Raw genomic sequence first — 115,343 nt, 5'->3', positions numbered from 1 at the left:
AGAACACCGACGCTGAAAGCCTGCGTTATCCTATTATTCACCTGAAGGGCGATGATATTGAAATTGCAATGACCCATGGCCAGCAATATGGTGAAGAGTATTATTCATTTGTAAATGGGCAGCATACAACTCAGGGAGGTACGCATCAGGCTGCTTTCCGGGAAGCGGTTGTTAAAACGGTTCGCGAGTTTTACAAAAAGGAATTCGATGCTGCCGATATCAGAGCGTCGATCGTTGCAGCTATTGCCATCAAAGTTCAGGAACCTGTTTTTGAGTCGCAGACCAAAACAAAATTAGGATCCCAAAATATCGGCCCTGAGGGGCCTTCGGTCCGCGGTTTTATAAATGACTTTGTAAAACGTGCTCTGGATAATTATCTGCATCAAAACCCGGCAACAAAGGAAGCGCTCGAGAAACGTATCCTGCAGTCCGAGCGCGAACGAAAAGACATCGCGGGCATTAAGAAGCTGGCGAACGAACGGGCAAAAAAAGCTTCCCTGCATAACCGGAAGCTGCGCGATTGCAAACTGCACTTTGATGATACCCACGAACGCAAACAGGAAACTACTTTATTTATCACTGAGGGGGATTCGGCAAGCGGTTCGATCACGAAATCGAGAGATGTGATGACTCAGGCGGTATTTAGCTTAAAAGGTAAACCCTTAAACTGTTTCAGCCTCACCAAAAAGGTAGTATACGAAAACGAAGAATTTAACTTGCTTCAACATGCTCTAAATATTGAAGATGGGCTTGAGGGCTTACGTTATAATAATATAGTGATAGCCACCGACGCCGATGTGGATGGTATGCATATTCGCTTATTGATGATGACGTTCTTTTTGCAGTTTTTCCCCGACCTGGTAAAAGCTGGTCATGTTTCAATCCTGCAGACACCACTTTTCAGGGTGAGAAATAAAAAAGAAACCATCTATTGCTACAACGACCAGGAGCGGCAAAATGCAATAGAAAGGCTAGGAGGAAAGCCAGAAATTACCCGGTTTAAGGGATTGGGTGAAATTTCCCCCGATGAGTTTGGATTATTTATCGGAAAGGATATCCGTCTTGAGCCGGTTATCCTTAAAGACGCTAATATCCATTCCTTGCTCGAATATTTTATGGGTAAAAATACTCCCGACAGGCAACAGCACATTGTTAAGAATTTGAGGATTGAAAAAGACGATGCACAAACAGCTGCCAGTGCAGACACGATAACAGAAGCAATTAACGAAGACGATTTTGCTGCTTAAAGTCAGGGCAAAACGCGTCTATCATGTTGTTTGAATTAGAAGCCGAGGGCTTTCCCCCGGCTTCTAATGTATTATATAAAGACACTTGAAACGTTGGTGATTTTCCAGCCTTTACTGGTTTGGGCCATAGTAACATAGTTAATTCTCGAAAAAGCATCGTATTTCATGGTCACTTTGATAATCGCCTGTGTAGCGCTTTGTTCAACGATTGTATGGTCTGTTTGGCAATTCTGACTGATATTTTCAGAGTTTTTGAGTGAACTAAGCATTTCAGATTTCGAGTAATTGATGATTTTTTCACCTCTCGTGACCGTAAATTTTACGTCGCTGTCTAAAATCTCTGCAAATCCTTTTACTTTTCCTGAGGCAATTGCGTCGATGTACGTCTTAAGCGCATAGTCCATACCAAGCTTCTGCGACTTGGGATCTTCAGTAGCGAAAGAGTTTAACGACAATACCATGAAAGTTGCTGCGAGTAATGTTTGGATAGTTTTCATTGTGCTTTAAATTATTGTTGGGTTGTTGCTATATGACGCAACCCAGGCACCTTCGTTACAACTATCAATAACAAAAATAGATGCTTTAACAATTTTTCACGTTTCAGCAAAGAGATGGGGCGAATGCTGTTTACTGCACCATTTTATTAGCGCAAGTTGAACTTGCGAATGCTTCGGGCTTTGCCTTAAATACAAATCCCATGCTTAAAATATAGCCCATTGCCTCATGCAAAGCCTGGTTGGATTTAAACATTGGATTGGTGTTTATATCTGCATGTACTTCCAGATCTACATCATAAAGATCCAGGAGATTGCACAGGGCGTAAGCTGTTTCAATAGATTTCTGAACCTCGGTAAGCATCCTTTCTTTGATGCTCATTTTTTTATGGCTCTTTTCCTGATGGATAAACATGAATGCACCTTTTTTCTCCCGTAAAAAGACAATCACTGTTGCGAAGTCGGTGTAACTTCCTTTAACCTGCGAATCTGTTCCGATGCAGACCTTAAGCTTGTTTCCTAAATGATATTCTCTTTCTATCGCCTGCTCTACTTCTTCTAAAATTGGACTGTGAATTATTTCACCACTAAATTTTTTCCAGGTCATATGATTTATTTTTTTTAAACGTTAACCGACCAGATTCGAAGCAAAGCTCTCTGCGGGGTTTATTAAAGATATACCTTAATCCGTTAAGAAAGCATTGTTTTTTTGTTAACATACTAACAATCAGTAAATAATAGCTATATACTTATTAAACTGATAACATTTTTAACTGTTTGGTCGTATAAGGCTTCAATGTGTTTATCTCATGTATTATCTAATATCTCTCAAATGAATTCTAAAGTTTTTAAAGGATTAGTTGCGCTTTTGCTTGTGCTAAATATTGCTGCATGCAAAAAAAATGACGACAACGATAAGCCACTATTGGCCACAGAGATTCTGGACCTCTCTTATGGATCCCATGAGCAAAATATTATGGATGTGTATCTGCCTGCCGGCCGGTCTGATACCACCAGGGTTATGATTCTGGTTCATGGCGGATCCTGGGCCGAGGGTGATAAAGAAGATTTGACGGAATTCGCTGTTTACTATCGCGATAAAGGATTTGCAGTGGTTAATATGAATTACAGACTGGTAGGTACGCCTGAAAATAATATTCACCCGGCACAGCAAAATGATATTGACAGTGCAGTGCGGTTTGTTACCTCGAAGGCATTAGACTGGAGAGTTTCACGCGACAAATTCGGTTTGGTAGGGGCGAGTGCAGGAGCTCATCTTGCTCTGCTGTATACCTATGCTCACAACGCCAGCAATAAAATAAAGACGGTGGTGTCTTTAGCCGGGCCCACTAACTTTACAGATACTGAAGGTGTTAAGGACCCGCAAAAATTTGCTGTGCAAAGGTTTATGGGGCTCGATTTCAACGCTGCTAACCTTCAAAAATACATCAACGCGAGTCCTATTTCAAAGGTTAACTCATTATCCAAGCCAACTTTGCTTATTCATGGCTTAAACGACGACATTGTGCCAATTAAACAATCAAGGGATTTAAACACAAAGCTTGACCAGTCGAAGGTAACGGTCGAATTAGTGGAATTGCCAAATGCCGGACATGAAATATTTACCGATGCTAATCGTCAGGAAGTGCTGGATAAAATTGAGGCCTGGCTCGAGAAATATATTAATTAACAAAAAAGGGAATGTACGTCATTCCCTTTTTTGTTTTCAGATCTTATACTCCCCGGGTTGGATGGGGCTTTAAAGACGTAAGGCTTTTTATTTTAACCGGTTCGCCTTTATCGATACTTTGCCTTGCGGCGATTCCTACCAAAATAGACATGGCGCCGTCGCGGCTTCCCGCCCCCTGTTTGTAGGGATCTGCACCCGGGTCAAAGAGTTGCTTTCTTAAGCGTTTATCTCCGCCTCCATGCCCTTCTTCCGTATTGCCGATCCGGATGTATTCGGTTTTTCCAAAGTTCTTGGTTAGTTGAATTTCATCGTACTTCTCCATTTCCCAGGGTTGTCTTTCATGTATCCAGGCATCCAGTTTGCCTTTGGTACCATTGAAAGAAATTCTGTACCCTTCGTATGGTGAATAGGTGGTTAATGAATAACTTACCTGGGCGTTATTAGCGTATTTGATCTGAACTGCCATTTTATCAAAAATGTCGATGTCTTCTCTCCAAACGCAGCCATCCCGGTGATATCCATCGTATTTTTCATTTTCGACATACAGCTGCATTAAACGCTTATCCTTGGTGATATCAAAATAAAACTGGCATTTATCTTTATGCGGACAAGGTCTGCAGTGCGTATGTCTGAACGGGTTGTTTTTTCCATAAAACTCTAAGGAGCCGTAGGCATGAACCTCTTCGGGGTCTGAATCCAGCCACCAGTTCAATAAGTCAAAATGGTGGGTAGATTTGTGGACTAATAATGAGCCTCCGAATTCTCTCTTCCGGTGCCAGCGACGGAAATAATCTGCTCCATGTGAGGTGTCAAGATACCAATGGAAATCCACCGAAGTAACCTTGCCTATCGCATCACTGTGAAGAAGTTCATAGATTTTTTGCCGGTGAGGAGAGTACCTGTAGTTAAACGTTACGTGGACTTTTTTGCCGGATTTCTTTTCTGCGTCGAGTATCATCTGGCATTTTTTTTCGTCGGTTGTCATTGGCTTTTCGGTGATGATATCAGCGCCAGCCATAAGTCCTTTCACAATCTGCTCATGGTGTGTGCTGTCCATTGTGGTCACGATTAAAATCTCAGGCTTTGTTTCCTTAAGCATCTGATCGAGGTCGACATAGGTCGGACACTCTAATTTCATCATCCGTTTTGCAGTAGCTACACGGCCGGCGTTTTTATCGCACAGCCCAACAAATTCTATACTGCCGGCATATTCTTTAATTACGTCGTTGCCCCACATGCCGGTTCCCCGGTGTCCGGTACCAACCATTGCTACCTTCTTTTTGGCAAGTTTTAAAGTGGAGGCAAACAAAGCGTCGGATAATAAGGCTCCCGCCATCACGGTGCCCGTGTGTTGTATAAATTTTCTGCGATGCATATAACTGGTTAAGTTCAGAACGAATTTAATGATTAATCGATCGAAAAGAGCGATGAGGACAGGCAAAAAAAACGCAATCGTTACCGTAATTGAAATGTTACAACTGAGGGCATAAAAAAGCCGCTGTTCGCGGCTCTCGTATTATAGAATAAGTTTCTTGTATTTAATTCGCTTCGGACCGGTATCTCCCAGTCGTTTCTTTTTGTTTTCCTCGTAGTCAGAATAATTACCTTCGAAAAAGTACACCTGTGAATCACCTTCAAACGCGAGAATATGCGTACAGATCCGGTCAAGGAACCACCTGTCGTGCGAGATGATCACGGCGCAGCCAGCAAAGTTTTCGAGGCCTTCTTCTAAAGCCCGTAAGGTATTTACGTCAATGTCATTCGTCGGCTCATCAAGAAGCAGTACGTTCGAATCTTTTTTCAAAGTGATGGCTAAATGCGCTCTGTTGCGCTCGCCGCCCGATAGTACGCTTACCTTTTTCTGCTGATCTGCCCCATTGAAGTTAAACTTCGATACATAAGCACGAGAATTTATAGGCTTGTTTCCAAGTAAGATGGTTTCGTTGCCGCCGGTAATGTTTTCCCAGACGGATTTTTCCGGGTCGAGATCATTATGCATTTGATCTACATATCCCAGAACCACAGTGTCGCCCACTTTAAATGTCCCCGAATCGGGTTGCTCTTGTCCTGTAATTAAACGGAACAAAGTCGTTTTCCCGGCCCCGTTTGGTCCAATAATTCCAACTATCCCGGCAGGCGGAAGCGAAAAGCTTAAATTGTCAAAAAGAACTTTATCGCCATATGCTTTGCTTACGTTGTTGGCTTCGATCACTATATTACCCAGGCGGGGGCCAGGCGGAATAAAGAGCTCCAATTTCTCTTCTCTTTCTCTTCCATCCTCTGATGCCATCTTTTCGTAGTTGGCCAAACGCGCTTTAGATTTTGCATGACGCGCTTTCGGAGCCATGCGCACCCATTCCAGCTCGCGCTCGAGGGTTTTTTGGCGTTTGCTTTCTGTTTTTTCTTCCTGAGCCAGGCGCTTAGATTTTTGGTCAAGCCATGAAGAGTAATTTCCTTTCCAGGGGATACCTTCTCCGCGGTCAAGTTCCAGTATCCATCCGGCAACGTTATCCAGGAAATACCTGTCGTGGGTTACTGCGATAACAGTTCCCTTGTACTGCTGAAGATATTGTTCCAGCCAATCAATTGATTCTGCATCCAGGTGGTTGGTGGGCTCATCGAGCAATAATACATCAGGTTCTTTTAACAACAAGCGACATAATGCTACCCTTCGTCTTTCACCCCCTGACAATGTGGCAATCTTGCTTTCCGGGTCTGGAGTCCGTAGTGCATCCATAGCGCGTTCCAGTTTCGAGTCAAGTTCCCAGGCTCCGCTGGCATCGATTTTATCCTGAAGCTCTCCTTGTCTGGCCATTAGTTTGTCCATCTCATCCGGATTTTCGTATACCTCAGGCAAACCAAACTTTTCGTTTATTTCTTCATATTCCTTTAAAATGGCAGTGGTTTCTGCTACGCCTTCCTCTACAATTTCGCGCACGGTTTTATTCGGATCAAGTTCTGGTTCCTGTGCCAGATATCCTACGGTGTACCCCGGCGAAAAGACAACCTCTCCCTGATATGATTTATCCAGCCCGGCAATAATTTTCAAAAGAGATGACTTTCCGGAGCCGTTTAAGCCTATTACACCAATCTTCGCACCATAAAAAAACGATAGGTAAATATTTTTAAGAACTTGTTTCTGAGGCGGGTAAATCTTGTTTACTCCGGCCATCGAAAAAATTATTTTTTCGTCTGCCATTTTTGCTTAATGTTGAGCGTCAAATATCGGGATTTTGAGGAATCGAACTAAATTTTTGTTATATTGAGGGTTAGGAAACTATTTTCCGGCAAATGGCGTAATTGTTGATAAAATATTACAAATAGGGACAACCGATTTATGAAACAAATTTATAGATTAGGGCGTTCAAGACGTAGAAAGGTTATAAAATGGAAGCTAAATTTTCACCACGTGTTAAAGACGTAATCTCTTACAGCAGGGAAGAAGCATTGCGCTTAGGACACGATTATATTGGCACCGAACATTTGTTGCTGGGCCTTATTCGCGAGGGCGATGGCATGGCAATCAAAATATTAAAAGCGTTGGGTGTAGATACAGCGCGTTTGCGCCGCTCCATAGAGGACGCGGTAAAAGGCACAAGCAATACTACAGTAAATCTGGGAAATATCCCGCTTACTAAACAAGCAGAAAAAGTTCTTAAAATCACATATCTGGAGGCTAAAATCTTTAAAAGTGACGTAATAGGAACCGAGCATTTGTTGTTATCTATCTTGAGAGATGATGATAATATTGCCTCACAAATTTTACTACAGTATAACATAAATTACGACGTGTTTAAAGCAGAAGTAGAACAAAACAAAGATGGTTTCCGCGACGAACTTCCGGGTTCTGCAGCGGGCGACGACGATTTTCGCGAAGAAGAATCTTCATTCAGTCAGCCTAAAAAAGTCTCCGACATAAAGTCTAAAACTCCTGTATTAGATAATTTTGGTCGCGATTTAACCAAGGCAGCAGAAGATGGAAAGCTTGATCCTATTGTAGGTCGCGATAAGGAAATTGAGCGCGTTTCGCAAATTCTGTCCCGCCGTAAGAAAAATAACCCCATCTTAATTGGGGAACCGGGCGTTGGTAAGTCGGCTATTGCCGAAGGGCTTGCGCTAAGAATCGTACAGCGTAAAGTATCCCGTGTATTGTTTAATAAACGGGTTGTTACGCTTGATCTGGCATCCTTAGTTGCCGGCACGAAATATCGCGGACAGTTCGAAGAACGTATGAAGGCGGTAATGAATGAACTTGAAAAATCTCCGGATGTAATACTGTTCATTGATGAGATTCACACTATTGTAGGCGCTGGCGGGGCTTCTGGCTCGCTCGATGCATCGAATATGTTTAAGCCGGCTTTAGCTCGCGGAGAGATACAATGCATTGGAGCTACGACACTTGATGAATATCGTCAGTATATTGAGAAAGACGGTGCGTTAGACCGTCGTTTTCAGAAAGTGATGATCGAACCGGCAACTCCTGATGAAACTGTCGAGATCCTTAACAGGATTAAAGAGAAATACGAGGAGCATCATGCCGTAACGTATACTCCTGAAGCAATTAATGCTTGCGTGACGCTTACATCACGCTATATAACCGACAGGTTTTTGCCTGATAAAGCAATTGATGCTTTGGACGAGTCTGGTTCCAGGGTTCACCTTACCAATATCCATGTTCCTCAGGAAATTATTGATATTGAGCAGAAGATCGAAGAAATAAAGGTTGAAAAGAACAAAGTTGTTCGCAGCCAGAAATACGAAGAAGCCGCTAAGCTTCGCGATACCGAAAAGAACTTGTTGGAAGAGCTTGACCGGGCAAAAACTGCCTGGGAAGCCGAGACAAGGACTAAACGGTATACAGTAACAGAAGATAATGTTGCCGAAGTGGTATCGATGATGACAGGTATCCCGGTACAGCGGGTTGGTCAGACCGACAGTATGAAATTACTGGCTATGCCTGATCTGATCGCTGGCAAGATCATTGGACAAGACGACGCTATCAAAAAGCTTACAAAAGCTATTCAACGTACCCGTGCGGGATTGAAAGATCCTAAAAAACCTATCGGATCGTTTATTTTCCTAGGCCCGACTGGGGTGGGTAAAACCGAGTTAGCTAAAGAACTGGCTCGCTTTATGTTCGACAGCGAGGATGCTTTGATCCAGATTGATATGAGCGAATACATGGAAAAATTCGCAGTATCACGTTTGGTTGGAGCGCCTCCGGGATATGTGGGTTACGAAGAAGGCGGACAATTGACGGAAAAAGTGCGTCGTAAGCCTTATGCAGTAGTTCTTTTAGATGAGATTGAAAAAGCTCACCCTGATGTGTTCAACATCCTGTTGCAGGTGTTAGACGAAGGACAGCTTACCGATAGTCTGGGAAGAAAAGTGGATTTCCGGAACACTATTGTGATCATGACCTCAAATATTGGAGCCCGTCAGTTGAAAGATTTCGGTCAGGGTGTTGGTTTTACCACATCAGCGAAAGCTTTACAAGCTGAAACCCATTCAAGAGGTGTGATTGAAAATGCCTTGAAACGCGCTTTTGCTCCAGAATTCCTGAATCGTGTTGATGATGTGATAGTGTTTAACTCACTTTCAAAAGAAGATATCTTCAAAATTATCGATATTGAGTTGGCAGCTTTGTTTTCAAGAGTTACAGCTCTTGGATATTCAGTTACTCTTACTGATGCCGCTAAAGACTATATCGCCGAAAATGGATACGACTCCAACTTTGGTGCTCGTCCGTTAAAACGTGCGATCCAAAAGTTTCTTGAAGACCCGATTGCAGAAGAAATTCTGAAAGGTGAGCTGGTTGAAGGCGACGTTCTTGAAGTTGATTTTGATAGCGAATTAAAGGAAATTAAGATCGCGAGAAAAGCTCCCGGGAAGAAGAAGAAGGAAGAGAAGAAAGAAGAATAATTAAATTTATTACAATAGAACCCGGCCAAACGCCGGGTTTTTTTATGCCCGTTTCGCCGCTATTGTGCAAAAAAAGCCTTATCATAATTTTTTAAAACTCTTATATTTACCATTCCCAGAGTTTTAGAAAAGAATGAGTGAAGAGCCAATAGACAATAATTTTAATGATGAAGAAAAACTGCATAATGTAACTTCTCTCAACGGGTTATACGAAAACTGGTTTTTAGATTATGCTTCTTACGTAATTCTTGATCGCGCTGTACCTCATATAAACGATGGTTTGAAGCCGGTGCAGCGTCGCATTTTGCACTCGCTCAAAGAACTGGACGATGGACGCTTTAACAAAGCAGCCAACGTTATTGGTAACACCATGAAGTACCATCCACATGGGGATGCGTCAATCGGCGATGCCATGGTTCAAATAGGGCAAAAGAATTTACTTATTGATACTCAGGGTAACTGGGGAGACCCGATAACCGGTGATTCGGCCGCCGCAGCACGTTATATCGAAGCTCGTTTATCCAAATTTGCTAACGATGTAGTCTTCAATCCTGACACTACAGTATGGCAAAATAGCTATGATGGGCGGAACAAAGAGCCGATTACACTTCCTGTTAAGTTTCCCTTGCTTCTCGCTCAGGGAGCAGAGGGGATTGCAGTAGGACTTGCCACAAAAATTCTACCGCATAACTTTATCGAGCTTATAGATGCCTCTATCGAGGTTCTGAAGGGGAACAGACCCAATCTGGTCCCAGACTTCCCAACGGGAGGAATGGCAGATTGTTCGGCCTATAACGAAGGGCAGCGGGGCGGAAAAATCCGCGTACGCGCAAAAATCCTTGAAAAGGATAAAAAGACACTTACAATTACTGAAATTCCATTTTCGACCACAACGGGCAGTCTGATCGACAGTATAATTTCTGCAAATGATAAAGGTAAGATCAAAATCAGAAAAATTGAGGATAACACTGCTCAGCATGTTGAGATAGTGGTGCATCTGGCTCCGGGGATTTCTCCCGACGTTACCATCGATGCGCTATATGCGTTCACAGACTGCGAGGTTTCAATTTCTCCTAATACCTGCGTTATCAGAGATGATAAACCGCAGTTTTTAAGTGTGAATGATATCCTGATCTCAAACACTGAGTATACAAAAAGCCTCTTAAAGCAAGAGCTGGAAATCAGGCTTTCTGAATTAAAGGAGAAGATATTTTTTAGTACCCTTCTAAAGATATTCATTCAGGAAGGCATGTACAAACATCCTGAATACGAAAATTCTGGGGCGTTTGAAGCGGTGGTGGAGGTTTTAAACCGATTGTTCGAACCTTTCTTCCCTCAGTTTTATCGCGAAATTCTTCCTGAGGATTATAAACGACTTATCGATAAGCCGATGAGCAGCATCACCCGCTTTGACGTTAAAAAGGCAGACGATCAGATGGCCGCCCTTGAGGATGAGATTAAGGAAATTAAAAAGCATCTCAAGCACCTTACCGATTATGCAATAGCATGGTTCGAAAAGATAAGGGAGAAGTATGGTAAAGACCGCGGAAGAAAGACGGAGCTCAGGACCTTTGATCGCGTAGAAGCCTCCCAGGTCGCCCTTGCTAATGTTAAGCTCTATGTGAACAGAACAGATGGTTTTATTGGAACAGGCCTTCGTAAAGATGAGTTTGTTTGCGATTGCTCTGATTTGGACGAAATTATTGTGTTCAGGGAAGACGGGCGTTTTGTAGTAACCAAGGTGCAGGACAAGGTCTTTGTAGGAAAAGATATCCTCCATGTAGGCGTATTCAAGAAAGGGGATGAGCGTACGGTATATAACATGATTTATAAGGACGGACAAACCGGTGCATCCTTTGTAAAGCGGTTTGCAGTTCTTGGCGTTACGCGCGACAAGGAGTACGACCTGACAAAAGGTTCGAAGGGCTCGCGTACCTTATATTTTACGGCTAACCCTAATGGCGAAGCTGAAGTGGTTAATATTCAGCTTAGGCCACATTCTAAACTCCGAAAATTACAGTTCGACCTTGATTTTGCGGAAATTGCGATAAAGGGCCGGAGTTCTATGGGTAATACCGTCAGCAAATACCCAATTAAAAAAATCACCCTCAAATCTAAAGGTGTATCTACTCTTTCGGGCAGGAAGATCTGGTATGATGATATTCTGAAGCGTTTGAATGCAGACGGTCGCGGAAAATATTTAGGCGAGTTTGATGGTCCGGATAAGATACTTACTATTCTGAATAATGGTACTTACGAGCTTACATCGTTCGATTTAAGCAATCACTTCGATGATAAAATGATGGTTATCGAGAAGTACAATCCTGAGAAAGTTTTTAGCGTGATACACTTTGACGGAAAATCAAAGAATTACTACGTTAAGCGATTTATGTTTGAGGATACGCCAATCGGTAAATTAACAAGTATCATTAACGAAGAGCCGGGTTCAAAATTGATCGTTATTTCTGGCGCAGCGCAGCCCGTTGTAAAGCTGGAATCGCTGAAAGGGAAAAGTTTAACGCCCGAAACGACTGAAATTAACCTGGCCGACGCCATCGACGTTAAGGGAATGAGAGCTCAGGGTAATCGCTTGTCTCCTAATGAGGTCAAGAAAATAGAATTAATTGCCGAGCACGACGATCCGGAAGATGTGCCGGATCCGGTGCCCGAAGTGACTCTTGAAGAAGTTGTACTGGAAGAAAAACTGGACGAAGAAGCGGAAAAGGAGGTTTCGGGGAAGGTGCCTGTAGAGCAGAAACACACTGCGGTAGCTGAAAGGAGCATTCCGGAAAGGGCGGATCCCAAACCACAACCTCAAGAAAAGCCTAAACCTCAGTTAAAAGAAAAAGACGAAAAGCCAGCAGCTAAAAAAGTGGATTTCGAAATAACCAATCCGGATGATATCGAGATTGATGATAAAGGTCAATTGGGGCTGTTTTAGATACCTTTTACTTTTGGATAGTTTTAGCACATCCTATAAATAACTTTCCAAAAGTTCTAACTTTTGGAAAGTTTTGAGCTTTATCTGGTGTTACAATAGCTCCGGTTTAATCTTCTCCCGAAAATGTTCCGCAAATTTTACGAGCTTCGGCTGTATCACAAACGCGCAATACGATTGCCCCGAATTTTGATTGAAATAATTTTGATGGTAATTCTCCGCCCGATAAAATTCGGTGATTGGCGCTACTTCGGTAACAATCGGAAGATCGAACACCAATTCCTTCGTCAAATCATCAATCATTTTATTTGCCTTTTCCTTCTGCTCCTGGTTGTGATAAAAAATAACTGAGCGATATTGTGTTCCGATATCATTTCCCTGGCGGTTAAGGCTCGTAGGGTCATGTGTCTTGAAAAAAACCAGTAAAAGCTCTTCAAAGGAAATTACATTTGAATCGAATTCAACCTGGGTCACTTCTGCATGCCCTGTATTTCCGGTGCAGACATTTTCATATGAGGGGTTTTCAACCGTTCCACCCATATAACCGGAAGTGACTTTCGAAACCCCTTGTAGAGATTGAAAAATAGCTTCTGTGCACCAAAAGCAGCCTGCACCAAGGGTTGCAGTTTCTAAAGATGGTGGATGATTTTCGGGCATGGTCTGGTTCATTGTAAAATTCTGGTGTGATAGAATAAAAAGCTGAAAATAACTATATATTTAGTCCGTAAAAGTAATAAAGATGCTTTATTACTCATTATAAACCGTATCTATAATAACTCCGGGCGAGCAGATTTAGTTTAAGCTTTGTTTTTACGAGACAAGGAGGTCACGCATTTGCTTCGAACTGGAAATATACTTTTTAACAAACGACAGAATGAAAATTAAGAGTTTCTTAACTATGCTATTGGTTTCGGGTATGGTATCGGCGCATGCCCAGTCGAAGAATGAGGGCTGGACACAGCTTTTCAACGGTAAAGATTTTACTGGTTGGAAGCAACTTGGAGGTAAAGCCAAATACGAGGTTCAGAATGGGGAGGTAGTAGGGACAACTGTTTCTGATCAGCCAAATTCGTTTATGGCGACCGAAAGAAACTACAGTGATTTTATATTAGAGCTGGATGTATTAGTAGACACCTCCATGAATTCGGGTATCCAATTTAGAAGTTTGAGCAACCCGGACTATCAAAATGGGCGGGTGCATGGCTATCAGGTAGAAATTGATCCTTCGAAACGCGCCTGGAGTGGTGGGATTTACGATGAAGCGAGAAGAGGTTGGTTATATAATCTCGAGCTGAACCCTTCAGCAAAATCCGCATTTAAAAACAACGTTTGGAATAAATACCGTGTAGAGTGTATCGGTAATACGATCAGAACATGGGTGAACGGTGTTCCCACTGCGCATGTGATAGATGATATGACCAAACAAGGTTTTATCGCTTTGCAAGTACATTCCATTGCTAAAACTGTTCGCCCGGGAACGCAGGTAAGATGGAAAAATATTCGGATCAAAACCGAAAACCTTAAGCCTGCTCCGTACGACGAAATTTTTGTAGTGAATCTTCTTCAGAATAATTTGTCCGACCAGGAAAAGAAAAATGGATTTGTAATGTTATGGGATGGCAAAACTACAAAAGGATGGAGAGGCGCCTACCGCGACAAATTTCCTGAAAAGGGCTGGAAAATCGAAAATGGTGTTCTGAGTGTAGAAAGATCAACCGGCGCTGAGTCGACTAATGGCGGCGACATTGTAACAGAAAAGGAATTCGGTGCATTTGAACTAAAGTTCGATTTTAAATTATCCGAAGGAGCTAACAGTGGCGTGAAGTATTTTGTTACAGAATCGGAAGGAAACAAGGGCTCTGCTATTGGCCTGGAGTACCAGATCCTGGATGACGAGAAACATCCTGATGCGAAATTAGGAAGAGATGGTAACCGTACACTGGCATCATTATATGATTTAATAGCATCAAATAAAATCAAAGCTTCAATAAAGAAGATAGGTGATTGGAACCAGGGAGTGATTAAAGTGCTGCCAAATAATAATGTTGAATATTATTTAAACGGTTATAAAGTTTTAGAGTATCAGAGAGGTTCTAAAGAGTTTTCTGATTTGGTAGCAATAAGTAAATACAAGGATTGGGTGAATTTTGGAATGGCAGAGAAAGGCCGGATCCTGTTACAGGATCATGGGGATGCGGTATCCTTTAGGAGTATAAAATTAAGAGAAATTAACTAGGCTTATTCAACGTCAATGGAAAGTTCAAGAAGAAAATTTATAAAGCAATCTGCTATAGCGTCGGCAGGACTTTATTTTGGGACAATGGGTTTTAGTGCAAAAAGTTATGGTCGGATAATCGGGGCTAATGACCGCGTACGGGTTGGAGTGGTTGGTTTTTCAGACCGCTTTCGTTCTTCATTGTTTCCATCGTTTTTAAATCATAATAAGGAGCTGAATTTTGATATTGTTGCAGTCTCCGACTTATGGAAACTCAGAAGAGATGAAGGCGAAGCTTTTTTGAAAAGCAAAACAGGAAATAACATTGCAGCTTTTCGAAACAACGATGAACTGTATCAGATGAAAAATCTGGATGCTGTGATCATCAGCACAGCAGATTTTCAACATGCATTACATACCATCGAAGCCGTTAATGCCAATTGCGATGCCTATGTGGAAAAACCTTTTGCGGAAACAATGGAAGATAACAGAGCTGCTTTAAAAGCGGTAAAGGCTTCTAACAGAATTGTGCAGATCGGCTCTCAACGCAGAAGTGGCGCGAATTATAAAGCTGCCGAAAGCTTCATAAAAGACGGAAAGTTTGGTGACATCACTATGGTTGAACTTACCTGGAACGTAAATCAACCCGGCAGATGGAGAAGACCTGATTTAGTTGCGAAGTGCAAAGAAGAGGATACAGACTGGAAAAGGTTTTTATTGAATCGACCCTATGAAGCATGGGATCCCAGAAAATATTTGGAGTACAGGCTGTTCTGGCCCTATTCCTCGGGGATGCCCGGACAATGGATGTCGCATCAAATTGATACAGTGCACTGGTTTACAGGCTTAAAACACCCGAGGAGCGTAGTTTCAAACGGAGGTATCTATCAATGGAAAGATGGCAGAAGGAATTGGGATACTACTACAGCAGTTTTTGATTATGGAAGAGAAGATGATCCATCAAATGGTTTTCAGGTGACTTTTGGATCGAGGATGCATAATGGTGATGAAAATCCCGCTGAAATTTATTATTCAAATGGGGGAGAACTTAATTTAATTACCAATAAAGTTTCTTCAAGAGGAGGATTAAGTGAAAAGCATGCAAGCGCTATGAACATGAAGTCAAATCTGCTGCCTGAAGTAAATCTCACAGCAAATGCTGTTAAGGTTGTAGCTTCTGCAAACACAGGCGCAGATAACTTGACCTCCAATCATATGAGAAACTGGATGGAATGTGTTAGGAGCAGAAAAGAGCCCAATGCGCCGGTTGAAGCAGGATATTATCATTCAATTGCTAATATCATGACAAATGCCGCTGGCCGCACCGGCGAGAAAGCTTTCTTTGATTCGAAGAATCAGGAGGTTATGGTAGGGGGTAAAGTGTTCAAATATTAGAACAGCTTTTTTGATGAGAGGGTTGAGGTGGAGAGATAGCTGTCTGATACTGTTTATTATTGCGGTATTTATTTCGCTTACTTCATTTAATTACCGTCAGCCTCTAAAACGATACCAATTGTCAGGCTTTGCCCAGGGTACAACCTGGCAATTGAGCTATTATGCGTCAGACAGTGTTATCTTGAAAAGCAGCATAGACAGTATTCTGCTTGAAATAGATAATTCTATGTCGCTCTATAAACCTAATTCGTTGATCAGTCAATTTAATATGTCGGTAAAGGGCATAAAACTCGATTCACACTTTAAAAAAGTGATGGAAAAGTCTTTTTCGATTAGTAAAGAAACAGATGGAGTGTTTGATGTTACTGTAAAGCCCTTGGTACAAGCATGGGGTTTTGGCGCTAAAGCGTCAAATAAAACACCTGCAGCTGCGGAAATTGTAAATGCTTTAGCTTGTGTGGGGTTTAGGAAGTTAGAATTAAAAGACGATAGTCTGGTTAAATCTAAAAGTTGCTTAGAGGTTGACTTAAATGGTATCGCTCAGGGATACACGGTAGATGTGTTATCGCAATTCTTGGAAATGCATGCAATTAATAATTATTTAGTTGAGCTGGGAGGAGAGATACGGGTAAAAGGTATAAAAAGCGATGGAAGCGGGTTTAAAATAGGAATTGAATCTCCTGAGGAGCATGAGAATACTTCTATGAAAAAGATTATTACTTTAAACGATGGGGCAATTACTACTTCAGGGAATTACAGACAATACAAAACTCATGGAAACAAAAAAGTGAGTCATTTAATTAATTCTCGCACCGGTTACCCCATAGATAATGAAATGATAAGTGTTACTGTATGGGCCAGAGATGCTATTACAGCAGATGGCTTTGATAATGTCTTTATGAATATGGGGATGAAGAAGTCCTTAAGTTTTTTAGAAGGCAGAACAGATATGGCTGCGTATTTCATCTATCTTAAAGAGGATAAGAGCATAGCTGATACTTCATCCGCCGGGTTTTATAAGTTTTTCAATAATTAGTACCATGAAGAGAAGGGGGTTTATAAAAAATGCAGGAGTTTTAACTTCATCAATGTTTCTATCGAATGAACTATTAGCCGCTGGTTCGTTTGTTGCTGGACCAAAAATCAGAGTAGCGATAATAGGCTGTGGCGATAGAGGCGTGGGTATTATGAATGTGATGAAGCAATTGCCGGAACAATTTGAAATAAGGGCCATCTGTGATGTGTTGGATTTTAGATTGCAAAATGCGTTGAAAGTTTATACATCGAGGGATTTAAAGTCATACAAAGATTATCGTGAAGTTTTAGATGATAAGGCTGTCGATGCTGTATTTATAGCAACGCCCTTAAATATGCATTTTGAGATCGCACAGAATGCGATAAGAGCCGAAAAGCATGTCTACCTTGAAAAAACGATGACATACAATGCTAATCAGGCATTTGAACTCATCGAGATAAAGAAAAAATATCCTGCGAAAGTGTTGCAGGTGGGTCATCAATACCGCTCTTCACCATTATATTATAAGGTCAAAGAAATGATTGATGCAGGTTATTTAGGAAAGGTTACCCAGATAGACTGCCGTTGGGACAGAAACGGAAATTGGCGAAGATCTGTTCCGCACCCTTCATTGGAGCGACAGGTTAACTGGAGGATGTATAAAGAATATTCCGGTGGTCTGGCAGCAGAACTGCTCTCACATCAAATTGACTTTATTAATTGGGCTTTTAATACCCAGCCCGATCAGATTTACGCAACGGGCGGGATAGATTTTTATAAAGACGGCAGGGAAACCTTTGATAATATTCAAGCTACATTAAGGTATGAGAAAGAGGGGATGATAGGCAATTTTGGAGCCACCTGCTCTAATAAACGCGATGGGTATTTGTTTAAGATAAAAGGTTCAAAGGGTACTATTTCTTTGTTAATGAATCAGGGGATGTTTTATACTGAAGAGCTTAACAGTAAATTAGAAGTTGTTGACGGTGTTACCGGCGCTACCAAAATAACATGGAACAAAGATGGGGGGGCGCCGATATTACCGGAGCCCACCAAAGATGGAACCTGGTATGCCCTTAAAGAATTTTATTCATCTATAATAACTAATAAAATACCAGATTCAAATATTTACACCGGAACTAAAACTGCAATAGCTGTTGACCTGATAAATAAATCTTCGTATAGTAATACCATCCAAAACTGGCTTCCGGAATATAATAGATTTGACAGGGGATAAATGTCTTTGATACCAACAAAGCTAATTTTTGAAAGCAATTTCGCTATTATTATCAAATGGTATAAAAAAAGAAGCGCCCTGGTAAACGTTAACCAGGGCGCTTCTTTGCTGAGAATAAATTTAAAGCCTACTGATATTGTATATAAATCGGCTGAGGCTTTAACTTTATCAGCTCTTCCGGCGTCATCAGTCTGTGAGGAGCCTTTTTTAAATCGTTATAATAGAAAATCTTATATCCTGTAAACTGAACCGGTTCCTTCCGGATATGGTTGCGATATGTACCGTGTTTTAGTTCAGGTTCGCCCCATCCGTCCATGTGCATCACAATTTGTACCTCAGGGCGAAGTTTGATGTTTTTATAATTAGTCACCATTCCCTGGGTAAACCGGTGAATTACAAATACTTTAGGCGGAAGATTATTCTCGCGTACGATCTTAGCCAGATAATCCGACACGAAATTTATTTCCTCGGCATCATATGTCCCTATCTTCTTTCCAGGAATAACCCCTTTCTTCCTCATGGCAAATTCAGGGTCGATACCTAAATGTACATGAGGCATTTTCAGGTATTTGTCAAACCTGCCTATCTCTTTTTGAATGGTACTCAATCCTACCTGAATGTCTAGAAACAGAATTGCATTCTCCATTTTAGCGATCGCCAATGCAGAGTCGATTTGTTTTTCAGGCATCCTATTCACATAAGCGCCGTCTTTTCCGGGCAATCCAGCCGCTACAGTAGCGATGTAATGAATCCCTTTTTGAACCGGGGTGTTAGGGTCTACTTTTTCCCATCTTTTAACTTCCTGGTTTAATCTTCTCCACATCTCTTTAGGAGCATATTCGCCCAGGGCGCCCATCTTTTTCGAATACATATTGCCATAATACACTACAATCCTCTTAAAAGGAAGAATTGCGCCCGGTAGCGGATAAGGCTGATTTTTTACGGGCCATAAGCCAGTAGTATCACCGTTGGCGTTCGCAAGTACTTTTTTATTGTATAGAGCGGTGTCGATGGTGCCGTTGTTGTTTGAAGTGGTAACATCAGCTTCTTTTTCTTCAGGAGCAACAGCAGTGCTATCTTTCTCCGTAGCGGCGGTTTTACTCCCCGATTTCCCATCCTGGGCACAACTGTACAATGAGCACAGGAATGCCATCCCAAAAACGATTTTAAACATTTTGTAATTTATCATGAATACTTATTTTACTTATAGATTTATTTTTCAGGGTAGAGCTTTAATTATGTCGTTTTAAATTTTCTTACTTTCCCAAATACGCCCAAAGGTAGCTTATTACCGGCTTTTGCCTGCAAATATAGTTCACCAATTTCCAGGTTTTCGGTTGTTTTCAAACTCCCTTTTAAAAGATTCTCGACTATTACCGACGAGAAACCCAATGAGTAACTATTAAGGATCAGAAAATGTTCTTCTTCATCCAGGAGTTGAGCAACATCCTGCATCATTTCAAGGATATGATCTTCCAGCTTCCATTTTTCTCCGTTAGGGCCATGGCCATAAGCGGGCGGATCCAGAATAATTCCGTTGTACTTCTTTCCACGTTTTATTTCGCGTTTTACAAACTTTAAAGCATCTTCTACCACCCAGCGAATATCTTTTAACTGCGATAGTTCCTGATTCTCGTTTGCCCAGCTAACCACCTGCTTAATAGAATCAACGTGGGTAGTATCCGCACCGGCGGCTTTTGCTATAACGGACGCACCGCCCGTGTAAGCAAATAAATTCAAGACTTTTGGCTTGGGTGTTTTAAATCTTTGAATACTATCAGAGATGTAATCCCAATTTACCGCTTGTTCCGGAAACAACCCTACATGTTTGAAGGAGGTTAAGCCAAGGCGAAGTTTAATTGCAACATCGTTATTTTTGTAGGTAATGTGCCATCGGTCGGGCAGCTTTGAGTTTTTCTTAACCCACTGGCCCGATGTCGCCGAGCGGCCTTTAAACCTGATGTCATGGAGCTTCTGCCATTCTGATGGTGGTAGCTGTTTTGCCCAGACGGCCTGCGGTTCCGGCCGGATTAGGGTTATTTCACCAAATCTTTCAAGCTTTTCAAAATCACCACAATCAATCAGTTCATAATCTTGCCAGTGTTGCGGTGTAAGTAATTGAATCATAAAGTGTAATGCCTTTCAGGCGATTATAGTTTTTCTCTTGCAGCCTGTGTGAACTTACTGGCAAATACAAAGTCGTTGAGGTTTTTATTGTCGCTGTGTGCGATTTCTTTGTTCGAGCCTTCCCATTCTTTTTGACCTTCGTAAAGAAAAATAATACTTTCTCCAATCCCCATTACCGAGTTCATGTCGTGGGTAACCACTACCGTGACAATTTGATACTCCTCGGTAATTTCGTTGATTAAATCATCGATTACGATCGAGGTTTTAGGGTCCAGTCCAGAGTTAGGTTCATCAACAAAAAGGTACTTGGGTTGCATGGAGATCGCCCGGGCAATTCCTACACGTTTTTTCATACCTCCTGATAATTCGGCAGGGTAGAGTTTGTTTTTCCCTTCGAGGTTAACCCGTTCCAGGCAAAAGTTCACCCTTTTAAGTTTTTCGCGGCGTGGTTGATCAGTAAACATATTCAGCGGGAACATGATGTTTTCTTCCACGGTCATCGAGTCGAACAAAGCCGAGCTTTGAAAAAGCATGCCTATTTCCTTCCGTATTTCGATCCGCTCTTTAAAATTCAGTCGGGTAAAATCCCTGCCATCATACAACACCGAACCTTGATCGGGTTCGTGAAGCCCGACCATACACTTTAACAAAGTGGTTTTTCCCGAACCGGAACCACCGATAATAAGATTGTTGTCCCCCGCTTCGAATTTGGCTGAAATACCTTTCAGTACGTAATTTTCTCCAAAGGTTTTATGGATGTCTTTTATTTCTATCATAGTAGTAATTGGGCCACCAGGTAATCAGCGAATAAGATCGAAATACAACTAACTACCACGGCTCTGGTACTTGAAATACCCACTTCTAAGGCGCCTCCCGAGGTGTAAAATCCCTGATATGCAGATACTGAAGTGATGATAAAGGCGAACAGTACTGATTTTACCATACAAACAGTGATAGTAAAGGGAATAAATCCGGTGGTAAGTCCGAGAACAAAGTCGTTTGCACTCACCGCGCCTGAGAGTGTGCCTGCTATATAACCTCCGGTTATGCTGAGAGCGACAGACACGATGACCAATAGCGGGATCATAATTACCGCACCAACAATTTTAGGTAAGATCAAATATCCAGGCGAGTTAATTCCCATAATCTCTAAAGCATCAATCTGCTCAGTTACACGCATGGTTCCTATTTGCGACGAGATACTTGAGCCAACTTTTCCTGCCAGTACAATCGCAGAAATAGTAGGGCTAAGCTCCAAAATTGTCGAGTCGCGTACAATAGAGCCAATAATGGATTTTGGTATCAGATCACTCACTAATTGGAATGCTGTTTGAACGGTAGTTACCATCCCAAGAAAAATAGATATAATTGCAATGATTCCTACAGAGCCAACGCCTATAGAGTTCATTTCGTGAAATATTTCTCTACGATAAATGTTCCATTTTTCGGGTCTGCGGAAGACCGCTTTTAATAATAAGATATATTTACCAAGAGGATAAAAAATCATAAACTATTTTCGGACTAAATTAAGGCTTTTTGGCCTAATACTTTAAATTTAATTAAGCATGAACGCAGTAATTACCGGAGCGACAAAAGGGATGGGGAGAGCCATCGCAATTAAACTGGCCGAAGCCGGATATAACCTCGCCATTTGTTCAAGAGATCAATCAGAGATTGATTCTTTTTGCCATGAGCTAACATCAAAATACCCTTCCGTACAGGCTATCGGTTTAAGTACAGACTGCGCAGATCCTTCGCAGGTGAAAGCGTTTGCGAATTTTGTACAACAACGCATAGAGAAAGTGGATGTTTTGATAAATAACGTCGGGATCTTCAATCCGGGGTCGGTGATAGATGAAGATGAGTCAAATCTGGACCTCCAACTTCAGGTGAACTTAAAAACAGCTTACACCTTATCTCACATTTTTGGCCGGCAAATGCGCCAGAATAAAAGCGGTTACATCATTAATATATGTTCTATAGCAGCCATAAACCCGGTAAGCGAGGCCGGAGCCTATACTGTAACAAAGTTTGCGCTCTATGGTCTAACAAAGGTGTTAAGATTAGAACTTATGCATCATAATGTGAAAGTAACGGCAATTCTTCCGGGTTCAACACTTACCCATTCATGGGAGGGAACAACGATTCCGAAGGAAAAGTTTATTGCTGCCGCAGATGTCGCAAACGCAGTGATGTATTGCCTGAATTCTAGTGAGGGGTCTAACCCTGAGGAGATAATTATCAGCCCCTTATCGGGACAAATTTAAATACCATGATGGAAAGAAAATTAGAACGGAACCAGCAAAATAAAATGATCGCAGGAGTAGCTTCCGGCTTGGCAGATTATTTTGAAACAGACGCGAATTTGATGAGGGTTTTGTTTATTTGCGCGGCTGTGTTTGGATTTTCTGGCATATTAATCTATATCATTCTTTGGATTGCTGTGCCCGAGAAGCCATTTTTTCAAAACTTTCAGGGCTTTGAGAAGGATTATAAGTCCGGCTCTATTTTTGATGCCACCTACAACTCCACCGAAAGTTCCTCCGGCCCGGCAGAAACGCCTAAGGAAAGTCCATATAACGCTTACACACGAGCTACTACTCCTCCACCATTGTCCGTGAGAAAACAAAGTGATTCGGGGCGAATCCTGGCTGGATTATGCCTCATTGCAGTGGGAGCATACTTCATGCTGGCCGAACTGAATGTTATCCCCCACTGGTTTTCTATATTTAAATTATGGCCGGTTATTCTGATCGTACTGGGTTTCGTTATTATAGCGAAATCAGGTAAAAAGAAACCGCTAGAAAAGCCCCCGGTGATGAACTGGGATAGTCCGAAGGATTCGGAAAGTACTAAAGCAGATGTTGATGATAAACCCTTATCCCCATAATTGATGAAGACCGAAAAAATTACCTGGGGGCTTGTCCTCATTTTTGTAGGCAGTATTATTTTACTTCAAAACCTTGAGGTGATTGACTTTAACTGGCATGTTATTTTTCGTTTCTGGCCGGTAGTGTTAATCCTGATCGGTGCCAACCTGCTTTTTTCAAGAGGCGACGGGGCTGCGGCTGCTGTGGTGTCTTTGGTTTTGACAATTGCCGTCCTTGGATTTATCACCCACCAGGGCATTACCACAAAAGAAGAAGAAGCCTACAACTGGTCGGAGGACGAAGGCCATCATGGTAGGGAGGACCGTTCAAAGGTCTTTACCGAACCTTATAATGACACCATCGCGAGAGCTGTATTGAACATATCGGGAGGAGCCATGCAATATGTTCTGAAAGATTCCACGGGCAATCTCTTTGAGGCGGATGTGAGTGGCAATGCAGCGAATTATACCATGTTTAGGACCTCACAGGATAGTGTGGAAACACTCAGTTTCAAGATGAAAGGTGATTCGGACTGGAACCTGAATAACCGGAAGAATAACAAAGCGGTTATTAAATTAAATGCAAATCCTGTCTGGGATATTAACGTCGAAATGGGCGCTGGCTCTACAAAATTCGACCTGCGGCCGTTCAAAGTTAATTCCGTCCATATTGAGGGCGGTGCAGCATCGTTCCAGCTTAAGCTGGGCCAGCCGGTGCAGACCACCAATGTGTTTGTAGAAACAGGCGTATCGAAGATAGAAATCGCACTGCCAGAGTCTGCTGCGTGTAAAATCAATATTGAATCGGGTTTGTCGACCAGTGATTTTAAAGGTTTTGAAAAGCAGGTTGACGGATCTTTTACTACAAAAAACTTTGCGGACGCCCCTAAATCAATTGTTTTGAATCTCGAAGGAGGTTTGTCCAAGTTCAAAGTAATCCGGTATCCCGACTAATTCGAGTCCTCAGCATGTAATTCCAGGCAACTGTTCTGAGTGCATTTTTGTATTTTTGTACCAGATAATTTAATCTATGGTTCCAGAAACGAATGCAGCGCTGACCGGTAAATATTGTAACTCACTTACTGAATATTCACGTTTTATAACCAGGGAAGTCACTATTGGCAATATCCCGGTAGGCGCTAATAATCCCATTCGAATTCAAAGTATGACTACCACCGATACTATGGACACCATAGGTACGGTCGAACAAACTATCCGGATGGTAAATGCAGGCTGTGAATATGTTCGTATCACCGCTCCGAGCATTAAAGAAGCACAAAATCTTGCCGAAATAAAAAAGGAATTACGCTTTCGCGGATACGATGTTCCTTTAATTGCTGATATACATTTTACTCCAAATGCAGCTGAAGTTGCAGCGCGTATCGTCGAAAAGGTTCGTGTTAACCCGGGAAATTACGCTGATAAAAAGCGGTTTGATCAATTAGAATATACCCCATCAGAATATCAGGCAGAGCTCGAGAGGATCTATCAAAAATTTGCCCCGCTGGTAAAAATTTGTAAAGAGTATGGTACCGCCATGCGTATTGGGACAAATCACGGCTCGCTTTCAGATCGCATCATGAGTTATTATGGCGATACCCCTCAAGGCATGGTAGAATCGGCCATGGAGTTTATGCGTATGTGCGAGGCTCTGAATTACTACAACCTGGTAATTTCTATGAAATCGAGCAATCCGCAAGTAATGGTTCAGGCTTATCGTTTGCTGGTAGAAACGATGCAAAAGGAGGGAATGAACTATCCACTGCATTTGGGCGTTACAGAGGCGGGAGATGGTGAAGACGGCCGAATCAAGTCGGCAGTAGGAATAGGGACGCTATTAGAGGATGGTTTAGGAGATACTATACGGGTATCGTTAACAGAAGAACCAGAGTTTGAAGCTCCCGTTGCCATTGCACTTGCAAACCGATATCACGAGAGAGCCAAAAAGTCTGCTTCCTCTCATTTGAGTCCTGTTTCAATCGGCAGGGGAACACATAGCCCTTATGAGTTTCAGAAGAGGCACACGGCGGAATTAAACACTTTTATTGGCGGCCATCAGGTGCCCCGGGTGGTGGTTGATCTATCAGATAAAAATCTCAAGGATCCCAATATACTGGCCGACGCGGGTTATTTGTATTCCGCATTGTTAGATAAATACAATATGGGCGAACAGTCGGTCGATTTCGTTTATCTTGCCGATCAATTGCCTTCTTTTTCGATGCCGGGTAATCTGAAGCAATTGTATGATTATCCTACCTGGAGGAATCTGGAGCATAAATATAACTGTCACCCTCTATATACGCTGCGCGAATTTGTAGAAGCAGATCGAAAAGATACTGCCCTGAATCTTGTCAGATTATCGAATGCAGATTTGCAAACGGAGCTGTTCAGTGCCCTGCAGGTCGACAAAACTATGGTTTTCGTTCTGGAAACAACTGAAGAACATGGTATGGCCGATCAGCGGCAGTTTTTCTTTTTCTTAAATGAAGCAGGTATTGATGTTCCCGTGATTATCAGGCGGAGTTATTCGGGTAGTGATCTGCCAAACAAGCTGGAGAATTCTGTGGGTATAGAGTCGCAGTTCCAATTATTTGCTGCCAGCGATGCCGGGGCATTATTGATAGATGGCTTTGGCGATGGGTTATGGTTGGAGGCTCCGTTGATTGCTACCCGGACCATTGTCAGCACATCTTTTGGGATTTTACAAGCTACCCGTTCGAGAATCTCGAAAACGGAATATATCTCATGTCCGAGCTGCGGTCGTACTCTGTTTGACCTGCAGGAAACAACCCAATTAATAAGAAGTCGGACAAGCCATTTAAAAGGGGTGAAGATCGCCATTATGGGTTGCATCGTAAATGGGCCGGGTGAAATGGCAGATGCGGATTATGGCTATGTGGGAACTGGTCCGGGCAAAATCACGCTTTACAGAGGAAAGGAAGTCGTGAAAAAAAGTGTAAATACCGAATATGCCCTGGATGAGTTGATTAATATTATTCGTGAAGATGGGGTGTGGATAGACCCTGCGAAGGAAGGGGTATAAAGTGTTAATCGCTTGGAGATAAAAGCAAGACCTATAAGGTTTCCAAAGCCTTATAGGTCTAAATATTTGTAATTAGCTTATCTAAAATGCGAAGAGCTCCTTCCGCGTTCGAAAAGAGCTCTTCTTGTACTGTAAGGAATTTTATTTATTCTTTCTAGCGATCACTTTTTGAACCGCTTTAATAATGTTCTCACTATCCAGTCCGTATTTTGTCATTAACTCAGCCGGTTTTCCGCTTTCACCAAATGAGTCATCTACGGCCACATATTCCTGAGGTAATGGATCATTTTTAACAAGCACCTGAGCAACGCTGTCGCCTAAACCACCCAAGCGGTTGTGCTCTTCGCAGGTTACCACACATCTGGTTTTAGCTACCGATTTTAAGATAGCAGCTTCATCCAATGGTTTAATAGTGTGGATATTGATGATTTCGGCATCGATTCCCATCTCTGCTAATTTTTCTCCGGCAAGAATGGCTTCCCAAACCAGGTGTCCGGTAGCGAAAATACTGACGTCTTTACCTTCGTTTACCATCCAGGCTTTTCCTATTTCGAATTTCTGATCAGGATCTGTGAAGATCGGGACTACCGGACGCCCGAAACGCAGGTATACTGGTCCGTGATGATCGGCAATGGCGATGGTTGCAGCTTTGGTCTGGTTGTAATCGCAAGGATTAATAACAGTCATTCCGGGAAGCATTTTCATCAAACCAATATCTTCCAGAATCTGGTGCGTCGCACCGTCCTCACCTAAAGTAAGACCGGCGTGTGAAGCACAGATCTTTACATTTTTATCAGAATAGGCAATCGACTGGCGGATCTGGTCGTAAACCCGGCCGGTAGAGAAGTTAGCGAAAGTACCGGTGAAAGGTATTTTTCCACCAATGGTCATACCGGCTGCAATGCCCATCATATTCGCCTCGGCAATACCGATCTGAAAGAAACGTTCAGGAAACTCTTTAATAAAAGCTTCCATTTTTAGTGAACCTACTAAGTCGGCACAAAGAGCCACTACATTCTCATTTTTCTTTCCTGCTTCAAGCAATCCGGCTCCAAAGCCAGAACGGGTATCCTTCTTTTCTGTAAAAGAGTATTTTTTCATCAGAATATTTTTTTTTATCGGCTATGAAGCTTGCATGAGCTTATTCATTTCAGTTTGTGAGCGGAAAGCTCATGCAGGTTTCATTTATATCTTACAATAATGCTCCCCCTGAGGAAGCCTTGTTTTTTGCATCATCCATTCCCCTTCAGGGGATAGGGGGTTAATAATCCTGCATGTCACAAACAAGCTGATCTAAAGCTTGCTGCAATTGCTCATCATTGGGAGCAACACCATGCCATTTGTGAGAGCCCATCATAAAGTCAACACCATGTCCCATATTGGTGGTCATTAAAATCATGATCGGTTTGCCTTTAAAGGCTCTTGATTTGGCTTCTTCCAGTCCGCGGATCACATCAGCCAGGTCGTTACCATTCATTTCCATCACATCCCAGCCAAAAGCTTCCCATTTCGCTTTAAGATTTCCCAGGGAAAGTACTTTTTCGGTAGGGCCGTCAATCTGCTGACCGTTATAGTCGATAGTAGAGATCAGATTATCCACCTTGTTATGTGGGGCGAACATGGCCGCTTCCCATATCTGGCCTTCCTGTAATTCGCCGTCACCATGCAACGTGAACACCAAAGAAGAATCGTTATTGAGTTTTTTAGTCAGAGCAGCGCCAATAGCAACCGATAAACCCTGTCCGAGAGAACCTGAAGCAATACGAATGCCCGGAAGCCCTTCGTGAGTAGTTGGGTGACCCTGTAATCTGGAATCAAGTTTACGGAAGGTGGCCAGTTCGCTTACATCAAAATATCCTGAGCGGGCAAGGACGCTGTAAAAGACGGGGGAAATATGTCCGTTCGATAGAAAGAACAGGTCTTCATTCGTTCCATCCATATTAAAATCAGTTTTGTGATTCATAATATGGAAGTAGAGGGCAACCAAAAAGTCGGTGCATCCTAAAGAGCCGCCCGGGTGGCCGGACTGGCACTGGTGAACCATTCTCACGATATCGCGTCGGACTTGTTTGGCTACGGTAGTTAGTTTATTTAAATCAGCAGTCATAACATTTTTTAATTCGGCAAAAGTAAGTATTAATGTCAAATGCTTAGCCTCCCGAAATATAATTTATTAACAATTAATGTTGATAAGTGCAACCTTGTATTCTTATCGTTCGTAGAAGTGGTGTTTTGTAGTATTTGAAAAGGTTTAATAGACAAGAAAAAGAAGTTTAACGCATCTTATATAAAAATAAAATGAATATGGGAATATCTCTACCCACTCCGTCTTCCAAAGCAACAAATAAAGGAGTTCTTAAATGCTGCTTTGCCCTGGCTTTTAGCTTGACTGTTTCATTGACTGCCCTGGCGCAAGCGCCGAGCGGGTCGGTTGGTATTGGAACTCTTGATCCTAATGATAAAGCGATTTTAGATATTACCGCTACGAATAAAGGATTGTTGATTCCGAGGTTGACAGTTGCGAATCGCGATGCGCTTTTGCAGCCCGGCCAGCTTGCTCCAAAATACAACGGGATGCTTGTTTACGTACTAGATGATAGTGTTACTCCTAATGTAAGTACATTATTTGTTTGGAAGAATGACAATTGGGTAGAGGTTGGTAGTGGTGCGGCTGGATTATCAGCGTATGAAGTTTGGAAATCACAGCAGGGCAACGCAAATAAATCGTTAACTGACTTTTTTAATGAGCTTAAAGGGGATACGGGCGATAAAGGTGCCGCTGGCGCAACATGGTACACTGAAAAAGTTGATCCTACCAGTGCGACCCCTGCAGCAGCGGTTGATGGAGATTATTATTTAAACACTGTTTCGGGAGATATATTCAAAAAAACAGCGGGAGCATGGGGAACCCGGATCGGAAATCTAATTGTAGGTAAGCCCGGAGCTGATGGAAAGAGTGTTACCGGGGTCTCGATTAATGGCGCAGGGCAATTGGTAGTAACGGTAAGTGATGGTATTACTACAAATGTTTTTACCACATCAACACCTGTAAAAGGCGCTGATGGCCAATCTGCATTGGATCTATGGAGAACGATTCCGGGAAACGAGCTAAAAGATGGTACCACCTTCTTATCTGAGTTGAAGGGGGCGAATGGATTAAGTATAAATACCGCCGCGGTGGATGCTGTAACGGGGAATCTTGCACTGACCATGTCTGACGGAACTGTAAAAAATGTCGGCGTGGTAAAAGGTACTGACGGTCTTGGGGTACAAAGTGCTGCGATAGATGCAGTAACAGGGAACCTTGCATTAACGATGACTGACGGAACTGTAAAGAATGCGGGTGTGGTAAAAGGTACTGACGGCCTCGGAGTACAAAGTGCTGCGGTAGACGCGGTAACCGGAAACCTTGCACTGACCATGACCGATGGAACTGTAAAAAACGCAGGTGTTGTAAAAGGCACCGACGGTCTTGGGGTACAAAGTGCTGCGGTAGATGCAGTAACAGGGAACCTTGCACTGACCATGACCGATGGAACTGTAAAAAATGCGGGTGTTGTAAAAGGTACTGACGGTCTCGGAGTACAAAGTGCTGCAGTAGACGCGGTAACCGGAAACCTTGCACTGACCATGACCGATGGAACTGTAAAGAATGCCGGTGTGGTAAAAGGTACTGACGGTCTCGGAGTACAAAGTGCTGCGGTAGACGCCGTAACCGGAAACCTTGCATTAACCATGACTGATGGAACTGTAAAAAACGCGGGTGTAGTTAAAGGTTCTGACGCAAAAGGTGTGACGGCTATTTCAGTTTTAAACAATGATCTAATTTCAACTGAATTTGGGCAATTAGAATTAACGTTTAACGACGGGTCTAAAGTTGCTTCTACAGCGGGCTTTTGGACGTTGGGGGGTAATCCTAATACAGCTGGAAATATTTCTCAATACCTTGGCACGTCTGATTCGAAACCACTTTTGCTTGCTACAGAAAATACCGAAAAAATGAGGATACTACCTAATGGTAGAGTTGGTATAGGAACACCAACCCCTGAAGCTTTATTACACGTAAAAGGCGACTTTAAATTAGGTAATAATGGGACAGTTCTGCAAAGCATTATCCACGAGACTGTGTCTGCTGACGTTCCGCAGATAGACCCATCAAAGGCGGTTACACAGACATTCTTGGTTTCCAATGCCCGTCTAAATGCAGCCGTGATAGTATCCCCAGAAAGTCCTTTACCAACAGGAGTTATGATTAGCTATGCTCGTGTATCCGTAGATGGAACAGTAGAAGTGAAATTTTATAATGCCACCGCTGCTGCTCTTAATCCGGTTTCAATGAATTATAGTATTGGCGTAATCAACAAATAATGAGAACCTGTCTAATAGTTAAATTGTTAGGTGCGGCTTGCTTGTTTGCTTGTAACAGCTATGCCCAATTGGTAAACAAAGGTAACGCCCTCATGCTCTCTCCGGGTAGCCTGATGTATGTTGACGCCGACTTCATAAACCAAAAAGGTATTGTTCAGAATGATGGTCAAATAGAAGTTAAAGGCGGAAACATCTTCAACAGCGATCTCCAATCAGACCTGTTCGGTTCACAGTCGAAAGGCGAAGTTATCCTCTCTGGTGGCGCGCAAATATTGAGCGGATCGCGCATCGTCTTCCCAAGTCTTACTTTAAAAGGAACAGGCGATAAAACGCTCGAAACTGATATCGATATCAATGAAAACGGCATCTTGTCATTGGGAGACAGGCAGCTAAAAGCGGAATCGTATTCTATCCATGTTCTCAACCCTGATCCGGGGGCCATTATCCCGGGAACGGGATTTATTAGCACCAATACTAAAGGCACTTTGGTTAGAAATACAAATACTGATGCCAGTTATTTGTTCCCTTTGGGAAGCTCTGCACCTAATGGCTTCACAGGCGTGGCGACTCTGTACCGACCCTTAGAGTTTAAACCTCAAGGTTCTTTGGGAAACAACAGTTTTTCCGCTTCTTTAATACCATCCGATCCGACGCTTGGCGGATATGATATCACAAAGAAGAGATACGATGTAAAAGCTGTATCTGATAAATATTACTATATCCTAAGTCAAAAAGGCGGTACGTCGAAATTCGATGTTACATTCTACCAAAACTCAAGTCACGAGACCGGGAGTACACAACTGGTAAGCTGGGGCAACTACTTGCAATGGGAAAAAGCGGCTCCGTCAACCACCACTCCCGGCGACTATAATGATGATTTAAATGGAAGTAAATTGAACACCAGTATAAAATTCAGTTCAAATCAGGTGTTTCACAACACACCATTTACATTTAGTTCTGAAGCTGGCGGCGTTAATCCATTCACCTTCTTCAATGCATTTTCGCCTGATGGTGATAACAGGAACGACACCTGGACTATCAACAATATTGATCTTTATCCTGATAATAAGCTTAGTATCTATAATCGCTGGGGTGATGAGGTATTTAGTGCGAAAGGTTATACCAATGAAAAAGCCTGGGATGGTGGCAATTTACAACCCGGAACCTATTATTACGTTTTAACCGCGCAAATCGAAAATCAACCTCGTGTATTTAAGGGTTTTATCACGATGATAAAAAAGAATTAATATGAAACCATACCTAACGCTCATCCTTCTATTAATACTATTTAAATCTGCAAGTTCACAACAGGATGCTCAATACAGCCAGTATATGTTTAATTCGCTGGTTATTAATCCCGCTTACGCTGGTTATCGTGAAACTCAGAATATCGGGCTATTACATCGTGATCAGTGGACTGGCTTCGACGGTGCTCCTAAAACACAAACGTTTATAGCCGACGGAGCGTTTGGAACCGATAAAAAAGTTGGTCTGGGATTATCTATTGTAAGCGATAAATCAGGATTGCAAAGACAAAATTCAGCGCACGCAAATTACGCTTACAGGCTTCCTGTTGGCGAAGATGCAAGGCTTGCTTTTGGTGTCTCGTTTGGTGTGGGACAGTATTCTTTAAATTCTTCCGATGCTCAGGTTCAGGATGAAACTGATCCTAACTTTGCTAATAAGCAAACTTATTTTGTTCCGGATGCCAGGTTTGGAATCCATTACAGCAATTCAAAATTTTATACAGGGTTTTCGGCGACTAATCTGTTTTCAAATTCTATAAATTATCAACAGGTTGGTAAAAATACCATCGCAAGGCACGGCCGCCATTATTTTCTGACCGCCGGTTACCTGTTTGATTTAAATCCAAATTTTAAATTAAAGCCTTCATTTTTATTGCGTGAAGATACTAAAGGCCCTACTAGTCTGGATGTTAACTCGTTTGTGCTGATTAAAGAATCGGTGTGGATCGGGGCTTCGTACCGCTCGGGTGTTAACTTGTGGAAAAAAAGCAGTTTGAATAGTGGTACATTTAATCAAAATTCGTTGGTAGGTGTGGTAGAAACATTTTTTCTTAAAAATCTTCGCGTTGGATACTCTTATGATTATTCCCTGGCAGATCTTGGAAATTATACCAACGGAACCCATGAAATATCATTGGGTGTAGTGTTGAATAAAAACAAGAAAAGTGCGCTGCTTACACCCCGCTACTTTTAATTTTAATGCTCTGGATGAAACACAAAAAGCTTTTACTGGCGTCTTTAGTTTGCACTATCCTTTATTTCTCTCCCAGAAATATCTTCTCTGATAATATTAAGCAGGCAAATAAGTATTATGAAACATACGATTATAAGCTTGCGCTCAATATTTATCAGAAAATAATGCAAAAAAAGCCCAGCCTGGAAGTGGCTCAGAAGCTTGCAAACTGCTATCGATTTATCAATGACAGTAAAGGAGCCGAAACCGCATACGCCAAAGTTTTAACCTTTCCGGGAGCTAACCCGATTAACTATAAATATTACGCTGACGCCCTGAAGCAAAATGGCAAATTCGAAGAAGCCAAAAAGAACTATATTTTGTGGGGTCAGAAGCAGCCGGATAAACTTGAAGAGGCCACTCGTTTAGCAAATACTACCGAAGTGGGGAGGATGTGGGCCGAAAACCCGGATCCTAATGTTCGTATTGAAAACGTTAAAACTCTGAATAGCGAAAATTCTGAATTTTCGCCTGTTAAATTCAAGGATGACTTGGTCTTTACGTCCGACAGATGGTTTGTTCAAAGCACAGACGATAAAAAGAAGGCGCCCGTATACGGTTGGACTGGAAATCCATATCTGAAAATGTATCAGGCAACTAAACAGGGAGACACCTTCAAGGCTACTTTGATGCCGGTATTGAATCAGGAGTTTCACACTGGACCTGCAATTTTTACTTCATCAGGCGACACAGTTTATTTTACCTTAACCGAAAGTCCTAAAGGAAAAAAGAAGAAAGCGGCTTTCATTACCAAAAAGATTTATACTTCACGTAAAAGCGGCGCTAATTGGTCGGTACCGGTTCCTATTTCTTTAAATAACGAGAGCTTCTCAATTCAGCATCCGGCTCTATCTCCAAACGGAGCCATACTCTATTTCGCTTCAGATATGCCGGGAGGGCGCGGAGGAATGGATATTTATGCGGCACAGCGCCAGGCAGACGGATCTTGGGGATCACCAGTGAACTGCGGATCAAATATCAACAGCTCAGAGGATGATGTTTTCCCTGTTGTTCGCCAGGATGGAAGACTTTACTTCTCATCAAAGGGGCACGTTGGCATGGGCGGATTGGACATTTTTACTTCAAAGGGAGCCTACAACGAATTTGAGCTGGCAGAAAACCTAAAGGCGCCTATCAACTCTCCAAATGATGATTTTGGAATTAATTTTACCGACGAATTAAATGGGTACCTGTCGTCTAACAGGCCGGGTGGCTTAGGGTTGGATGATATTTACAAATTCCAGATTGTGCCTCAGGAGAAACCCGTCGCGGCTTTATTCTTCGCTGTAGACGGAGAAGTGAGCGACAAATCAACTGGCACGGTGTTGAGCAATGTGGAAGTTATTTTATTGAATAAAACGACTGGTCAGCAGCAAAGCACCTTCTCTGATATTCAGGGTAAATTTCATTTTGACTTATCTCCGGAAGCCGAATACGTTATTACAGGAAATCAGGCTCAGTATTACTCAAAGCAAGAGGGAAGTATATCCACATTGGGTTTGAAAGAGTCTACTGTATTTAACGTAAAGTTTGAACTCGAGCGTTCTAAAGATACCTACATGGTTAAGCTTCAGAATATTTATTACAATTTTAACAAATGGAATATCCGGCCAGACGCAACGGTCGAACTGAATAAAGTGGTTTCATTTATGGACAATATGCCCAATATAAATATCGAGTTACGCTCACATACAGACTCGCGTGGAAAAGCTGTTTACAACAAATGGTTGTCACAAAAGCGCGCCCAGTCTGCGGTGAATTACCTCGTAAAGCAGGGCGTTGCATCTTCCAGACTGTCGGCAGTTGGTTTGGGAGAGACAGAATTATTGAATCGTTGTCGCGACGGAGTAAAATGTTCTGTCAGAGATCATCAGCTGAACAGAAGAACCGAGTTTAAAGTAGTGAAAATTAATCCGGTTGCCAGTATAACTACATCCTCCGCACCTTTCAAAAGAAAATAAGGCTTCTTGCAGATTGTAGCAAATCTGGATTTTTCGCAAGGGTATTCGGGACAAAGACGTTTCGACAGATAATACCTGATCGTCGAAACGTCTTGAGATAACTTACTTCGCCAAGAGATCTAAAACTTGCTGCGATGATGCAGCAGTATCCACTTTGTCGATGATCTTTTTGATTATACCGTTTTTATCGATAATAAAGGTTTTTCTGGCGGTTCCCATATATTTTTTCCCGTACATGTTCTTTTCGATCCAAACTCCGTAAGCTTCCACGATATTTTTGTCTGTATCGGAGATTAAAGTAAATGGCAGCTGATACTTATTGGCAAACTTCTGGTGCGAATGCTCATCATCTGTACTCACCCCAATTACCGTAAATCCCTGTTGCTGCAGAGACTGGTAGTTGTCGCGAAAGTTACAAGCTTCCGCTGTGCATCCAGGGGTATCATCCTTAGGATAAAAATATAATATCACATCCTTACCGGTGAAATCTTCCAAAGAAACAGTTTTCCCGTTTTGATCTTTAGCAGTGAACTTTGGGGCTACATCTCCCTCTTTTAATTCTGACATAATTCTATCTGTAAAAAGTTACGTTATACGTTCTAATATTCATTTTCATGTCGGTAGCAGTAAACTGAAGCAGGTGTTTACCAGCGCTTAAGCTTTCTTCAAATGTATGCCATAAAGTGGATGTTTTCGAATCGTATTCAAATAAGACCCACTGCCCGTCGATCGTGCCCCTGAAGGAACGGATTCCAGACAAATTATCCGAGAGTTTCAGGATTATCTTCGAGATGCCCGCCATCGATTTGCCATCTGATATATTTACCGGTCGGATCACAGGCTCAACATTGTCTATCCGGATGTAAAAGCTTCCAAAGGTTCTGGGGCTGGCCCTTATAAACCCATTTTCGTAAACGCCCCCGTGATAAGCACCGCGGGTATCAACCACAACAGCTTTGTCTTTAAGCTCTTCCGGCAGATTCGCATCTGGTTTAATCCAGAGGTGATAATTTTTATGTACTGGAATTGAACGGGTATGAATATGGTGTACCGCCGAATATCCATTTTGCGGACGGGCAGCAGAAGAATATTTGAAATTAATGTCGCTGTATAACACCCCGGCGGGGATGGCGATATGTATTTTATCAGTAGAATACCTGCTCGAATCGGCGTGCTTAAACCATTGCATGCCATTGGTTTCGGGTGTAGAAAGAGTTGCCTTCGGATTTCTTTTTATTCTGAAGTTTAACATGCTGGTATTGCCGATCACATCTTTAATGATGTATCGCATCTGATGAACAGAGTCGTCGTTCAAGTTTACTAAGCCTCTGTTTATGGCTTCCGGATAGATTCTAAGCGGATTGCCCGGTTCTATAAAGCTTTTCTGAATAGTTCGGCCCGAAGAGATAAGTGCGGGATAATCAATATGAGAATTGATTGCTCTGCTGTTTTCGAAGGCAAAGCGCTCGAGTGCCGATGTGTAAATCCTTGTACCGTCTAAAAAAAGTTCAATAGAATAAACGCCGTTTTTATTTCCGCCTGCGCGTTGCTGGTCGTGTGTAACGATTCCAAAGCCCACTTCGTTGTCGAAGTTTATGACAGGAGATTGATTGAGCTGGTAATTCCCATTCGAGCCACTCACCTGAAAATATTGGCTTGGCGTCTTTTCAGAAAAAGGTTGTCCGTTCAAACGATACATGTACAGCCCCGAGATAACTGGCTTTACCTTATCAGGGATATCGATGCCGAACAGCTGCGGATTAATTGTTTCTTCGGTTTTAGTATCTCTTAGTTCAAAATGCAGATGAGGTCCGCCAGAGCTTCCTGTGTTGCCAGACCATGCGATGATATCGCCCTTTTTTACGGGAATTTCGATAGGGATAAGCGGGAAGTCAACATCGTATGACTCTTTGCGATATTGAAAATCCTTAATGGTAAGTGCGATGCGATTGTTAAAGCGTTGCAAATGCGCATACACGGAAGTGTATCCGTTAGGATGATTAATGTAAACTGCATTTCCAAAACCTCCAATCTGAACCCTCAGTCTCGAGATATATCCGTCAGCAACAGCGTAAACCGGATAACCTTCACGCTGATTCGTTCTGTAATCTAGTCCGGAATGGAAATGATTTGATCTGATCTCTCCAAACGATCCGGCTAGCGAGGGCGCGAGGTCTAGCGGTGGTCTGAAATCACGAGGATATTCTCTGCTTTTAATGACTTCCTGTGAAAGGATTTGACTTGAATAAAAAAGACTTAAGGCGAGGAGTAGAATGTATTTGTTATTTAATCTCAAAATCGAGTAGTTTTTCGTTTTCAATATAACCTGTTAGTTTATCTCCAATTGCAATCTTTCCTACTCCTGCAGGCGTACCTGTGAAGATCAGATCTCCCTTTTTTAAGGTGATGTATTGAGAAATGAAAGCAATTAAATCTTCAAACGAAAAAAGAAGCTGTTTTGTGTTTCCCTGCTGTGCGGTTGTTCCGTTAATATCGAGTCTGAAATTTATATTATATATAGATTCGAAGGAATTTTTGGGTATAAAGCGGCTGATCGGCGCGGAATTATCAAAAGCTTTTGCAAGTTCCCAGGGTAAGCCTTTTTCTTTATGATTCTTTTGGATATCGCGGGCCGTGAAATCCACTCCCAGGCCAATGTCTTCAAAGTAATTTCCTGCAAAACGAGAGGCAATGTGTTTCCCCTCTTTCGAGATCTTGAGTACAATTTCTATTTCATGGTGAATGTCCTGGGAAAAGTCGGGATGATAAAATGGCTTATTATCTTTTAGAACGGCCGTGTCGGGTTTCATAAAGATGACGGGGTTTTCAGGAACCGGATTGTTTAGTTCTTTGGCGTGCTCTGCATAGTTACGCCCCACAGCAATAATCTTCATGCTGCGAAGATATTATTAAAAAAGCTGATTTTTTACAGAACTGAGATTCTCTTCACGATGGTTTCGCCACCAACGATAATCCGTACAAAGTAATAGCCGCTGTTCAGGCTTGACGAGATTGGAAAAGAATTTATTTGTTCTCCTGCGGCCAGGCGTTGAGACAAAAGCGTGGTTACTTCATTCCCCAGAATGTCCATTATCTTAATAATAACATTTGAATCTTTATTTACAAAGTAAGAAAGGTTCAGATGGTCGGCCACGGGATTTGGATAAATTTTTACGTTGCTTAAAATTTTGCTATCCGTGCTGCTCGCATTCTTAGCAATTTGTGAAGAACTTGCTGGAATAGTTCTGATAGTGGGCTTAAACGGTATAATGTTTAGTTTAACCGATTTAATTTCCGACGGTTTACCTGGACGGGTATCAGTTATCTTCGAAATGGTTCTCGATTTTTTTGCCGAGTCTGTAATTCCATCAACTCGCATCAATAAGGTAGTCCTGCTAACGAAAGCCGCGTGGGCCGACATTAATAGGAAGCTAAATAAGATGACAAGCGAGTAAAATTTTTTCATTCAGTAACTATTGATACAAATCTAAAGATAAAATATTTATAAACCTTGTTAGGCGTTCAATTATAAATCAATTTAACACTTTTTAACATCAAATAACATACCAGCGAGTGTATTGAAGGCAAGGCAAAAACACCTTTGTTTATTCTTGGTCATAATGTACATTTGTGCACATTTAGAAAAAGATAGGTGGCAAATCATAAAGACCTACATAAGCTATCCGCAGCAGGCTTGCTGGTTAGTTTGGGTATCATTTACGGCGACATTGGAACCTCCCCGTTATATGTTTTCAAAGCAATTATTGGTGAAGGAAACGAAATAAGAGCCGATGTTATTTTGGGCGGACTGTCTTGTATTTTCTGGACGCTCAGTTTACAAACTACCATAAAGTATGTCCTTATAACCCTCAGAGCAGATAACAAAGGTGAAGGTGGGATTTTCTCATTGTTATCCCTGGTTAAAAGAAAGGCTAAATGGCTTGTAATTCCCGCGATGATAGGCGGAGCCTCTTTACTGGCCGATGGCATGATCACTCCTCCGATTACTGTTTCTGCAGCAATTGAAGGATTAAGAATATACAATAGCGAGCTTCAAACTATTCCGATTGTCATTGCAATCATATCTTGTCTTTTTATCATACAGCAGTTCGGAACCTCGCTGATCGGCCGGGCGTTCGGTCCGCTTATGTTTGTATGGTTTACCATGATGGCTGTTCTCGGCATTAGTTATGTGATTTATTTTCCTGAGATTTTTAAGGCGATTAACCCTTATTACGCATACAAGATCATCGCAAATACGATCAATTTTCAAGAGGGCGAGTTTGGTGCTCTTTATATTATCGCTGCGGTATTTCTGTGTACTACAGGAGCGGAAGCGTTATATTCAGATCTGGGTCATTGTGGCCGCTCCAATATCAGAGTAAGCTGGATCTATGTAAAAAGTTGTCTTCTTCTAAACTATTTCGGACAAGGCGTTTGGTTATGGCAACACCAGGGTGATGTTCTTGAAAAAGGACTGAATCCTTTCTATCAGCTTATGCCGGAATGGTTCCTTATTATCGGGATTGCTATCGCGACGGCGGCAGCTATAGTTGCCTCACAAGCGATGATTTCCGGGTCATTTACACTAATCTCAGAGGCTGTCCGGTTAAATTTGTGGCCGAAGGTTAAGATCAATTATCCTTCTAATCAGAAGGGGCAGTTATATGTACCCTCTATTAACTGGCTGCTCTGGGTTGGTTGTGTTGTAGTGATTTTAATATTTGAAGAGTCGGCAAATATGGAAGGGGCATACGGCTTGGCCATTACTCTGACCTTTATGATGACCACTATATTGATGAGTGTGTATTTATCGCGAAAGCGATTTCCAACTTATCTCATTGTTATTTTTGCCTCTGTGTATGGATTGCTGGAGTTAATGTTTCTGGTATCTAACTTGTCAAAATTCATGCATGGTGGCTGGTTTACCTTACTGCTTTCTATTCTTTTCTTCTCTGTGATGTACGGCTGGTCATCGGCCAGAAAAATCAAGAACCGGTATGTGAAATTTGTAGAGATAGAGGACTACTTCCCCATTTTACAGGAATTGAGTGAAGATTCCACAGTTCCAAAATATGCTTCTCAACTGGTTTATTTAACCAGCGCTAATTTCAGTTCTGAGCTAGAGTCGAAAATTATCTATTCCATATTGCAGAAGCAACCTAAACGGGCGGATGTATACTGGTTGGTGCATGTTGATGTTACCGATGAGCCACATACTTTAGAATATAAAGTTGAGTTTCTTGTTCCGGGTAAGCTGATCAGAATTGACTTTAAGCTGGGTTTCCGGATTGAGCAGCGAATCAATATCTTATTCAGACTTGTGGTAGAAGAGCTCGTTAAAAAAGGCGAGGTAGATATAACAAGCCGTTATGACTCGTTGAATAAACGCCAGATAGTAGGCGATTTTCGCTTTGTTGTGCTCGAAAAGGTATTGTCTAAAGCCAATCGTTTAACTTTTAAAGAGCGCTTAATTATGGATTATTATTTTGTTCTTAAGCACCTGGCGTTATCAGAAGAACGTGGTTTTGGACTGGATCTGAGTTTTGTGACGGTAGAGAAGGTTCCGTTGGTTGTGTCGTATAACGAAAATATCCAGTTGAAGAGAACAAATTAAAAGGGGGGTGACCGGAAACAAGGTATCGGGTATGGTGAGCTTCGATTGGCACTGTCTGTCAGGTCGTCAAAGGGATAGCCTTATTTTGTCGGGATATCTGTCCTATTGAGGCGGCTGTTTTTATAGCTATAGGTAAAATAGATTATTAGGCCTATCCCGAGCCAGATTAAAAAACGTTCCCAGTTTTTGTATCCCAATTCAGTCATCAGATATAAGCAGCTTAACATCCCCAAAACGGGGATAAGCGAGAGATTTTTACGGAAACTTAGCACCGCTATAACAAGCGCCACGATCATAAACAAGAAATAGGGTAGGGTATCTTTATACTGATGCCATCCTCCCTCAAATTCGAACAAGCCGATAATTGGCGACCAAAACGTAGCCAGTGCTGCGATAAGTAAGCCGGGAACAATATATTTCGAATTAATATAAGGTATCCTGAATTTTCCCGCCGGGCGATTCTCATCTTTTTCGAGTAGCAAAACACCGCCGCAGACCAATACAAATGCAAAAAGGGTTCCGATACTGGTAAGGTCTGTTACCTCTGTCAGGTTCATAAAGAGAGCTGGTATGGCCACAACAAATCCGGTAACTATTGTGGCAAAACCGGGCGTTTGATATTTGGGATGTATTCTTGAAAACGCTTTCGGCAAAAGTCCATCACGACTCATACTCATCCAAATACGAGGCTGGCCCATTTGAAAAATAAGCAGCACACTGGCAGTTGCAATCACGGCACTTACGGAGATTAAATAGCTGATCTCGTCTAAGCCAACCCGTTTAAACACAAATGCAAGCGGATCTGCCACCTGCAATTCACTGTAATTTACCATCCCAGTTAACACAAGTGCAATCAGGATATAGAGTACCGTACAAATTATCAGCGAATAGATCATTCCTTTGGGCAAGTCTCGCTGAGGGTCTTTGCATTCTTCTGCAGTAGTAGAAATCGCATCAAAGCCGATATAGGCGAAGAAAACCCCCGAAACGCCTTTCATCACCCCCGAAAATTCATTTGGAAGAAAGGGGCTCCAGTTGGACGGAGTTACATAAAATAAGCCCACTACTATAACTCCCAGTACTACAGCTATCTTGAGTATAACCATAGTGTTGGTAGCCCGTTTTGTTTCGCGAATGCCGATGTAAACCAGGTATGTGATAAGAAAAACAATCCCAAGTGCCGGCAGATCGGCGATCAATTTTACGCCGCCTATGCCGGGAGCATTATTCCATGCATAAGCCTGATACTTCAGATGGTCTGTTATTTCGGTGATATTCCCGGAAGCGGTTAATTGCAGAAGTTTATCATTTGCCCGCATAGCCGACAAATAGTCCATGGTAAGATACGCGGGCATGTGGATATTGAACCCTTCTAACAGGTTGGTGAAATATTCACTCCATGATATGGCTACCGCGATATTCCCGATAGCATATTCCATTAACAGATCCCAGCCTATTATCCAGGCAATTAACTCACCAAAAGAGGCGTAAGCATAAGTGTATGCGCTCCCGGAAACAGGAATTCTTGAGGCAAATTCAGCGTAGCACAAAGCAGAGAAACCGCAAGTGATTGCGGTCAGGATAAATAGTATCGTTACACCGGGGCCGCCCTCAAATGCCGCCTGGCCAATAGTGGAGAAGATGCCGGCGCCAATAACAGCAGCGATTCCCATAAAAGTGAGGTCTCTTACCCCCAGAACCTTTTTTAGGTGAGTGATACCGGATTTGGCATTTTCAGTGTCGGTAAATCCCTGCTGGATGTCGGTCAGGATAGTTGAAACAGGTTTCTTACGGAAGTAATTTTTAGCCATATTTTTTATCAACTATGCCAAATATAGATCATCAGAGCTTGACTAGGCAGTATCCTGTCTTAAGCTCAGTCTCTGATCGCTATTGGTCGATTTTTTCAAGTTCGGCCTTTATAAACTTAGCGAGCTTATGAACATACTCCGAACTAAAATTAAACTCGATACCGGCAGTTTTATAAATTTCTTTTATCGTTTTGGTGTAGCCAAGCTTTAGGGCAGCCAGGTATTGTTCCAGTGCAACTTCAGGATTTGTCTTGTAGTTTTTCCAGACCGCGATCGCCCCTAACTGAGCTATACCGTACTCAATATAATAAAAAGGCACTTCAAAAATGTGCAATTGCTTTTGCCAAAGATTTTCTAAGGCTTCTTCGTATCCCCTCCAGTCGGTAAAATTATTACCAAAAGGCTCAATAATCTCTTTCCAGGCGGTTTTTCTCTGTTCCGTAGTATGTTCAGGATTGGTGTAGATCCAGTGCTGGAACTGGTCAACCACGGCTACCCAGGGAAGAGTCTTCAAAACATCCCTTAACTGATCCCTTTTCGCACGCTTTAGATCTTCTTCATTATCGAAGAAAACTTCCCATTTATCCATAGAAATCAGCTCCATGCTCATAGAAGCGAGCTCGGCAACTTCTGAAGGAAGATGCTTAAAATCGTTCAGTTCCAGATCTGCACTAATGAACGTATGCACCGCATGGCCACCCTCATGAACCATTGTGGTTAAATCGCGGAAGGTGTTCGCAGAATTCATGAATATAAATGGCGCTCCGGTTTCAGCCAGAGGATAGTTGTACCCACCCGGCGCTTTGCCTTTGCGGCTTTCTACATCAAAGAGCCCGTTTTCCTTCATGATTTCCAGTCGCTCGCCAATGTAAGGATTCAGTTCTTTGAAGCAACGAATAGATTTTTCTATCAGGTCCTGTCCGCTATTAAATGGTTTCAAGGCTGGTTTTCCGGATATATCAACATCCATATCCCATGGTTTTAATTGGGGTAAACCGAGGGCAATTCGACGTTTGTCTGCCTGTTTATGTAAAATAGGTACGATTTCCCGTTCGATTGCTGCATGGAATTTATAACAGTCGTGCGGACTGTAGTCAAACCGGCCGAGGGCCTGAAACATGTAATCGCGGAAGTTTTCAAATCCCGCGTTTAGCGCTACTTTGTGGCGCAGCTTTAGCAATTCGTTAAACAGATCATCCAATTTGTCTTTGTCTTGCAAACGACGCGCAGTGATCGCTTCCCAGGCTTTTTGACGTACGCTTCGCTGTGGGTCTTTTAAAAATACCGATGCTTGCTCAAGCGTATATTCTTTCCCGTCGAGTGTCACACTCATGGCGCCGGTAATCGAATGGTAGGTTTGCTGCTTTACCTGGATTTCGGTCAAGAGCGGAATGTTCTCTTCCCTGAAAAGTTGCAGGGCCTTTTTTACTCCGCGGATGAAAACGTAATATTTATCTTTATCAAGATTCTTGCTGAATGGATTTTCAATCAGCTTTTTATTTAAGTCGTTAGCAATCGGTGCAATTTTAGGCTCAATCTCGGTTGCAAAATATTGAAAGCTTTTTAAAAGTTCCTCGTTAGCCGTGTCGCAGGTCATGCGGATGTATCTCCATGCAAAATCCTCTTCAAGCGCCGCTTCCAACTCGCTTTTGTCTTTTAGCCAGCGCTCAAGTTCTTCAACAGAGTTGATAGGTCTGTCGCGTAGCTCCAGAAATAATGGCTCAAGGTTTTCCCAGTTGATTTCAAGGTTCTCAGGAACAAATATTCTTGGCTTTTTACTAATCATGATTTAGTGTTTATCCTGCTAAGTTAAAATCTCAACAGGTTGTTTCAGAATTTTTATAAGAATAAAAGGAATTATGAAGCAGATGATGGTATTCTGCTGACGAATAAATTTACAGAGCTCTGCTTGACAGTAATATCGCTGCTATCTAAAATAAACGTCGAGCAGGAAAAACGTGGCAAAAATTACTGATGCGATACCATTTGTTGTTCCGAAAGCCAGGTTGACCCTGCTTAAATCATCTGGCTTAACCAACCGATGCTGATAGATCAGCAATCCGATAAAAAAGACAACGCCAATGACGTAGAGCCAGCCGAGTCCGGCGTTTCCGTAGAGAAGAGGCATTGAAACAAAAATAACCGAAAATACATGCAGCAGGGAAGAAGTGCGAAGCGCATTTTTTCTTCCTAATGCTGCCGGGATTGAGTATAGATTTGCGTTGCGGTCAAATTCATCATCCTGTAAAGAATAAATAATGTCGAAGCCGCTTACCCAGCACACCACAGCAAGTGAAAAGAAAATGGGCAGAATGGCGAATTCGCCCGCAACTACCAGATAAGCTCCAATGGGGGCCAATCCTAGTCCGATACCCAAAATCAGATGGCATAAGGGCGTAAATCTCTTGGTGAAACTATAGCCAAGCACCACAGCCAATGCCACAGGCGACAAGTAAAAACACAAAGGGTTAATAAAGTATGTGGTGAAAATAAATAACACACAGTTGATAGCGGTAAAAATTAATGCGTTTTTGGCTGGTATCCGCCCTGCGGGGATATCTCTCTGCTTGGTTCTGGGGTTTTCTGCATCAAAATTTCGGTCAAGAAAGCGATTGAACGCCATTGCTGCATTTCTGGCAAAAACCATGCATGCAATCATAAAAATAAGCTTCATCCAGCTAAAAGTATTGTCGGTTGTGCTAAGAGCAAGAAAGAAGCCGATAAAAGCGAAAGGCATCGCGAATATGGTGTGAGCGAAAAGTACCAGTGAAAGATATTTCTTCATCTTATTTGAAAATAGATGTGAGATATTGCGTATTATTCTATAACGGGAGCTGTAAAGCCTTTATTTATTTCGCCTATGCAGGTTAAAATTTCGTCGCGTCCCTCCTGAGTTTCGGAAGAGGTTATAAACTGCTGCGGCACTTCTTCAAAAAAATCGAGGAGCGCCTTTTTAAACGCTGCAATTGTTAGCTGAGTTTTATGCTTTGACTGTTTATCGGCTTTTGTGAAAACAAGCATAAAGGGAATACCGTGTTCGCCCAGCCAGAAACAGAACTCCAGATCCACTTTTTGAGGTGGAACCCGGCTATCAATCAGTACAAAAACACATTGCAGGCTCTCTCTGTTTTTGAGATAATATTTAATGAACCGTTCCCACTCTCCCCGGCTGCTTTTTGACGCCCTGGCGAAGCCATATCCTGGTAAATCAACAATATACCATTTATCGTTAATCAGAAAATGATTTATAAGTTGCGTTTTCCCGGGTGTTTGGGATGTTTTTGCCAGCCCTTTTTTTTGGGTAAGCATATTTATCAGAGAGGATTTCCCGACATTTGAGCGACCGATAAACGCATACTCTGGTAAAACCGGAGGAGGTAGTTTCTCGGTACGCGTATTGCTGCATTTAAATTCCGCCGTATGTATAAGCATTGCGGCAAAGGTACAATTTTATAAAAGGATAAATCGCAAAGATGAATATATATACGGTACCGGCTACAACCAGAATTGGCCACGTCCACCTGAAGGTTTCTGACATCGAACGGACGCTGGCTTTTTATCAGGAACTTTTAGGGTTTGAAATTACACAGCGCTATGGGGAAGGTGCGGTGTTTTTGTCGGCCGGCGGATATCACCACCACATCGGTCTGAATACATGGCAAAGTAAAGGAGCAGAGCGGGCGCCGGCCAGAGCCGTTGGTTTGTATCATGTCGCCATTCTCTATGCAGAACGCAGAGAACTCGCCGAAGTAGTGAAGCGCCTGCTGGACAATGAGTATCCTTTAAGCGGCGCTGCAAATCATGGTGTTTCGGAAGCAATCTATCTGGACGACCCGGATGGGAACGGAATTGAACTGTATTGGGACAGGCAAAAAGAAGACTGGCCGCTTGATGCCGAAGGAAACCTACAGATGGTTACAGAACCGCTGAACATCCATGATCTATTGGCATTGCTCAGAGAAAGTTAAGCCAGGTGATTTTCGCGATTAAATAATTGCCATCTTTGCAAAATATGCCACAACCGGTAACCCCATACAACAACGAGAACGCTACCAAAAAGGAACAGGTAGCCACCATGTTTAATAACATCTCCAAAACCTACGACTTTTTAAACCATTTTTTATCACTTGGAATAGATGTCATCTGGCGAAAGAAAGCAATTGGCGAGTTGAAAAAAGAGAATCCGAAGCTTATCCTCGACGTAGCCACAGGTACCGGAGACTTTGCCTTTGAATCTCTTAAAATCCTGCATCCTGAAAAGATCATAGGAGTCGATATTTCACAGGGAATGCTGGATGTCGCTGCAGAAAAAATTAAAAAACGTCATCTTACCGGTAAGTTTGAAGTAAGGTTGGGCGATTCGGAAAAGCTTTTGTTTGACGATAATTGTTTCGATGCGGTGACCGTAGCCTATGGGGTTAGGAATTTTGAAAACCTTGAAAAGGGTTTGTCTGACATGTTGCGTGTGTTGAAGCCCGGTGGAAAAGCGGTAATATTAGAGTTTTCAAAACCCAGAATTTTCCCGGTAAAACAGTTGTACAGCTTTTATTTTCATTTTATAACACCTTCAATAGGTAAGCTTTTTTCAAAAGACAGCAGCGCCTATAAATACCTTCCCGAGTCGGTTGAGGCTTTTCCAGATGGTAAGGATTTTATCTCCCTTATGGAAAGAGTTGGCTACCGGAATACCAAAAACCGGCCTTTGGCGTTTGGTATTTGTTCAATTTACACCGGTGTTAAATGAAAAAACGGTTACAACTGCTCTCTTTATTTGTTTTGGGAAGCATCTGCGCATTTGCTCAGACGGGTCAGGGCGGTAATTGGGGGGGCGGTGCCGACGAGCAGATATTTTCGCCCGGTTTCGTATTCCAATTCATTTCTTCGGAATATAAAATCTTTAAAAAGCCCAGCTGGCAGGATTCCTATGAGAATCCGGACGTTCCGGGTCAATATCTTACGGGGCAGCTAAAAAGTATCAGTTCTACCCCCAGTCCCGGTTTCGGCTTAGGATTTATTGCAGCGTTTAAGTTGCAGGAACACACCGATCTGCGGATCACTCCGGCGCTGATGTTTTTAGATCGCACGCTGAACTACGAATACGAAGATCCGGCGATGAACCGTCAGCAAAAAGTTCCCACAACAACGGTTGAGTTTCCTCTCGGGATAAAACTGAAATCTGACCGCAGGTTAAATTTCCGTTCTTACATACTGGCCGGCGGAAAATATTCAATGGACATTATTTCAAAGAAGAAAACAGATGATTCGGGACTTGCCCTGACCGAGAAATTTGTAAAAAACAAAAAAAGCTTCTTCTCTTACGAGGTAGCAATAGGATTCGATTTCTATTTCGAATGGTTCAAATTATCGCCCGAGTTTAAACTTTCAAATTCAATTGGTAATGTTCTGAAAAAGGAAGATCATCCATACTCGCGTCCGCTCGAAAAATTATATACCCGTAATTTTCAGTTCAGTCTATATTTTGAGTAATTAAAAAGCAGTGTTTTTATAAATGCTTTAAGCATTTATAGTATTTTCGCACTTGGAAAGGCTATGTCAAAAATCGCGCTTATAACAGGGGCTACGGCAGGAATAGGAGAAGCTTGCGCAAAACTATTTGCAAAACAGGGGTATGATTTGATCTTAACCGGCAGGCGTACAGACCGATTACAGCAAATCCAAAACACGCTCACCACGCAAACCCGGATACGGGTTAAGACACTCACTTTGGATGTAAGAGATAAAATGGAGGTTGGGAACCAGCTTGAAGGTTTGTCCGATAGTTGGAAGGCCGTTGATGTATTGATTAATAACGCAGGATTAAGTATAGGACTCGAGCCGATTAACGAAGGCAGTACCGACGATTGGGATACTATGATTGACACAAATGTCAAAGGTTTGCTTTATGTTAGTAAAATAGTTTCCAATTGGATGGTAGAGCGTAAACAAGGCCACATTATAAATCTGGGTTCAATCGCCGGCAAAGAGACCTATGCTAACGGCAACGTATATTGTGCCACTAAACACGCAGTAGATTCACTTAATAAGGCGATGCGCATAGATCTTTTGCCTTACGGGATAAGGGTAACCGGTATACATCCGGGAGCGGTCGAAACAGAGTTTTCTGAAATACGCTTTAAAGGAGATACCGAGCGGGCGAAAGAGGTTTATCAGGGATTTGAGCCTTTAAGCGCTGAAGATATTGCCGATACGATCTGGTTTACAGTATCGCGGCCGGCTCATGTAAATATCAATGATCTGGTGATAATGCCTACTGCCCAGGCAAGTACTTCACATTTAAAACGAACAGAAAAATAATAAACGGCATTCATACGCTGTCTCATCAATAGTTTGGTCTTTTTCCTTCTAAAATATGCTTGAACAAGAAATAAATAAAGAAATTAAAGCTGCGATGCTGTCAAAAAACGAGGCTCGCCTACGCGGATTGCGCGCAATAAAGGCTGCTCTTTTACTTGCGAAAACCGAAAAGGGTGCATCAGAATCAATAACCGAGGATGCTGAAATTAAAGTGTTACAAAAACTTGCCAAACAACGCAGAGAATCAGCAGAGATTTACAAGACCCAAAATCGGGATGACCTATACACCATAGAAGTTGAAGAGCTTGACGTTATTGAGAGTTTCCTGCCCCGGCAATTAAGCGCTCAGGAAGTAGAAACCGAAGTGAAGGCGATAATACAGAATACCGGAGCAAGTTCTGTAAAAGACATGGGTAAAGTAATGGGAGCAGCAAATAAGCAGTTAGCTGGCAAGGCCGATGGAAAGCTGGTTTCCGAAATTGTAAAGCAATTGCTTTCGCAATCATAATTGTGATGGTTCTTTGTTTATATTCGCAAAAGCTTATTTTTATTACATATTAATTAACCCGCTATAAAATTTACTAAACATTTGTTTAGATAATATGAGTCTTGAAATTAAAGAAGAAAACGGATTTAAATACATAGAAGAGGGAGAAGGTGACGTACTCTTGTTGCTTCACGGGCTTTTTGGAGCTCTTAGTAACTGGGAGGATGTAACCGATACCTTCAAGTCACAATACCGGGTAATAATCCCTTTACTCCCTATTTACGAGCTTCCGCTTTTAACTACCGGGGTAACAAGTTTATCAAAGTTCCTGCACAAATTCGTTAAATTCAAAAAGCTGAAAAGTATCACCTTACTCGGAAACTCTTTGGGTGGACACGTAGGCTTGATTTTCACCATCAGCCATCCCGAGTTTGTAAGGGCCCTGGTTTTAACAGGCAGCTCTGGTTTGTACGAGAACTCTTTTGGCGGTACATTTCCGCGCAGAGAAAGCTATGATTTCATCAAAGAAAAGGTAGCCATCACCTTTTATGATCCTGGATTTGCTACCAAGGAATTGGTTGATGAGGTATTCGAAACCGTTAACGACAGGGGCAGGGTAATACGGATTCTGGCAATGGCAAAATCGGCCATCAGGCACAATATGGCAAAAGATTTGCATAAGATAACGATACCGGTTTGCCTGATCTGGGGTAAGAACGATACTGTTACACCACCAGAGGTTGCGATAGAATTTCACAACATTTTGCCCAATTCGGAGTTAAATTGGATAGACAAGTGTGGTCACGCTCCGATGATGGAGCAACCGGAAGAATTTAACACGTATCTTAAGAAGTTCTTAGATCGTGTGTTGCTAAAATAGAAACAATGGTTGCACAACAACTCATATCAGATGCTATACCTCCTCTAAAAACTTCTGATAGTGTTCAGAAGGTTTTAGACCGGATGACAGAGTTTCGCGTCAACCATTTGCCAATAGTTAACGACCTGCAGCTTCTCGGTCTCGTTTCAGATGAAGATTTGATCGAGGTGCCGGATTATGAAAGTCCGGTAGGTGGTATTAAATTGTCAGCTACCAATGCTTGTGTTAGTAAAGAGCAGCACGTTTATGATGTTATCAGAACCTTTGCCGAAAAACGTCTTACACTTTTGCCCGTTGTAGACGAAAATAAAAACTATCTCGGCGTAATCTCCATCAACTCGATGGTTGAGTATATCGCTAATTTAACTTCGGTTAAAGAACCGGGCGGCATAATTGTTATCGAAATAAATAACCGTGATAACTCTCTGGCTCATATTTCTCAAATTGTAGAATCAAATAATGCCCAGATTCTCAGTTCCTACATTACCTCTTTTCCAGAATCAACCCGTCTTGAAGTTACTCTTAAATTGAATCGTACCGATACATCGGCTATTGTGGCTTCTTTTTTAAGGTATGATTATACGGTAGTGGCTACCTATAACGATATAAAAGCTGATGGGGGATCATCAGACCGGTACGACCAGTTAATGAACTACCTTAGTTTCTAAAAACTTTCAAATGAAGATTGCAATTTACGGCAGAGAATTTAACAACACCGCTCTTCCTTATGTCCAGCAAGTGTTTGATTGCCTGATGCAATTTGGAATCGAACCGTACCTGTACGATAAATTTAGTCAGTTTATTTCTGGTAAGATTTTCTTTCCGAAAAAACTTCAGATCTTTAGAAATCACAATGATATTAAGGGACAGGTAGATGTTCTGGTAAGCCTTGGAGGCGACGGAACGATCCTCGACACTGTTACGCTTGTCAGAGATTCAGGAATTCCTGTGATTGGTATCAACCTCGGTCGTCTGGGTTTTCTTGCCAGCATTAATAAGGACGAGATTGCCTCGGCCGTTGAGCGACTTGTTAACAAGCAATTCAGTATCGATTCTCGCGATCTGTTAAGACTAAATTCTGAAAGTAACATCTTTGGAGATGAAAACTTTGCTCTAAACGATGTAATAATCCACCGACGTGATAATTCTGCCATGATGCTTATCCATGCATATCTGAATGGAGAGTTTTTGAACTCATACTGGGCAGACGGCCTGATTGTGGCTACACCTACCGGTTCTACTGCATATTCACTCAGTTGCGGCGGACCCATCGTTTTTCCACGCTCCGAGAATTTTGTTATAACCCCCGTATCCCCCCATAATCTGAATGTGCGCCCGGTAATAATTTCAGATTCCCACACCCTTTCTTTCGAACTTGAGGGGAGGAGTTCCAAGTATCTCATTTCCTGCGATTCAAGAACCGAAGTGATCGATTGCTCGATGAAGTTCAACGTAAAAAAAGCCGATTTTCAGTTTAATCTGATACGTTTGAATAATGAAAGCTATTTATCTACGTTAAGAAATAAATTGCTTTGGGGCATCGATACGAGAAATTATTAATAACATATTTAACAAAAAAGCTCATCTCAGACTATAAGCTGCTAAATAGAGCGTCATAACAAAGGTGAAATTAAATTTTTCGGCGATTCTTCTTCTTGTTATAGTTGGCGTTTCTAATGCTTCTTTTGCCCAAACCTGGGAACTTGGGGGCTTCGTTGGAACCTCGGGTTATATGGGCGATTTAAATCCGGTCAATCCTTTTAAAGTAAGTAACCTCGCCTTTGGTGGCCAGATCAAAAGAAACTTTGACGGCTATTGGTCCCTTAAACTTAACGGCGCACACGGAAAGATCGAGGCCGCCGATTCAAAGTCAAATGATGCGCATTTCAGAACCCGTAATTTAAGCTTCTTTTCTCCGGTTACCGAGCTAAGTCTCCAAACCGAATTCAATTTTTTCAGTTATATCCCATCAGTCAGCAGAAGGCAATACTCGCCTTATCTCTTCGCAGGGATTGGTTTTGTAGCCTTTGATCCTCAAACAGAGTTCCAGGGAAACGTTTATCAATTGAGTGCCTATGCTACCGAAGGACAGCAGTACAAAACAATCGCTTTAACAACACCTATTGGCGCTGGTGTAAAATATAATTTTAGTGGAAAATGGACTTTGGGAGCTGAAATAGGTTACCGAACAGCTTATACTGATTATATTGATGACGTAAGTAAAGCGTATCTGGCCGAGCAGCTCGACAATCCCGCAGACCCTGCTTACGCCTTACGCAGGGCCCTGGCGGATAGGTCACCACAGGTGGGAGTGAGTGAACACAGTTCGGGTACCCAGCGCGGCGATTATCGCAAACGCGACACGTATCTGTTTCTCGGCTTCACATTATCGTATACTATTTTCAACGTGAAGTGCCCTGTCGTTGATGAATAGCGCGTTTCTTCTGCCAAATTGCCGGAAGCTTTTCATCTCGTTATATCATTGAAACAAATACGCTTATTTTCTTACCTTTGAGCCCCAATGTGAAGCCTTTGCAGGTCAAAAATAAATGAGTTTACTTCAGCAGATCGATAAAAATAAGTTGCCGCGGCACATCGCCATTATAATGGATGGGAATGGCCGCTGGGCCAAAGAGCAGGGCAAACTAAGAGTCTTTGGTCATCAGAATGGTGTAAAAGCAGTTCGGGATACAGTAGAAGGAGCGGTAGAGGCAGGGGTAGAATACCTTACGCTGTATGCTTTTTCAACCGAAAATTGGAATCGGCCTAAGTTCGAAATAGCTGCTTTGATGGAGTTATTGGTTTCAACAATTAACCGTGAAACCAAGACACTGATGGAAAACGATGTTCGTTTAAATGCTATAGGCAATTTGGAAGCCTTGCCGGCTAAATGCTATCAGCAGTTACAAGAGGCAATAAAGAAAACGTCTGCTAACAAAAGGTGCACCTTAACCCTGGCATTGAGTTACAGCTCGCGCTGGGAGATAGTTGAGGCGGTCCGTAAAATTTCTGAGCAGGTTAAAAATGGCTTGCTCGATCCCAAGGATATCACAGAAGAGGTTTTTTCGGGGCAGCTGACAACGGCGAACATGCCAGATCCCGAATTGATGATACGTACCAGCGGTGAACACAGAATCAGTAATTACCTTCTATACCAGTTAGCTTATTCTGAATTGTATTTCACCCAAAAGCTTTGGCCGGATTTCCGCAGAGAAGATTTGTTTGAAGCCATTATTGACTATCAAAAAAGAGAACGCCGCTTTGGTATGACAAGCGAGCAGGTTAAAAGTTAACCTTTTAACAAAAATTAACAACTGATTAAGCTAATTTAGCATCGATATTTGAACTCAATGAATAAGTTTTTTATAACCATATACTTCCTGATTTCCGGCACAGTGGCAATGGCTCAAATCGGGCGTCAGCCCGGTGCATCACAACGCCGGCCGGTTGCTCCAAAGCCAGACGAGATAAGTTATCTGAACCCTAAAGAATATATTATAGGTGGTACTACCGTTACGGGGACCGAGTTTCTGGATAAAGATATCCTGGTTCAAATCTCTAAACTAACAAAAGGAGAAAGAATAGAGGTTCCGGGCGAGGCAACCGCTAATGCAGTTAAATTCCTATGGGCTCAGGGCTTATTTGATAATATAGAATTAAGCATCACCGACACAAGGGAAGATACAATCTTTTTCAATATAGCGGTTACAGAACGTCCGAGATTAACCCGGATCGATTTGAAAGGAATGCGTAAAAGCGAGACTTCGGATATCCGCGAAAAGCTGGACGACCGGAAAGGGAAAATTGTGAACGAAGGCCTTTTAAGCACTACTACAGCTATTATCAAAAAGTATTTCAATGAAAAGGGATACTTATATACCGATGTGAAATACAACCAGAAAAAGGATAATGCCCAGTCTAATGATGTTGTGCTTGAGGTGATAGTTGATAAAAATGAAAAAACCAAGATTAAGGATATCAGCTTTGCTGGAAATTCGAAATTTAAAGACAAAGAATTAAAAAAGCTTCTCAAGAAAACAAAGGAAAAATCTACGCTTAATATATTCCGTTCAGCTAAGTTTCTTCAGGATAAATATGAAGAGGATAAGCGAACTATGATTGCCAAAATGCACGATAAAGGCTACAGGGACGCCGAGATCGTGAAGGATACTTTGATTCTAAATCCTGACAAGACTATAAGCCTTGCTTTGACTGTGTATGAAGGCCCGAAATATTATTTTGGCGATGTAACCTTTGCTGGAAATGCAATCTACAGCACCGCCGATTTAACCCGTATGCTGGGCATCAACAAAGGGGATGTATTTAGTGAGGAAAAGCTCCAGAAAAAAATTAACGGAAATCCTAATGGCGAAGACGTTTCATCGCTTTATTTGAATAACGGTTACCTTACTTTTAACGCTGATCCGGTACAAACCCGGGTACATGGCGATACCATTGATGTGGAAGTTCGTATTTATGAAGGTCCGCTTTACACGATTAATAAAGTAACGCTGAAAGGAAACGATATTACAAACGACAGGGTGGTTATGCGTGAGATTCGTACGAAGCCAGGCGATAAGTTCAATAAAGATTTGGTGGTACGTACCACTCGTGAAATTGCCGCTTTGGGGAATTTCGATGAGCAAAAAACCGACGTAAGACCTACTCCAAATCCGGCGGATGGAACTGTAGATATCGAATATACCGTTGTTGAGAAGCCTTCGGATCAGATCGAATTATCGGGTGGTTTCGGCGGTGGCCGTATTATCGGTACACTCGGCTTAACCTTTAATAATTTCTCTGCCCGGAATTTATTCAATTTGAAAGAATGGAAACCATTGCCAAAAGGTGATGGGCAGAAATTAAGTATCAGAGGCCAAACAAATGGTAAGGCTTATCAATCATACAACTTCTCATTTTCTGAGCCATGGCTTGGGGGTAAGAAGCCGATTTATTTCGGTGTAAGTGCTTTTACCTCCTTACAATCCAATCAGTATTTTTCAGATATCGCAGATGCGGATATTCAGCGGATCCGATTAAACGGTCTGACTTTCAGTTTAGGGCAGCGTTTAAAATGGCCTGATGACTGGTTCAGAATTAATCACTCGGTTAACCTTCAGCAATATAAGTTGAAGAATTACCCAGGATTTTTATTTAATACAGGTACCTCATATAACTTCAACTTAACACAGGAAATAAGCAGAAACTCTGTCGACGCACCAATTTATCCAACTTCAGGTTCGCATATCCGCTTAACTGTTCAGGCTACCCCACCGTACTCGCTATTTAATAATATAAATTACCGCACGGCGGTAGATGCCGACAGATATAAATACACAGAGTACCACAAATGGAAGTTTGAAGCACAATGGTATCAGCGTATTTATGGTAAGCTGGTTTTGAAAACTCAGGCTCAATTTGGATTCCTCGGACAATATAACTCTGCTGTGGGTCAGTCGGCTTTTGAGCGCTTTAAATTGGGTGGAGATGGTATGCAAGGATTCGACTTTTTACAAGGTTCTGAAGTAATTGCAATGCGCGGTTATGAAAATAACAGTGTAATTCCTGAAGGTTCGAATCCTAACATCGCTCGAAGCTCGGGCAGTCCGATTTTCAACAAATACATTGTTGAGTTTCGTTATCCGGTTACTACCAGTCAGCAGGCAACATTATTTTTGCTAACTTTTGCTGAAGGGGGTAATACCTGGAACAATTTCAAAGACTTTAATCCGTTTAATGTTCATCGTTCGGTTGGTGTGGGTGCAAGGATATTCTTACCAATATTTGGATTGCTGGGAATCGATTACGGATGGGGCTTTGACCCGATACCGGGTATCCAATCAAGTAAAGGTCAGTTTCATTTCAGCATGGCGCAACAACTTAACGGCGGATTTTAGCGATGGTATGATCGGCCTGATGAGCTGATGAGTTTAAGGGTCAAAAAAAAATAAACCAATGAAAAAGTTGTTTTTAATATTTTCTTTCCTATTTTTCACAGGAGTTTCTGCTTTTGCACAAGGCTTTGCGTATGTAGATACCGAGTATATTTTAAAGCATATACCGGAATACACATCTTCGCAAAAACAATTGGATGCATTATCGCAACAATGGCAAAAGGAAGTTGACAATCGTTTAGGCGAAATAGACCGGCTGTACAAGTCTTACCAGGCAGACCAGGTGCTATTAACTGATGAGATGCGTAAACGACGAGAAAATGAAATTATTGAAAAGGAAAAGGCAGCTAAAGAATATCAGCGGTTAAAGTTCGGCTTTGAAGGCGAACTATATCAGCAAAGAATTAAGCTGATCAAACCGATACAGGATCGAGTTGCAAAAGCAGTAGAGGCGGTAGCCGAAGCGAGCTCACTTTACATGATCTTCGATAAAAACAGCGATCTTATACTCTTGTATGCAAATGCACGTTTAGATAAAAGTAATGATGTAATTACCCGCCTGGGGTATAAACCGGGTACACTGGCAAAATAGAAAAGGACAATAAAACAATCAATTAAAAAATGAAAACATTCGTTAAAGTAGCGGTAGTAGCAGTAGGATTATTTTTCACAAGTAGCGCTGTTAACGCACAGCAAAAATTTGCTCACATCAATTCTGCCGATTTATTGGCGGTAATGCCCGACGTTAAACAGGCAGATGCAAAATTCCAGACTTTCCAGAAAGCAAAACAAGGAGAGATTGAATTAATGCAGGCTGAATATCAAAAGAAGTTAACAACTGCTCAGGAAAAAGAAAAAACCCTAAGCGAAGCCAATAAACTGGTTGTTGGTAAAGAGCTTGAAACAATGGGTAAAGAGCTTCAGGAGCTTGGAAAAAGAATTAATGAAACTGCAGAAAAAGCAAAGCAGGAAGTAGAGGCAAAACATAACGAGCTTTATCAGCCGATCTTCAAAAAAGCAGGCGACGCAGTAAATGCTGTAGCTAAAGAAAAAGGCTACGCTTATGTATTTGATGTATCTCCTAATGCAGGCGCATTAGTATTATACTCTGAGGGCGGAGACGATATTATCGCTCTGGTAAAAGCGAAGCTGGGTATTGCAGCAACAGCTCCGGCAACTGCCAAGAAATAAGAAAAGACAAGAAATAAAATATCAATTTTAAAGCGAGGCGTTATTGTCTCGCTTTTTTTGTTTTTGACCTCCATTCTCCCATAAAAAGGGCCCTGAATATCGGTGGTATTGCTTAACTTTGCAGCAGCAATTTTAGCATTGGATTTCTACGTTACATATATTTTAGTTGCCCTGGCACTTTTTTCTTTTGTTGCAGTTTTTGCGTTATTCGCGGTATACGCCGAAAGAAAAGTTTCTGCTTTCATTCAAGATCGCCTGGGGCCTATGGAAGTAGGTAAATACGGGAGTTTGCAAACCCTTGCCGACATCCTGAAAATGCTTCAGAAGGAATTTATTGTTCCTGCCGCGGCAGATAAGATTCTGTTTGCCGCCGCTCCTGTTATTATTTTCCTTTCGGTGTACATGGGTTTCGCAACATTGCCATGGGGACCCGATATTGTGCCTTCTGCGCTTAATATCGGAGTTTTTTATGTGTTTGCCATTGTGTCGGTAGAATCTGTTGGAATATTAATGGCAGGCTGGGGCTCTAATAATAAATATTCCCTTCTTGGCGCTTTGCGTTCGGTGGCGCAAGTGGTTTCTTACGAGATACCCGCTGGTATTGCAATAATTTCGGCAGTGATGATTTCTCAAACACTCGATTTGCAGGAAATAGCCATTAAACAGGGAGTGTTATCCAGCGAAAGCGTTAAATTCTTAGGCTTTTGGAATGTGAAGGAAATAGGAGGTTTTCTTTCATGGAACGTGTTTCAGGCACCGCATCTCATTATAGCCTATGTGATATATTTTATAGCGTCGTTAGCCGAATGTAACCGGGCTCCCTTTGATATACCGGAAGCCGAATCTGAACTTGTTTCCGGCTTTCATACAGAATATTCGGGTATGAGGTTCGCTTTCATATTTCTGGGCGAATATTCGATGATGTTTTTAACAGCCATGTTCGGAGTTGTTTTATTCCTTGGTGGTTGGAACACGGTTTTGCCCAATATAGGTGATTTACATCTGGCAGACTGGACAACCGGTCCGTTTTGGGGGATTTTCTGGATTGTGTCGAAAGTTTTTTTAATAGTTGGAGTTCAGATGTGGCTGCGCTGGACCTTGCCCCGTTTAAAGGTTGACCAATTGATGAGCCTTTGCTGGAAGATACTGACGCCCCTTGCGTTTTTCTGCATGTTAATCTCAGGAATTTGGCAGTTAGTAATAATGTAATAATTGAAAGTGATTCTCAAAACCGCAATATCTTCGATTAGAACCACCTGGAAGGGCATGGCCCTCACTATCAGGCATTTTTTTGCGGCAGGTAAAACACGTAAATCAATTGATATAAGGGACGATAATTATTTTGCACAAGATAAGGGGGTTGTTACGGTACAGTACCCGCATGAGAAAATGCCCATCCCTGAAGTTGGAAGATATCAGTTAGATGTTGAAATCGACGACTGCATTGTGTGCGATTTGTGCGCCAAGATCTGCCCTGTTGATTGTATCGAAATTGAGAGTATAAAAGGTACTGGTCCAATCGGCCAGACGTCTGACGGTACTACAAAAAGGTTATACGCGGCCAAGTTCGATATTGACATGGCTAAGTGCTTATATTGTGGGCTTTGTACCGTTGTGTGCCCTACAGAATGTATTATCATGACCGATCAGTACGATCGCACGGTAACCCATATATCTCAGTTAACCTATCAGTTTTCGGATATGTCTCCGCAAGAGGCTGAAGTTAAACGTGAGGAGTTGGCTAAACAACTGGCCGAGCGTCAGGCAGCCAAAGATGCAGCCCTGAAGGCAGTTAACAAAAAGGAAGAATGACAATAGAACAACTTGCGTTTTATGTTATAAGTGCCACGGCACTGCTGTCAGCACTGCTGGTCGTCAGTCTTAAGAACTTTGTGCGTTCCATATTTTTGTTTTTTTTAACGCTGTTTTCGATGGCAGGCCTGTTTGTGTTTGCGTTGGCTGATTTTGTGGCTGTAACGCAATTGGTTATCTATGTGGGCGGCGTACTGGTGTTGATGATCTTTGCTTTCCTGCTTTCGAACAGGGAGCTTTTAAACAATCCCGAGGCATCCGAGCAAAGCGGCTTTCTGCATTATTTACCGGGTATTACGGTATCTGTGGTTTTTCTGGGTGTTCTCTTGATGGTCTTACTTAAATTAGATCCCGGCGAATTTCAATGGATTCAACAATCGAAAGAAAATACACTGAAACCGACCGATAACACCATTCATTATTTGGGAATTAATATTATGACCAGATATCTGCTTCCTTTTGAGGTGGTTTCAGTATTGCTTTTGATGGCTCTCATCGGCGCCGCACATCTGGCCAGAAAGGAAAAAGAACAATGATTCCACTCGCACATTTTATGCTTGTTAGCGCCATTTTATTTTGCATTGGACTATACGCGGTATTGGCCAAGAAAAATGCAATCATGATCTTAATTGGAATTGAGTTTATGTTAAATGCGGCAATTCTTAATTTCGTGGCGTTTAGCAAACATGATAAGATAGCTCTGGGCGGACAGGTGTTTGCATTATTTGCCATCGTGCTTGCCGCCGCAACCGTAGCTGTAACACTGGCTATTATTTTAAACGTGTATAAGTATTACAGGACCATCGATCCAACTAAAATAGATCAATTACGAGATTAATTTGGAGACATTAACTCAGGGAAATCTTAGTTTACTGGCGGCTTTAACTGCGCTGCTTCCACTGATAACCTTTTTGGGAATAACACTTATTCCCGGCAAGCAGGGCAGGGGTGCCTACTTTTCTATTTTTAATATTTCCGTTAGCCTGCTTTTATCTGCTTTTTTATTCTTCAAAATCTGGAACCGAAATATTGTCCACGAGCAGCTTTCCTGGTTTACAATAGGCGGCACCGAATTTACGGCTGGTATATTACTCAATAACCTGTCGGTTTTAATGTTGGTGCTGGTTTCGCTTATTTCGCTTCTGGTGCATATCTATTCAACCATGTATATGCTTGGTGATCCGTATTTGCATAGATACTGGGCCTATCTAGGCTTATTTTGTTTTGCTATGCTGGGCCTGGTGATCATCGATAATTTACTTATTGTATACATGTTCTGGGAATTGGTGGGTTTTTCATCCTACCTGCTTATTGGGTTCTGGTTTACAAAGGAAGCCGCAACCCAGGCCAGCAAAAAAGCTTTTATTGTAAACCGTCTTGGGGATCTGGGTTTTCTCACCGGAATAATGATTGTGTTTTCTACGTTCAGAACATTAGATATTAATCTCCTGTTCGGCGAAGAAGGCTTAGTTGCCCAGACCGTGGGTTCTGGAATTGCGCCCGGTGCATGGCTTACGATAGCAGGTTTAGCTTTTTTTCTTGCTGCTACTGCAAAATCTGCACAGTTTCCACTACATACATGGCTGCCCGATGCCATGGAGGGACCCACCTCCGTTTCTTCGTTAATTCATGCAGCAACCATGGTGGCAGCAGGAGTGTTTCTTCTGGCGCGGATTTATCCGATTTTCGATCCTACCGTGTTAGTAGTAATCGCCTCCATAGGCGCTTTCACGGCATTTATGGCCGCTACTATTGCCCTTACTCAAAACGATATTAAAAGGATCTTAGCCTTTTCCACCATCTCTCAGTTAGGTTTTATGATGATTGCAATGGGAGTGGGGGCTTATGGTGCCGGAATCTTTCATCTTGTAACTCACGCTTTCTTTAAGTGCCTGTTGTTCCTGGCGGCTGGGGCGGTAATTCATGAAATGGCGCATTTCCGGGCGAAAACTGAAGCCGATTTTGATCATCAGGATATTCGAAACATGGGCGGCCTGCGAAAGGCGATGCCGCTTACATTTATTACCATGATACTGGCGTCGCTGGCCCTTTCAGGAATACCTTTTACATCCGGATTTTTATCCAAAGATGCTATTCTTATACAATCGTTCGAATGGGCGGATTCGCAAGGTGGCTGGGTAAAACTTATACCTTATTCGGCTCTTCTAACCTCGTTACTTACCGCATTTTATATTTTCAGGCTTATATTCAAGACATTCTTCGGCGAATTTCGCTTAAAAGGCCAATTTTCCGACAAAGTCATAATACACGAGGCTCCCGCTGCTATGAAATACGTCATGGTCGTGCTTGCGGTCTTCTGCTTGTTTTTGGGATTCTCATTCCACCCGCTATCGTACGAAGGTTCATGGATTTTGCAAGGATTGCCACAACAGGCTATCAAACATGCTTCTGTTTTTGATTATCATACTTTTATTCCTGTCATCGTCAACGTTCTGGCTATTTTAATGATCGCGCTTGCCTATAAGTGGTATGTTAAGTCAAAACAAGCGCCAGACTTATCGTCAAATCCGGTTTTTCTGTTTCTGAACAGACAGTGGTTTTTTGACGACATCTATCAACGACTTTTTGTAAACGGAACCACAAAACTTGCAAGCAGAGCTTTTTTATTCGACAAAAAGGTTGTTGATGGACTTGTCAATTTAATCGCAAACATCGGCATAGTTTTATCAAAAATCAGTGATTGGTTAGACCGGTATGTTGTAGATGGACTTATCCATGCAGTTGCATCAATGGCGAAAACAATTGGTAACTTCGCCCGGAATTTCCAGACGGGAAGGTTGCAGCATTACCTCCTAACCATGGTTCTGGTTGTACTTTGCTTTTTCATAATTAAATTATTTTTCCCCGCGATATGAGTTTGCTTTCTCTCCTGATATTTTTACCACTTGCAGCGGGCTTGCTTATCCTTGTTCTTCCTTACGCCTGGCAACAACGATATAAATACGTAGCTCTTGCAGCGGTTGGTATCCAGGTAATCATGAGTGCATTCATCTATCTCAACTTCGATGGTAATGCATTTTCTGGTATCGATGCTAAAAGTAAATACCAGCTGGTTGAGCAGGTTAGCTGGATAAATCTTCAGCTCGGCAGACTGGGATCTTTGCAAATAGATTATTTTCTCGGAATTGATGGCCTTTCAATGCCCTTCCTGGTTCTTAGCTCGGTAGTGATGTTCATTGCGGTGCTTTCATCATGGGAGATCAAGACTAATTTAAAAGGATATTTCGCTTTGCTGATGCTTTTGAATACGGCTATTATGGGTGTGTTTTGTGCATTAGACTTCTTTCTGTTCTATATCTTTTACGAGTTAATGTTGCTTCCGCTTTATTTTCTTATCGGGATGTGGGGCGGCGCACGAAGAGAATATGCGGCGATAAAATTTTTCCTGTACACACTTTTCGGATCGGTATTTATGTTGCTGGTGATTATAGGATTGTATTTTTCAGTTCAGGATCCCATTACCGGAAACCATACCTTCAATATGTTGCATATGATGAATCCGGATAACTATATTCCCGGTTCCATTTTTTCAGCGCTTGCTGAGCAGCAGATATTTGGTATTCCGGCCCGTCTGCTCGGCTTTATTGTATTATTCATTGCTTTCGCGATTAAAGTGCCGATCGTGCCTTTGCATACTTGGTTGCCGGATGCACACGTGGAGGCGCCTACTCCGGTGTCTATCATCCTGGCAGGTATCCTTTTAAAAATCGGGGGCTATGGAATTTTAAGAATCTGCATGAGCATTTTCCCCGACGCTGCTATCGACTCGGCCTGGTGGTTGGGATTAATTGGGGTGGTTTCGATCATCTATGGTGCCCTAAACGCTTTGGCGCAAAATGATCTGAAGCGTATGATCGCCTATTCCTCGGTGTCGCATATGGGTTTCGTTCTTCTGGGAATAGCCTCCATAACAGCCGAAGGTATTAGCGGGGCAATGCTTCAAATGATAAGTCATGGCTTTTTGTCGACCATGTTATTCTTTTTGGTGGGAGTAATTTACAACAGGGTTCATAGCCGCTACATCCATGATTTCAGGGGATTGGCTTTAATTATGCCAAAGTACACCACATTTATTATGATTGCCTTTTTTGCTTCGCTTGGTTTGCCCGGTTTCTCGGCTTTCATTGCAGAAGCATTTAGTTTGATCGGAGCTTTTACGTCTGAAAGTGTAAACGGACTTTTGCCGCGCTGGATGGCCATTTGTGGCTCCATTGGAATTTTACTAAGCGCGGCTTATCTCCTCTGGACTTTACAACGGATGTTTTTCGGCAAAACGCGACTAATGGGCGGTGAAGACTGGAAATCAAAACTCACAGATGTTAACGGGCGGGAGATATTTGTACTAACCTCCCTTACTGTTTTTGCGCTTCTTTTGGGAATTTTACCATCTCTTGCATTCGACAAGATGAACGCCTCGGTGCTGGAGTTAATTCGTTTGGTGAACCTTAAATAATGAACGAGTTCTTACCACATATTAGTCAATTGATTCAGTCAACACTGAAGGGTTTTTCTTTTCTCCTTCAGGAACTGGTATTGGTTTTAACATTTATTCTTGTTATTCTGGCCGATTTGATCAGTCATGCTAAAAGATCTGCGTGGGCCTACCGGATCTGTATTGCCGGAATATTCCTCTCGACAGGTGTTGGCTTTATTCAAAATTCCGACATCGCAAGAGTTACGCTTTTTGATAATTCTCTGATTCTCGACTCGACCAGCATTGCGTTTAAATATATTTTTAGCGCTGTAACCATCCTTTTTGCGATTTTCATCAGATTTCACAAACCGCTTCAAAACCATCGGAAAGGGGTAGGCGATTTATACATGCTTTTGCCGGCAGTACTAATCGGCCTGAATCTTATGAGTATGGCATCCAGCTTACTGATGATTTACTTGTCGGTAGAAATGGTCTCTATCGCTTCTTATCTAATGGTGGGTTATGCATCCGCAGATAAAAGGCAAACCGAGGCGGCTATGAAATATGCCTTATTTGGCTCGATATGCTCGGCGGTTATGTTGTATGGAATGTCTCTTCTGTATGGCTTTACAGGTACTTTAAATATTATTGACCCTGTCTTCTTAAACCGACTGGACCTCATTTCAGATCCGGCAGTAGCTCTGGCAATAGTATTGGTTTTGGTAGGAATCGGATTCAAGCTTTCATTTGTACCCTTACATTTCTGGAGCCCGGATGTGTATGAGGGAGCGCCCACACCAGTTACTGCATTTCTTTCCACCGCACCTAAGATTGCTGGTTTTGCAATCCTGATAAGGTTTTTAGAACCGTTTTTGCTTCCGGCGCAATCGTATAAACTTCCTGATCTGTTCGATTTTCGGGCGGTGCTTTCTGTTGTTGCCATCGTAACTATGATTCTCGGGAATTTCAGCGCTATCTGGCAAAATAACGTCAAGCGGATGCTCGCCTATTCGTCGATAGGTCATACCGGCTTCGCGTTAATGGCCTTAATTGCTTTTGAAGGAAGCGGTTTTTCGAGCCTGATTATATATTTCATTATTTATGCCATCATGAATATGGCGGCCTTCATGCTGGTAGACAAAGTGGCGGATCATACCGGAAGCACAGATATAAGAACATACAAAGGTCTGGGGAAGGTGCTGAAGGTCGAGTTTGTTTGCTTTGTGATCGTTTTGGTGGCCTTAACAGGATTGCCGCCCACGGCTGGCTTTATCGCTAAATTGTTTGTGTTCTCTTCGGCGTTCGAGTATTATGCGGCGTCTGATTCGATTTGGGCGCTTGGTTTATTAATTACCGGTGCTGTAGCCACCGTCATTTCACTTTTTTATTACCTTAAAATACCCCTTTACGCATATCTTAAAAATTCGGAGGCCGCTGTGGCTGTTCACGTGAAACGCGATTTTTTAACCGTTGTTATCGTGTTTCTAACGTTCCTGCTGATTTTGTACGGCTTGTTCCCTGGGTTGCTGAGTTAAAACATCATCATTAGGTAAAGTATTAAGTCTGAATGTATTTTGTGGAAATTTTCCGTTAAGGTTTTGAAAGGTTTCTGATTTAAAACACTAATTTTGCATACTCGTTACCAACTATGAGTGATTCCATAAAACATGAGTGCGGTATCGCACTTATTCGTCTTCTAAAACCTCTCTCTTATTATCAGCAAAAATACGGCACGGCCCTTTACGGCCTCAATAAGTTGTATTTGTTGATGGAAAAGCAGCACAACCGCGGGCAGGATGGGGCAGGTATAGCAACTATCAAACTTAATGTGGCTCCCGGCAACCGCTACATTAGCCGTTATCGCGCCATGGGGTCGTCTGCAGTTTCCGAAGTATTTGAGTACGTACAGAAGAAATTCGCCGAGGTACAAAGCACTTCTCCGGAACATTTTCAGGATGCTGAATGGCTTAAAGAAAATATAAGCTTCACCGGCGAGGTTTTAATGGGGCATCTTCGGTATGGTACTCATGGAAAGAACAGTATTGAGAATTGCCACCCTTTTCTTCGGCAGAATAACTGGATGACCCGTAATCTTGTGATTGCCGGTAATTTCAATATGACCAATGTGGACGAATTGCTCGAGCAGCTATATGAACTTGGTCAGCACCCTAAAGAACGTGCCGATACGGTGACTGTTCTGGAAAAGATAGGCCACTTTCTTGATACTGAAAATCAGGAAATTTTCGATTCTTATAAAGGAAAAGGATTTTCTAATGCAGAGATAAGTCATCTTATCGCTGACAATATTGACGTTGCACATATTCTTCGCCGTTCGGCCAAAACCTGGGATGGCGGTTATACCATTGAAGGGATCTTTGGTCATGGCGATGCTTTCGTAATGCGCGATCCGTCGGGCATTCGCCCCGCATATTATTATATCGATGATGAAGTGGTGGTGGTTACTTCAGAAAGACCGGCCATTCAAACTGCTTTCAATGTGCCTATCGGTTCTATCAAGGAAATAAAGCCTGGCCACGCACTTATTATTAAAAAGAACGGCGACATTTCTGAAGAACAGTTTCGCGAACCTGGCGAACAGAAGTCATGTTCGTTTGAGCGGATTTATTTCTCCCGCGGAAGCGACGCCGATATTTATAGTGAGCGTAAGCAACTCGGACGCCTTCTATGTCCACAAATCCTTAAGGCGGTAAACAACGACCTGAAAAATACGGTTGTTTCGTTTATTCCAAATACGGCGGAGGTTGCCTTTTACGGGATGGTTGATGGCTTATACAAATATGTCAATCAACTGCAGAAAGAAACTCTGTTGAACCGCAGCGATAAAATTTCTGATCAGGAGCTGGAGGAAATGTTAAATCTCGCGCCCCGGGTAGAAAAGATTGCAATTAAAGACGCTAAACTCCGCACTTTTATAACACAGGACGCGGACCGGCAAGATATGGTATCCCATGTCTATGACACTACTTACGGACTCATACGAAGAGGTAAAGACTCGTTAGTGGTAATAGATGACTCGATCGTTAGGGGAACTACCTTGAAACAAAGCATTTTGAGAATATTAGATCGCCTGGGACCGGTAAAAATTGTAATCGTTTCTTCTGCACCTCAAATCCGTTACCCGGATTGTTATGGTATCGATATGTCGCGGATGGGCGAGTTTGTGGCATTTGAAGCAGCAATTTCCCTTCTTAAAGACAGCGACCGGGAGCATTTAATCTGGGAAACCTACGAAAAGTGCAAAGCTTCGGTATCGTTAGACAAGGAACAAGTTCCGAATTATGTAAAAGCGATTTATGAACCATTTACTGATGAGGAAATTTCGGCCAGAATAGCGAAGATTATCTCTCCTCCTGATATTAAAGCTGAAGTCGAAGTAATTTATCAGACGCTGGATAACCTGCATAAAGCTTGTCCTAATCATCTAGGCGATTGGTACTTTTCTGGCGACTATCCAACACCCGGCGGTAACAAGGTGGTTAACCGGGCCTATATGAACTGGGTAGAAGGGAAGAATCAGCGGGCTTACGTATAAATTAAATAATGGCGGTCGACACGTCGTTCACTTTCTTGAGATGGTGTTTTTTGCAAACATTGAAAGATAGCCACCCATGGCAGTTATTGCTAAAGCTAACTTTCCCAAATTTTAGAACTTTTGGAAAGTTTAGTTAATTATTCCCTTTCTTTCACATCAACGAGTGTGTAAATACCAGATTATAAATAAGCTTTAACGCGAAAATTATGATCAATCCACCTGCCACGCGATTAAGAGTAACCATGGTATTTTCTTTGATCCGGTAGCGTAACTTGTTAGAATAATAGGCCTTTACGATATCCATACTAAACTGGGTGACCAATATGGAGCCAAAGAAAGGTATGGTTTCTGTTCTGTTTAATTCGCCGTGCATCGAAATAAAGGCGCTGGTAACGCTAACCCAGTATAGAAACATAGAGGGATTAAAAATGCACATCAGGAAGCCTTTAAAAAAGTATCCGGTATTGCGTTTCTTGCAGTTAATGTTCTCGTGGTTAATCTTCACCTTTTTGAAAAAATAATAAAGACCTATCCCAAGTAGAATTATGCTGCCTATAATCCCGATAGGAGTTTTATAGCTGCTTTCGACCTGTATAAAGGAAGAACCGTAAATAGTGAGCATAATGTAAAGTATATCGCTCAATACTACGCCGGCCGCCAGCCACATTCCGGCGTGAAAGCCCTTTTCTATTGAAGTTTTTATTAGTGCAAAGAAAACCGGCCCGGTTACAAATGAGAGCACGATTCCTAGGCCTATTCCGGATATAATTAGTTCAAGCATGAATCTATTCTTTTCAGAACGCTACTAAGATGCAAAATAAATGAAAATTTTATTGTCATTATTAACCCTCTGCAAAATCACCCATTTAATATATAAGTATAAACATCAAAAAATGTTCGGTTAGTATAAGTTAATTGCAGATATAAAGGGTTTATTTTATCTTGGGACTGTTACTACTTAAACAATAAACAGTATTATGGACATCAAGCCGGCAAACTCCTCTAAACCAATCGTTATAATAGGTGCACTGTTTTTCATTTTTGGATTTGTTACCTGGCTTAATGGTACTCTTATTCCCTTTTTAAAACTTGCGTGTAACCTTGAAACAGACACTCAGGCTTTTTTCGTGACTTTTGCCTTTTATATGGCGTACTTTTTTCTTGCGCTTCCTTCATCCTGGATTTTGAAGAAAACGGGAATGAAAGATGGTATGGCACTGGGCTTAATTGTGATGGCACTAGGTGCGATAATTTTTGTGCCGGCTGCGAATGCCAGAAGCTTTGGGCTTTTTTTAACCGGATTATTTGTTCAGGGCGCCGGATTATCGATACTTCAAACCGCATCTAATCCTTACATCAGTATTGTCGGGCCGATTGAGAGCGCCGCTCAACGAATCAGCATTATGGGAATTTGCAATAAAGTGGCAGGGATTTTAAGTCCTTTAATTCTTGGAGCTATCGTGTTGAAAGATGCAACGGCCCTTGAAACGCAGATAAATGCAACCACTGACGTGCTTAGTAAAAATTCATTGTTAGATGAGTTGGCCGGCCGGGTGATAACACCGTATATCATCATCGCCATCTCTTTAGTCTTGTTGGCGCTGTGGATCCGGAAATCATCGCTTCCAGATATAGACGCTTCAAAAGCAAATGCACAGCCTGAAGGAAGATCATTAGAAGCCGGTAAAACAAGTGCTTTACAATTTCCGCATCTTCTGCTCGGCGTTTTATGTTTGTTTTTATATGTTGGAGTAGAAGTAATGGCCGGCGATGCTATCGGAATCTACGGAAAAAGCTTTGGTATTCCCCTGGATGAAACCAAATATTATACCTCATTTACCTTAGGAGCCATGCTGGTGGGCTATGTTGCGGGAATCATCGCCATACCTAAGTATATTACGCAGGAGAACAGTCTGAAAATTTCAGCAATATTGGGTGTTGTTTTTACGGTTGGAGCGCTTCTTACCGAAGGATATATATCAGTGGGTTTTGTTGCAGCATTGGGACTGGCAAATGCATTAATGTGGCCAGCTATTTTCCCTATGGCGATTAGAGGATTGGGAAGATTTACTGAAACCGGTTCAGCTTTTTTGATTATGGGTATTGCTGGTGGAGCTATCATCCCGCTTATTTTTGGGCATTTTAAAGAGATACACGATTTTCAATGGGTGTTTTTTAGTGTAATGGCACCTTGTTATCTATATATATTGTATTATTCAATTGCAGGCCATAAGATTGGCCTAAAAAGAACGTAACCATTTTTTGTATCCCACTTAATTTTTAAATGATCGATAAACCCAGCTTCGATACCATATTTATGAATCTTGCTTCCGATCTGGCCAGGCGCTCGCATTGCGTTAAAGCACAGGTTGGAGCGGTGCTGACAAAAGATACTCGGATAATATCCATCGGCTATAATGGTCCGCCGGCCGGAACCCATAATTGTGATGAAGAATGGCCTGAGACCGGTTGCCCGCGCGACGCACGGGGAAGCTGTTCACTCGCCCTGCATGCCGAAGAAAATGCAATTTTATATGCCGTAAAAAATGGGGCCGACCTGCAAGGATCGACATTATATCTTACCCTGTCTCCTTGTTTACCCTGTGCCCGTATCATTTATTCGTCGGGTGTAAAGCGGGTATATTATAAAAGCTCTTACGCTAAATATAAAGGTCTTCCTTCCGACGAAGGAGTGGATTTTTTAAATAAATTTGGAGTAATAGCTTTGCAGGCCGGGGTGGAGAGTACCTGAACTCGACGGGAATCTACTTGTTTTATTAATGTGTATTTGTCTGATTTTGAATGAAATGTCTATATTTTTATAGACGCCGTCTGTTTTGGCAGACATTTGTTTAAACATTTATATTTTAAGAGCTATTCTTATGAAAATTTATTTTTTCTCAACCTCATAGCAAAACTGGGTTTAAAGCGCCTAAACATATTCTACCGCTTGCCCATAAGCTAGTGAAGGGGAATTGTACCGCGTTTGGGTCTTGGTGAGCTCATTTCGGAACGCTTATTGATATATAGCTTTAGACTGCGATTGCAGAAAATAATTAATTTTTGAAAAGCTATGAGAGATTTTAATCCTGCCCTGGAACATTTAATGAAGTTTACACCTTCAGATTCAATCAGAAAAACGCCTGTATCTTCTTATACAGCGCATAACAGCTGGTTTGAAGTAAATAAGGTGGATAGCGGTTCAAAAAGAACAATTAAGGCTAAAGGAGCAAAATCTTAACAGATTTGCTCCTTTTTATTTTTAGTTACTCGTAAGCTCCTCCAACAATAATGCAGCAATTCCGTCAATTGTCTGTGCAACAATATCATCCGGACTTCCTTCAAAAAATAATGTTGTTTTCCATGCTCGATCTTTGATTATCGCGTGGACGAACATGGTGCCTACTGGTTTTTCTTCAGTTTCACTTCCTCCGGGAGATGCCAAGCCCGTAACAGCTACAATGATATCTGCCGGGATCAGGCTTTTAAGCCCCTCAGCTAATAACTGGGTGACTTCTGGCGATTCTGCGGAATACTTATCGATAACTTCTGCCGGAATTTTCAAAAGGCCTTCCTTTACACTCCGGTCGTAGCAAACAATACTTCCCATCACTATCTGCCCGCAATCGGGTACCGCGGTAAAGTCGTAAACCAGACGACCCGTTGTGGCGCTTTCAACAAAAGCAATGGTTAAATCTTGTGATAATATGTTGTGGCAACAAGCAATTACTGATTTAGCAGGCATAAATTATGTTTCTTTTCCTAACACCGGGTTTACTCAATGGTTTGGACTATTTGCTTTGCCTTTTAGTTCCCAATGATCTTTAAAAACGTTACCCTCTTTGTCACGCTTTAATGTACGTGCATACCGCTCGCCTTTTATGCCGCCACTTTCGGTTTTCTTGCCTATGAATAGTAAAATTGGATTGCCTTCTTCGTCGGTTTTAAATACAATGTCTTTGCCCTTGTATGAACTATTAATTAATGTTGAGTTTGCATAGGTTTTACCTAATATTTTCAACAGATCTTCGTTTAGTTTCATACAAGTATTAAATCCAAATCAGGAAAGATGTTTTTGAATTTTCTGATATATTTACTTCTAGGCAATACAGTTATATGATAAAAAAAATTTTATGTCTATTTATTGCGGGCTTCCTGATAGCAGGAGAAGCTTCGCAGGCACAGTCTAAACTCTCAGAAAGCACAGTTCCAAAGGTCAAGCTGCCTTCAAACATGTTCTTCAAAAAGCTTTCGAACGGGCTTGATGTTTTGGTACTGGAAGATAACAGCGTTCCCTTGGCTACCATCGAGATCGCTGTAAAAAACGGGTCGTATACAGAATCGCCCGAATATAATGGCCTGAGCCACTTATATGAGCACATGTTTTTTAAAGCCAACAAAGATTATCCCAGTCAGGAAGATTTCTTAAACAGGGTGAGCGAACTCGGAATCAGTTTTAACGGAACAACCTCCCAGGAACTCGTGAATTACTATTTTACTCTGCCTAAGTTTAATTTGCAGCAAGGTCTTGAGTTTATGAATTCGGCTATCCGTTTTCCAAAGTTTGATGCCGAGGAAATGAAAAAGGAAAACGTGGTAGTGGATGGCGAGTTTCAGCGAAACGAATCTAACCCTTACTTTGCTCTTTTCGATGAGATGAACAAAAAGTTATGGGGCGACCTCTATAGCAGGAAAAACGTGATCGGGAATCACGACATTATCCGCTCGGCCACTCCGGCTAAAATGGATACCATTAAGAATAAGTATTACTGGCCCAACAACTCATTGCTGACCATAGCCGGCGATGTAAAGCATGAGGAAGTATTTAAGGAAACTGAACGAATTTTTAAGGACTGGAAACCTTCAGGTTTTGATCCTGCTAAAAGATGGCCGGTTCCAGAGTTTAAGCCTTTAACAAAAACCGAGCATTTTATTGTTGAATCTGATCTTTCGCGGGTGCCGTTTATTATGATTAACTGGCAAGGTCCTGACACCCGGAACGATTTACCTGCTACCTACGCCGCAGATGTATTTTCTTTTATTATTAATCAGAACTCTTCAAAGTTTAGCAAAGCGTTGGTCGATGCCGGCTTAGCTTTGCAGGTCAATATCGGTTATCTTACTCAAAAGCATACAGGGCCTATAAGTGTATTTGTGGTACCTAACCCTTCGAAAATTAAAGAATGTATCGCTGAAGTGAAAAAGCAGATAGCTTTATGGGATACCGATACATATCTTACCGACGATCAGATTGAAACTGCAAAGCGGATGCTCGAAATAAGCCAGGTAAAAGACGAGGAAATTACCTCCAACTTCGTTCATACGATCTCTTTTTGGTGGGCATCAGCATCAATTGATTATCTGACTACTTATATCGCGAATTTACGAAAGGTAAACCGTGCCGATTTGCAGCAATACGTTAGAAAATATATTAAGAACAAGCCATATGCAGCGGGGATGTTAATCAGTGCACCGATGCGGGCAGAATTGAAACCAGAAGAGTTTTTTAAATAATTGACAAGTATGAAACGTATTGTATTAAATATCTATTTTTTATTTATCACGCTTGCGGCAGTCGCTCAATCAAAAGCAACGTCTTTTGATGTGGCTGGTATCAAAGTGATAATGAAACCTACCCAGAAGGAAATCATCAACGTAAGTATGTATTACCGGGGTGGAGTTGCTAATTATCCGGCAGATAAAGCAGGGATTGAGAATCTTGCACTGGCTGCTACTACAGAATGCGGAACAAAGAAGTACGATAAAGATACTTTTAAAGACCGTGAAGACGCTTTCGGAGTGGAAGTGAGTGGTTCATCCGGGTACGATAACGGAACGGTCAGCATGAATTGTATTTCCAGATTCTTTGATGAAGGATGGGGACTGTTTGCAGATGCCGTTACCAATCCTGTATTTGAAGAAAAGGAGCTTGAGATGTTAAAGGAAAAGCTCATTTCAGGAATCAAGCAATCCGAGTCGGATCCTGACGAACGTATCGAGCAGCTCACCATTAAGAACACATTCGGAGGTACGCCCTACGCTATTGATCCTATTGGCGAAGAAACAACTTTAGCTAAACTGAGCGCTGCTGAAGTGAAAGATTATTACTACAACCAGCTACTCAACAAGAACAGGATGTTTATAGTTGTGGTGGGAAAAATTTCAAAAGAGGAAGTGATCAAGCGAATTACTGCTTCTTTCGCCTCTTTGCCTGCAAAAGCATATAACCCGGTTAAATACACATTTCCGAATACGGCAAATGGCAAGTTGTTAACTGAAGAGCGCGCATTAGCTACCAACTATATTACCGGGAGCTTTAATGCACCAGCTGTCGCCAGTAATGATTATTTGCCTTATCGCCTGGCTGTTTCTGCTTTGAGTAATCGCTTGTTCAGAGAAATCAGGACAAAGCGTAATCTTTCTTACGCCCCCTACGCGCATAGTGTTAACCGGTTAATGCCTTACTCGGTGATGTACGTAAGCACTACCGATCCAAAGGCTTCGGTTGAGGTTATGGTTGAAGAACTTAGAGATTTAAGAGATAATGGCTTTTCGGAAGAGGAGCTTTCATCTGGAAAAAGTGGTTTCATTACAAATAACTACATGAAAGAAGAGAGTACCGGAGCAATTGCGGCAGCTTTAGGAAATGCAGAGGTACTTGGAGATTGGAGAATTGCCGATGAAACCGCTGAAAGAATCACAAAAGTAACCTTAGCCGAAATGAATTCGGTGTTGAAAAAATATGTCAGTACTATACGATGGAGTTATCTGGGAGATAAGAAACTGGCAGAAGACGCTTCGGCGGTTTTTATAAACTCTCTTTAGTTTGTCTTATCAAAGGGCTGTCTCAAAATTCCTGCATCGATGCCGGTGTATGTTTTTGAGACGGCTTTTTGTTTCACGATGTTGTTGAACAATACATTTCTGCCAGCGTTATCTCTTACAGTATGAAAACTATTCTGACTATCACACTTAATCCTACAGTAGACAAGAGCACGGTAATTGATCAGTTGATTCCTGAAAAGAAACTTCGCTGCGAACAGCCGAAGTTTGAACCTGGTGGGGGAGGTATTAACGTGTCGCGCGGATTGAAGCGGCTCGGATCTGATTCTGTGGCTTTGTTTCCGTCCGGAGGCAGAACGGGTAAGTTGCTGGAAGAACTGTTGAAAAAAGAGAATGTCAACCAGCATTCAGTTGAAGTGATTGCCGAAACCCGCGAGAACTTTATCGCGGTAGCCAGCGCTACTAATCAGCAATATCGCTTTGGGATGCCTGGGTCTGCGATATCACAGAACGAGCAAAATGCTATTTATTCGGCTTTCGAAAGCCTTAATCCCTTCCCCCAGATTATTGTGATTAGTGGGAGTCTTCCTCCTGGAATAGAGCCCGATTTTTTACGGAAGCTGATAAAAGCTGGGAAAGCAAAAGGTGCTAAAGTGGTGGTGGATACTTCGGAAGAAGCGTTGAAACATGCGGTTGAGGAGGGGGTGTTTTTGCTGAAGCCAAATCTTGGGGAGCTTGGCCGTTTGGTGGGTAGAGAAAGTCTGGATGATGAATCTGCTGACGAGGCCGCCCGCGAGTTGATCAATGCGGGGAAAACAGAAGTCATTGTGGTTTCACTCGGTCCACAAGGCGCTTATTTAATCACGAAAGATATAAATGAACACATACCTGCACCAACTGTGAAAAAGTTAAGCACGGTTGGAGCCGGAGACAGCATGGTGGCTGGAATGGTATCTGTTCTGGCTAAAGGCGGCAGTTATCAGGAAATGGTAAGAATGGGGGTAGCCTGTGGTTCTGCAGCAACGATGAATGCAGGAACCCAGCTCTTTAAGCAGGAAGACGCATTCAGATTATTTAATTGGCTGATGAGCAGGCAATAATTTTGCTCATCAGCCAATTGCTTATTTCGCTGGGATAAAGTTTGAAGCTTTAAGCCAGTTTTCTACGCGTTCTATCCATTTGTCGGGAGTAGTACGGTTATTAATTCCAAAGCCATGGCCACCTTTCGGGTAGATATGCATTTCTGCTGATACTCCATTCTTTACAAGTGATTCATAAAACCGCAGGCTGTTGGCTACTTTCACTGTTTTGTCGTCGCCTGCATGAATGAGCATAGTTGGAGGCGTTTGAGGTGTTACCTGTGTGTCGTTTGAATACAGGGCGGTTAATTCAGCGCCTGGCGTAGTGCCTATTAAGTTATCACGCGATCCTTTATGCATCAGTTCTTCAGTCAGGCTGATCACCGGGTAAACCAGCACCATAAATGAAGGCCGCAGATTTGTATTTTCTTTATTGCCTATCACCGCCTTTTTGAAGTGTGTGCCTGCTGTCGAAGCCAGATGTCCTCCAGCCGAAAAACCGATTATACCCACTTTTGCCGTATCAACGCCCCATTCGTTTGCCCTCATCCGCACTGTTTTAATTGCTTGCTGGGCATCCTGTAAAGGGCCAATAGATTTATCAGCCATGGTTTGGTCGGAAGGTAATCTGTATTTAAGAATGAAGGCTGCAACTCCCATTTTGTTAAATGCGGCAGCAATGTCGGTCCCTTCGTTGGTGTACGATACGATCCGGTATCCTCCACCAGGCACAATGACAACTGCGGCGCCGTTAGCTTTGCCTTTTTCCGGCAGGTGTACCTCCAGGGTCGGTGCAGTTACTTTACCGTAACGGATCTGACCACTATTATTTACATTTTTTTCTTCCTTTTCAGTATTCTGAATAGAATTTGGAATTTTGTCTGCGTATAACGGAAGTACCGTTTGAGCATTTGTGTTTGTCACGATGGCGATCGCAGCCACTGCAAGTATCAGAGATTTATACATAACGATTATTCAACGCAATATACAAAATCGGGCTATTTGTAATAACCCGATCTGAATGTAAGTACGTAACTTTCATGTTCTAATGCGTCTTTCCACTGGTGGATGAGGTGTTTGTAGGCTTCACCAACAGGTCGGATTTTTCGGTCTAGATCGTACAGTCCTAATGAATTTACGTTCCCTGCGTCATTTCTTAGAGCCGAATCCCAGTCAACCTGGTCTGTTAAACTGTACCATGTAAATCCATGAATCGGAATGCCATCGCGTTTTAAACGCCTGACATTTGCCCACTGTGTTTGAAGCCACCTTAATGCGTTGGTTTCCGAAATATTGGTTTCGGTATGCATTACCGGTAGTTTATACCGGCTGAAATACTGATGGGTAATTACATAATACCCGAAAATTTCACCGGCGGCCGATGTGCTTCCGTTTTCGTGTACCATGTGCTCGTTGGTGATGTAATAATCGTTGCCCATGATGCAGTTACCCTTAATGATGTTGTTTTCGAACCAGTGATATTCCTCGCGGGTCATGCCATTTTCTATAAGATATTCGTACATGGTTACACTGATAGGGTAGCCGTAACTCAAGTCGAGCGATAGAAAACGCTTCTGATTAAGAAAGGCGGCAAGAGCATCGCAGTCCGGAGTTTCAGGATGGAAATATTCTGATGATTCACTTTGGATAAAAGTGGCGTTGGGTTGTATTTCTAGAATGGCATTCATTGCGAGAACATTCGCCTTGCAAAGATTGGTCAATGCTCTCACAAACGACTTGTCGTCTGTCTTACATTCATTCCACCAGCCATATTGCGCCGAAAACATGGCTGCAACAAAAATTTCATTAACCGGTGTATAAAATTCGATATAAGGAAACCGCTTAGCAAACGCTTTGGCATACTCCGCGAAATGTATTGGAAAGTCTTTATTCTGAAAATCTCCAAGCCAGTCTGGAACTCCAAAATGGCAAAGGTCTACGATCGGTGTAATGCCAGTCTCCTTCATGTAATTGAAGGTTTCGTCCACAAAAGACCAGTCGTATTTTCCCGGACCTAAATGAGTTCGATGCAAAGGAGCGCCATACCTTAAAAATTCAATCCCCATCTCTTTAACTAGGTCGAAATCTTTCTTCCAATGCGTATAGTGGCCGCACTTTTCCATCTCATCTACTCTTTTTCTTGTGCCATCAGGGAGGGTAATCATGGGATAACTATTCTCGATCCCGGTTGCGAACATAAATTTGTTTCTTCTCATTTTATCCAATCAAAATAATCTTACAACAACTATTTTGATTGCTTTGTTGTGCGGTAATTTCCGTTTAAGAAATTTTTGGTCTTTTTTCATTAGGTTTGTTAATAGATGCGTTGATTCATAATAAGTTATCCGAAAGTGATGGTTGATGTATTTTCAAACAGAATGAAATTTATTTTCCGGATCAGCGCACAAATAACGGATAAAATTGTTGGTAAGGTGAGGAATATTGTCAACCAATGGTAGATGGATTTTCCCGTATTCGGGCAGTTTGTTGGCTGGAATATTGCCTGGATATGCCACCTTCCGAGTCGTAGTTGTTTGGTTCAGAAATTGCTTAAATGTTGACTTATGCTAAAGAAACTGCTCACTTTCTCTGCCTTTATTCTTCTTGTTTACTCTGCGAAATCTCAAAGCTTAAGTTGGCATGTTACGGCACAGGCCGGAACGGCAAAATATCAGTTCGAAAATTTTCAAGGCGCATTTCTGGCAGGTTTTCAAAACCCTCAGGGCCAGCAATTTTCTTTTGGCCCGGTGATAAAGGGCTATGAGTTTAACGCCGGTTTTAAAAATATTATGGGCGGCCGGATCTATTCACAGGCAAAGATCTACAAGGGTATAAGTATGTATCTTCAGTGCGATGTGTTTGGCGGGTCGGGGTCAACATCCCTCTATGCATCCAGATCGCCAATGCGCCTGGAAACTGGCGCCGGAGTTATTTACACAGTTTACAATAGAGTTGGCTTAAGCGCCGGCTATAATTTAGGCGAATTAAATCCCATCAGTGGCGTTCGCCGAAACACCCCCGCCATTAAATTGATTTACCTCATGCCCTTCAGTGATAGTGGCTGGTAGATGGCTATCCGGTTCACAGAAAATAATTAGAACCTTATTTCCTTAACGTCAGTATAAATTTCAGAATTGTTATTACTAAAGAGAGCCGATACATTTTGCATATTCAATTTGTTTTAAAAAAATCTATTTATTTTACTGATCTTGCAGAGGTTCAAACATGCTAAAGTACATTACTCTTCCAGAACCGTTTTTTTATATAGTAATCTTTTTGATTGCGGTAGTACTTGTATTGATCGCTATCCCATCAATTATACACGTTGCTAATCACAGGGCTTTATTTGATGATATTGATACAGAAAGGAAAGACCACAAATTTGGCATCTCGAGGTTAGGAGGAGTAGCGATCTTTTGCAGTTTTATGATTTCAAGCCTGTTCATACCGAATGCAGGTGCTTTCAGAGAATTTCATTTCCTTCTGGCATCCTGTCTTATATTATTCGCTGTAGGCCTCAAAGACGACTTATGGGGCGTCAATCCGAGTACCAAGTTTGGAATGCAGTTTATTGTTGCCTCCATTATGGTTTTGCTCGCCGACGTAAGAGTTACGAGTTTATACGGCGTCTTCTCAATTTATGATATTCCCTACTTTGTAAGTGTAAGTTTCACCATTTTGTTAATTATGTTCGTAATCAATGCCTTCAATTTGATCGACGGGATTGATGGATTGGCTGGGGTAACCGGCCTGGTGGTAAATATTAGCTTGGGAATAATGTTTGCCGAGATGGGCGAGACAATACTTGCCTCAATGGCATTTATTATAGCTGGCGCTTGCATTGGTTTCTTACGTTACAATATCACTCCAGCCCAGATTTTCATGGGCGATACCGGTTCACTTCTTTTAGGTTTCATATCAATAGTGCTATGTGTTCAGTTTATTGAGCTGAATAAGGTGAGCGGAACTAATATTGTATTCTATAGCTCTGCACCTTCAATCGCGGTAGCGATCTTAATAGGTCCTATTTTCGATGCCATAAGAGTATTCACGCTTCGTACTATAAAAACAGGTTCACCATTCGTAGCCGACAGAAATCATGTTCATCACCGCATGCTGCATATGGGCTTTTCTCATCTGCAAACAACGCTAATCCTAATGGGCTTTCATATTGTGATGATCTATGTAGCGCTGTCTTTACGGTTTATAGGCAATTTCTCGCTTATAGGTATATTATTCTTGATTTGCCTGTTTTTTAATCTTCTTTTGACCTTTATGATCAGGTCGAAAACCAGAAAAAGCTACCGGATTGTAAACTTTCTCTGGTAAATTCTCTTTAGTGTTTATGGAACCTTTAAGCACTAAGATCTCTGATATTTCGGTTTCTTACCTCCTAAAACCTTCTGCAAAGGCCGGACCTACCGTAGTTTTTATACACGGTTTTCCCTTCAATAAATCTATGTGGCAATCACAGATGGAATCGCTTCCTGATGGAGTTCAGGGCCTTGTTTTTGATATCCGCGGCTTTGGGGAAAGTACCACCGATCACCGATTTTTTAGTATTGATCTTTTTGCGCGCGATCTGATCGAACTTATAAAAGCGCTCGGGCTCGAAACCTGCATACTTTGTGGTATTTCTATGGGTGGTTACATCGCCCTGAGGGCACTGGAGTTATCTCAGGATAATATAAAAGGTGTGATTTTATGTGATACCAATTGTATTGCCGACGGGAACGAGAGCAAGCTAAAGCGATTCACTTCCATTCAACAGATTCTTAACGGCCAGAAAAATGAATTCACGGAAGCATTCATAAAAAATGTTTTTGCCGAATCAACCTTCGGGGATAATCCTGATGCAATTAGTTCAGTGAGAAAGCAGATTAGCAGTACCGCCGATGAGACCATTTGCTCTGCGCTGCTCGCCCTTGCCTCAAGAACAGATACCAGCGCTTCTTTGGCCAACATCAAAATCCCGACGCTGGTAATAAGAGGGGAGGGCGATAAACTGATGAGCGAAGAGCACACCCGTCAGCTGATTGATGGAATTCCCGGCGCCGAATATGAATCTGTTCCAAACTCTGGGCATCTACCCAACCTTGAGAACCCTTGGCATTTTAACAAAACCTTAAACACCTTTCTGAACAAACATTTCCTTGCCTGATTGTTTTAATTGGGCATGAGCGATACCGAAATTCTGCTTGATGAAAATAATCTGATTTATGTAACTGATTCCACACCCGGAATAAGCCGGGAGCTTGTTAAGGAAGGATATCGGTATTTAAATCCGAAAGGTGAGGAGATTACAGATGTTCGAACGCTGGAGCGGATCAGGAAGCTTGTACTTCCGCCGGCCTGGCAGAATGTATGGATAGCTCCCAAAGCTAACGCTCATCTGCAGGCAACAGGCATTGACCAGGCGGGGCGTAAACAATACCGCTACCATCATGATTGGGCGAAATCGCGGAATGAAAGTAAGTTTTACAGGCTTTTAGAATTCGGAAAAAAGCTGCCTGAGTTTAGAAGAAACTTACGAAAGGATTTGAAGAGGCGAGAGATGGACGAACGCAAGGTTTTGGCCATATCAGTAAGTTTGATGGAAAAGACTCTTATCAGAATTGGGAATGAATCGTATAAGCAGCTTTATGGTTCGTATGGTTTGAGCACCTTACGGGATAAACACATCAAAATTAATGGCACGAGCATGAAGCTGTCTTTTAAAGGGAAGAAAGGAGTAATGCATGATATCGACCTGAACGATCGGACACTGGCAAAGCTGGTGAAAAAGTGCAGGGATATCCCCGGACAGGAACTTTTTCAGTTTTACACCCCGGGTGGGGAACGTAAGTCTATCGACTCGGGAATGATTAACCGCTATATTAAAGAGATAACCTGCTGTGATTTCACCGCTAAGGATTTCAGAACCTGGTTTGGGTCTTTGGAGGCTTTACGCATCTATTCGCAATATGAATATACCGAACTGGAATCAAAACGGAAAAAAGTAACTGTAGCTATGCTTGACGAAGTCTCCTCGAAGTTAGGAAATACGCGTACGGTTTGTAAAAAGTATTATGTTTTTCCACCGCTCATCGAGTCGTATGAAAGCGGAACTTTATATCCATATTTGAAAAAGGTTAAAAATATTCTTCCGGCAGCAGATGATGTTGCGCTTAATGTGGACGAGAAAGTTTTGTTAAGTTATCTAAAAAACGAACGGAAGAAGAAGCAACTTTCTAAAGCAGCATAAACACAGCGGCCGCAATAGTCATCACAATGATAAACCAGCGATAATGCTTCTCGGGGATTCTTTTCACAATAAAAATACCGACGGCAGCCCCAAGCAGAATCAACGGGCTTACAACCAGCGAAAGTAATGCAGTTTTTAAGGTGATGGTGTGCCAGCTAAATACATGGAAGGGGACTTTTGCCCAGTTTATTACCAGGAAGAACCAGGCTGTGGTTCCGATATAGACATTCTTAGGGAGCCTTGCTGCGAGCAGATAGACAGCCATAACGCTTCCAGCCAAATTACCAACCATCGACGTGAAGCCGCCTGCAATGCCAGTCGATACGGAAAACCAACCTGTCTTAGGAATTTCTTCTTTTTTGTGCCCCTTTAACCAGATCATCAAAGGGATACTAATGAAGATAGTTATTGCCATGATGAGTTTGAAGGTTTTATCGTCGATATAAGCTCCGGCGAAAGTGCCAGCGACAATACCCAATCCAGCCCATGGAAACAAGAGTTTAAGGTGGTGCCATGAAGCATGGCGGTGGTAATACCAAACACCAAAGACATCTGCAATGATTAGCATTGGAAGTATAATCCCGCTCGAACTATGTCCACCAAAAACAAGCGCCAACAGCGGAGCGGATAGCATACCTGCGCCATGAACCCCGGTTTTAGACATCCCGGTTAGAAGTGCTACGAGCCCTATCAATAGCCAATTTTCAAGACTCAGATGATAAGAAAAGATCGCTGTCAAAGTGTGGCGAAATTATTCATTGATGCAGGAAATTTTAAACTGAATTACTGCAAGTCGGTATAGAGCTTATTCGATCGCTTTTCCCTTCATTGCTTGTCCTATTGCCTGGTCCATTAAACGCTCGGCAAAAGGCCGGGTAAACTCATTCAATTCATCAATCTTTTTGTGAATTAAGTCTTTGTTGCCCGAAGTTAGCGCTTCCCGCAGGGCTTGGATGTATTCCTGAGTTTTACTAATTTCTTCAATGGAGAAATAGGCGCCATTTTTTTCAATAAATCTTTCGGCGGTGTACACCATCTGTTCTCCTTCCGTGCGAGCTTCGATGATCATTCGCTGAGAAACATCTTCTTTTGCATGAGTGATAGAATCGAACAACATTTGCTCTACTTCCTGGTCTGTTAAGCCATAGGTTGGTTTTACGTCTACCTCTTGTTTCACACCCGAGCGCAGTTCAATGGCCTGTATCTTCAAAATGCCGTCGGCGTTTAACAGAAAGTTGATGTCGACTTTTGGGAACCCGGCAGGCATAGCCGGAATACCTTTTAAATCAAATTCGGCGAGTTTTCGGTTTTCTTTAACCAGATCGCGCTCGCCCTGGAAGACCGAAATCTTCATATTCACCTGACCATCAATGGAAGTAGTGTATTGTCGTCCGGCTTTTGTAGGCACCTTAGAATTGCGGGGAATTATCACATCCATTAGTCCGCCCATGGTTTCGATACCTAAGGAAAGCGGAGTAACATCTAAAAGAAGGATGTCTTTGCGGTTTCCTGCTAAAATATCGGCCTGTATAGAGGCGCCAAGGGCTACTACTTCATCAGGATTTATTTTGTCGTGCACGTCTTTATTGAAAAATGCCGAGACCGAGTTTTTCACAAGTGGCGTACGGGTTGAACCTCCCACCATCACCACTTCGTCAATATCTTCAATACTAAGCCCGGCATCTTTCATTGCATTCTTGCAGGCGTTAATAGTCTCCTCCACTTTTCCAGAAATTAATTCTTCAAATGTTTGGCGGGTAATAGCACATGGCAGTGAAGCTACCGTACCTGTGAATATATTTTGTGTGCTAAGTGCTTTTTTGGCTTCTTCTGCTTTCAGCCGAAGTTCTTGTGTTAATTCCGAATTGGAGGTTACTTCATCCGGATCAAGCTTGTTTTGCTCGATCCAGTAATTAACTATTGCCCGGTCAAAATCATCTCCTCCTAAGAATGTATTTCCGTTAGTAGATAACACTTCGAAAATTCCATTTTGAATCTTCAGGATTGACACGTCGAAAGTGCCTCCGCCAAGGTCATAAACCGCTATAGTTTTTTCTTCTTCCGGGTTTAACCCGATTCCGTAAGCTAAACTTGCCGCTGTAGGTTCGTTAACAATTCTAAGAACGTCCAACCCTGCAAGCTTTCCGGCATCGCGGGTTGCCTGCCGCTGGCTGTCGTTGAAATAGGCAGGAACCGTAATAACCGCTCGATTAACCGGAGTTTTAAGCGCATGTTCCGCCCGCTCTTTCAGCTCTTTCAAGATCATGGCCGAAAGTTCTATAGGAGTATAAAAGCGGTCGCCTACTTTTATTTTGACGAGGCTTTCGCTGTCATCATCAATTACTTTATATGAAAACAGATTCTGATAAGCTTCAATATCGTGATACGATCGTCCTAATAATCGTTTTACGGAAAATATGGTATTTTGAGGATCAGAGATTAAAAATTCTTTCGCTTCATTTCCAACTACAGGGCTCCCATCAGTATTAAAATGGACAATGGACGGTACCAGTACACCTTTTCCAGCATCGTTGATCACTTGTGCGGTCCCCTCGGGGTTGATAAATGCTACCAGGCTGTTAGTAGTGCCGAGATCGATACCGACAATAATATCTTCTTTCTGAATAGAACCCGTTGCGATATTAATAGAAACTTTGGCCATAATAATTTAAAAGCTGCAATTTACTTAGTTTAAAAGGATTCAGAAATTAATGATTCTTATATAACGGGCAAATGACAGTTTATAAATAAAAGCGGTTGAACTTTGTTTGTACGCGATTAATAAATTTGCAATAAATCGACCCTTAATTCTACTGTCGTTTAGATATTGGCAATTTTTCGTACTTAAATTATCGATAATTTAAAAATGGGTATTTTGTTTTAAAAGACTTGTAATCTACGGATGGTGGTTTTACCTTTGTATTAACGATTCGTTAAAAAATCGCTGCAAACTGTAGGGTGGTGAAACTGGCAGACACACCTCCTTGTCTCGGTGGCGGAGAATCTGGGAAATCCGGTAACGGGCTAACCACTCCTTGAAGGTTCGATTCCTTCCCCTACAGCATCTTTTAGGTAGAGCTCTTAGATCAAGAGCTCTATTTTTTTGCTCCCTCACAAGCGAATTCCTATTTTAGTATCCCATGAGAATTTTTTTTCTAGTCTTTTTTAGCACGGTTTTCGGTAATGCTTTTACGCAAGACTTGGCGTTTTCAAGGAAAATAATAGACACTTTAACATCTCCGCCATATTGGGGACGTGGATATACCAACGAGGGTGCAACTAAAACTGCACAATTCTTAAAGGCTCAGTTAGAGTCGTATGGTTTGAAGCCCTTAAACCAACAATCCTACCTTCAGGAATTTTATCTGTCGGTAAACACCTTCCCGGGTAAAATGGAGGTGTCTCTTAATGGGATCGCTCTTGTACCAGGAGGGGATTTTATTGTAAGTCCGGATAGCCGCGGTATAAAAGAATCCTGTAAACTGTTTCAAAAAGACAGCCTCAACTTTGTGAACGATGAAAATCGGATCGTTCTTACCATAAAAGATAAGCTCACCTGGTCGGTGGCGCAACAAACCTCAGAAAATACTCAGATTCTGGTCAACAGAAGTGCCATTCAAAGTCTTCCGCAGAAAATTAAATTGAATGTCGAAAACAGGTTTATAAAGAGCTTTAAGGCTTTCAATGTAGCTGGTATGGTGCGGGGAACTGCAGTTCCAGATTCGATGATTGTCATTACAGCCCACTACGATCATTTAGGAGGGATGGGGGCTGATACTTATTTTCCGGGAGCGAATGACAATGCAAGTGGAATTGCTTTGCTCCTGAATCTGGCCAGGCATTATGCTGCTAAGCCCCCGAGATATTCGGTGGTGTTTATCTGTTTTGGGGCCGAAGAAGCAGGCTTGCTGGGTTCTCTGCATTTCTCACAGAATCCCCTTATCGATCTGAAAAAAATTCGATTCCTGATAAATACGGACCTTGCCGGCACAGGGCAGGAGGGTATTACTGTTGTAAACGGAAGTGTATACACCAGGGAGTTTGAACTGCTTAACCGGATAAATAGCGAGGGGAAATATCTTCCGAAAGTTAACACGCGCGGAAAAGCTGCTAACAGCGATCACTATTGGTTTACAGAAAAAGGTGTTCCTTCTTTTTTTATCTACACTATGGGAGGAATCAAAGCATATCACGATATATACGACAGGGCCTCTACTTTACCGCTTACCGAACATGAAGATTTAATCAGACTCCTGATTAAATTTAATTCAGCTCTAATGTCGAATCACTGACGTTTTCAGAGCAAGACAGAAAAATATTATTTGTTCTTGCTGTTTTCATTAAAAAGCATTTACCTTTACCGCAACTTTAGGGGTGCCGAAAGGCTGAGACATACCCTCATAACTTGAACCAGGTAATACTGGCGTAAGGAAAAGCGATCAACTCATCTCTTCGATGACACCTCCTGAAGTTATAATTCTGCATGTATGGAGGTATTTATCAACAATCAGTCCGTCTCTGTTCGCGATGCTGTAAGGCTAAGTGAAATCCTACTGCAACAAAATTTCCTCGACAAAAAAGGGATCGCTGTTGCTGTAAACAATTCGGTAATTCCCAAAACCGACTGGGAAAACTTTAGGGTTGAATCTGCTGATAAGATAACCATCATTCGTGCTACTCAAGGTGGATAAAAATCAAAATCATATGAAGAGCGAAACTGTTCCAACCGAGCAAGTAATCAGTGCCGGCCCATTTGTTAATTCAACGAAAATCTATGTTCCGGGGAAACTTCACGATATCAAAGTGGCCATGCGTGAGATTAAACTTTCTGACACAATCGATAAGTTTAACGGCAAAACGGAGAAAAACCCTTCGGTGGCGGTGTACGATACCAGCGGCCCCTTTACCGATCCGCATATCGTAGTAGATATCGAAGCTGGTTTGCCGCGTATCCGGGAAAAATGGATTTTAGGCAGGGGAGATGTTGAGGAATTATCAGGGATAAGCTCTGAGTATGGGAAATTGAGAATGAACGATGCAAAGCTTGATGCTTTACGCTTCCAGCATATTAAAAATCCTTTCCGCGCAAAGACGGGCCAAAACGTAACCCAACTTCATTACGCAAAAAAGGGGATCGTCACTCCGGAGATGGAGTATATTTCCATTCGTGAAAATCAGCTCCTGGAAGAAAGGTATAATTCTTCGGACTCTATGTGGTTTCAGCATCCGGGGAATAATTTCGGGGCAAAGACTCCAAAGTTCATCACTCCCGAATTCGTTCGTGATGAAATTGCCGCTGGTCGTGCTATAATCCCGGCCAATATCAATCATCCTGAGTCGGAACCAATGATTATTGGTCGGAATTTCCTGGTTAAGATCAATGCCAACATCGGTAATTCGGCAGTGGGCTCAAGCATTGAAGAAGAGGTAGAGAAAATGGTTTGGGCTACCCGCTGGGGGGCAGATACGGTGATGGACTTGTCTACCGGCAAAAATATTCATGAAACACGCGAATGGATTATTCGCAATTCACCGGTTCCAATCGGTACTGTTCCCATCTATCAGGCTCTGGAGAAGGTAAATGGAAAAGCCGAAGACCTGACCTGGGAAATTTTTAGAGACACGCTTATTGAACAGGCAGAACAGGGAGTAGATTATTTCACTATTCATGCTGGCGTTTTACTGCGATACGTCCCGCTTACCGCGAAAAGACTAACAGGGATTGTCTCAAGAGGTGGGTCTATCATGGCAAAATGGTGCCTTGCTCATCATAAAGAAAACTTTCTTTATACTCATTTCGAGGATATTTGTGAGATTATGAAGGCGTATGACGTCTCATTCTCGCTGGGAGATGGATTACGTCCTGGGTCTATCGCAGATGCGAATGATGCGGCACAATTTGGCGAACTGGAAACCTTGGGAGAGCTCACGAAAGTGGCCTGGAAACACGATATCCAGGTGATGATAGAGGGGCCGGGCCATGTGCCTATGCATTTAATTAAAGAGAATATGGATAAGCAATTAAAGGAATGTCACGAGGCTCCTTTTTACACGCTTGGTCCGTTAACCACAGATATTGCACCGGGCTATGATCATATTACTTCGGCTATTGGTGCAGCGATGATCGGCTGGTTCGGGACGGCGATGCTTTGCTACGTTACCCCGAAAGAGCATCTGGGTTTACCAAACAGAAAGGATGTTAAAGACGGTGTTATTACTTATAAACTGGCTGCGCATGCGGCTGATTTGGCTAAAGGGCATCCCGGAGCTCAATATCGTGATAACGCCTTAAGCAAAGCACGTTTCGAGTTCCGTTGGGAAGACCAGTTCAACCTTTCTCTAGATCCGGATACTGCCAGAGAATATCATGACGAAACGCTCCCGGCCGAAGGCGCAAAGATTGCCCATTTCTGTTCTATGTGCGGTCCCAACTTTTGCAGTATGAAAATCACTCAGGATATCAGAAAATATGCAGACGAAAAGGGAATAGAAGATGAGGCATTAGCAATTGAAGAGGGGATGAGGGAGCGTTCTGAGGAGTTCAAAAAGAAGGGTGCTGAAATTTATTTGTAGTAACAAAGGTATCATCAACTGAATTGCCGGGAGTGGATAGATTAATCGTAATAACAGACCCTGATTGTTTTGCAGGTGAGGCGAATCTTCTCAACCAGCTTTTTAAAGCTGGGTTAAAGAGGCTTCATTTGCGAAAACCCGGACACGGTTGTGATGAAATACGACAATTAGCAGCTCAAATATCACCTAAATTCAGAAAGTATATAAGTGTGCACTATCATCCGGATTTAGTAACAGAGTTGAATCTGGGTGGAAAACATTACTCCTACCACGATATTTTGAACGCTGATTTAGGAGACCCCGAATATATCGTGTCATGCTCGTTGCATACCTGGGAAGAACTGAAGGAACTGCAGGGCAGGAAAATCGATTATTGCTTTATGAGCCCGGTTTATGACAGCGTTTCAAAACGCGGTTACATGGCCAATAGAGCCTTAAGTACGGTCCCTGACTTTGCAAAGGGATTTCCAGCGTATGCACTGGGTGGAATAAATCTTTCTAATTCAACAGAAACCCTGGAAAGAGGCTTCTATGGGATAGCAGTACTTGGCTATTTGTGGGAAGATAAGGAAAATGCGGTTAAACGATTTGAAATGTTAAGAGAGGAGATAGACACATATGTCTGTTAATCGTCCGGTAGTAATGAGCATTGCCGGTTTCGACCCAAGCGGAGGGGCTGGTATTCTTGCGGATATTAAAACTTTTGAGCAACACAAGGTGTACGGACTGGGCGTTTTAACCGCCAATACCATTCAATCGGATAAGGATGTAAGAGAAGTACAGTGGATACCGGTTTTGCAAATAAAAGAACAGATCAAGCTATTGATGGAAAATTGGAACCTTGAGTGGTTCAAAATCGGGATAGTGGAAAGCAGTGATGTGCTTCAGGAAGTACTCCTTTTTATTCTCCAGCACAATCCCAATGCAAAAATTGTATGGGACCCGGTTTTACGTTCAAGCTCGGGCTTTCCCTTCTTCAAAGCGGATCACAGTATAGCCTCGCTTTTAAAACACATTACTGTTCTTACTCCCAATCTTCCGGAATTCGAATTTTTAATCGGGAGTGATGAAGAAGCAGTGAAATTGTCTCAGTATACTATGATTTATTTAAAAGGAGGCCATCGTGAAAATGCTCAATTGGGACAAGACTGGCTTTATTGGAAAGGTGTTAAGCATATTCTCGAACCACAGGTCCTAGGCACAACAAAACATGGCTCGGGATGTGTCCTCTCATCGGCAATTTGTGCCAACCTTGCTTTAAATATTCCACCAATCTCTGCATTTAAGAAGTCTAAACAATACATAGAAAAAGTTTTAAACTCCAACCCAAGCCTGCTGGGCTGGCACACCTAAAGTATATGATAAGTAATTTGCATTTTATATCACAGGAAACTACTGGTCAAACTCATCTCCAATGTATAGAGAAAGCTTGCGCGGCGGGAGTTAAATGGGTACAGTTAAGAGTAAAGGATAGATCAATAAAGGAAATCATCACGATAGCCTTGCAGGCGAAGGATACTTGTGATTCATGGGGAGCAAAATTAATCATCAATGATCATCCTTTAGTTGCTAAAGAAGTTGATGCTTTTGGGTTACATCTCGGAAAAGAAGATATATCTGTTAACCAGGCCAGGGTGATAGTAGGAGACAAGATGATAATTGGCGGAACTGCAAATACCATCGAAGATATTATTACACATGCAAACCATGGAGCGAATTATATTGGTTGCGGACCTTTTCGCTTCACTAAAACTAAAGTGAAGTTGAGTCCGATATTGGGGTTGGACGGATATCGAAGAATTATATCCGAAGCGCGAAAGCTAAATATAGATATTCCAATCATCGCCATAGGTGGTATTGCAACTGAAGATATTGTATCGATACTCGAAACCGGCGTTTACGGCATTGCAGTATCTTCTTTAATAGCTTTTGCAGAGGACCCTCACCAGCAGGTAACTACTATTACACAACTATTGAAAGGAGAGAATAGCTTATGTTAAGAATAGCTGATAAAATGTTCAATTCGCGACTATTTACCGGAACAGGTAAGTTTAGTCACCCCGAGTTGATGGAGTCCGCATTGGTAGGGAGCGGTTCTGAACTGGTAACAGTTGCATTAAAGCGTGTGAATGTAAACAATGCTCAAGATGATATATTAGCTCATCTTAAACACCCTCATATCAACCTGTTGCCAAACACATCCGGTGTTCGCACGGCTAAGGAAGCTGTATTTGCGGCCCAATTGGCCCGAGAGGCGCTTGAAACAAACTGGCTAAAGCTGGAGATCCATCCTGATCCTAAATACCTGATGCCCGATCCTATCGAAACCTTAAAAGCAGCAGAAGAACTGGTAAGGTTGGGTTTTGTGGTATTGCCTTACATTCATGCAGATCCGGTTTTGTGCAAACGGCTAGAAGAAGTTGGCGTTTCTGCAGTAATGCCGTTGGGTTCGCCGATAGGAAGCAATAAAGGATTAAAATCCATTGATTTCCTAGAGATTATCATTGAGCAAAGTAAAGTTCCGGTGATTATTGATGCCGGAATAGGTTCGCCTTCTGATGCCGCTAAGGCAATGGAGATTGGAGCAGATGCGGTATTGGTGAACACCGCCATAGCTGTTTCTGATAATCCGGTTCAAATGGCAAGAGCTTTTAAATTGGCTGTAGAAGCAGGCAGGATGGCTTTTGAAGCTAAACTGGCCAAACCTGTAAAGCATGCAGAAGCCAGCAGCCCTTTAACCGCTTTTTTAGACTAGGTATCTGCCCGTTTTAATTTTGACCTTTAATTTTTGAATATCAAATGAGTTTCGAAAATATATTCAGACAGTATTCGTGGGAGGAAGTGAAGGCGAGTATTTACTCGAAAACCGCTGCCGATGTTGAATCTGCTTTGAATAAGCCTCAGCGGGATTTAGAAGATTTTAAGGCATTGGTTTCGCCTGCGGCTGCACCGTATTTAGAGCAGATGGCTCAGTTGAGCCACCTGCTTACCTTACAGCGTTTTGGTAAAGTGATACAAATGTATATCCCACTGTACCTGTCTAACGAATGCCAGAACATTTGTACCTATTGCGGTTTTAGTGTGGATAACAAATTGCCCCGCAAAACGCTTACGAATATGGAAATCATGTCGGAGGTAGCTTTTATTAAAGAAATGGGTTATGATCATGTTTTGCTTGTTAGCGGTGAAGCGGCAAAAACGGTGGGAGTAGATTATTTTAAAAATGTGCTTAGCCTGATTTCGCCACACTTCTCGAACATTGCTATGGAAGTGCAGCCTTTGGATCTGGAAGAATATCAGGAGTTAGTTCCCCTGGGCTTGCACACGGTACTCGTTTACCAGGAAACCTATCATGAAGAGGACTATAAAAAGCATCACCCGAAAGGGAAGAAATCAAATTTTAGTTATCGCTTAGAAACCCCTGACAGATTAGGAAAGGCCGGGGTTCATAAAATAGGTCTTGGTCCGCTGTTGGGTTTAGAAGACTGGCGAACAGATTGTTTTTTTACTGCCCTACATCTCAATTACCTCGAAAAGCTTTATTGGAAGACAAAGTATTCTATCTCTTTTCCACGATTACGGCCATTTTCGGGTGGGTTAGAACCGAAAGTGGATATGAGCGACAGAGAGCTTGTACAGCTTATTTGCGCTTACCGGATTTTTAACCAGGAAGTAGAGCTCGCACTCTCCACCCGCGAATCTGAAACTTTTAGGAACAATGTTATCAAACTTGGAATAACCTCGATAAGTGCAGGTTCTAAGACAAATCCGGGTGGATATACAGTAGCAAAAGAGTCTCTAGAGCAATTTGAGATTAACGACGAGCGCTCACCAGCAGTGATTGCGGACGTTATTCGGAGACAGGGTTACGAACCTGTTTGGAAAGATTGGGATCAATGTTTAATTATGTAAATCCTTAGGCGCGAGGAACGGTTAGGCACAAGACACCAAGAAGGGAAAACTTAGCGCCCACAAAGTCGCTAAGGCAAAGCCTAACAACTTCAAGTCTTCGTGGCAAAAGAATAAATAGCAACTTACTGCTGTTCAATAATAGAAGCATGACCCTCTCAACAGAAGAACTTAACCGCTACAGCCGACATCTCTTAATGGACGAGTTTGGGGCCGAAGCCCAGCTGAAATTAAAAGCTTCAAAGGTATTGGTAATAGGAGCCGGAGGTTTAGGTTGCCCATGCCTGCTGTATCTTGCTGCTGCAGGTGTTGGCTTTATCGGTATCGCCGACGATGACGTGGTAAGTCTTTCTAATCTTCAAAGACAAGTGCTTTTTAATACAGAGGATGTAGGAAAGCCCAAAGCCGAAACGGCCAAGGCCCACCTTTTGAAAAAAAATCCTCATATCCAGATTCAAACGCATTCTCGCATTACGAGAGATAATGTGCTCGATATTATAGCTAACTATGATTTGGTTATTGATGGATCGGACAACTTTAGTACAAGGTATTTGCTTAACGATGCCTGCGTAATTACCGGAAAGCCCTATATCCATGGTGCACTCTTCAAATTTGAAGGGCAAGTAAGTACGTTTAATTATCAGAATGGCCCTACTTACCGTTGCTTGTACCCCGAAGCACCTGCAGCCGGAGAAGTGCCTGCTTGCGGAGTAGCTGGCGTTCTTGGTGTTCTACCGGGCATTATTGGTACATGGCAGGCAACAGAAGCGATAAAAGTACTTACCGGGACAGGTGAGCCATTAAACGGCAAACTCCTGGTGTTAAATCTCCTGACTAATAGCTTCGACATTCTTCGATTCAAAGCTAGTCCAGTGAATCAACGGATTACTGAACTCGGTTTTTACGACGATGTTTGCGAGCCAGAGTCGCTTTCAATCGATTTCGATACGCTGAATAAGTGGCTGGAGACAGAAGATATTCAACTGATAGACGTTAGAGAAGAATATGAATTCGAACGTTATAATATCGGAGGAATAAACCTTCCTTTTTCAGAATTAGCCGATGAACCGGCTCTTCCTTCGGATAAAAAGACTGTGGTGGTGTGTGAAACAGGCGCCCGGTCGTTAAAGGCAGTGAACATGTTAAAGAATAAATTTCCCCATTTACAGATTTTCAATCTAAAAGGGGGCTTACAGGCAACTATCTAATGCAGGAACAGATCACATTTCTTTTATCTGAAGACTTCCTCGCCAAAGACTCGTTTGATGTCCCGGCGCTTTATCAGGAGTTGAACCGTAACATTAAGTCGGTAGAAAATTTGCTGGTAAGCTATCATTTCAAAACGCGGGGGCGAGTATTTAACGTTACTATCGATGATAGTTCCCTAAAGCTGCTCCAACCCCTGATGGGGAGGTTTTTAGTTAATTACACCATAGGGCAATTTAACGCTTGTGCAGATGTTGATTTTAGCGAAAAGGCTTCAATGGAGATGCTTATTGATCTCGACCCTCAAAATAAGAAAGCAATAATCACCGGTGAGTTTATCCCTGAAAGGGAACCAGATGAATTCTAATCATGGGCTACAGGATCGTGAAGCTGTTCCCAAATGCGTGATTCAAACTTTTTTAAAATAATTTAGAAAATTCATCTTTGCTTCATGTTCGCTAGTGTTCTTTGTATAAGAAATTAAACATAAACACACACAAAGAACACGAATATGAAAGCTATAGTATTAACCACAGCAGCTCTTTTATTTACAGCCGTATCTTTTTCTCAAACCACAGATAAGGCTAAAGATACTCACGGTACAAAAGTGAGTTCAACCAGTAAATCTGCTACAGATGCAGATATCAAAGGAGCAGAAGTAAGCAGCGTAGCTTCCTCAAAATCTCAGGCAGAGCTTCACAGAAAAAATAACAAGTCTAAAGAAGCAAAACTTGAAAATGAAACCTCAAAAGCTACAAAAGCAAAAAGTAACCATGGTGCAACTGTAAGTTCTACCGCAAAATCAGTTACTGATGCAGAGGCCAAAGGTGCTACAATTAGCGGTGTTGCCTCGTCAAAATCTCAAGCAGAGCTAAACAGAAAAAGCGGCGAGTCTAAGGAGCTAAAAGAAGAGAATAAGGCTGCCGCTAAGGAGTTAAAAGCCGCAGCTAAAGCAGAAGCTGAAGCAAAACGAGAAGAACTTAAAGCTTTGAAGGAAGTAAAGGCAGATGCAAAAATTGATGGTGATAATGATGGCGATGCATTGCTGGATGTAAAAGCAAGTGCAAAAGCAAGAAAAGAAGCACGTAAAGAAGAAGCAAAAGCCAAAGATGCTACCAGAGTAAAAGCTGGAGCAAAAACAGGCGCCAATGTGGGAGTTGGTCGCACTAAAGTTAAAACAAACGTCGGAGCTGGATTAAAGCTTGGACTATAATACCGCTGAACACAACACACTTATAGATCGTTTGCCTCGTAATTGAGGCAAACTTTCTTTAATTTTACAAGACATGAGAACAGGGAATTGGTTAAGGGTTTTAGGTGTTTCGATTTTGTTGGGATCACTTCCTGTGATTGCATCTGCGAATGAATTTGCGGCTGCCGGTATAAACAAAATATCTGGTGCAATGCTCGTTGATTCACTTCCGAAAGCAAAAAAACAAGACGACAAAGACTCTAAAAAGTCTTCGGATAAAAATAAAGATTCAAAAAAGGGTGCTGACGCGGATAAAGGCAAAGATCCTAAAGTCGTAGATATCGATCCGAAGAAGCCGAATATTAAAGAAGTTCCGAAGGCGCGCCCTAAGTTAAGACCAGGAACTGTAACCGACAGAATAAAAGTTAAGCGACCGCCAGTACGAGTGAAACCTGGTAAGGGTTTACGTGTTGGATTATAATAGCAACAGTATGAAGCAATACTCTTACTTGATTATACTTCTGTTATCAATAGCGTTTTCGGCTCCTGCTCAGAACGCAGCTGATACGACCGAAGCACCAAAGACTTCCATAACACTTGCTACCCTCTATAGTAGTAACGTAAATTACTACGGTCAGACATCAACACAGAAGCTGCCGTATGTTTTAGGGTATGCCGCTGTGAAATTTCCATCAGGTATTTGGTTGTCAGGGCAAACCTATAAACTTTTAAACGCCGAATCAGGTATTTCAGGACTTGGCTTATCTCTGGGATATGATTTTAACCTGAGCAAAAACCTTACGGGAAGTTTAAGCTATGGACGTTCTTTCTATCCGGATAGTTCGCAGCTATTGCAATCTATCAACGATGATATGGCATCGGCCTCGTTAGACTATCACTGGAAATGGCTGACTACCGGGTTGACCGCCGATTACGGATTTGGCGACGGGGGGGTACTGTATACTACATTTAATGCATCGAAAATCGTCGATTTGGGCCTTTCGCTTAGTTCAAAAGACTATTTTACCTTTGAGCCTGTGATAGAGGTGATCGGGGGTACACAGCGGTTTTATTCAGAAAGTGAAACGCAGGATAGCGGTTCTCAAAACGAAGAGCAGAATGGTGGGTTAGTAGATTTGGATAGAATTATCGGAAAGAACGGCAAACCGCTTCCGGGAAATCGAAAAGGCAATATTCCCGGTTCAAAAGAGGGAGAGGGGACAGTGGTTGCTACCACAAGTTTCAATGTTGTAGCTTATAATTTTACCTTACCAATAGTTTATAACAGGGCTAATTATTCGATAGAAGCGAGTTATCAAGGCTCGGTTTTAAGTAAGTCAGTAAGTGATTCCCAAAAGATTCAATCATTTTTTAACTTAGGGTTTTATTATATGTTTTAAAACGTGAAGGTACTCTTAGTTGAAGATGAAAAAACACTGGCTTATGAAGTGGAAGCCTTCCTGAAAAAAGCATTTTATATTTGTGATCTGGCACATACAGCACGCCAGGGCCTCGAGAAAATAGAATGCAATCTATACGACTTTATTTTACTGGATCTGGGCCTTCCTGATAAGGACGGCCTTGTTCTATTAGAACAGGCGAAGAAGCACAACCCCGATGCGGCTTACATTATTTTAACCGCCCGTGGAAATATCGAAGACAGAATTAAAGGCCTTGATTTAGGTGCCGACGATTATCTGCCTAAACCCTTTTCCTTACTCGAACTTCAATCCAGGATGCAGGCCATATCCCGGCGCAAGTCGGGGATGAACAGCCAGCTAATTCCTCTTGGCGAGTTTAATGTAGATATTCAGAAGCGAATTGTATCGCATCAGGAGAATGAAATAGAGCTCACCCGCAAAGAGTTCGATCTGCTGAGTTACATGCTTTTACATAAAAACCGCGTTTTAACCCGACTGCAGTTAAGTGAGCATATTTGGGGCAGCTTTGTGGATGACGATTACGATTCGAACTACATTGACGTCCATATAAAAAATATCAGGAAGAAATTAGGCGCTTACGGCCCGGTAGAATGGCTCGAAACAGTTCGCGGCGTAGGCTATAAAATCAAAAAGTCTTGAAATTATCAACCAAGCTTACACTTTTCGTTACGCTGTCCAAGCTTGCGATTGTTGTCTTTTTTATATTGACTTTACCCTACCTGGTCGATATCATTTCAGCTACTTACACCGATAACCTTTTGCGGCAAAAGCGAGGCAAAGTGCTTGATGTTGTAGCTAGGGAAGGAATTGAATCTTATCTGGATGGGCAGCCAAGCTATGGAAGTTATACATTATTAAAAGACGAGTATATAGCGCTTGCACCCGTTGAAACTGACCTGCAGCTCGATACCATTGAGACTGACGAGCGCGTGCTGGAGGGCGACACCTTAAGTTATCGTCTGCTTAGCCATACCTTTAAAACACGCGAGGGGACGTTCCTGCTGGAGATAGGCAGAGAAACCGCAACCATTAGTCAATACAATCGCCCGCTCCAACGCTTTGCTCTGATCGTTTTGCTGAGCTTGATTTTCGTAACGCTCATCATCGATCTGTTTTTTACCCATTATCTTATCAAACCCCTGGGAGAAATTATAAAAGAAAAGCTCGTAAATCAACAGTTTCCGTTTGCCAAAAATCAAGCGCCGATAAAAACTTCAACGTCCGATTTTCGGTATTTGGACAGCTCGTTGATGCTGCTGATGGAGCAGATTAACGAAGCTTTTGAAAAGGAACGTGAATTTACCGCTAATGCTTCTCATGAGCTGATGACCCCTATCAGCATCCTCCAGAACAAAATTGAAAATTTGATGGAGCATACCGAAGTGAGCGACCTTATTCAGCAGCGTCTTTCAGAAATGTTAAGAACCTTAAGCCGTTTAAAGAAGATTGTAAACTCTTTATTGCTGATTTCAAGAATCGAAAACGAGCAGTTTGCCAAAGCTGATAATGTGAATATAAGAGCGTTGCTCGGCGAGGTAATGGAAGAAATCAGTCACCGGCTGGAGGAGCAGGAGATAGCTTTTGAGATGAATTTTCGTCATCAGTTTTCTTTCAATAATGCCAATCACGACCTTTTGTTCCAGCTCTTTTATAACCTCATAAACAACGCAATCAGATATAATAAAAAAAGCGGAAGCATTCTGATAAAGGATGATTATAGCAAGGGTGTATATTCCGTTTATATCAAAGATACCGGAATCGGCATTCCGGAGGAGGAGCTCCCCTTTGTTTTTAATCGGTTTAAAAAGGCAAATTTATCTCAGGCCGGTGGTTACGGATTGGGCTTGTCGATCGTAAAAAGCATCGCCAATTATCACCGTATAAAATTAGATGTTACATCAAAAGTGAATGAGGGAACAACTTTTTCTGTTATCTTTCCGTAATAAGATATCTAATTAAACCTACGATCATCATGCGTCTCCGTTACCTGCCTTATGCCGTTTTATTTTTTCTTTGTTCAGAGGCTTTTGCTCAAGCTAAAAAGCCCGTAGTTGTTTTTGTGCATGGTGCATGGGGTGGCGGCTGGGCGTTTAAAAAAGTAGATTCATTACTTTCAGAAAAGTCTTTTACTGTTTACCGGCCCACATTAACTGGTCAGGGCGAACGGGTTCATCTCGCGAATAAGGAGATCGGTTTAAGCACACATATCAATGACGTAGTCAATACCATCCTTTTCGAAGATCTTAAAGATATTATATTGGTTGGCCATAGCTACGGTGGTATGGTTATCAGCGGTGTCGCCGACAAGCTGCCCTCAAGGATCCGGCAATTAGTTTATTTGGATGCATTCGTGCCAAATAATGGTGAGAGTGTTACCCGGATAAGGAATATCGGTGCAGATGGCCTGCGGGAAATGTCTAAAGATGGCTTTATTATCCCCGAATGGGTAAAACCAGGACAGCAACCGCCTGTAGATGTTCCGCATTCGCTAAAAACATTTACCGAACGAATTGTCCTCGAAAATCCCGAGGCTAAAAACCTTAAAGCGACCTATATCCTGACGGTTGATCCGGGAAAGAAAGCGTCGAATGATTCATTTGCTGCAAGTGCAGAACGTGCAAGAAAAAGAAACTGGCCGGTTTTGCAATTAGAGGCAGATCATAATCCACAATGGACCGCTCCGGTAGCGTTGGCAGAAATGCTTTTGGGAGTTATAAACGAGAGGTAAACGAGATGTATTACCTGGGAACAGCCTTACATATAATGGTGGTTCCCTTTCGGCTTAATATTAGTTTTTCGTCGTCCAGGTCCTCAATGGTGTAAACGTCGCTGTTCCGTCCGGCCAACGATATGGTAGAGAGTGTTTTGCCTTCTTCATCCAGTGTATAGGTGCCTTGATCAGCGCCAATTCCTCCGGAAGTGGTATAATGTCCGTCATCTGTAAACTGCATTGTAGAACTTAATAACATCGCATTTTTTATCGAGTCAGCTAGTTCTGCTTCCGTTTCAATGTCGCTCACCTGCCAGGTTCTGGCCAGATCCTCTTTTTTGTCGTGGCTGCATGCCATTATCAGGCATACCGGGATAGTTAGTAACAGAAGCTTATAGATGTTCATTGTTGAGGTGTTTCTATATTAACACTTACCCAGATGGCTTGTTTGCTCTTTTTCGTGTCAATTAAAGCCTAAAGCTCCATGATGTCTTCGTTCCATAACCCAGGTTTCTCGCGTATAAATTCTTCCATCATTTCGATACACTCAGCTAAATCCAGATCAATAACCTCCACTCCATGGGATTCCATAAATTCTCTGGCCCCGCTAAATGTCTTTGACTCTCCGACAATAACTTTTGGAATTTTAAATTGAACGATCGTGCCGGCACACATAAAACACGGCATCAGAGTAGAATAGATAACCGTATCGCGATAGCTGCCAACCCTGCCTGCATTGTTTAGGCAGTCCATTTCTCCATGCAAAATGGGGTTGTTTTCCTGAACTCTCTTATTATGTCCCCGGGCAATTAATTCTCCGTTTTTAACCAATACAGATCCTATCGGTATACCTCCTTCGGCCAGGCTATTTCTGGCTTCGTTGATGGCCATTTGCATAAATTCGTCCATAAAAACAAACATAAAAATTATTAGAAAGATTTAGTTCAAACTTCTAAATGTTGCTTTTGTTGGATTTTAAAACTATTAAGCATGAGAGCACATACCGATGAAGAGATCATCCAAAAGGCGTCGGCCGAAGAGAAAGATCCAAATGAAATTAAAGATAACCGGATTGACGTAGCTGTTGATCTGGACGATATACACGGCACTACGCATACCTATGTGGTGAATTTTTGCAAAGACGAGAACGGGAATTGGGAAGCCTTGGAGGTTTCTGAGCTAAGTTCATTATAAGCTGTTGATTTTTAGACTAAGCCATTAAAATAAAACATCCCGAATCATATAATTTCACCGGCAGAATCGTTATTTTTATATAAAATTTTCGATATGAAATGGACTTTTGTTATTCAGCAAAAGCTAAAGATAGCCTGCTTGCTGGGAGTGATTATGATGGTTGTGGTATTATTTAACGTTATTCTGCAAAAAAATATTTCAGATATTAATCAGTCGGTAAACTCTATTTATAACGACAGATTAATACCAGCTACCGATATTTTCTACCTTTCGGAAAGTCTCCACGGCAGGCAATTGGCAATGGAGAAGTTTCTTTACAGAGACGGACAGGATGTTAGACAGTTAAGATCAGAGTTGGAACGGTACAACTCAAGGGCTCATCAATTGATAAGCAAATATGAAAAAACATATCTGGTTGATGAAGAATCTGTATTCTTGTCCAACTTTAAGGAGCGTATCAACCAATATTCAGCTCTGGAAAAAAAGATGCTGATTTTACTTGCGGCCAGTGATCAAGCTGCCGGGTTGCGTTTGTACGAAACCCGGGGACGCATTGCTTTAGAAAGTACCATTGCTCAACTATCTGATTTAACTGTTATCCAGTCGGCAGTAGGAAGTAAACTGGTGAATGATACCAGGGGAATTGTTGCCACTTCCAATTTTTTGTCTGACCTGCAGATAGTGCTTGCGATAGTTATCGGTGCTATAATTACAGCTTTGGTAGTGAGCTCAAAACTTATCAGTAAACCTGAAGCTAACTTTAACCTGAATTAAGGGTTCAATCTCATAAAGCCTGGTTAAATTAATTTCTCATATTGATGTACTGGAGCGGCTGGCCAAAATCGTCGGTACGGCACAGCGATATTACTGCCTGCAAATCGTCGATCTTTTTACCCTGAACTCTGAGCTGGTCGTCCATGATTGATGCCTGAACCTTTAAGCCACTGTCTTTTATCTTTTTCAGGATCTTTTTAGATGTTTCTTTATCAATACCCTCTTTTATCTTGATTTCCTTTTTAATCATGTTTCCCGAAGCGTATACCTCTTTACCCATATCAAGGCAGGCCGGATCAAGATTTTGTTTCATCATGCGTGAAATGATAGAGTCCTGAATGGCCTTCAAGCGCATATCGTCTTCGGTAACAATGGTAATCAGATTAGTTTTTTTATCAAGTTCTATCGTGCTCTTAGAACCGTTGAAATCGTAACGGTTAAGAATCTCTTTTTTTGCATTATTTATCGCGTTATCAAGGGTTTGGCTGTCGATCTTACTTACAATATCAAAAGTTGGCATAGGAAAAAAATTAATTTGAGGGTTTAAAAATATGTCGATACATTTAAAAGCAAAACAATTTTGCGACGAATTGTATTAATTATAAAAAACATTATGAAGAAAACTAAACCAAAATCAAGCAAGGCTGTTAAAGGCGCTTCAAAAGCATCGCCCAAAAAAGCAGCAAAAAAAGAACTTGAAAGCGGTATAGCTGAGAAGTTCCTCGATGTTGTTACTAATCTTGGCCACGATGCGGAAAGAATAGCGAAAGATATAAAAAAGATGAGTAAAGAGATTGCAAAAAAACTTTCTGACCAAATTAAGGCGAGTAAAGAAAGTGGCAAGCAATCCTCCAAAAAAGCGACAAAGACTCAAAAAGATATTGAAAAACGAGAGGTGCGCGCGGCGAAAAAGGAAGTTCCAAAACCTACCAGAGCTGAAAAAGTTGTAGCCAAAGTAGCTACTAAACCTGCATCAGCGCCAGCCGCCAAACGCACACCACGTATTACCAGCACCGAGGCTCCTAAACCCCGAACAAGAAGGACGGCCGCATCTGCATCTGCAGCGAAACCTGAAGCCCAGGCAACACCAGTTAGGCGGAGAACCCGGAAGCCGGCGGCAGCTCCCACTGGTACCGAAAATAAGCCTGTCACAATTCAGGAGAATGCTAATGTTGAAAATCAGATTGGTCCGGAGGCTACTGAAACCAAATCAGAATAATTGATATTATATCAAAGCTGCAATTAACATTAAATTAACAAAATATTATACAACTTGCAGTCCCGGTCTAAAGCCTGGGACTTTTTACATATATACGGATGTCTAAGCAAAAACCTCTGCTTACAAATCGAGAAATCAGTTGGCTCTACTTTAATGAACGGGTGCTGCAAGAGGCGGCCGATAAAACCGTGCCGCTGATAGAACGCATCCGTTTTCTAGCGATTTTTTCTTCTAACCTTGATGAGTTTTACCGGGTAAGGGTACCCACGCTTAGTCGCCTGAGTAACATCAATACTAAAGCAAAAGAAGTTTTCGGTTATAATCCCAAAAAGATTATAAAGCAGATAAAGAATATCGTTGTAAAGCAGGAACGAAAATTTAACCATCTCTACGAAGATGAAATAATTAAAGAACTGGCTCAGGAAAAGATCTTTATCATTAACGAATATCAACTGAACGTGGCCCGCGGGCAGTTTGTTAAAAAATATTTCAAAGACAAGCTGCTGTCCACCCTTGTGCCGATAATGCTGGATGAGAGCAAGCCCTTTCCCGAGCTAAAGGATAGAGCCATTTATTTTCTTGTGCGCCTGATTAACAAAGATGCACCCGAAAAAGCACGTTACAGCTTAATGGAGATACCTACCAAAAGCCTGGAGCGTTTTATTGTACTTCCGGAAACGAATCATTTAAAGTTTATTATTCTTTTAGATGATGTGATCCGTTACTGTCTGGACAATATCTATTTCATTTTTGATTATGATACTATCGAGGCCTATTCTATTCAGCTTACCCGCGATGCCGAGCTCGATTTGGATAGAAGTGTAAGCGAGAAGTTTATTGACACGCTCACTAAAAGTCTGCAGAAGCGTAAAAAGGGCAAACCTATGCGTTTGCTTTACGACAATAACATGCCTTTAGATATGCTCACTTTCCTGGTAGATAAGCTTGACCTGGACTCTGACGCCTTAATCCCGGGAAATCGGTATCACAATTTCAAAGACTTTATTGCTTTTCCAAATGTAGGCAGGCCCGAACTCGAGTACGAGAAAGATCCGCCGCTTGAAATCCTGAACCTGGATATGGGTAAGAGTATTTTCACACAGATTGCCAAACGAGATTATCTTATCAACCTGCCGTATCAGTCGTTCGATTATATCATCCACTTTTTGCGCGAAGCAGCAATAGATCCGAAGGTTGTTGAGATAGATATCACGCTTTACCGGCTGGCCGAAAATTCACGTGTGATTAATGCGCTTATTAACGCAGCAAGAAACGGTAAAAGAGTGAATTGCCTGGTTGAATTAAAAGCTCGGTTTGATGAGCAAAATAATATTAACTGGACGAAGAGATTGGAAGAGGAAGGGGTACAGGTAAACTACGGTTTGCTAGATTACAAAGTGCATTCAAAAATTTGTTTAATAACGCGGAAGGAAAAAGGCAAAGTAAGTTATTACGCGAATTTGGCGACTGGTAATTTTAATGAAAAATCTGCCCGAATATATTGCGATCATAGTTTATTTACCACACATCCCGAAATTACAGCCGAGCTTAAGCGGTTGTTTAAGGGGCTGGATAAAAAGGTTTTTTACAAAGGATACAATTGCCTCATCGTATCGCCGCTGGAAACACGTGAAAAGGTTGGCCTTCTGATCGATGCTGAAATAAAAAATGCCCGCGAGGGAAAGCCGGCTTACATGATCCTGAAGATGAACAGCCTGGCCGATGAAGACATTGTTCAGAAGCTATACGACGCGGGCGCGGCTGGAGTAAAGATTCAGCTTATCATACGGGGAATGTGTACCCTGGTGCCGGGGGTAGAGGGACTGAGTGAAAATATCGAGGTGATTAGTATTATCGACAGATACCTTGAACATGCCCGGGTCTGGATCTTTGCAAACGGAGGCGATGAGAAAATTTTTCTGGCTTCGGCCGATCTGATGACCCGCAACCTGGATCACCGCGTAGAAGTTGGTTTTCCGATTCTGGATCCCAATATCCGTAAAGAAATACGCGATATCATTAATATTCAATTAAAGGATAATACCAAAGCCCGGGAGATCAATAGTCTGAATAACAATCGATATAAGCCAAAAGGAAAAGTGAGCTACAGGGCTCAAACGGACATATATACATACCTGAAATATAAAAAGTAACACATCTTGAGATACGCCGCTATAGACATAGGCTCGAATGCCGTACGACTCTTAATTGCCGACATAATAGAAAGCGGCCGGGAGACTTCTTTTAAGAAAAACACGCTCATACGCGTTCCACTTCGCCTTGGTGATGACGCTTTCCTTGATAAGCGTATTTCGGAAAAAAAATCGGAGGAGTTATTAAAAACGATGACCGCGTTTAAGCTTCTTATTGATGTATATAAGGTAGAGGATTACAGGGCATGTGCGACCTCGGCGATGCGCGAGGCAGAAAATGGCGCCGAACTGGTTAAACTTATACAAGAAAAAGCAGGTATAAATCTTGAGATTGTAGAGGGGCAGAGCGAAGCAAACATCATCTACTCCAGTCATATAGAGCAGACTCTCGAACGGAAAAAAAACTATTTGTACATTGACGTGGGTGGCGGTAGCACAGAACTTTCTATATTTTCAGAAGGGAAAGTGAAAGGTTCGAAATCCTTCCCGATAGGTACTGTACGGATGCTTGACAATGCAGATACTGAAGAGGCCTGGGAAGATATAAAGGAATGGATAAAAGTCAACAGTAAGCAATATCCAAACTTGATCGGAATTGGTACCGGAGGCAATATCAATAAGCTTTTCAAAATGTCGGAGGAAAAAGATGGTATGCCTTTAAGTTTAACCAAGCTCCGGGAGATGTATCAGTACTTAAATGCCTTTTCTTTAAAGGAACGGATAACTGTTTTGGGTTTGAATCAGGACCGCGCAGATGTTATCATTCCGGCTTGCGAGATTTATCTTAGTGTTATGAAATGGGCAGGCGTTAAATTTATCCATGTGCCAAGAGTCGGAATGGTCGACGGCATTATACAGTTGCTGATCGAGAAAAACAAGACGCATAGCCGCTAACAGTATATCTAATGTTATTTTTGCCCGCCTCGATGAAATCCGGTGCTCGAAATAAAATAACAAAAGCTAAATTCGTATTCAAATGAACAAGGGACCTATTGGTGTTTTCGACTCTGGCTACGGGGGGTTAACCGTTTTTAAAGAGATTGTAAAGGAGCTGCCGGAATACGATTATGTTTATCTGGGCGATAATGCAAGAGTTCCTTATGGTACCCGCTCATTTGAAACGGTTTATAGGTATACCTGGGAATGCGTGCAGCAATTATTTGATTTGGGTTGCAACATGGTTATTTTGGCCTGTAATACTGCCTCGGCCAAGGCATTGCGCAGTATTCAGCAAAATGATTTGCCGCAGCTGGACGAGCTGCGAAAGGTTTTAGGAGTAATCCGGCCTACTGCAGAAGTGGTGGGAAACTATACGAAAACGGGAAATGTGGGCATTCTGGCAACGCCTGGGACTGTTGCTTCGCAATCGTATGTGATGGAAATAGAAAAGTTTTTTCCATCTGTTCGGGTTTATCAGGAAGCCTGCCCAATGTGGGTGCCCCTGGTAGAAAATAATGAGATTGATAATCCGGCAGCTGACTATTTTGTGAAAAAGAATCTGGATGCTTTATTCGCCCGGAACGGGGATATTGATACGCTTGTTCTTGCCTGTACTCATTACCCCATATTGATTAATAAGATCCGCCGGTTCGCAGGCGGGGATGTGCAGGTTATTTCTCAGGGAGAGCTGGTAGCAAAATCTCTGGCCGATTACCTTCAAAGACATAAGGAAATTGAAGAATTATGCTCAAAAGGGGTTTCGCAAACGTTTTACACTACCGAAAGTTGTGCAGATTTCAACAAAAAAGCAACCTTGTTTCTGGGCAGAGAGCTCAATTCAAAGCAGCTAATCTTTTAGCCTGGACTCAATTTTATCTCAGACTTCGTTAAACCTTCATGTGTTAGGCTAGTCCTACCTAAACACACACACACATAAATACTTTTTTATGAAAAAGATAATAATTACCGCATTTATTGCAGGGCTTAGTGTCTTTGCATTCGATTCTAGCGCTCAAACCGGAACTGACGAACAGGGTACTTATCGTTACGAAACGCGCGAAGAACGGGTTTGGATTCCCGAGCAGCGCACGGGTGGAATTTTCGGGGTTGGTGGTCGTACTATACCAGGGCATTACGAGACCAGAACCCGGCAGGTAAAGGTTTATGATAATGAGCGTCAGAACGGTCAATATGGTGAGGGGTCTAAAGGCTGGGAAGGTAAGCACCCGCATGGTATGCCTCCCGGACAACGCAAAAAACAAGGAAACCGTGATAATGATCGCGACAGAAGATACGATAGAAACAACGACGGCGTGATTGACGAGCGGGATCGGAATTATGATAGAAACAACGACGGCGTGGTTGATGCTCGCGACCGTGTTTATGATCGAAACAATGATGGCGTGATTGATAGTCGTGATCGCAGCTACAAAAGGGACGGCGACGACGACGATGATCGTGAGAGAAAGAACAACAAAAAATCTAAGCCTGGAAATAAAGGCAAATCAAAGAATAAATAAATTGGGGTAGGGTTTTATGATGTCCCGGTTGCAAAAGCAGCCGGGATTTTTTTTGCGGGTAATTATTTCTTAGCCAACATCGGCTTTGAATCTAGTACACGCTTCACCCGTTTATTGTAAACCATGCTCAGATATCCGTATCCCAATAGTCCTGCTAATAATGATGTTACCAGGATACTGAATTTTGCTTCGTCATGAAATTCTACCGAATCAAACGAAAGCAAGGCGATAAACACCGACATGGTAAAACCAATTCCTGCCAGCATCCCAAGACCGATGATATGTTTCCAGGTGCTGCGGCTAGGCAAACTGCTGAGTCCCAGCTTGACAGAAATATAGGAGAAGAGAGTTACGCCGATCGTTTTTCCAAATAATAAACCGCAAATGATCCCCAGGCCCAGGGGGGAGGTCAAACCATTAACCATCTCGCGGTGAAACATAATATTCGTGTTTGCCAGTGCAAAAACAGGCATGATAAAGTAGTTGACGGGCGCTATAATTTTATGCTCCAAGCGTTCTAATGGCGACTCTTCTTTTACCGGATTGGTAGGGATGGTGAAAGCCAGTAAAACTCCGGCTATGGTGGCATGGATGCCCGAATGGTGAACAAAGTACCATAAAAAGATACCTGGAACTATATAAAATACCAGCTTTTTCACCCCGAAAATATTCATCAGGGTAAGCAACCCAATAATACCTCCGGCATATAATAACTGGTTTAAATGCAACTCTTCGGTATAAAAAATGGCTATAACCAGAATTGCCCCCAGATCATCCACAATAGCCAGGGCTGCCAGAAATACCTTTAAAGAGGTTGGTACTCTTTTGCCAAGCATGGAAATAACTGCCAGTGCAAAGGCGATGTCGGTCGCCATTGGAATTCCCCAGCCGTTTGCGGTCGGCGTTCCAGCATTAAAAGCGTAAAAAATTGCGGCAGGCACAACCATCCCGCCCAAGGCTGCAAAAATCGGAAGAATTGCTCTTCTCACAGAAGACAGTTCGCCTTCAAGTATTTCCCGTTTTATTTCCAGTCCTACCAGCAGAAAAAATATAGCCATCAGACCATCATTAATCCAAATTTCTGTGCTGTAGTAAAGATCAAGCGGCCGGTAACCGAAGCTGGTGTTGAGTAATGCGTGAAATTCGTCGTATAAACCAATATTCGCAATAATAAGAGAAGTGATAACTGAGACAATCAGCAAAACTCCCCCAATTTGTCCCGAGCGGAAAAAATCCTTAAAAGGCTTTAAATTTATGAGTGCTGCCATAGGGCGAAAGTAAAAAAATAAATATCAGACGAGGGAAGTTTTCGGTAGAAAGCTTATATCAGTTCTTCGAAATTGCCTTTTCCCTGACGTAAAATTTCGAAGTCGCCGCTGGTGCAATCCACAACAGTGGAAGCGAGGTTGTCGCCATAGCCACCATCAATCACCAGATCTACCTTGTCTTTATATTTTTCATAGATAAGTTCCGGGTCGGTAGAATATTCGAGAATTTCATCTTCATCATGTATAGAGGCCGAAACGATAGGGTTACCCAATTGTCGTACAATTTCACGTGCTATGTTATTGTCGGGCACCCTGATTCCCACTGTTTTCTTTTTAGAGCTTAAGAGCTTTGGAACATTATTGTTAGCTTCAAAAATAAAGGTAAAGGCTCCGGGTAAGGCCTTCTTCAAGAGTCTGAATGTACTGTTGTCGATGGGCTTTATGTAGTCTGAGATATGGCTCAAATCATAGCAAATAAAAGAAAGGTTGGCTTTGTCGGCCTTCATTCCCCTTAAACTGTAGATTTTTTCGATCGCCTTTTGATTAGTGATGTCGCAGCCCAAGCCATAGATAGTATCAGTGGGATAGATGATTAAACCGCCCCTTTTTAGTACATCCACTACCTGCTGAATGGCCCGCTCGTTTGGGTTGTTGTTGTAAATTTTTAACAGCATGGCTATAAATATAAAATTTATTGAGCAGGCAGCCTGAACGATTAAAAGGTTTAGGTCAATTCCTCGTATTCGTAATTGGGTTTGATATTGAAGTTTACATAGACGCCAGATGAACCGCCAGAGGTTACCGTTTCTCTGTATTCCTCCCAGGTATCCGGTTCTACATCGTAATACCGGTAAACCTTCCCATTTTTATACTCAATTTCTAAAACTTGGGCTTTGGGAATATAATCAATATAAACAGTTGTTCCCGAATTAGGAGTATATAACCTGTTCTCTGTATTCAGCCTTTTCATTCAAACAAAAAGCCCAAAAGCGGGCTATTTGTTTAATTTTATTTTTTTTGGTTTTATTCCCTTCAGAAAGTCTAAAATTCTGCGTTTTTAGGTGTTCTGGGGAAGGGAATTACGTCTCTGATATTTGTCATTCCGGTAACAAAGAGTACCAGCCTTTCAAACCCTAAGCCGAATCCCGAGTGTGGCGCCGAACCGAAACGTCTGGTGTCGAGGTACCAGTCCATTTCCCCGACCGGAATATGCAAATCCTCCATACGCTTTTGTAAAACGTCTAAGCGTTCTTCACGCTGCGATCCGCCAACAATCTCGCCGATTCCCGGAAACAAAATATCCATTGCACGCACAGTTTCTTTACCAGAAACATCGCCGTCATTTCTTCGCATATAGAAAGATTTGATGGCCGCAGGATAATCAGTTAGGATCACCGGTTTTTTGAAGTGCTTTTCAACCAGGTAACGCTCGTGTTCCGATTGCAGATCGGCACCCCAATCGTCAATTAAGTATTTAAACTGCTTTTTCTGGTTCGGTTTCGAGCTCTTTAGGATGTTAATCGCCTCGGTATAGGTTAAACGCTCAAAGTTATTTTCCAGACAGAAGTTTAATTTGGCTATCAAATCAAGTTCAGAGCGCTCGTTCTGTGCTTTTTGCTTTTCTTCTTCTAATAAACGGTTCTTTAAGAACTCAAGCTCATCAGAACAATTGTCAAGAGCATATCTGATCACATATTTCAAAAGCTCTTCCGCCAGATCCATGTTATCGTGGATATCGTAAAAAGCCATTTCTGGCTCGATCATCCAGAATTCGGCCAGGTGGCGGGTGGTATTCGAATTTTCTGCCCTAAATGTGGGGCCGAAGGTATAAACTTCTCCAAAAGCCATCGCAGCGAGCTCGCCCTCTAGCTGGCCGGATACGGTGAGATTGGTCGACTTTCCGAAGAAATCCTCTTTGTAATTTACGGTGCCATCCTCATTACGCGGCACACTGTCGAAGTCTATCGTGGTAACTCGAAACATCTCTCCAGCACCTTCAGCATCAGAACCGGTAATAATAGGAGTGTGCATATACACAAACCCCTTGTCGTTAAAAAACTTATGCACAGCGAAGGCAAGAGCATGTCTGATCTTAAAAACAGCATTAAAAGTATTGGTACGGAAACGCAGGTGGGCTATTTCACGCAAAAATTCAAGACTGTGTTTTTTCGGCTGAAGCGGATACTTTTCGGCATCGCTGTCGCCCAGGATTTCAAGCTCAGTTACCTTTATCTCTACCCGCTGGCCTTTTCCTAACGACTCCACCAGCTCGCCTGTAACAGAAACGGCAGCTCCTGTGGTAACACGTTTCAGCAGGGCTTCATCAGTCGAAGCAAAATCAACGACAGCTTGAATATTATTTAATGTCGAGCCGTCATTAATGGCTATAAACTGATTGTTACGGAAGGTTCTAACCCATCCTTTAACAATAACCTGCTGCCCGAAGTCGGTTGCGTTCAGTAAATCTTTAATCTTAGTTCTCGACATAATATACTCGTTTAGAAAGCGCAAAAATACGAATCCGCGCGGCAATTGGAACTGAAAAAGCAGATGCTGATTTAGAAACGTCAATTGCTGCTTTGTAGATGCTGCAGCCGCGCTTTCCTTTCTCTAAGGAGTCCCTGGGGGACAAGTGCGCCTGACGCTTTAAGTCGACACACTTCGGGCTTTTCATACAATCGGGCTGGTTGTTCCCTGTGTCGTTAAAAAACGCAGACCGTGTTCTGAAAGCGTTGAATTTTTGAACTTTGCAGAGTTCGAGTCGCACAAGACAATCAGGTCTTCTGCTTTTTCTTCCGGGCAGCAGGAAACAGCACATTGTTTAAAATCAGCCTGTAGCCAGGCGAATTAGGATGTAAGTTCAAATCGGTAGGGATATTTCCTCTGCCACCACCGCGACTCTTTTCCGGATCGTGACCACCGTAAAATGTCCATTGGCCGTTGCCAAATTCTCCGTGAATGTATCGGGCTTCGTTGGCGCTTTTCGTTTCAGCCATCACCAATACATTGGGTTTCAGAACGTCTTTTCGAAAGGCTGTTGTCTGACCATTAAATCCCTTAATCACAAATTCGTGATCTTGGGTAAGCATTGTAGGCACAATATCACTTTTTGCAGAGAATTCGAACAAGGTGAAGAAGTCGTTTGTGTAATCTACGTCTCTTGTTCTTGATACGTCAATATTTGAAAATCCCCCGTAAGGGTTGAGATTAAGGATGAAATTTCTGAATGCGAAGGTTCTTGAAAAATCCAGTTTTTCCTGCGCATCCGGATCTACGCCATCACCATCGTAAATATCGTCGCAGATGTCGACACCCTCTGCCGCGAGGGCAATGTCAAACGTATCTGCTCCGGAGCACATTGCGAACAGGAATCCGCCGCCAAGGCAGAAATCACGTATAGCTTTTGTAACGGCCAGCTTTAACAATGACACTTTTTGGTAACCGTATTTTCGAGCTAACGACTGCTGAATTTGCACCCCTTCCTGAAAATTTGTCTGCCGCCGGCTTCTTCCAAACTGACCTGTGAAATCTTCGTGATGGAGGTGCAGCCAGTCGTATTTGCTCAGGTCGCCTTTCATCACCTCTTCATCGTAAATAATGTCATATGGGATTTCGGCATACTCGAGTACTAACAAAACGGCATCAGTGTCTTCGGTATTGGACGGTATCTTGTTCTTTGGACTGTATACAGCGATTTTTGGAGCCTTTTCTAATTTCACCAACTCCATATTTACGTTGGGATCCACTATTTCTCCTATGATCAAGTTAGCTTTTCCATCGGTAACCACCTCGTAGGAAATACCCCGGATCTTACATTCCTTTTCTGCTGTCTGCGAGTATTTCAGGAGAAAGCTTCCGTTGCGGTAATTTAACAGCCAATCGGTATCTATTCCGTTTTGTAGCGACCAATAGGCTAGTCCATATGCTTTTAGGTGATTTTTCTGACCGGCGTCCATAGGGATAAGTATCGAACTCGCCCATGAATTGAGCTTGAACACCATCAGCAAAAACAGAAAGGAGCCTTTAAACATGGTTGTCAACTGAAGCCAGCTAAATATACTACTTCGGTATGCAGAATATGTTTTTAGCTGAGCCTACATTTATACTGATCTCCTTCCAATGCTCGTAAAATGGTATTTTTGAATAGTAACAACTTGGATATAAAGTTTTTGGATGGCTCGCTAAGTGTTTTTCTATTGGTTAAGCACCTAATTCGGGCGGTAAACCAGACTTAAACTCATAGTCTTTTGCTGATAAGCAGGAAGCATTGTTAATTTTTTCGACGACATCACTCTGTGGCTAAGTTTTGTTGTTTTAGAATGGATAAGATAAGCGAGATTCGTAGAAAGAATTCCTAGACCAGCGCCAGCGACCACATCGGTAAGCCAATGTTTGTTATGGTATACTCGTAATGCTCCGGTAGCTGTGGCGGCCGTATAGCCAATTAATGCGGCCCATGGCATAGTTTCGCCGTATTCTTTACGCAAAAATTCGGCTGACATAAAGGCGGTGGCGGTATGTCCACTTGGAAAAGAACGGCGATCAGTACCATCAGGTCTCTGCGATTTAGTTTCCGTTTTTAATCGCGCAACGGTTTGATCTGCCAGGGTTGTAGCAATGGCGTATACCATCACCTTGTCGATAAATTTGCTCTCACTTTTAGCGCCAAGTAAGGGCAGGACAACAAAGGCAGACGCCAGCGGGATATGTCGCAATCCATCTTCCAGGGTATTATTCACATTGGGCTTGGTTGCAAGTACATGATACCGGACCGTACGGTTGATGTCCTGAAGCAGGTGGCTTTCAAGCGCAAGTGCACCTACGCCCATCATAAGTGCCGGAGCAACTAATTTCAAAGGCTTCTTTTTGACGGTTTTGCTATGTTCAATAGTTTTTATCAGGCTGTCTGCAGAAGTCTGGCTATACAGGCTGCCTGGCAGTATGCTAATGAGCAGGATATAACATGTTACTCTGAGGTTGTTAAAAAAGGAAATTTGAAACATCACGGATCTCTCTCAAGGTTTATAATTTTATGGAGGCTTAGAGAATTCCCCAATTCTATTGCCTGGTGTTTCTACGGAGAACTAAGCGTAAAAGATTGAAATATTTGAAAAAAGATTTAGCAGAAAAGAAGGTATAAGCCTTTCAATGGACTGATTACCAGTGTGCTGTATTGGATGGTATATTTGTGATAAGATATTTTAATAATTGCGTCAAATAGTTAAATTTGCAGCGCAAACTACGGTTAGCAGCGCTCATAGCTCAGTTGGTTAGAGTAGAAGACTCATAATCTTTTGGTCCCTGGTTCGAGCCCAGGTGGGCGCACGAAAGCCCTTCTCAAAGAAGGTCAAACGCCTGTAAATTATATGATTTACAGGCGTTTATAGTTTGCGGCCTTCCAATCTTTCCCAAAGTTTCCCAATCTGTGGTACGTGTAAGGCTTAATGCTTGTAATGGTATAAACACTGAGAAATTTTTTGAAGTGTGATCTCCTCAAAGGGCATCCCGGGTATCAATCAGCAGATTTAGGTCATTTGGCTAAATCATCCTAACCTTCGTATCAATTGGATAAAAAAAATAATTATAGGGATAAATATCATACTGTTTTTTGCTGTATTTTGACTCGAACAAGTAACATCGTTTTATATCTAATTAAATCTATATGGTTAAAATCTCGCTTTTTATCTTTCTCTGCTTGTTTTGTGCAGGCGCTTTAATTGCTCAGCAACAAACTACCCCGCCTCGAACTACTTCAAGAGTTGTGGAAGATGGTGGAACTGGTCCATACAGCGCAGTTATGCTCGGCGAAGCAAGCTTGCCAACGCATACAGTCTTTCGTCCAAAAGATCTGAGCGTATTTGGCAATGGAAATAAACTACCAATAATCGCCTGGGGAAACGGGGCTTGTGCGAATTCTCCCTGGGAGCATGTGAATTTTTTGTCGGAGGTTTCGTCTTACGGCTTTCTGGTGGTTGCTATCGGTCCTGTGCCTCAGGAAGGAGAAAAGGGTCGCGGGAAATCCGCTTCCTCACAGCTCGTCGATGCAATTAATTGGGCAATTGCTCAAAATGCCGACAAAACAAGTCCCTATTACAATAAAATTGATGTGAAAAAAATATCAGTGAGCGGCATGTCCTGCGGTGGCCTGCAAACGCTGGAAGTCGCCTCGGATCCGCGTGTCAGCACAGTAGTTGTTTGTAATAGCGGCATTTTTAAAACTCCCGGAAACGGCATAAGTAATATGCCCAACCTTACTAAGGAAAATCTTAAAAAGATTCATTCGCCTACATTGTATATGCTTGGAGGAGAGAAAGATATCGCTTATGCGAATGGCATGGACGATTATCAGCAAATCAATCATGTACCGGTATTTATGGCTAACATGGATGTTGGTCATGGCGGAACCTACGCTCAGCCGCATGGTGGTGAATTTGCAAAAGTTGCCACTGCATGGTACAAGTGGCAGTTAAAGGGAGATAGAGAAGCTGGTAAAATGTTTTCAGGTACACCCGCCGGTCTTTCGAAAAATTCGAACTGGACAGTTGAGAAGAAGAATATGCCATAATGAAATTTAAGACGCTAAACACACTTAATTAACTAACAACAAACTCTTATGTATCTAAAAAAAAATTGGGGGCTTCTGTTGCTCCTCCCTACTGTTGTATTTGCACAGCAGGTTAAAATTCCTGATGGATGGTCGGATGGCTATGCTTATGCAAACGGAATCCGAATTCACTACTACCGTGCAACGCCCAAGCCAGAGAAACCCGTAATGGTGATGGTTCATGGGGTTACGGATAACGGATTATGCTGGACCACTTTAGCTTTGAAGCTTCAGGATATGTACGACGTTTATATGCTTGATGCCCGCGGACATGGCTTAACCGACCCATTTACCACAGGTGATAATGGTGAGACGTTAGTAAAAGATGTTGTGGAGTTTGTGAAGATAATGAAATTCAAGAATCCCATTCTTATGGGGCATTCGATGGGTGCTGCTACTGTGATGCGTGTTGGTGCTGAATATCCGGAAATTGGCCGGGCAATTGTTATGCTTGATCCGGGCCTCAGGCCTCGTTCCGGGGGGGCTGCAAATGCAGCGAGAGGGGTTCCTAATCGTAGCCCTCAGCCACAAAGTCCGCAACCAACAGCTCTAGCCGGAAGCCCTAATAATCGTTTATCTGTAAGCATGTTTGGCAGCGCCGAAACCCTGGTTGCTCAAAACAACTATAGCTTCGAGGATCTGATAGCCACCGGCCGGCGTCAGAATCCCCTGTGGGACAAGATGGACATAGAGTACTGGGCTCTTTCCAAAAAACAATATCACGGGCCGTACACACCTGAAGCTTCGCAAGCGATGAGCGGTACAATGAATACGGCGGGGGCGTTGTCAAAAATTCAGGTGCCGGCAATCATATTAAAAGCTGATGCTCCAGCTGATGTGCGTAAAGCCAACGAAGATGCCGCCTCAGTAATGCCAAAAGGTAAGTTGGTGCATATCGACGGGGCTGCACATAACCTGCATCACGATAAACTGGAACGTACTACTGAAGTACTGAGGGAGTTTCTATCTAAATTGTAAGTTATACAACCGTTTTATTACAGAACCTCGGCACTATGTAGTCGAGGTTTTCCTATTAATAATATCTATTTCAATTATATACATATGCGTTCAAACTCCATCATCAAATTCTCCTGGAAGTATACATTATCTGTTTTCGCAGTTTTAATCACAATTTTCGCCCGGGAAAGCAAGGCTCAAAAGCTCAATATAAAAAACAATGTGTTCTGGGATACCAAAGACGGGAAGCCCATTTACAGTCAGGGTGGTGGGATATTTACCTTTAAAGACCCTAAAACCGGACAGGAAAAGTACTACTGGTATGGTGTTCACTATAAGGAAGGGGAAACTTACAGAAACTCCCCGAACAAGACTTTGCCCAGGCAGACTTTCGAGGCGGTAACCTGTTATACTTCAACAGACCTGGTTAACTGGACTCATGAATCAGATGCTATGAGTAAAGAAGTGGTTAATGAGCAGGGAAGAGCATTCTGGGTAGGGCGCCTCGGGGTGGCTTATGTTAAGGAGATTAATAAGTATGCTATGTTTATTCAGCATGGTAACCGGCAAGGGAATCAGGTTTTGATTTCGGTTTCCGATCATCCTGCGGGTCCTTTTACCTGGCATCAGAAGAAAAGTATGCTTGAGATTATAGGGACACCAAATACAGGCGACCAAACGGTTTTTACGGATGAAGATACCGGAAAATCTTACCTCGTGTATTCTTACGGGCAAGGGAGAAATAAAATTTATGTTTCCGAAATAGGTGTAAAAAACGGAAAAGTAGATCTGCTGAACAGTG

109 protein-coding genes, 2 tRNA genes and 1 riboswitch (2 of these 112 only partly in view) are annotated in these 115,343 nt (G+C 42.3%); of the genes, 76 read left to right on the top strand and 35 right to left on the bottom strand.

Annotated features, from left to right (window positions below; all coding sequences use genetic code 11):
* Positions 1-1,247 carry the 3' portion of a DNA topoisomerase IV subunit B gene (locus J3P43_RS10615; protein WP_255902035.1) on the top strand. 652 nt of this gene lie to the left of the window's left edge, so the window shows 1,247 of its 1,899 coding nt (coding positions 653-1,899); its start codon lies beyond the left edge, outside the window; the stop codon is at positions 1,245-1,247.
* Positions 1,248-1,318: 71 nt separating this feature from the next.
* On the opposite strand, the gene J3P43_RS10610 is transcribed toward J3P43_RS10615, so the two are convergent.
* Together J3P43_RS10610 and J3P43_RS10605 are read right to left on the bottom strand one after the other, a co-directional pair.
* Positions 1,319-1,744 (bottom strand): nuclear transport factor 2 family protein, encoded by a 426-nt coding sequence (locus J3P43_RS10610; RefSeq protein WP_255902033.1) that lies wholly within the window; start codon positions 1,742-1,744, stop codon positions 1,319-1,321.
* Positions 1,745-1,874: 130 nt separating this feature from the next.
* Complete coding sequence (locus J3P43_RS10605; RefSeq protein ID WP_255902031.1) at positions 1,875-2,348, bottom strand: ribonuclease H-like YkuK family protein; 474 nt, start codon at positions 2,346-2,348, stop codon at positions 1,875-1,877.
* 225 nt (positions 2,349-2,573) lie between these two features.
* Here J3P43_RS10605 and J3P43_RS10600 point away from each other — a divergent pair, with 225 nt between their 5' ends.
* Positions 2,574-3,431, top strand: coding sequence for a prolyl oligopeptidase family serine peptidase (locus tag J3P43_RS10600; protein WP_255902029.1), 858 nt, complete (start codon positions 2,574-2,576; stop codon positions 3,429-3,431).
* A 43-nt stretch (positions 3,432-3,474) separates the two neighbouring features.
* Here the strand turns inward: J3P43_RS10600 and J3P43_RS10595 are convergent, their stop codons facing one another.
* Both J3P43_RS10595 and ettA read right to left on the bottom strand, forming a co-directional pair.
* A complete protein-coding gene (locus J3P43_RS10595; protein WP_255902026.1) occupies positions 3,475-4,806 on the bottom strand; it encodes a Gfo/Idh/MocA family protein in 1,332 nt (443 codons plus the stop codon).
* A 141-nt stretch (positions 4,807-4,947) separates the two neighbouring features.
* Positions 4,948-6,630, bottom strand: a complete 1,683-nt coding sequence (gene ettA / locus J3P43_RS10590) for an energy-dependent translational throttle protein EttA (protein WP_255902024.1) — start codon at positions 6,628-6,630, stop codon at positions 4,948-4,950.
* A gap of 188 nt (positions 6,631-6,818) precedes the next feature.
* Between ettA and J3P43_RS10585 the strand changes: the two genes are divergently transcribed.
* A complete protein-coding gene (locus J3P43_RS10585; protein ID WP_255902021.1) occupies positions 6,819-9,353 on the top strand; it encodes an ATP-dependent Clp protease ATP-binding subunit in 2,535 nt (844 codons plus the stop codon).
* A gap of 133 nt (positions 9,354-9,486) precedes the next feature.
* Entirely contained in the window at positions 9,487-12,294 is a 2,808-nt protein-coding gene (locus tag J3P43_RS10580; RefSeq protein ID WP_255902018.1) for a DNA gyrase/topoisomerase IV subunit A, read from the top strand.
* Positions 12,295-12,384: 90 nt separating this feature from the next.
* Here the strand turns inward: J3P43_RS10580 and msrA are convergent, their stop codons facing one another.
* On the bottom strand, positions 12,385-12,960 hold the full coding sequence (gene msrA / locus J3P43_RS10575; protein WP_255902015.1) for a peptide-methionine (S)-S-oxide reductase MsrA: 576 nt from the start codon (positions 12,958-12,960) through the stop codon (positions 12,385-12,387).
* 205 nt (positions 12,961-13,165) lie between these two features.
* Between msrA and J3P43_RS10570 the strand changes: the two genes are divergently transcribed.
* The 4 genes from J3P43_RS10570 to J3P43_RS10555 are packed head-to-tail and all read left to right on the top strand — an operon-like array spanning position 13,166 to position 18,153.
* Entirely contained in the window at positions 13,166-14,527 is a 1,362-nt protein-coding gene (locus tag J3P43_RS10570; protein ID WP_255902012.1) for a 3-keto-disaccharide hydrolase, read from the top strand.
* A 15-nt stretch (positions 14,528-14,542) separates the two neighbouring features.
* Positions 14,543-15,901: a Gfo/Idh/MocA family protein gene (locus J3P43_RS10565; RefSeq protein ID WP_255901999.1), complete on the top strand. Its 1,359-nt coding sequence runs from the start codon at positions 14,543-14,545 to the stop codon at positions 15,899-15,901.
* A 13-nt stretch (positions 15,902-15,914) separates the two neighbouring features.
* Entirely contained in the window at positions 15,915-16,937 is a 1,023-nt protein-coding gene (locus tag J3P43_RS10560; protein WP_255901998.1) for an FAD:protein FMN transferase, read from the top strand.
* A 4-nt stretch (positions 16,938-16,941) separates the two neighbouring features.
* Complete coding sequence (locus tag J3P43_RS10555; RefSeq protein WP_255901996.1) at positions 16,942-18,153, top strand: Gfo/Idh/MocA family protein; 1,212 nt, start codon at positions 16,942-16,944, stop codon at positions 18,151-18,153.
* Positions 18,154-18,280: 127 nt separating this feature from the next.
* Here the strand turns inward: J3P43_RS10555 and J3P43_RS10550 are convergent, their stop codons facing one another.
* Genes J3P43_RS10550 through J3P43_RS10535 form a run of 4 tightly spaced genes read right to left on the bottom strand, consistent with a single transcriptional unit; the run spans position 18,281 to position 21,787 of the window.
* On the bottom strand, positions 18,281-19,342 hold the full coding sequence (locus J3P43_RS10550) for a hypothetical protein (RefSeq protein ID WP_255901994.1): 1,062 nt from the start codon (positions 19,340-19,342) through the stop codon (positions 18,281-18,283).
* 47 nt (positions 19,343-19,389) lie between these two features.
* Positions 19,390-20,280, bottom strand: a complete 891-nt coding sequence (locus J3P43_RS10545; RefSeq protein WP_255901993.1) for a class I SAM-dependent rRNA methyltransferase — start codon at positions 20,278-20,280, stop codon at positions 19,390-19,392.
* Positions 20,281-20,303: 23 nt separating this feature from the next.
* Positions 20,304-21,056, bottom strand: coding sequence for an ABC transporter ATP-binding protein (locus tag J3P43_RS10540; protein ID WP_255901992.1), 753 nt, complete (start codon positions 21,054-21,056; stop codon positions 20,304-20,306).
* On the bottom strand, positions 21,053-21,787 hold the full coding sequence (locus J3P43_RS10535; RefSeq protein ID WP_255901990.1) for an MlaE family ABC transporter permease: 735 nt from the start codon (positions 21,785-21,787) through the stop codon (positions 21,053-21,055). Before J3P43_RS10535 ends, J3P43_RS10540 begins: the two co-directional genes overlap by 4 nt.
* A 58-nt stretch (positions 21,788-21,845) precedes the next feature.
* On the opposite strand from J3P43_RS10535, the gene J3P43_RS10530 reads away from it, so the two are divergent.
* From J3P43_RS10530 to ispG, 4 genes are all read left to right on the top strand, one after another.
* Positions 21,846-22,547 carry an SDR family oxidoreductase gene (locus J3P43_RS10530; RefSeq protein WP_255901989.1) on the top strand — a complete coding sequence of 234 codons (702 nt, stop codon included), beginning with the start codon at positions 21,846-21,848 and terminating at the stop codon, positions 22,545-22,547.
* Positions 22,548-22,555: 8 nt separating this feature from the next.
* Positions 22,556-23,170, top strand: coding sequence for a PspC domain-containing protein (locus tag J3P43_RS10525; RefSeq protein ID WP_255901988.1), 615 nt, complete (start codon positions 22,556-22,558; stop codon positions 23,168-23,170).
* A gap of 3 nt (positions 23,171-23,173) precedes the next feature.
* Positions 23,174-24,103 carry a toast rack family protein gene (locus J3P43_RS10520; protein WP_255901987.1) on the top strand — a complete coding sequence of 310 codons (930 nt, stop codon included), beginning with the start codon at positions 23,174-23,176 and terminating at the stop codon, positions 24,101-24,103.
* A gap of 76 nt (positions 24,104-24,179) precedes the next feature.
* Positions 24,180-26,192: a (E)-4-hydroxy-3-methylbut-2-enyl-diphosphate synthase gene (ispG, locus tag J3P43_RS10515; protein ID WP_255901985.1), complete on the top strand. Its 2,013-nt coding sequence runs from the start codon at positions 24,180-24,182 to the stop codon at positions 26,190-26,192.
* 141 nt (positions 26,193-26,333) lie between these two features.
* Here the strand turns inward: ispG and J3P43_RS10510 are convergent, their stop codons facing one another.
* The gene (locus tag J3P43_RS10510) at positions 26,334-27,293 is read right to left on the bottom strand and encodes a transketolase family protein (RefSeq protein ID WP_255901984.1); all 960 of its coding nucleotides are present in this window, start codon (positions 27,291-27,293) and stop codon (positions 26,334-26,336) included.
* A 160-nt stretch (positions 27,294-27,453) separates the two neighbouring features.
* Positions 27,454-28,299 (bottom strand): transketolase, encoded by an 846-nt coding sequence (locus J3P43_RS10505; RefSeq protein ID WP_255901983.1) that lies wholly within the window; start codon positions 28,297-28,299, stop codon positions 27,454-27,456.
* Between the two features lie 197 nt (positions 28,300-28,496).
* On the opposite strand from J3P43_RS10505, the gene J3P43_RS10500 reads away from it, so the two are divergent.
* Genes J3P43_RS10500 through J3P43_RS10485 form a run of 4 tightly spaced genes read left to right on the top strand, consistent with a single transcriptional unit; the run spans position 28,497 to position 34,780 of the window.
* On the top strand, positions 28,497-30,560 hold the full coding sequence (locus J3P43_RS10500; protein WP_255901982.1) for a phage tail-like protein: 2,064 nt from the start codon (positions 28,497-28,499) through the stop codon (positions 30,558-30,560).
* Positions 30,560-31,807 carry a T9SS type B sorting domain-containing protein gene (locus J3P43_RS10495; protein WP_255901981.1) on the top strand — a complete coding sequence of 416 codons (1,248 nt, stop codon included), beginning with the start codon at positions 30,560-30,562 and terminating at the stop codon, positions 31,805-31,807. Before J3P43_RS10500 ends, J3P43_RS10495 begins: the two co-directional genes overlap by 1 nt.
* Before the next feature lies 1 nt (position 31,808).
* Positions 31,809-32,780: a PorP/SprF family type IX secretion system membrane protein gene (locus tag J3P43_RS10490; RefSeq protein WP_255901980.1), complete on the top strand. Its 972-nt coding sequence runs from the start codon at positions 31,809-31,811 to the stop codon at positions 32,778-32,780.
* A 14-nt stretch (positions 32,781-32,794) separates the two neighbouring features.
* Positions 32,795-34,780 (top strand): OmpA family protein, encoded by a 1,986-nt coding sequence (locus J3P43_RS10485; protein WP_255901979.1) that lies wholly within the window; start codon positions 32,795-32,797, stop codon positions 34,778-34,780.
* A gap of 102 nt (positions 34,781-34,882) precedes the next feature.
* Here J3P43_RS10485 and bcp read toward each other — a convergent pair whose 3' ends face one another.
* From bcp to J3P43_RS10465, 4 genes are read right to left on the bottom strand one after another with little or no spacing between them, the layout of a single operon-like run.
* Positions 34,883-35,347: a thioredoxin-dependent thiol peroxidase gene (bcp, locus tag J3P43_RS10480; RefSeq protein WP_255901977.1), complete on the bottom strand. Its 465-nt coding sequence runs from the start codon at positions 35,345-35,347 to the stop codon at positions 34,883-34,885.
* Between the two features lie 4 nt (positions 35,348-35,351).
* Entirely contained in the window at positions 35,352-37,076 is a 1,725-nt protein-coding gene (locus J3P43_RS10475) for a M23 family metallopeptidase (protein ID WP_255901975.1), read from the bottom strand.
* Positions 37,063-37,674: a fumarylacetoacetate hydrolase family protein gene (locus J3P43_RS10470; RefSeq protein ID WP_255901973.1), complete on the bottom strand. Its 612-nt coding sequence runs from the start codon at positions 37,672-37,674 to the stop codon at positions 37,063-37,065. The genes J3P43_RS10475 and J3P43_RS10470 overlap by 14 nt, the downstream gene beginning before the upstream one ends.
* Before the next feature lie 32 nt (positions 37,675-37,706).
* Positions 37,707-38,246, bottom strand: a complete 540-nt coding sequence (locus J3P43_RS10465) for a T9SS type A sorting domain-containing protein (RefSeq protein WP_255901970.1) — start codon at positions 38,244-38,246, stop codon at positions 37,707-37,709.
* A gap of 186 nt (positions 38,247-38,432) precedes the next feature.
* Here J3P43_RS10465 and J3P43_RS10460 point away from each other — a divergent pair, with 186 nt between their 5' ends.
* The gene (locus tag J3P43_RS10460) at positions 38,433-40,397 is read left to right on the top strand and encodes a KUP/HAK/KT family potassium transporter (protein WP_255901968.1); all 1,965 of its coding nucleotides are present in this window, start codon (positions 38,433-38,435) and stop codon (positions 40,395-40,397) included.
* An 80-nt stretch (positions 40,398-40,477) separates the two neighbouring features.
* Here the strand turns inward: J3P43_RS10460 and J3P43_RS10455 are convergent, their stop codons facing one another.
* From J3P43_RS10455 to yihA, 4 genes are all read right to left on the bottom strand, one after another.
* Entirely contained in the window at positions 40,478-42,208 is a 1,731-nt protein-coding gene (locus J3P43_RS10455) for an APC family permease (protein WP_255901965.1), read from the bottom strand.
* Between the two features lie 79 nt (positions 42,209-42,287).
* Entirely contained in the window at positions 42,288-43,994 is a 1,707-nt protein-coding gene (locus J3P43_RS10450; RefSeq protein ID WP_255901962.1) for a M3 family oligoendopeptidase, read from the bottom strand.
* Positions 43,995-44,135: 141 nt separating this feature from the next.
* Positions 44,136-44,993 (bottom strand): 4-hydroxybenzoate octaprenyltransferase, encoded by an 858-nt coding sequence (locus J3P43_RS10445; RefSeq protein ID WP_255901959.1) that lies wholly within the window; start codon positions 44,991-44,993, stop codon positions 44,136-44,138.
* Between the two features lie 32 nt (positions 44,994-45,025).
* Positions 45,026-45,640, bottom strand: a complete 615-nt coding sequence (gene yihA / locus J3P43_RS10440) for a ribosome biogenesis GTP-binding protein YihA/YsxC (protein ID WP_255901956.1) — start codon at positions 45,638-45,640, stop codon at positions 45,026-45,028.
* Between the two features lie 41 nt (positions 45,641-45,681).
* Here yihA and J3P43_RS10435 point away from each other — a divergent pair, with 41 nt between their 5' ends.
* From J3P43_RS10435 to J3P43_RS10335, 21 genes are all read left to right on the top strand, one after another.
* Complete coding sequence (locus tag J3P43_RS10435; protein WP_255901953.1) at positions 45,682-46,176, top strand: VOC family protein; 495 nt, start codon at positions 45,682-45,684, stop codon at positions 46,174-46,176.
* A gap of 44 nt (positions 46,177-46,220) precedes the next feature.
* Positions 46,221-46,952 (top strand): bifunctional demethylmenaquinone methyltransferase/2-methoxy-6-polyprenyl-1,4-benzoquinol methylase UbiE, encoded by a 732-nt coding sequence (ubiE, locus tag J3P43_RS10430; protein ID WP_255901951.1) that lies wholly within the window; start codon positions 46,221-46,223, stop codon positions 46,950-46,952.
* Positions 46,949-47,695, top strand: coding sequence for a type IX secretion/gliding motility protein PorT/SprT (porT, locus tag J3P43_RS10425; protein ID WP_255901948.1), 747 nt, complete (start codon positions 46,949-46,951; stop codon positions 47,693-47,695). The genes ubiE and porT overlap by 4 nt, the downstream gene beginning before the upstream one ends.
* 63 nt (positions 47,696-47,758) lie before the next feature.
* Positions 47,759-48,523 (top strand): SDR family oxidoreductase, encoded by a 765-nt coding sequence (locus J3P43_RS10420; RefSeq protein WP_255901945.1) that lies wholly within the window; start codon positions 47,759-47,761, stop codon positions 48,521-48,523.
* A gap of 55 nt (positions 48,524-48,578) precedes the next feature.
* Positions 48,579-49,031, top strand: a complete 453-nt coding sequence (locus J3P43_RS10415) for a GatB/YqeY domain-containing protein (protein WP_255901942.1) — start codon at positions 48,579-48,581, stop codon at positions 49,029-49,031.
* A gap of 94 nt (positions 49,032-49,125) precedes the next feature.
* Entirely contained in the window at positions 49,126-49,890 is a 765-nt protein-coding gene (locus J3P43_RS10410; protein WP_255901939.1) for an alpha/beta fold hydrolase, read from the top strand.
* A gap of 5 nt (positions 49,891-49,895) precedes the next feature.
* A complete protein-coding gene (locus J3P43_RS10405; RefSeq protein ID WP_255901937.1) occupies positions 49,896-50,558 on the top strand; it encodes a CBS domain-containing protein in 663 nt (220 codons plus the stop codon).
* A gap of 10 nt (positions 50,559-50,568) precedes the next feature.
* The gene (locus tag J3P43_RS10400) at positions 50,569-51,450 is read left to right on the top strand and encodes an NAD kinase (RefSeq protein WP_255901935.1); all 882 of its coding nucleotides are present in this window, start codon (positions 50,569-50,571) and stop codon (positions 51,448-51,450) included.
* Between the two features lie 64 nt (positions 51,451-51,514).
* Positions 51,515-52,324, top strand: coding sequence for a type IX secretion system protein PorG (gene porG, locus J3P43_RS10395; protein WP_255901932.1), 810 nt, complete (start codon positions 51,515-51,517; stop codon positions 52,322-52,324).
* 115 nt (positions 52,325-52,439) lie between these two features.
* A complete protein-coding gene (gene uppS, locus J3P43_RS10390) occupies positions 52,440-53,183 on the top strand; it encodes an undecaprenyl pyrophosphate synthase (protein ID WP_255901930.1) in 744 nt (247 codons plus the stop codon).
* Positions 53,184-53,240: 57 nt separating this feature from the next.
* Positions 53,241-55,787, top strand: coding sequence for an outer membrane protein assembly factor BamA (bamA, locus tag J3P43_RS10385; protein ID WP_255901928.1), 2,547 nt, complete (start codon positions 53,241-53,243; stop codon positions 55,785-55,787).
* A 58-nt stretch (positions 55,788-55,845) separates the two neighbouring features.
* Complete coding sequence (locus tag J3P43_RS10380; RefSeq protein WP_255901926.1) at positions 55,846-56,376, top strand: OmpH/Skp family outer membrane protein; 531 nt, start codon at positions 55,846-55,848, stop codon at positions 56,374-56,376.
* A gap of 29 nt (positions 56,377-56,405) precedes the next feature.
* Positions 56,406-56,975 carry an OmpH/Skp family outer membrane protein gene (locus tag J3P43_RS10375; protein WP_255901924.1) on the top strand — a complete coding sequence of 190 codons (570 nt, stop codon included), beginning with the start codon at positions 56,406-56,408 and terminating at the stop codon, positions 56,973-56,975.
* A gap of 138 nt (positions 56,976-57,113) precedes the next feature.
* Positions 57,114-58,184: an NADH-quinone oxidoreductase subunit NuoH gene (gene nuoH / locus J3P43_RS10370; protein WP_255901921.1), complete on the top strand. Its 1,071-nt coding sequence runs from the start codon at positions 57,114-57,116 to the stop codon at positions 58,182-58,184.
* 12 nt (positions 58,185-58,196) lie between these two features.
* Entirely contained in the window at positions 58,197-58,787 is a 591-nt protein-coding gene (locus J3P43_RS10365; RefSeq protein WP_379126318.1) for a 4Fe-4S dicluster domain-containing protein, read from the top strand.
* Positions 58,784-59,323 (top strand): NADH-quinone oxidoreductase subunit J family protein, encoded by a 540-nt coding sequence (locus tag J3P43_RS10360; protein WP_255901919.1) that lies wholly within the window; start codon positions 58,784-58,786, stop codon positions 59,321-59,323. Before J3P43_RS10365 ends, J3P43_RS10360 begins: the two co-directional genes overlap by 4 nt.
* Complete coding sequence (gene nuoK / locus J3P43_RS10355) at positions 59,320-59,625, top strand: NADH-quinone oxidoreductase subunit NuoK (protein ID WP_255901917.1); 306 nt, start codon at positions 59,320-59,322, stop codon at positions 59,623-59,625. The genes J3P43_RS10360 and nuoK overlap by 4 nt, the downstream gene beginning before the upstream one ends.
* 1 nt (position 59,626) lies before the next feature.
* Positions 59,627-61,663: an NADH-quinone oxidoreductase subunit L gene (gene nuoL, locus J3P43_RS10350; protein WP_255901915.1), complete on the top strand. Its 2,037-nt coding sequence runs from the start codon at positions 59,627-59,629 to the stop codon at positions 61,661-61,663.
* Positions 61,660-63,261 (top strand): complex I subunit 4 family protein, encoded by a 1,602-nt coding sequence (locus tag J3P43_RS10345; RefSeq protein ID WP_255901913.1) that lies wholly within the window; start codon positions 61,660-61,662, stop codon positions 63,259-63,261. Before nuoL ends, J3P43_RS10345 begins: the two co-directional genes overlap by 4 nt.
* Positions 63,261-64,757, top strand: coding sequence for an NADH-quinone oxidoreductase subunit N (locus tag J3P43_RS10340; protein WP_255901911.1), 1,497 nt, complete (start codon positions 63,261-63,263; stop codon positions 64,755-64,757). The genes J3P43_RS10345 and J3P43_RS10340 overlap by 1 nt, the downstream gene beginning before the upstream one ends.
* Positions 64,758-64,870: 113 nt before the next feature.
* The gene (locus tag J3P43_RS10335; RefSeq protein ID WP_255901909.1) at positions 64,871-66,775 is read left to right on the top strand and encodes a class II glutamine amidotransferase; all 1,905 of its coding nucleotides are present in this window, start codon (positions 64,871-64,873) and stop codon (positions 66,773-66,775) included.
* 151 nt (positions 66,776-66,926) lie between these two features.
* Here the strand turns inward: J3P43_RS10335 and J3P43_RS10330 are convergent, their stop codons facing one another.
* Positions 66,927-67,556 carry a LysE family translocator gene (locus tag J3P43_RS10330; protein WP_255901907.1) on the bottom strand — a complete coding sequence of 210 codons (630 nt, stop codon included), beginning with the start codon at positions 67,554-67,556 and terminating at the stop codon, positions 66,927-66,929.
* 196 nt (positions 67,557-67,752) lie between these two features.
* On the opposite strand from J3P43_RS10330, the gene J3P43_RS10325 reads away from it, so the two are divergent.
* From J3P43_RS10325 to J3P43_RS10315, 3 genes are all read left to right on the top strand, one after another.
* Positions 67,753-69,030 (top strand): sugar MFS transporter, encoded by a 1,278-nt coding sequence (locus tag J3P43_RS10325; protein ID WP_255901905.1) that lies wholly within the window; start codon positions 67,753-67,755, stop codon positions 69,028-69,030.
* Positions 69,031-69,059: 29 nt separating this feature from the next.
* Positions 69,060-69,527, top strand: a complete 468-nt coding sequence (locus tag J3P43_RS10320) for a deoxycytidylate deaminase (protein ID WP_255901903.1) — start codon at positions 69,060-69,062, stop codon at positions 69,525-69,527.
* A 321-nt stretch (positions 69,528-69,848) separates the two neighbouring features.
* Entirely contained in the window at positions 69,849-70,016 is a 168-nt protein-coding gene (locus tag J3P43_RS10315; RefSeq protein ID WP_255901901.1) for a hypothetical protein, read from the top strand.
* Positions 70,017-70,037: 21 nt separating this feature from the next.
* Here J3P43_RS10315 and J3P43_RS10310 read toward each other — a convergent pair whose 3' ends face one another.
* Both J3P43_RS10310 and J3P43_RS10305 read right to left on the bottom strand, forming a co-directional pair.
* Positions 70,038-70,520 (bottom strand): CinA family protein, encoded by a 483-nt coding sequence (locus J3P43_RS10310; protein WP_255901899.1) that lies wholly within the window; start codon positions 70,518-70,520, stop codon positions 70,038-70,040.
* A gap of 33 nt (positions 70,521-70,553) precedes the next feature.
* Positions 70,554-70,817 (bottom strand): hypothetical protein, encoded by a 264-nt coding sequence (locus J3P43_RS10305; RefSeq protein WP_255901897.1) that lies wholly within the window; start codon positions 70,815-70,817, stop codon positions 70,554-70,556.
* A gap of 74 nt (positions 70,818-70,891) precedes the next feature.
* Here J3P43_RS10305 and J3P43_RS10300 point away from each other — a divergent pair, with 74 nt between their 5' ends.
* The 3 genes from J3P43_RS10300 to J3P43_RS10290 all read left to right on the top strand — a co-directional run bounded on the left by J3P43_RS10300 (position 70,892) and on the right by J3P43_RS10290 (position 74,658).
* Positions 70,892-72,289, top strand: coding sequence for a M16 family metallopeptidase (locus tag J3P43_RS10300; protein ID WP_255901895.1), 1,398 nt, complete (start codon positions 70,892-70,894; stop codon positions 72,287-72,289).
* Between the two features lie 9 nt (positions 72,290-72,298).
* Positions 72,299-73,600 (top strand): M16 family metallopeptidase, encoded by a 1,302-nt coding sequence (locus J3P43_RS10295; RefSeq protein ID WP_255901893.1) that lies wholly within the window; start codon positions 72,299-72,301, stop codon positions 73,598-73,600.
* Positions 73,601-73,722: 122 nt separating this feature from the next.
* A complete protein-coding gene (locus J3P43_RS10290; protein ID WP_255901891.1) occupies positions 73,723-74,658 on the top strand; it encodes a 1-phosphofructokinase family hexose kinase in 936 nt (311 codons plus the stop codon).
* Positions 74,659-74,679: 21 nt separating this feature from the next.
* On the opposite strand, the gene J3P43_RS10285 is transcribed toward J3P43_RS10290, so the two are convergent.
* Positions 74,680-75,603, bottom strand: a complete 924-nt coding sequence (locus J3P43_RS10285) for an alpha/beta hydrolase (protein ID WP_255901889.1) — start codon at positions 75,601-75,603, stop codon at positions 74,680-74,682.
* Between the two features lie 32 nt (positions 75,604-75,635).
* On the bottom strand, positions 75,636-76,853 hold the full coding sequence (locus J3P43_RS10280; protein ID WP_255901887.1) for a family 1 glycosylhydrolase: 1,218 nt from the start codon (positions 76,851-76,853) through the stop codon (positions 75,636-75,638).
* A gap of 348 nt (positions 76,854-77,201) precedes the next feature.
* Between J3P43_RS10280 and J3P43_RS10275 the strand changes: the two genes are divergently transcribed.
* The 4 genes from J3P43_RS10275 (at position 77,202) to J3P43_RS10260 (ending at position 80,881) form a co-directional block, all read left to right on the top strand.
* Positions 77,202-77,705: a hypothetical protein gene (locus J3P43_RS10275; RefSeq protein WP_255901885.1), complete on the top strand. Its 504-nt coding sequence runs from the start codon at positions 77,202-77,204 to the stop codon at positions 77,703-77,705.
* 157 nt (positions 77,706-77,862) lie between these two features.
* The gene (locus J3P43_RS10270; RefSeq protein ID WP_255901883.1) at positions 77,863-78,966 is read left to right on the top strand and encodes an MraY family glycosyltransferase; all 1,104 of its coding nucleotides are present in this window, start codon (positions 77,863-77,865) and stop codon (positions 78,964-78,966) included.
* A gap of 16 nt (positions 78,967-78,982) precedes the next feature.
* Positions 78,983-79,798, top strand: a complete 816-nt coding sequence (locus J3P43_RS10265; RefSeq protein WP_255901881.1) for an alpha/beta fold hydrolase — start codon at positions 78,983-78,985, stop codon at positions 79,796-79,798.
* Between the two features lie 15 nt (positions 79,799-79,813).
* The gene (locus J3P43_RS10260) at positions 79,814-80,881 is read left to right on the top strand and encodes a DNA topoisomerase IB (RefSeq protein WP_255901879.1); all 1,068 of its coding nucleotides are present in this window, start codon (positions 79,814-79,816) and stop codon (positions 80,879-80,881) included.
* Here J3P43_RS10260 and J3P43_RS10255 read toward each other — a convergent pair.
* A complete protein-coding gene (locus J3P43_RS10255) occupies positions 80,868-81,620 on the bottom strand; it encodes a sulfite exporter TauE/SafE family protein (protein ID WP_255901877.1) in 753 nt (250 codons plus the stop codon). The genes J3P43_RS10260 and J3P43_RS10255 overlap by 14 nt on opposite strands.
* A 66-nt stretch (positions 81,621-81,686) precedes the next feature.
* Positions 81,687-83,543: a Fe-S protein assembly chaperone HscA gene (hscA, locus tag J3P43_RS10250; protein ID WP_255901875.1), complete on the bottom strand. Its 1,857-nt coding sequence runs from the start codon at positions 83,541-83,543 to the stop codon at positions 81,687-81,689.
* Positions 83,544-83,833: 290 nt separating this feature from the next.
* Here hscA and J3P43_RS10245 point away from each other — a divergent pair.
* The 17 genes from J3P43_RS10245 to J3P43_RS10165 all read left to right on the top strand — a co-directional run bounded on the left by J3P43_RS10245 (position 83,834) and on the right by J3P43_RS10165 (position 97,931).
* A tRNA-Asp gene (locus J3P43_RS10245) sits at positions 83,834-83,943 on the top strand.
* 78 nt (positions 83,944-84,021) lie between these two features.
* On the top strand, positions 84,022-85,173 hold the full coding sequence (locus tag J3P43_RS10240) for a M28 family metallopeptidase (protein ID WP_255901873.1): 1,152 nt from the start codon (positions 84,022-84,024) through the stop codon (positions 85,171-85,173).
* Between the two features lie 68 nt (positions 85,174-85,241).
* Positions 85,242-85,330: riboswitch (TPP riboswitch) on the top strand.
* 38 nt (positions 85,331-85,368) lie between these two features.
* Positions 85,369-85,572, top strand: a complete 204-nt coding sequence (gene thiS, locus J3P43_RS10235; protein WP_255901871.1) for a sulfur carrier protein ThiS — start codon at positions 85,369-85,371, stop codon at positions 85,570-85,572.
* A 13-nt stretch (positions 85,573-85,585) separates the two neighbouring features.
* Positions 85,586-87,454: a phosphomethylpyrimidine synthase ThiC gene (gene thiC / locus J3P43_RS10230; protein WP_255901869.1), complete on the top strand. Its 1,869-nt coding sequence runs from the start codon at positions 85,586-85,588 to the stop codon at positions 87,452-87,454.
* 32 nt (positions 87,455-87,486) lie between these two features.
* Complete coding sequence (locus J3P43_RS10225; protein ID WP_255901866.1) at positions 87,487-88,083, top strand: thiamine phosphate synthase; 597 nt, start codon at positions 87,487-87,489, stop codon at positions 88,081-88,083.
* Positions 88,073-88,807: a hydroxymethylpyrimidine/phosphomethylpyrimidine kinase gene (locus J3P43_RS10220; RefSeq protein ID WP_255901864.1), complete on the top strand. Its 735-nt coding sequence runs from the start codon at positions 88,073-88,075 to the stop codon at positions 88,805-88,807. Before J3P43_RS10225 ends, J3P43_RS10220 begins: the two co-directional genes overlap by 11 nt.
* A 5-nt stretch (positions 88,808-88,812) precedes the next feature.
* Positions 88,813-89,454, top strand: coding sequence for a thiamine phosphate synthase (locus J3P43_RS10215; protein ID WP_255901861.1), 642 nt, complete (start codon positions 88,813-88,815; stop codon positions 89,452-89,454).
* Positions 89,448-90,209, top strand: coding sequence for a thiazole synthase (locus tag J3P43_RS10210; RefSeq protein ID WP_255901859.1), 762 nt, complete (start codon positions 89,448-89,450; stop codon positions 90,207-90,209). The genes J3P43_RS10215 and J3P43_RS10210 overlap by 7 nt, the downstream gene beginning before the upstream one ends.
* Before the next feature lie 44 nt (positions 90,210-90,253).
* Positions 90,254-91,366 carry a 2-iminoacetate synthase ThiH gene (thiH, locus tag J3P43_RS10205; protein WP_255901856.1) on the top strand — a complete coding sequence of 371 codons (1,113 nt, stop codon included), beginning with the start codon at positions 90,254-90,256 and terminating at the stop codon, positions 91,364-91,366.
* Between the two features lie 146 nt (positions 91,367-91,512).
* A complete protein-coding gene (gene moeB, locus J3P43_RS10200; RefSeq protein ID WP_255901854.1) occupies positions 91,513-92,571 on the top strand; it encodes a HesA/MoeB/ThiF family protein in 1,059 nt (352 codons plus the stop codon).
* The gene (locus J3P43_RS10195; RefSeq protein WP_255901852.1) at positions 92,571-92,936 is read left to right on the top strand and encodes a hypothetical protein; all 366 of its coding nucleotides are present in this window, start codon (positions 92,571-92,573) and stop codon (positions 92,934-92,936) included. Before moeB ends, J3P43_RS10195 begins: the two co-directional genes overlap by 1 nt.
* Positions 92,937-93,080: 144 nt before the next feature.
* The gene (locus J3P43_RS10190; protein WP_255901849.1) at positions 93,081-93,782 is read left to right on the top strand and encodes a hypothetical protein; all 702 of its coding nucleotides are present in this window, start codon (positions 93,081-93,083) and stop codon (positions 93,780-93,782) included.
* Between the two features lie 73 nt (positions 93,783-93,855).
* Positions 93,856-94,242 carry a hypothetical protein gene (locus J3P43_RS10185; RefSeq protein ID WP_255901847.1) on the top strand — a complete coding sequence of 129 codons (387 nt, stop codon included), beginning with the start codon at positions 93,856-93,858 and terminating at the stop codon, positions 94,240-94,242.
* Positions 94,243-94,252: 10 nt separating this feature from the next.
* A complete protein-coding gene (locus J3P43_RS10180; RefSeq protein WP_255901844.1) occupies positions 94,253-95,161 on the top strand; it encodes a hypothetical protein in 909 nt (302 codons plus the stop codon).
* Between the two features lie 3 nt (positions 95,162-95,164).
* The gene (locus tag J3P43_RS10175) at positions 95,165-95,842 is read left to right on the top strand and encodes a response regulator transcription factor (RefSeq protein ID WP_255901841.1); all 678 of its coding nucleotides are present in this window, start codon (positions 95,165-95,167) and stop codon (positions 95,840-95,842) included.
* Positions 95,839-97,146, top strand: a complete 1,308-nt coding sequence (locus tag J3P43_RS10170) for a sensor histidine kinase (RefSeq protein WP_255901839.1) — start codon at positions 95,839-95,841, stop codon at positions 97,144-97,146. Before J3P43_RS10175 ends, J3P43_RS10170 begins: the two co-directional genes overlap by 4 nt.
* A gap of 29 nt (positions 97,147-97,175) precedes the next feature.
* Positions 97,176-97,931 carry an alpha/beta fold hydrolase gene (locus J3P43_RS10165; protein WP_255901836.1) on the top strand — a complete coding sequence of 252 codons (756 nt, stop codon included), beginning with the start codon at positions 97,176-97,178 and terminating at the stop codon, positions 97,929-97,931.
* 10 nt (positions 97,932-97,941) lie between these two features.
* On the opposite strand, the gene J3P43_RS10160 is transcribed toward J3P43_RS10165, so the two are convergent.
* Together J3P43_RS10160 and J3P43_RS10155 are read right to left on the bottom strand one after the other, a co-directional pair.
* Entirely contained in the window at positions 97,942-98,319 is a 378-nt protein-coding gene (locus J3P43_RS10160; RefSeq protein WP_255901834.1) for a lipocalin family protein, read from the bottom strand.
* Between the two features lie 68 nt (positions 98,320-98,387).
* On the bottom strand, positions 98,388-98,822 hold the full coding sequence (locus J3P43_RS10155; RefSeq protein ID WP_255901832.1) for a nucleoside deaminase: 435 nt from the start codon (positions 98,820-98,822) through the stop codon (positions 98,388-98,390).
* Between the two features lie 81 nt (positions 98,823-98,903).
* On the opposite strand from J3P43_RS10155, the gene J3P43_RS10150 reads away from it, so the two are divergent.
* Positions 98,904-99,107 (top strand): hypothetical protein, encoded by a 204-nt coding sequence (locus J3P43_RS10150; RefSeq protein WP_255901830.1) that lies wholly within the window; start codon positions 98,904-98,906, stop codon positions 99,105-99,107.
* Positions 99,108-99,200: 93 nt separating this feature from the next.
* Complete coding sequence (locus J3P43_RS10145; protein WP_255901828.1) at positions 99,201-99,881, top strand: MCP four helix bundle domain-containing protein; 681 nt, start codon at positions 99,201-99,203, stop codon at positions 99,879-99,881.
* A gap of 28 nt (positions 99,882-99,909) precedes the next feature.
* On the opposite strand, the gene J3P43_RS10140 is transcribed toward J3P43_RS10145, so the two are convergent.
* Positions 99,910-100,401 carry a YajQ family cyclic di-GMP-binding protein gene (locus tag J3P43_RS10140; RefSeq protein WP_255901825.1) on the bottom strand — a complete coding sequence of 164 codons (492 nt, stop codon included), beginning with the start codon at positions 100,399-100,401 and terminating at the stop codon, positions 99,910-99,912.
* A gap of 93 nt (positions 100,402-100,494) precedes the next feature.
* On the opposite strand from J3P43_RS10140, the gene J3P43_RS10135 reads away from it, so the two are divergent.
* The 5 genes from J3P43_RS10135 to J3P43_RS10115 all read left to right on the top strand — a co-directional run bounded on the left by J3P43_RS10135 (position 100,495) and on the right by J3P43_RS10115 (position 105,712).
* On the top strand, positions 100,495-101,100 hold the full coding sequence (locus J3P43_RS10135; RefSeq protein ID WP_255901822.1) for a hypothetical protein: 606 nt from the start codon (positions 100,495-100,497) through the stop codon (positions 101,098-101,100).
* A gap of 98 nt (positions 101,101-101,198) precedes the next feature.
* Complete coding sequence (gene ppk1, locus J3P43_RS10130; protein ID WP_255901819.1) at positions 101,199-103,253, top strand: polyphosphate kinase 1; 2,055 nt, start codon at positions 101,199-101,201, stop codon at positions 103,251-103,253.
* A 6-nt stretch (positions 103,254-103,259) separates the two neighbouring features.
* On the top strand, positions 103,260-104,147 hold the full coding sequence (locus J3P43_RS10125; protein WP_255901816.1) for a Ppx/GppA phosphatase family protein: 888 nt from the start codon (positions 103,260-103,262) through the stop codon (positions 104,145-104,147).
* Between the two features lie 82 nt (positions 104,148-104,229).
* Positions 104,230-105,051 carry a glutamate racemase gene (murI, locus tag J3P43_RS10120; RefSeq protein ID WP_255901813.1) on the top strand — a complete coding sequence of 274 codons (822 nt, stop codon included), beginning with the start codon at positions 104,230-104,232 and terminating at the stop codon, positions 105,049-105,051.
* A gap of 88 nt (positions 105,052-105,139) precedes the next feature.
* Positions 105,140-105,712, top strand: a complete 573-nt coding sequence (locus tag J3P43_RS10115; protein ID WP_255901811.1) for a hypothetical protein — start codon at positions 105,140-105,142, stop codon at positions 105,710-105,712.
* 62 nt (positions 105,713-105,774) lie between these two features.
* On the opposite strand, the gene nhaA is transcribed toward J3P43_RS10115, so the two are convergent.
* The 6 genes from nhaA to J3P43_RS10085 all read right to left on the bottom strand — a co-directional run bounded on the left by nhaA (position 105,775) and on the right by J3P43_RS10085 (position 111,983).
* Complete coding sequence (nhaA, locus tag J3P43_RS10110; protein WP_255901809.1) at positions 105,775-106,980, bottom strand: Na+/H+ antiporter NhaA; 1,206 nt, start codon at positions 106,978-106,980, stop codon at positions 105,775-105,777.
* Between the two features lie 53 nt (positions 106,981-107,033).
* Positions 107,034-107,654, bottom strand: a complete 621-nt coding sequence (locus J3P43_RS10105; protein ID WP_255901806.1) for an L-threonylcarbamoyladenylate synthase — start codon at positions 107,652-107,654, stop codon at positions 107,034-107,036.
* A gap of 50 nt (positions 107,655-107,704) precedes the next feature.
* Positions 107,705-107,950 (bottom strand): KTSC domain-containing protein, encoded by a 246-nt coding sequence (locus J3P43_RS10100; RefSeq protein WP_255901803.1) that lies wholly within the window; start codon positions 107,948-107,950, stop codon positions 107,705-107,707.
* Between the two features lie 71 nt (positions 107,951-108,021).
* Positions 108,022-109,467: an asparagine--tRNA ligase gene (gene asnS, locus J3P43_RS10095; protein WP_255901800.1), complete on the bottom strand. Its 1,446-nt coding sequence runs from the start codon at positions 109,465-109,467 to the stop codon at positions 108,022-108,024.
* A 287-nt stretch (positions 109,468-109,754) separates the two neighbouring features.
* A complete protein-coding gene (locus tag J3P43_RS10090; RefSeq protein WP_369414792.1) occupies positions 109,755-111,011 on the bottom strand; it encodes an asparagine synthetase B in 1,257 nt (418 codons plus the stop codon).
* Positions 111,012-111,188: 177 nt separating this feature from the next.
* Positions 111,189-111,983, bottom strand: a complete 795-nt coding sequence (locus J3P43_RS10085; RefSeq protein WP_255901798.1) for a phosphatase PAP2 family protein — start codon at positions 111,981-111,983, stop codon at positions 111,189-111,191.
* A gap of 248 nt (positions 111,984-112,231) precedes the next feature.
* Between J3P43_RS10085 and J3P43_RS10080 the strand changes: the two genes are divergently transcribed.
* The 4 genes from J3P43_RS10080 to J3P43_RS10065 form a co-directional block, all read left to right on the top strand.
* A tRNA-Ile gene (locus J3P43_RS10080) sits at positions 112,232-112,305 on the top strand.
* A gap of 337 nt (positions 112,306-112,642) precedes the next feature.
* Complete coding sequence (locus J3P43_RS10075; protein WP_255901795.1) at positions 112,643-113,545, top strand: poly(ethylene terephthalate) hydrolase family protein; 903 nt, start codon at positions 112,643-112,645, stop codon at positions 113,543-113,545.
* Positions 113,546-113,593: 48 nt separating this feature from the next.
* Positions 113,594-114,562 carry an alpha/beta fold hydrolase gene (locus tag J3P43_RS10070; protein WP_255901792.1) on the top strand — a complete coding sequence of 323 codons (969 nt, stop codon included), beginning with the start codon at positions 113,594-113,596 and terminating at the stop codon, positions 114,560-114,562.
* An 84-nt stretch (positions 114,563-114,646) separates the two neighbouring features.
* Positions 114,647-115,343 carry the 5' portion of a family 43 glycosylhydrolase gene (locus J3P43_RS10065; protein ID WP_255901789.1) on the top strand. It continues 932 nt past the right edge of the window, so only the first 697 of its 1,629 coding nucleotides appear in the window; its start codon is at positions 114,647-114,649; its stop codon lies beyond the right edge, outside the window.

Origin of the sequence: Paradesertivirga mongoliensis (assembly GCF_024436395.1) — a bacterium.
In the GTDB taxonomy this organism is placed as follows: Bacteria; Bacteroidota; Bacteroidia; order Sphingobacteriales; family Sphingobacteriaceae; genus Paradesertivirga; species Paradesertivirga mongoliensis.
Note: the sequence above shows the minus strand (reverse complement) of the source record. Positions and strands in the feature narration are given on the sequence as shown.

Coding starts and splice junctions, on each gene's coding strand:
- asnS (WP_255901800.1), bottom strand. CDS start 109,467: ATGTCGAGAACTAAGATTAAAGATTTACTGAACGCAACCGACTTCGGG.
- J3P43_RS10325 (WP_255901905.1), top strand. CDS start 67,753: ATGGACATCAAGCCGGCAAACTCCTCTAAACCAATCGTTATAATAGGT.
- J3P43_RS10085 (WP_255901798.1), bottom strand. CDS start 111,983: ATGTTTCAAATTTCCTTTTTTAACAACCTCAGAGTAACATGTTATATC.
- J3P43_RS10105 (WP_255901806.1), bottom strand. CDS start 107,654: ATGCTGTTAAAAATTTACAACAACAACCCAAACGAGCGGGCCATTCAG.
- J3P43_RS10415 (WP_255901942.1), top strand. CDS start 48,579: ATGCTTGAACAAGAAATAAATAAAGAAATTAAAGCTGCGATGCTGTCA.
- J3P43_RS10300 (WP_255901895.1), top strand. CDS start 70,892: ATGATAAAAAAAATTTTATGTCTATTTATTGCGGGCTTCCTGATAGCA.
- J3P43_RS10280 (WP_255901887.1), bottom strand. CDS start 76,853: ATGAGAAGAAACAAATTTATGTTCGCAACCGGGATCGAGAATAGTTAT.
- J3P43_RS10435 (WP_255901953.1), top strand. CDS start 45,682: ATGAATATATATACGGTACCGGCTACAACCAGAATTGGCCACGTCCAC.
- J3P43_RS10470 (WP_255901973.1), bottom strand. CDS start 37,674: ATGAAGATTATTGCTGTGGGGCGTAACTATGCAGAGCACGCCAAAGAA.
- uppS (WP_255901930.1), top strand. CDS start 52,440: ATGAGTTTACTTCAGCAGATCGATAAAAATAAGTTGCCGCGGCACATC.
- J3P43_RS10160 (WP_255901834.1), bottom strand. CDS start 98,319: ATGAACATCTATAAGCTTCTGTTACTAACTATCCCGGTATGCCTGATA.
- J3P43_RS10330 (WP_255901907.1), bottom strand. CDS start 67,556: ATGCTTGAACTAATTATATCCGGAATAGGCCTAGGAATCGTGCTCTCA.
- J3P43_RS10485 (WP_255901979.1), top strand. CDS start 32,795: ATGAAACACAAAAAGCTTTTACTGGCGTCTTTAGTTTGCACTATCCTT.
- J3P43_RS10165 (WP_255901836.1), top strand. CDS start 97,176: ATGCGTCTCCGTTACCTGCCTTATGCCGTTTTATTTTTTCTTTGTTCA.
- nhaA (WP_255901809.1), bottom strand. CDS start 106,980: ATGGCAGCACTCATAAATTTAAAGCCTTTTAAGGATTTTTTCCGCTCG.
- J3P43_RS10450 (WP_255901962.1), bottom strand. CDS start 43,994: ATGATTAGTAAAAAGCCAAGAATATTTGTTCCTGAGAACCTTGAAATC.
- nuoK (WP_255901917.1), top strand. CDS start 59,320: ATGATTCCACTCGCACATTTTATGCTTGTTAGCGCCATTTTATTTTGC.
- J3P43_RS10275 (WP_255901885.1), top strand. CDS start 77,202: ATGCTAAAGAAACTGCTCACTTTCTCTGCCTTTATTCTTCTTGTTTAC.
- J3P43_RS10090 (WP_369414792.1), bottom strand. CDS start 111,011: ATGTTTAAAGGCTCCTTTCTGTTTTTGCTGATGGTGTTCAAGCTCAAT.
- J3P43_RS10540 (WP_255901992.1), bottom strand. CDS start 21,056: ATGATAGAAATAAAAGACATCCATAAAACCTTTGGAGAAAATTACGTA.
- bcp (WP_255901977.1), bottom strand. CDS start 35,347: ATGTCAGAATTAAAAGAGGGAGATGTAGCCCCAAAGTTCACTGCTAAA.
- J3P43_RS10605 (WP_255902031.1), bottom strand. CDS start 2,348: ATGACCTGGAAAAAATTTAGTGGTGAAATAATTCACAGTCCAATTTTA.
- J3P43_RS10490 (WP_255901980.1), top strand. CDS start 31,809: ATGAAACCATACCTAACGCTCATCCTTCTATTAATACTATTTAAATCT.
- J3P43_RS10580 (WP_255902018.1), top strand. CDS start 9,487: ATGAGTGAAGAGCCAATAGACAATAATTTTAATGATGAAGAAAAACTG.
- J3P43_RS10520 (WP_255901987.1), top strand. CDS start 23,174: ATGAAGACCGAAAAAATTACCTGGGGGCTTGTCCTCATTTTTGTAGGC.
- J3P43_RS10570 (WP_255902012.1), top strand. CDS start 13,166: ATGAAAATTAAGAGTTTCTTAACTATGCTATTGGTTTCGGGTATGGTA.
- J3P43_RS10135 (WP_255901822.1), top strand. CDS start 100,495: ATGAAGAAAACTAAACCAAAATCAAGCAAGGCTGTTAAAGGCGCTTCA.
- J3P43_RS10455 (WP_255901965.1), bottom strand. CDS start 42,208: ATGGCTAAAAATTACTTCCGTAAGAAACCTGTTTCAACTATCCTGACC.
- J3P43_RS10180 (WP_255901844.1), top strand. CDS start 94,253: ATGAAGCAATACTCTTACTTGATTATACTTCTGTTATCAATAGCGTTT.
- J3P43_RS10555 (WP_255901996.1), top strand. CDS start 16,942: ATGAAGAGAAGGGGGTTTATAAAAAATGCAGGAGTTTTAACTTCATCA.
- J3P43_RS10215 (WP_255901861.1), top strand. CDS start 88,813: ATGATAAGTAATTTGCATTTTATATCACAGGAAACTACTGGTCAAACT.
- J3P43_RS10595 (WP_255902026.1), bottom strand. CDS start 4,806: ATGCATCGCAGAAAATTTATACAACACACGGGCACCGTGATGGCGGGA.
- bamA (WP_255901928.1), top strand. CDS start 53,241: ATGAATAAGTTTTTTATAACCATATACTTCCTGATTTCCGGCACAGTG.
- J3P43_RS10220 (WP_255901864.1), top strand. CDS start 88,073: ATGTCTGTTAATCGTCCGGTAGTAATGAGCATTGCCGGTTTCGACCCA.
- yihA (WP_255901956.1), bottom strand. CDS start 45,640: ATGCTTATACATACGGCGGAATTTAAATGCAGCAATACGCGTACCGAG.
- J3P43_RS10345 (WP_255901913.1), top strand. CDS start 61,660: ATGAGTTTGCTTTCTCTCCTGATATTTTTACCACTTGCAGCGGGCTTG.
- J3P43_RS10535 (WP_255901990.1), bottom strand. CDS start 21,787: ATGATTTTTTATCCTCTTGGTAAATATATCTTATTATTAAAAGCGGTC.
- ubiE (WP_255901951.1), top strand. CDS start 46,221: ATGCCACAACCGGTAACCCCATACAACAACGAGAACGCTACCAAAAAG.
- J3P43_RS10210 (WP_255901859.1), top strand. CDS start 89,448: ATGTTAAGAATAGCTGATAAAATGTTCAATTCGCGACTATTTACCGGA.
- J3P43_RS10505 (WP_255901983.1), bottom strand. CDS start 28,299: ATGACTGCTGATTTAAATAAACTAACTACCGTAGCCAAACAAGTCCGA.
- J3P43_RS10410 (WP_255901939.1), top strand. CDS start 49,126: ATGAGTCTTGAAATTAAAGAAGAAAACGGATTTAAATACATAGAAGAG.
- murI (WP_255901813.1), top strand. CDS start 104,230: ATGAACAAGGGACCTATTGGTGTTTTCGACTCTGGCTACGGGGGGTTA.
- J3P43_RS10270 (WP_255901883.1), top strand. CDS start 77,863: ATGCTAAAGTACATTACTCTTCCAGAACCGTTTTTTTATATAGTAATC.
- J3P43_RS10565 (WP_255901999.1), top strand. CDS start 14,543: ATGGAAAGTTCAAGAAGAAAATTTATAAAGCAATCTGCTATAGCGTCG.
- J3P43_RS10305 (WP_255901897.1), bottom strand. CDS start 70,817: ATGAAACTAAACGAAGATCTGTTGAAAATATTAGGTAAAACCTATGCA.
- J3P43_RS10145 (WP_255901828.1), top strand. CDS start 99,201: ATGAAATGGACTTTTGTTATTCAGCAAAAGCTAAAGATAGCCTGCTTG.
- J3P43_RS10335 (WP_255901909.1), top strand. CDS start 64,871: ATGAGTGATTCCATAAAACATGAGTGCGGTATCGCACTTATTCGTCTT.
- J3P43_RS10295 (WP_255901893.1), top strand. CDS start 72,299: ATGAAACGTATTGTATTAAATATCTATTTTTTATTTATCACGCTTGCG.
- J3P43_RS10075 (WP_255901795.1), top strand. CDS start 112,643: ATGGTTAAAATCTCGCTTTTTATCTTTCTCTGCTTGTTTTGTGCAGGC.
- ispG (WP_255901985.1), top strand. CDS start 24,180: ATGGTTCCAGAAACGAATGCAGCGCTGACCGGTAAATATTGTAACTCA.
- J3P43_RS10495 (WP_255901981.1), top strand. CDS start 30,560: ATGAGAACCTGTCTAATAGTTAAATTGTTAGGTGCGGCTTGCTTGTTT.
- J3P43_RS10195 (WP_255901852.1), top strand. CDS start 92,571: ATGCAGGAACAGATCACATTTCTTTTATCTGAAGACTTCCTCGCCAAA.
- J3P43_RS10100 (WP_255901803.1), bottom strand. CDS start 107,950: ATGAAAAGGCTGAATACAGAGAACAGGTTATATACTCCTAATTCGGGA.
- porT (WP_255901948.1), top strand. CDS start 46,949: ATGAAAAAACGGTTACAACTGCTCTCTTTATTTGTTTTGGGAAGCATC.
- J3P43_RS10405 (WP_255901937.1), top strand. CDS start 49,896: ATGGTTGCACAACAACTCATATCAGATGCTATACCTCCTCTAAAAACT.
- J3P43_RS10155 (WP_255901832.1), bottom strand. CDS start 98,822: ATGGACGAATTTATGCAAATGGCCATCAACGAAGCCAGAAATAGCCTG.
- J3P43_RS10465 (WP_255901970.1), bottom strand. CDS start 38,246: ATGAAAAAATTTTACTCGCTTGTCATCTTATTTAGCTTCCTATTAATG.
- J3P43_RS10525 (WP_255901988.1), top strand. CDS start 22,556: ATGGAAAGAAAATTAGAACGGAACCAGCAAAATAAAATGATCGCAGGA.
- J3P43_RS10500 (WP_255901982.1), top strand. CDS start 28,497: ATGGGAATATCTCTACCCACTCCGTCTTCCAAAGCAACAAATAAAGGA.
- J3P43_RS10290 (WP_255901891.1), top strand. CDS start 73,723: ATGAAAACTATTCTGACTATCACACTTAATCCTACAGTAGACAAGAGC.
- J3P43_RS10320 (WP_255901903.1), top strand. CDS start 69,060: ATGATCGATAAACCCAGCTTCGATACCATATTTATGAATCTTGCTTCC.
- thiH (WP_255901856.1), top strand. CDS start 90,254: ATGAGTTTCGAAAATATATTCAGACAGTATTCGTGGGAGGAAGTGAAG.
- hscA (WP_255901875.1), bottom strand. CDS start 83,543: ATGGCCAAAGTTTCTATTAATATCGCAACGGGTTCTATTCAGAAAGAA.
- J3P43_RS10545 (WP_255901993.1), bottom strand. CDS start 20,280: ATGATTCAATTACTTACACCGCAACACTGGCAAGATTATGAACTGATT.
- J3P43_RS10375 (WP_255901924.1), top strand. CDS start 56,406: ATGAAAACATTCGTTAAAGTAGCGGTAGTAGCAGTAGGATTATTTTTC.
- J3P43_RS10185 (WP_255901847.1), top strand. CDS start 93,856: ATGAGAACAGGGAATTGGTTAAGGGTTTTAGGTGTTTCGATTTTGTTG.
- J3P43_RS10265 (WP_255901881.1), top strand. CDS start 78,983: ATGGAACCTTTAAGCACTAAGATCTCTGATATTTCGGTTTCTTACCTC.
- J3P43_RS10285 (WP_255901889.1), bottom strand. CDS start 75,603: ATGTATAAATCTCTGATACTTGCAGTGGCTGCGATCGCCATCGTGACA.
- J3P43_RS10310 (WP_255901899.1), bottom strand. CDS start 70,520: ATGCCTGCTAAATCAGTAATTGCTTGTTGCCACAACATATTATCACAA.
- J3P43_RS10420 (WP_255901945.1), top strand. CDS start 47,759: ATGTCAAAAATCGCGCTTATAACAGGGGCTACGGCAGGAATAGGAGAA.
- ppk1 (WP_255901819.1), top strand. CDS start 101,199: ATGTCTAAGCAAAAACCTCTGCTTACAAATCGAGAAATCAGTTGGCTC.
- J3P43_RS10115 (WP_255901811.1), top strand. CDS start 105,140: ATGAAAAAGATAATAATTACCGCATTTATTGCAGGGCTTAGTGTCTTT.
- ettA (WP_255902024.1), bottom strand. CDS start 6,630: ATGGCAGACGAAAAAATAATTTTTTCGATGGCCGGAGTAAACAAGATT.
- J3P43_RS10190 (WP_255901849.1), top strand. CDS start 93,081: ATGAAAGCTATAGTATTAACCACAGCAGCTCTTTTATTTACAGCCGTA.
- J3P43_RS10140 (WP_255901825.1), bottom strand. CDS start 100,401: ATGCCAACTTTTGATATTGTAAGTAAGATCGACAGCCAAACCCTTGAT.
- J3P43_RS10260 (WP_255901879.1), top strand. CDS start 79,814: ATGAGCGATACCGAAATTCTGCTTGATGAAAATAATCTGATTTATGTA.
- J3P43_RS10550 (WP_255901994.1), bottom strand. CDS start 19,342: ATGATAAATTACAAAATGTTTAAAATCGTTTTTGGGATGGCATTCCTG.
- J3P43_RS10610 (WP_255902033.1), bottom strand. CDS start 1,744: ATGAAAACTATCCAAACATTACTCGCAGCAACTTTCATGGTATTGTCG.
- thiS (WP_255901871.1), top strand. CDS start 85,369: ATGGAGGTATTTATCAACAATCAGTCCGTCTCTGTTCGCGATGCTGTA.
- J3P43_RS10560 (WP_255901998.1), top strand. CDS start 15,915: ATGAGAGGGTTGAGGTGGAGAGATAGCTGTCTGATACTGTTTATTATT.
- J3P43_RS10340 (WP_255901911.1), top strand. CDS start 63,261: ATGAACGAGTTCTTACCACATATTAGTCAATTGATTCAGTCAACACTG.
- J3P43_RS10070 (WP_255901792.1), top strand. CDS start 113,594: ATGTATCTAAAAAAAAATTGGGGGCTTCTGTTGCTCCTCCCTACTGTT.
- moeB (WP_255901854.1), top strand. CDS start 91,513: ATGACCCTCTCAACAGAAGAACTTAACCGCTACAGCCGACATCTCTTA.
- J3P43_RS10150 (WP_255901830.1), top strand. CDS start 98,904: ATGAGAGCACATACCGATGAAGAGATCATCCAAAAGGCGTCGGCCGAA.
- J3P43_RS10315 (WP_255901901.1), top strand. CDS start 69,849: ATGAGAGATTTTAATCCTGCCCTGGAACATTTAATGAAGTTTACACCT.
- J3P43_RS10600 (WP_255902029.1), top strand. CDS start 2,574: ATGAATTCTAAAGTTTTTAAAGGATTAGTTGCGCTTTTGCTTGTGCTA.
- J3P43_RS10360 (WP_255901919.1), top strand. CDS start 58,784: ATGACAATAGAACAACTTGCGTTTTATGTTATAAGTGCCACGGCACTG.
- J3P43_RS10510 (WP_255901984.1), bottom strand. CDS start 27,293: ATGAAAAAATACTCTTTTACAGAAAAGAAGGATACCCGTTCTGGCTTT.
- J3P43_RS10380 (WP_255901926.1), top strand. CDS start 55,846: ATGAAAAAGTTGTTTTTAATATTTTCTTTCCTATTTTTCACAGGAGTT.
- msrA (WP_255902015.1), bottom strand. CDS start 12,960: ATGAACCAGACCATGCCCGAAAATCATCCACCATCTTTAGAAACTGCA.
- J3P43_RS10240 (WP_255901873.1), top strand. CDS start 84,022: ATGAGAATTTTTTTTCTAGTCTTTTTTAGCACGGTTTTCGGTAATGCT.
- J3P43_RS10400 (WP_255901935.1), top strand. CDS start 50,569: ATGAAGATTGCAATTTACGGCAGAGAATTTAACAACACCGCTCTTCCT.
- J3P43_RS10445 (WP_255901959.1), bottom strand. CDS start 44,993: ATGAAGAAATATCTTTCACTGGTACTTTTCGCTCACACCATATTCGCG.
- J3P43_RS10530 (WP_255901989.1), top strand. CDS start 21,846: ATGAACGCAGTAATTACCGGAGCGACAAAAGGGATGGGGAGAGCCATC.
- thiC (WP_255901869.1), top strand. CDS start 85,586: ATGAAGAGCGAAACTGTTCCAACCGAGCAAGTAATCAGTGCCGGCCCA.
- J3P43_RS10585 (WP_255902021.1), top strand. CDS start 6,819: ATGGAAGCTAAATTTTCACCACGTGTTAAAGACGTAATCTCTTACAGC.